A 114,802-nucleotide genomic window follows, 5' to 3' on the forward strand; every position below is an offset into this window, starting at 1 on the left:
GCGGCGGTTCACCGCCGACGCAGACGCATGACCAGGGCGGCGCCGCCGGTGAGCACCAGTACCGCCGCGGCGCCGCCCGCCAGCATGGGCGTGGACGGCCCCGAGCCGGTGTCCGTGCCGGAGGCCACCGGGGTGCTGTCGCCCTGGGGTCGCGAGGACACCGGGGTCCGCGACGGCTGAGGCGCGCGCCGCTCGGCCGCCGGTGACGGACTGCCGTCCGTGCCTTTCTGTGCCGTAGGCGAAGGACTGCCGTCCGCGCGCTTGTCACCACTGCTCGCGGAGGCCGCCGCGGAGGTCTTGCCGCCCGGCTCCTTCGCCTCCGGGAACACCACGTCCGAGCACGAGTAGTACGTGTCCGGCGTGCTGGTGTTCTGCCAGATCGTGTACAGCACATGCCGCCCGGCCCGGTCGGACGGGAGCTTCGCCCTGATCCGGTACGCCCCGTCCGTCAGCGCCGGGTCCTTCACCTGTGCGAACGGCTGCTCCGGGAGGTCGGACCAGGTGAGCGGTTTGGTCGGGTCGTAGCCGGGCTTGGTGAGGTAGAGCCGGAACGTGCCGGTGTGCGGGATCGTCGAGACGTACCGCATCGTCAGAGCACCGCCCGGGGTCAGCCGGGTCGACGGATAGTCGGCGCGGGCGAGGTCGAGGCCCCGGTAGGCGGGCAGCCCGCCGCTGCACAGCTCTCCGTCGGGGACGACCTGCCGGTCCCTGCCGTTCACGTTCGCGATCCGCAGGTTGTCCCAGGCCGTGAAGGGCGCCCCGTTCGAGGCGACCGCCGCCTCGCAGGCCGCAGACCGGGACGCGCTCCCGCCGTCGGGCGAGCAGGCGTAGACCCGGCTGACCGGATCCGTCGGCGCGCCGTGCGCGTGAGCGGGGCCCGCCGTCCACACGGTGAGCAGCAACGGCGTGACAGCGGCGGCCGCCAGGGCGGTGCGGTGCGATCTCATCCAGGGCATCCGGGGCATCCGGAACGTCTCCTCGGCCGGCGCGGGAACGGTCCTCGTGCAGTACGGGAAACCGGCCCGGCGCGTTCACTGCGCGACGAACCGGGCAGAGCCCGCTCATACCGGTCAACTCTCCGACGTAGAGGGTGGGTTTCCGGCCTGATCGAGGGTTTCCCCTGTATCCCGATGACTAATTCTTTGCCTATCGTTCGACCACAGCCGACCCACAGGTGACCCCGAACGGGTCGGCTCTCGCGCCGGCCGGCCGCCGCGCGCCCCCCCCACTTGCCGCACTGCCCCCACCTGCGTTCCCGGCGTCATCCCACCTGCATTCCCGGCGTCACCTCTCCCGCCTTCTCGGCGTACCCCCCTCCGCTTCGACGAGGAAGCGATTCGACCGCCGCTCCGCGCTGCCCGGAGACACGGCCGGCCACGAAAGGCAAACCCTTGCGCACCTCCGCATCCACCAGACGGAAGCTGATATCCGTCGCCGCGGTCTCCGCCGCGCTCTTCACGGCCGCCACCACCTCGGTGGCCATGGCCCAGGAACCCGCTGCCCGGGAAGCCGCCGTGCCGACGGCGCAGACCGAGGCCGCGCCGGGCGCCCCGGCCGAGCGCCTCATCGTCGGCTACAAGTCCGGCGCAGCCGAGGCCAAGTCGAACAAGGCGGCCGAGGCCGACGCCGCGACCAAGGGCAAGGAGGCCGGCGAGGACCTCGACTTCCAGCGCCGCCTCGGCTCCGGCGCCGCCCTCGTCGACCTCGGCGAGAGCCTCACCAAGGCGGACGTCGCGGACGTCGTCGCCGAGTACCAGGCGGACCCGCAGGTCGCCTACGTCGTCCCGGACCGGCTGAACAAGCCGCTGGCCACCCCCAACGACACCGAGTACAGCAAGCAGTGGGACCTGTTCGAGACCACCGCGGGCATGAACGTGCCGGGTGCCTGGGACGTCGCCACCGGCAGCGGGGTGACCGTCGCCGTCATCGACACCGGTTACGTCTCCCACTCCGACCTCGGCGCCAACATCGTCGCGGGCTACGACTTCATCTCCGACGCCACGGTCGGCAACGACGGCAACGGCCGCGACAGCAACCCGGCCGACCCGGGCGACTGGACCGCCGCCAACGAGTGCGCGCAGGGCGACCCGGCCTCCACCTCCTCCTGGCACGGCACCCACGTCGCGGGCACCATCGCCGCCGTCACCAACAACAGCAAGGGCGTCGCCGGCGTCGCGTACGGCGCGAAGGTCTCACCGCTGCGTGTGCTCGGCAAGTGCGGTGGCTTCGACTCCGACATCATCGACGCCATCACCTGGGCGTCCGGCGGTACGGTCTCCGGTGTCCCGGCCAACGCCAACGTCGCCAAGGTCATCAACATGAGCCTGGGCGGTGGCGGCGCGTGCTCCACCGCGACCCAGAGCGCCATCAACGCGGCCGTGAACCGCGGCACCACGGTCGTCGTCGCGGCGGGCAACAGCAACGCCAACGCGGCCAACTACTCGCCGGCCAGCTGCAACAACGTCATCAGCGTGGCCGCCGCCGACCGCCAGGGGAACCGCTCCTACTACTCCAACTTCGGCTCGGTCGTCGACATCGCCGCCCCGGGTGGTGAGACCAACTCGGTCACCTCCAACGGCATCCTGTCCACGCTGAACTCCGGCGGGCAGAGCCCGTCCTCCGAGAACTACGACTACTACCAGGGCACCAGCATGGCCGCCCCGCACGTCGCGGGCCTGGCCGCGCTGGCGAAGTCGGCGAACCCCGCACTGACGCCGGCCCAGATCGAGTCCGCGATCAAGACCAACTCGCGTGCTCTGCCCGGCACTTGCTCGGGCGGCTGCGGTGCGGGCCTCGCCGACGCGGCCAAGACGGTGCAGGCGGTGAGCGGCAGCTCCGGAGGCTCCACGGGGGGCACCACCTTCACCAGCTCCGGCGCGGTCTCCGTTCCCGACAACGGCTCGGCCGTCGAGTCCTCCATCACCGTCAGCGGCCGTAGCGGCAACGCCCCCTCGGCGCTCCAGGTCGGTGTGGACATCACCCACACCTACCGCGGTGACCTGGTCATCGACCTGGTGGCCCCGGACGGCTCGACCTACCGTCTGAAGTCCGCCAGCTCCTCGGACTCCGCGGACAACGTCAACACCACCTACACGGTGAACGCGTCGAGCGAGACCGCCAACGGCACCTGGAAGCTGCGCGTCCAGGACACAGCGGCCCAGGACACGGGCACGCTCAACAGCTGGAAGCTGACCTTCTGAGCGAGCACTGAACACGGGCCCTGAACGGGCGCGTATCACAAGCGGGCGGGCCGGCCGATGCGGATGGGGCATCGGCGGGCCCGCCTTACGTTGCGTCCATGGCCGACATCCGTGATCACCGACCGGAGTGACGGAAACCGTCACTCCGGTCGGTGCCGTGTACTCAGCGTGCGGTCACGTCCATGGCGGCCTGCTCGTCGGCCGCCGCGTCGGCAGCGGCCAGCACCCGGATCCCTCGATCGGGCCTGCGGTCGATGCCGATCAGCAGGCCCGGCAGCGCGATGCTCGGCAGGATGTGTCCCCACAGCACCGAGATCCGCTCCGCCAGATCCTCCCGGTCGGTCAGCGCGCGGGACATCAGCTGGAGGCCCGCGAACGCCCCGACCAGCAGTTCCACCGTCTGCCGGGGCTGCACCGTGGGTAGCAACTCGCCCTGCTCACGGGCCCGTTCCAGCACCACCACCAGGTGTTCCACCCACTGCCGGAACGGCCCCGCGTGGTCGACGCCGGGCGGCGCGCTCTGATCCACCGCCAGCCGTACGCTGCCCTTGAGCAGCGAGTTGGAGAGCAGCCGCTGCCCGAACACGAAGGTCATGTCGACCAGTTCCTGCAGCTTGCATGCCTGCGGCGGCACCGCGCCGAGCGCCACCTGCTCGTCAAGGACGGCCTGGGCGAGGGATTCCTTCGACGCGAAGTGGAAATACAGGGCACCCTTGGTCACATCGGCCCGCTCCAGCACCATCGAGATGGTGGTCGCGGTGTACCCGTGCTCGTCGAAGACCGCGCCGGCGGCCTCCAGGATCAGTCTCCGCGTCCTGACGGCGCGCTCCTGCCTCGCCATAACCGCCCCTCCACTGCGCCGAGTTGACCTGTACGCCCCGGCGTGCGCCGGAGCGGAGTCGGGCACGGTCGGGCGACCCCAGGCCGCATTGAAAACAAACCGGTCGGCTCGTATTCTAACGCTCGCGGCACGGGCCACCTCGCCGTCTGTCAACGCACACACGGGGGACCCAAGGAGGGGACATGCCTCATCCGCGGCAGCTCGCCACGAACCCGCTCGCCGAGAATCTGGCAGTGCCGGACGGCCTGACGGCCACCGTACCCCGCCAACTCGTTCATCGCGCCTCTGTGGCCGAAACGCTGCTCACCGGCGGGACCAGCACGGACACCGACCGGTTCACCGTCTTCGCCCAGTGGCCGCGCGCTCATCAGTTACACGTGTCGCCGGACCGGACGGCGTACGATCCGTTGCTCGTCGCGGAAACCGTCCGCCAGGCCGGCACGCTCCTCGCGCACACCGCCTACAAGGTGCCTCTCGGCCATAAGTTCGTGCTCAAGGAAATGCGGATCACCACGCGCCCCGAGCATCTGGCCGTCGGCACCGTGCCCGCCGAACCCGCGATCGACATCGCCGTCTCCGACATCGACCGACGCGGCGGCCGCCCGGCCGGGTTCACCTACGACGCGGACGTGCGCATAGGCCGGGAGCGGGTCGCGACCGCGCGGATCGCCGCGACCTGGACCAGCGACGCCGTCTACCGGCGGCTGCGCGGCGGCCGTACCGCGGCCACCGTGTCCACACTGCCGGTCCCGCCCGGTCTCCCGCCGACCGCGGTGGACCGCGCCCTGCCCGCGGACGTCGTGCTCGCCCCGTCCGACCGCCCGGACCGCTGGCGGCTGCGAGTCGATACCGGCCATGCTGTTTTCTTCGACCATCCGCTCGACCATGTGCCGGGCATGCTGCTGCTGGAGGCAGCCCGGCAAGCCGTGCGGGCCCGGACCCGGGGCGGCCACCGGGCCCCCGTCTCGTTCCGCACCGTCTTCCACCAGTACGCCGAACTCGACCAGCCCACCTGGATAGAGGCGGTCGACCGGCGGGGCCCGTACGACGCCGATGTGCAAGTCGTGGGACGGCAGGGGGAGTCGACGCTTTTCGAGTGCGCGGTGGGAACCGAGGAAGGGTGAGTTATCTTGTACGCAGAGTAAAAAACAAACGGCATGACCCGTTCTTTTCAGTCCCAGGAGAGTCCAGCCGATGGTGAGGCAGTTACGCGCCGAGCAGACCCGCACCACGATCCTCACAGCCGCCGCGGAACTGTTCGACCGCCAGGGCTATGAATCGACCAGCCTCAGCGACATCGTCGAGCACGCCCAAGTCACCAAGGGAGCCCTCTACTTCCACTTCGCGGCGAAGGAGGACCTGGCGCAGGCCATCATGGAGCTCCAGTCGCGGGCCTCCCGCCAGGTGGCGAGCGAGATGGACGTGCGCGGCCACTCCTCCCTGGAGTCGCTGATCCGCACGACGTTCGGCATCACGCGCCTGAGCGTCGAGGGCCCGATACCCCGGGCCGGTCTGCGTCTGGCCACCGGGGGAGTGGTGATACGGCCGCCCCTGCGGCACCCGTTCACCGAGCTGGTGGACATCGCCACCCGCAGACTCCACGGCGCCGCCAAGGAGGCCGACATCCACCCGGACGTCGACGTCGAGGCCGCCGCCCACTCCCTTGTCTGCTTCTTCGTCGGCACCCGCGTCGTCGGCCGCTCCCTCGAACCCGTCGCACGCCAGCCCCGCAGGGTGGCCGAGATGTGGCACCTCATGATCCGGGGCCTGGTCCCGGTCCCCCGCCGCGCCCCCTATCTCACCCTCGCGACACAGCTGGAGCGGGAGATCAGAGCCGTATGACGCCCGCGATACGGTGAGCCGCATGCCCGACAGGTCCGACACCCCGCTCGCGCCCGTACTCCTCGGCGACGAACCCGGTTCGTTCCCGCACAGCGTGCTCGCCGAACGGCATCCCGCGATCATCCGGCAGGTACGGGAGTCCTTCCCGTACGGCCCCGAGCGGCACCGCGCGCTGGACGCGCTGCTCGCCAGCTGCACCGAGGGCGTGCTCGAACCACTCCCCGCCGACGCGCTCGACCGGGACCGCTGGACGCAGTGGGGCGCCGAGGCGTACACCGGCCGGCCTTGGTTCGACGTGCCGTGGCTGTGGTCGGAGAGCTACTTCTACCGCCGGCTCCTCGAAGCCGTCGGCTACTTCGCCCCCGGCCCCTGGCAGGGCATCGACCCCTTCCGCCCCTCCAAGCTGGCCGAACTCGACGCCCGGGAGACGGACGAGGAACTCGCCGCCCTCGACGCCCTGGCGGACCGGCCCGCCGACGAGCGGGACAGGGCGTTGCTGCACGGCTCCCTGTGGGGCAACCGCGCCGACCTCGGTTTCCGGCTGGACGCCGGGCGCGACGAGACCTCCTCGGACACCCCGCCCCTGGTGGCCGACGACAGCGAGACCCTCTGGTCCCTGCTCCCGCCCGCCGGCTCGGCCACCCTGTGCCTGATCGCCGACAACGCGGGCCGCGAACTCGTCCCCGACCTGCTCCTCATCGCCCACCTCCTCGCCCAGGGGCGTGTCGGGCGGGCCGTCCTCCACGTCAAGCCGTACCCCTACTATGTCTCCGACGCCACGCACGCCGACGTACTCGACGCCCTGCGCCGGCTGACGGCGGCTCCGGGCGCGGCCGCGACGTACGGAGACACCCTCTGGTCGGCGATGACCGACGGCCGTCTCACCGTCCGCGCACACCCCTTCTCCAGTGCCCCGCTGCCGTTCGCGGACATGCCCGGCGACCTCCGCGAGGAGCTGGCCGCGGCCACCCTCACGGTCGTCAAGGGCGACCTCAACTACCGCCGCCTCGTCGGCGACCGACGCTGGCCGCCGACCACGCCGTTCACCGAGGTCACCGCGCATTTCCCCGGTCCGGTCGCGGCCCTGCGCACCCTGAAGTCCGACGTGATCACCGGGCTGGACGCCCGCACCGAGGCGGCGCTGGTCGAGGCGGAGGGGCAGAAGTGGCGCACCGGCGGAACGCATGCGCTGATCCAGGTGCGGACGTGACGACCGCACCGGGTCACCGTCAACCGATCCGCAACGGCAGCGACTTCATGCCGTTGATGAAGTTCGACACCAGGCGCTTGGGCGTGCCCGCCGTGCGCAGCTCGGGTAGTGCCCGCAGGGTCTCCCGATAGAGCACGCGCAGCTGGAGCCGGGCGAAGTGCGCGCCCAGGCAGACGTGCGGACCGTCGCCGAAGGAGACGTGCGGGTTCGGCGCGCGGGACAGGTCCAGTCGGTCCGGATCGGTGAAGACCCGTTCGTCGCGGTTGGCGGAGGCGTGGAAGACGACCACCTTGTCGCCCGCGCGGATGCGGCGTCCGGCGAGCTCGGTGTCCTGCGCGGCGGTGCGGCGGAAGGTGAGGACCGGAGGATGCCAGCGGAGCAACTCGTCGATCGCCGAGGGGAGTTCGGCGCGTCCGTCGCGCAGGCGGGCGTACGCCTGCGGGTGCTCGGCGAGGGTGAGCAGTCCGCCGGGTGCCGCACTGCGGACGGTGTCGTTGCCCGCGACGGTGAGCAGGAAGAAGAACATCTCCAGCTCGGCCCCGGAGAGTTCGGCGTCGTGGGCGAGCGTCGTCATGACGTCGTCGTCGGGGTAGCGCCGCTTGTGCGCGGCCAGTTGCCGGGCGTACCCGAACATGTCCCGCAGCATCGCGGGCGACCGCGGATTGACGGGCTTGCCCGCCGGGTCCAGCACCTGCGGACCCGCCTCGTCGGGGTCCTGGTAGCCGATGACCCGCTGCGTCCAGTGCAGCAGCAGCCTGCGGTCGGCCTCCGGCACGCCGAGCAGGTCGGCGAGATTGAGCAGGGCGTAGTCGTCGGTGACGGTGGTGACCAGGTCGACGGCGCCGTCCGAGGCGCGGGCCTCGTCCAGGGCGTGCGTGAGGAGCGTGCGGGCACGGTCCTCGGCGAGCCTGGCGAAGCGTTCGATGCGTCCGGGGGTGAAGGCCCGGCTGACCAGCCGTCTCAGACGCCCGTGCCCCGGCGGGTCCTGGTTGAGCATCATGCGCCGGATGAACGGCAGGTCGTCCGGGTCGGGGTCACGGATCTGGGTCGCGCCGATATGCGAGGAGTACGTCTCCGAGTCCTTGAGCACCCGCACCACGTCCGCGTGCCGGGTCACCGCCCAGAACCCGGGCCCGGCGGGCCAGCCCAGCACCTCGGGCTCGTGCTGCCGGGCCACGGGGTGGTGGTCGCGCAGGACGCGGTAGGCGTCGTACGGGATGCCGGTGGCGTACCGGCGGGGGTCGAAGACGTCGGGGACGGGGGGTGCGTGGTGGACGGTCACGCCTGCTCGCCCTCGTCGGCGCGCAGGAAGTCCTCCGTCACCCGGATCAGTTCCAGCGGGGTCTCGTCCATCGGGTAGTGGCCGGCGGCAGGGAGCTCGTGGAGCTCGGCGCGGGGATACCAGGTCATCCACGTCTGTCGGAGGAGGGCGGCGGACAGGGCCGGGTCGAGGGCGCCGGTCACGGCGAGCGCGGGGACCAGGGAGCCCTCGACCCGGGTGTGGAAGTCCTCCCCGGCCCAGGAGTCCAGCCAGGCGCGGAACGCCTTCCGGTCGCTGACCACGAGCGAACGGGCGACCATGCGGTCGAGCCAGGCGGCCGGACGGCGGCCACCGGTGGTGATGTCGATGATGGCCCGCCGGTTTTCCGGCTTGTGCGCCGCGTCCGCGAACAGCTCCCACTGCTCGGGCGGCAGCGCGAGCCCGGAGGCCGGAACCGGAGAGACGCCGACCAGTCGGCGCAGCCGGTGCGGTGCGACGGCGAGGAGGCGCTGTCCGACCGCGCCGCCCATCGAGTGCCCGACCACCGAGAAGCGATCCCAGCCGAGCCGGTCGGCCAGTTCGACGAGGTCGAGGGCCGCCTCGGACGTCGTGTACGCGCCCACGGCGTCCTTGGCCCGACCGTAGCCGCGCAGATCGACGAGGGCGTAGGTGAACTCCGTACGGTCGAGGTCGGGGAGGACGCCCGCGTAGGCGGAACGGTCGGCGAACCAGCCGTGCACGGCGAACACCTTGTGGGCGCCGTCGCCGTGCAGCTCGTGAGGGAGCGTGAAGGAGGTCATGCGACCAAGGTGGCGCATATCGGTGAAGACCGACAGATGGACTCGTCCGGGTCGGTGTGCTGACTGGCGCGGTTCAGGTGCCGACTATCGCGGTTCAGGTGCCGACTGTCGCGGTTCAGGGGTGCCGGCTGTCGTTGTTCGTCGTTCACGTGTCTTGTATGGCGCTGTGGTGATCATGACAAATTCTTGGTAGTCATGTCGCCATGCCGTTACGTCAATTGCGCTCGGGAACGAGGGCAGCGGCGGCCGCCGCGGCCACCCTCATGCTGGTGGCCCTCACGGCCTGCGGCGACGACGGGGGCTCCTCGTCCGGGGCCGGGGGACGCGAGACCGTCACTGTGGCCGCCTTGCCGCTGATCGACTGCGTCGCCCTCTACATCGCGCGGGATCGCGGCCTGTTCGAGAAGGAGGGCCTCGACGTCCGTATCCAGCAGGTCCAGCAGAGCCTCCAGGCGCTGCCGGCCCTGGCCAAGGGGCAGATCGACATGGTCGCGAGCGCGAACTACGTGACCTATCTGCAGGCCCACGAGAAGGGCACCCTCGACATGCGGATCGTCGCCGAGGCGATCAGGGCCGCGCCGCGCATGATGGAGGTCCTGGTGCCCGAGGACTCGGACATCAAGACCGTCGCCGACCTGGAGGGCAAGAAGCTCGCGGTCAACACCCTCAACAACGTCCAGTCGCTCACCTTCGACGAGATCCTCGCGAAACAGGGCGTCGGCTCCCCCGTCTACCGGGCCATTCCCTTCCCGCAGATGGGCGCCGCCCTGGACAAGGGGCAGGTCGACGCCGTGCACGCGGTCGAGCCTTACGACAGCGCCATCCAGGACGAGCTGAAGGCCAGGGTCATCGCCGACGGCTCGTCCGCGCCGGTGGAGGCCATTCCGCTCAGCGGGTACGTCAGCACGAGCAAGTACGTCGAGGGGAACGGCAAGACGCTGGCCGCGTTCCAGCGGGCCGTCAAGGCGGCCGTGCGGATCGCCGAGGAGGACCCCTCCGTCGTGCGCGACACCCTGCCGACGTACACCAAGGTGACCGCGAAGCAGGCCGAGGCGATCGATCTGCCCGTCTATCCGCCCACGATGGACGCCGTGCAGCTCAAGCGGCTGACCGACCTCATGGAGAAGCAGGGGATGCTGAAGAAGCCGATCGATCCGGCGACGCTGATGGTCGAGTGACGTGACGTGAAGGGCCGTCAGGAGCAGCTGTTGCTGGGTGCTTCGGGGGTGCTGCTGGCCTTCGGTGCCTGCGAGGCCGTCTCCCGTGCGGGTGTGGTGCGGCGCAGCTATCTGCCGCCCGCCTCCGAAGTGCTCGCCCGAGCCATGGAGTTGGCGGGTGACCCGGTGTTCCTGGACGGCATCGCCGCGACGTTGCGTGCCTGGGCGCTCGGTCTCGCCCTGGCGTGCGCCATCGCCGTCCCGGTCGGTCTGGTGCTCGGGAGTGTTCCGGTCGTCGATGCCGCGGCGCGCGCGATCGTCGAGTTCCTGCGGCCGCTGCCGTCCGTCGCGCTGATCCCGTTGGTCTCCCTGCTCCTCGGGTCGGGGACCGAGACCAAGGTCGCGCTGGTGACGTACGCGTCCGTCTGGCCGATCCTCTTCAACACCGTCTACGGCCTCGGCGAGAGCGACCCCCTCGCCAAGGAGACCCTGCGCGCCTTCGGTTTCGGCCGCCTCTCCGTCCTCCTCCGCGTCGAACTACCGGGCACGGCCCCCTTCATCGCCGCGGGCATCCGCATCTCGGCCGCCGTCGCCCTCATCCTGGCCGTCGCCACGGAGATCCTCTCCGGCTTCGGCGAGGGACTCGGCATCTTCATCGCCCAGGCCGGGCTGGCCACGGACGGGACGCGGGATGTGCTGGCGGGGGTGGTGTGGGCGGGGGTTCTGGGGCTGGTCATCAATGGGGTGCTGGTGTGGGGGGAGCGGCGGTTGTTTCCCTGGACGCCGGGGCGGCGGGGTGTGGGGTGACGGGGCGGGCGCGGCCGGCGTGCCGACGGACGGTCCCGGGCTCCGTGCCTGTGACACGCCCGCCGGCTTCCGTACCGATGCGTGCCGCGCCCAGTCCTGGCTCTCCGCGCCGTGCCGTGAGGAGCGCTGAATGAAGCAGCCTGGCGGCGGCGCATCCCGATCCACCCGATCCGCCCGATCCGCCGGATCCGCGTCCGTTCCGCGCCGTCCCCGCGCCCCCGCCGTCGTACGCCACGCCCTCCTCCGCTGGATCGTCCTCGCGCTCGCCGTGGCCGTCTGGCAGTTGGTCGCCCGGGCGCACGGGAGTGTCTACTTCCCGCCGCCCGCCGAGATCGCGCGCCATGCCCACGCCCTGTGGTTCTCGGGCCCCGCCCGGCACGTCTTCCTCACCGATGCCGCCGTCGCCGACATCCTGCCCAGCCTCGGCCGGATGACCGCCGGGTTCGCGCTCGCCGCGGTCGTCGGCATCGCACTCGGCGTCGCGGTCGGCCGCTCGCGACGCGCGTACGCCCTCTGCAACCCCGTCCTGCAGTTCGCCCGCGCCGTCCCGCCGCCCGCCCTGGTCCCCGTCTTCGTCGTGATCTTCGACTTCGGTACGCCGATGCAGATCGCGTCGATCGTCTTCAGCGCCGTCTGGCCGGTGCTGATCAACACCGCGGAAGGCGCCCGCGACACCGACCCGCTCCGTCTCGAGGTCGCGGCGGTCCTCCGCCTCACCCCGGCCGAACGGCTCGGCTTCCTCGTCCTGCCCTCGGCGCTGCCCCGCATCTTCGCCGGTCTCCGTCTGAGCCTCTCGCTCTCCCTCATCCTCATGGTGTTCTCGGAGCTGCTGCCGGGCACCGCGAACGGCATCGGCTTCACGCTCACCGACGCCCAGTCCCGCTCCGACCTGCTCACCGTCTGGGCGGCACTGGTCCTGCTCGGCGCCCTCGGCTACCTCCTCAACACCGGCCTGCTGGCCGTCGAGAAACGGCTCGTCGGCAGAGGGAGGACCCCAACCGTATGACCCGAACGCCCCCAACCACCTCCGTCCAGGGACAGCCATGCTCCGCCTAGACACGGTCGGCCAGCACTACGGCGACCACCAGGTACTGCACGACATCACCCTCACCGTGCCGGGCGGCCAACTCCTGTGCGTCGTGGGCCCGTCCGGCTGCGGGAAGTCCACGTTGCTGCGCACCGTCGCGGGCCTGCTGCCGGCGTACGACGGCACGATCACGCTGGACGGCGCACCCGTGCGGGGCGTCCCCGACAACCTGGCCGTCGTCTTCCAGGACTACGCCCGCTCCCTCTACCCCTGGCTCACGGTCCGCGAGAACGTGGCGCTGCCGCTGCGCCGCAGGGGCCTGCCGAGAGCGGAACGCCGGGCCGAGGCCGACCGCATCCTGGCCCAGGTCGGCCTCACCGACACCGCCCGCCGCCATCCCTGGCAGCTCTCGGGCGGCATGCAGCAACGGGTGGCGATCGCCCGCGCCCTGGTCTGCCGCCCCTCCCTGCTCCTCATGGACGAACCCTTCGGCTCCCTGGACGCCCAGACCCGCGAGGACCTGGAGGACCTCCTTCTGGAGGTCCACCGCACGGACGGCGTGACGATCGTCTTCGTCACCCACGACATCGACGAGAGCGTGTACCTGGGCGACCGCGTCGTCGTCCTCTCCCAGGGGCCCGGCGCCAAGGTCGTCCTGGACCTCCCGGTCGAACTCCCCGGCAGCCGGGACCAGATCACCACCCGGGGCCTGGCTGAGTTCGTCGCGCTGAGGTCGGAGGTGGGGCGGGCGGTGCGCAAACGGTAGGCCGTCAGCCCAGGCGCACGTCCTGCCACACCAGCCGGTGGTCGGACGTCGGCACCGTCTTCCCGTCCCCGACCAGGCGGTACAGGGGGTCGTCGGACGTCGGCCAGAAGACGCCGTTCGCGCCCGGTATCAGGCCCTTGGACGGAAGGACGTAGTCGACGCGCAGGTTCCCGGGGGCGGTGTCGCCGAAGTCGGAGGTGTCGTACGCCGGGTTGCCGGTGTGCGAGGCGTTGGCACCGCCCTGGAGCCTCGCGGCCTCCACGCCGCCCGCGCTGGACGGCGGGTTGGCCGGGAGGTTCACCGCGGGATGGTCGAGCAGCTGCCGGATGGCGTGGTCGAAGCTGTCGCCGTCGTACGGGTCGGCGTTGTTGTCACCGGCGATCACGAACCGCGCCCCGGGCCGCAGTCCGCCGTACACGCCCTTGTCGTCGTAGAGGTAGGAGCTGCGCCGGCGCCCGCCGATGTAGTCGGCCCAGAGCCGGATCTCGTCGTGGTTGCGCCGTCCGTTGCGGTCCTCGGTGCCGTCGAAGGTGGGCGGCGTCGGGTGCGAGACCAGGAAGTGCACGGTGGAGTGCCCGATGCGCACCGGCACGTCCCAGTGGCTCTTCGACGACAGCCGCAGGATCGCGCGCGCCTCGTCGCTGTAGTAGCCCGGGGGCATGATGTGGCCCGGCATGTCCCTCCACAGGAAGCGCTGGAAGGTGCGCACCGCGCGCGTGTCGATCGGGTACTTCGACAGGACGACCATGCCGTACTGCCCCGGGAACCAGCCGTAGCCGAAGGCGTCCTGCCCGTACGCGTCCGAACCGGGCGTCGTGACGGCGCCGTTCCTCCCGTCGAGGTCCACCCCGGTGGCGACGCCCGTGTTCACCGGGCCGGTGAAGTGGTACGGGTAGCGGACCGGCTTGGCCCCGTTGTGGCCGACGGACAGGTAGTTGCGCAGGAACAGGCGGACGGCTCTGCCCTGCTCGTCGTAGTCGAACTCGTTGATCAGCACGATGTCCGGGTCGACCCGCTGGATGGTCTCGGCGGCGTTGCGCGCCTGGGCGTTGTCCGGCGTGGACAGGTCGGTGATCAGCGCGCCCTGGGCGGAGCGGTTCAGGGAGGCGTTGAAGGTGGCGAACCGTACGGACCGGCTGCCGTGCCGCTCGGCCGCCGTGGCCGGGAACGCCGCGGTCGTGGCCAGCGCCGCCCCGGCGAGGGAGGCCAGCGCGGTGCGGCGGGAGAGAGACCGGGAGAGAGATGCGGTGTGGTTCATCGCGACTCCGGGGAGGGAGGGGGACACGGGGGACACATGAAGCTCGAAAAGTCTGCGCGCGTAGAGATGAACGCCACAAGGCCCGGCGAGAACTCCCGGATTCACCCGCGATTCACGCGATGGTGTGATCATGTGCCGCGCCGCGGATGCCTGTTGGGACGCGGGGGTAGGGCCGGGCCATGACGCAGCAGCCCTTCGAACTCCCGCACTTCTACATGCCGTATCCCGCGCGGCTCAACCCACATGTCGACGAGGCGCGTGCCCATTCGACCGAGTGGGCGCGCGAGATGGGCATGCTGGAGGGATCCGGGGTCTGGGAGCAGGCGGACCTCGACGCGCACGACTACGGACTGCTCTGCGCCTACACCCACCCCGAGTGCGAAGCCGACGCCCTCTCCCTCATCACCGACTGGTACGTGTGGGTCTTCTTCTTCGACGACCACTTCCTGGAGATCTTCAAGCGCACCCAGGACCGCGCCGGCGGCAAGGCCTATCTGGACCGGCTCCCGCTGTTCATGCCGATGGACCTGTCGACCCCGATGCCCGAGCCGCAGAACCCGGTCGAGGCGGGCCTCGCCGACCTGTGGACGCGTACGGTGCCGGCGATGTCGGTCGACTGGCGCCGCCGGTTCGCGGTCGCCACCGAGCACCTCCTCAACGAGTCCCTGTGGGAGCTGTCCAACATCAACGAGGGCCGCGTCGCCAACCCCGTCGAGTACATCGAGATGCGCCGCAAGGTGGGCGGCGCCCCCTGGTCGTCGGGCCTGGTGGAGTACGCGACGGCCGAAGTCCCGGCGTCCGTCGCCGAGTCGAGGCCGCTCAGGGTCCTGATGGAGACGTTCTCCGACGCCGTGCACCTGCGCAACGACCTGTTCTCCTACCAGCGGGAGGTCGAGGACGAGGGCGAACTCAGCAACGGCGTCCTGGTGCTGGAGAAGTTCTTCGGCTGCACCACCCAGGAAGCCGCCGACACCGTCAACGACGTCCTCACCTCCCGGCTCCACCAGTTCGAGCACACCGCCCTCACCGAAGTCCCCGCCGTGGCGTTGGAGAAGCGGCTCACCCCGCAGGAGGTCGCGGCGGTCGCGGCGTACACCCAGGGGCTGCAGGACTGGCAGTCCGGGGGCCATGAGTGGCACCTGCGCTCCAGCCGGTACATGAACGAGCACGCCGTGTCCACCGCCCCCTGGCGGGGCCTGACCGGCCCCGGAACCTCAGCCGCCGACATCGGAGCGCTGCTCGCCTCGGCGGGTGCGGAACGCCTGCGCGCCTACACGCATGTGCCGTTCCAGAAGGTCGGCCCGTCGCGACTGCCCGACTTCTACATGCCGTTCCAGGTGGAGCTCAGCCCGCATCTGAACGACGCTCGCCCGCGCCTGACCGAGTGGATGCACCGCATGGGCATGCTCCAGGAGGGTGTCTGGGACGAGGACAAGCTCGCCGCCTACGATCTCGCGCTGTGCTCGGCGGGCCTCGACCCGGACGCGACACCAGAGGCCCTCGACCTCAGCGCACAGTGGCTGGCCTGGGGCACCTACGGCGACGACTACTACCCCCTCGTCTTCGGCAACCGCCGCGACCTGGCCGCCGCGCGGCTCACCACCCAGCGACTGTCGGACTGCATGCCCCTCGACGGTGAGCCGGTGACCGTCGCCGTCAACGGCATGGAACGCGGCCTGATCGACCTGTGGGCGCGTACGACGGCGGACATGACACCCGACCAGCGACGCACCTTCAAGGACTCGGTGGACGTCATGACCGAGAGCTGGGTGTGGGAGCTGTCCAACCAGCTCCAGAACCGCGTCCCCGACCCCGTCGACTACCTGGAGATGCGCCGCGCCACCTTCGGCGCCGACCTCACCCTCAGCCTGTGCCGGATGGGCCACGGGCCCGCCATCCCGCCGGAGGTGTACCGCAGCGGGCCCGTGCGCGCGCTGGAGAACGCCGCTGTCGACTACGCCTGCCTCATCAACGACGTCTTCTCGTACCAGAAGGAGATCGAGTACGAGGGCGAGATCCACAACGCGATCCTCGTCGTGCAGAACTTCTTCGGCATCGACTACCCCACCGCGCTGGAGGTCGTGCACGATCTGATGACCCAGCGCATGCAGCAGTTCGAGCATGTGGCCGCCCACGAACTGCCCGTCGTCTACGAGGACTTCGATCTCACGGACGAGGCTCGGGAGATCATGGGCAACTACGTGACCGACCTCCAGAACTGGCTGGCGGGCATCCTGCACTGGCATCAGCAGGTCGACCGCTACAAGGCCGAGTACCTGGCCCGCCGCGCCCACGGCTTCCTGCCGGGCCGCGCGCCTGCCGTGCCGGTCCTCAGCTGACCTCCCAAACTCGTGCCACTGCCTCCTCGGCGAGCTCTCGTACGGTCTTCGCGGCAACCTCCGGGAGCTCGCCGAGTATCGCCTCGGCGGACGTGAGGAGTGCGCGGGCCTCCTCCGGTTGGCCCGCGTCGGCCAGGGCGCGGGTCAGCCGGTAGTGCTCCTTGGCCATGAAGCGGCCGAGGCTCCCGCATCGCCAGTCACGCAGGGAGTCGTCCTCCGAGGCCGCGAGGGTTTCGCGAAGGCCGGCCAAGGTCCGTGCAGCCTGCGGTAGTTGGCCGACGGCACGCTCCAGGCGGGCCTGGTCGAGGCAGGCCAACACCCGGGCCGCCCCCTCCCGCAACGAGACGTACAGGCGCTGGGCGCGCAGTGCCTGGATGCGGTCGCCGAGCCCCTCGAAGTCGTGCGCCAGCGCGCGAAGCGGTGCGGTGGTCAACTCCCGCGGTGCGTCGGGCCGCCGGAGTCTGCTTTGATCCATGACGATCTCGTCGAGACGTCGGATCAGCGCAACCCTGGCGAGCTCGGTCATGCCCTGGTTGCGGGCTAGTTCGGTCCATGTGCCCACCGGTTCGTCCGCGGGATCCGTACCGAACGCCGACTCGTCGAGCTCCTTCGCCCACTCCCGTAACGCGTCCCCGCTCGCCCCGGGTTCGGGCATTCCCCCGAGCCCGCACCAGGTGTCGTAGGTCGTCTCGCGCACCTCGTACAGCAGGGGCAGGTCCGTCACATCCCCACGCAACCCCACCAGTACGGCCGCGAGCCGCAGTTCGTCCGTCATCGAGGACTCCGCCTCATGCCGCAGCAGATGCCGCAGCAACTCCAGGTCGCCCTCGGCCCGGTCGAACTGCGCGGCTCGCAGGGCGAGTCGACGCCGTACCGGATCCTCGGCCACCGCGGCCCAGGCCGCGCGGTCACCCGCCCGCAGCAGCGCGAGGTCGGCGCGGCCCGCCGCGAGTACCGGCTCCCACAGCGGAGGACCCGGCGGCCCGAGCAGCTCGTACGCGCACCCCTCGTCGGCGTTGAGCAGCACGAAGTCGGGCTCGGTGCGCAGGAGTGCGGCATGCAGCATGCCCACGAGCTCGACGGGGGAGCGCTCCGGGAAGCCCAGCGCGGCGCGGAGTTCGGCCCGCTCCTCGTCGATGCCGTGGTACTCGCGGATCTCCTCCTCGGTCTCCGCGACGCACGCCAGGATCCTCTCCGCACCGTCGTCCGGCGACAGGCGTGTGTAGTCGTGCCAGCCGGGCAGGCCGATCGTGATCTCGAGCGCCTCGTCGACACCGGAGCCGATGATCCCGGCGCTGCCCTCCGAGTCGGCGTACAGCACCGAGCCGTCCGCGCACACGAAATACGTACCGCCCGTGTCGTCCCCCGCCACCGACTCCAGCTGCCCGCCCGAGGCGAGGCGGACCTCCTCGACATGGCCGTCAGCGGCGCGGGCCAGGTCGAAGTTGAAGGGGAAGGCGGCCAGTTCGGCCAGGCGTGGGTTCTGCCGGAGCAGCCGCAGCGCGTGATCGGTCATGTCACAGAACGTAACAGCCGCCACTGACAACGGACTTCCGGCCTCCGAATGCCGTTTCCGAAACTTTCCGTACGGAACGGGATATTCCGGGAACTTCGGCGGTGCGCCGCGAGTCTTCTGGGGTGAGGGGAACAGACGACGAGAACACACGGGGGTGTTCGACCTTGACCGACATCATCGAGAGGTTCACGGACAGCGACGCGAAGAACGAAGCGGGGGAGCGGTCGCTCGACACCGGTGAACTCACGCCGTACGTGGCCCCGCTGCCCGTCCCGCCCGTCCTGCGCCCGGCCTCCGACGACGTCCTGCGTGAGACCGAGATCGCGCTGCGCCCGACCTGGGTCCGCCTGCACCCGCAGCTGCCGCCGACCCTGATGTGGGGGTACGACGGCCAGGTGCCGGGCCCGACCATCGAGGTGCGGCGCGGACAGCGGGTGCGCATCGCGTGGACCAACCGCATTCCCAAGGACGGCGAGTACCCGGTGACCTCGGTGGAGGTGCCGCTGCGCACGGACGGCCGCCCGCAGTCCACCACCGAGCCCGGCCGCGACGGCGTGGAACCCGACAAGGACGTGGCCGCCCTGCCCGCCTGGTCGGTGACCCATCTGCACGGCGCCCAGACGGGCGGCGGCAACGACGGCTGGGCGGACAACGCGGTCGGCTTCGGTGACGCCCAGCTGTCCGAGTATCCGAACGACCACCAGGCGGTGCAGTGGTGGTACCACGACCACGCCATGAACATCACGCGGTGGAACGTGATGACGGGCCTGTACGGCACCTACCTCGTCCGTGACGACGAGGAGGACGCCCTCCATCTCCCCCGCGGGGACCGGGAGATCCCGCTGCTGCTGGCCGACCGCAACCTCGACACCGACGAGGACGGCCGTCTCAACGGCCGGCTGCTGCACAAGACGGTGATCGTCCAGGCGAAGAACCCGGAGACGGGCAAGCCGGTCTCCATCCCGTTCACCGGCCCGTACACCACCGTCAACGGCCGCATCTGGCCCCACGCCGAGGTGGACGCCGCCTGGTACCGCTTCCGGCTGGTCAACGCGTCCAACGCGCGTATCTACAACCTCGTCCTGGTCGACGAGGACGACAACCCGGTCCCGGGCATCGTGCACCAGATCGGCAGCGACGGCGGACTCCTGCCGCGTCCGGTGCCGATCGACTTCGACGGCGCGCTGCCCACGCTCAGCGCGGCGCCGGCCGAGCGCTTCGATCTGCTCGTCGACTTCCACGCTCTCGCGGGCCGCACGCTCCGCCTGGTCAACAAGGGCCGCAACCAGCCGCCCGGTGTACCCGACCCGGCGGGCGACGTGCGCTTTCCGGCGGTCATGGAGTTCAGGATCCGGGAGAACTGCGAGACGGACACCTTCGAGCTGCCCGAGGTGCTCTCCGGTTCCTTCCGGCGGCTCACGCACGACATCGAGCACGGGCACCGGCTGATCGTGCTCACCCCGCCCGCCACGAAGGGCGCCGGCGGTCACCCGGAGATCTGGGAGATGGCGGAGGTCGAGCACCCGGGCGACGTCCAGGTACCCACCGAGGGCGTCATCCAGGTCACCGGCCCGGACGGGAGGACCAGGACATACCGGCGCACGGCCCGGACGTTCAACGACGGCCTCGGCTTCACCATCGCCGAGGGCAGCCACGAGCAGTGGAGCTTCCTCAACCTGGCGCCCATCATCCACCCCATGCACATCCACCTGGCCGACTTCCAACTGCTCGGCAGGGACGCCTACGACGTCTCGGGCTTCGACCCGGCGGTGGGCGGCACCCGCGGCCCGATCCGGTTCGACGCCGGCACGTCGATCCCGCTCGCACCCAACGAGCTGGGACACAAGGACGTCTTCCAGGTGCCCGGCAACCAGATGCTGCGCGTGATGGGGAAGTTCGACGGCGCGTACGGCCGGTTCATGTACCACTGCCACCTGCTAGAGCACGAGGACATGGGCATGATGCGGCCCTTCGTCGTCATGCCCGCGGAGGCGCTGAAGTTCGACCACGGCGGCGGGCACGGCGGTCACGGGGAGGGGCACACGGGCTGACGTACGCGCGCGTGGCGTGTGCCGTGCCGGGGATGCGTCACGCGCGCGTGACGGCCTTGCGCGCCGCGTGCTCGACCGCGGCTCGCGCCAGCGCCCGGACGACCGGGTGCGGGCGCGAGCCGTCACCGGACAGCTCCGGCTGGAAGAGCGTGGCCAGGAAGAAGGGGTGGCCGGGCAGTTCGGCGACCCGGACGTGGCCGTCCTCGTCGTGCCCGGAGAAGCGCAGCCCGTGCGCGCCGAGGGTGTCGAGGTGGCGGGTGGGGCCGTAGGCACAGAAGTACCGTTCGACGGTTCGCTCCGATCCGATCACCGACTGGGCGAGCGAGCCGGGCTCGATCCGGACCACCGCCTCATGACCGACCAGCGAGCAGGCCAGGGGTTCGATGAGGAAGTCGTCGGCGTCGGGGTCGTTCTCGGCGTGCGCGGCACGGGTCAGTCCGCACACGGCACGGGCGTACTCGAGGAGTGCGTGCTGGAAGCCGCCGCACGTGCCGAGGAACGGGATGCCCTCCTCGCGCGCGGCGCGGATCGCGGACAGCACCCCCGCCTCGCTGAGGTACGGGCTGCCCGGCAGCACCCACACGGCGTCGAAGCCGCGCACCGCGTCGTCGTCCGCCGCGTCCTGCGAAGGGATCCAGTAGGCGTCGAGGACGAGCCGGTCGCGTTCGGCGAGGGCGTCCAGCAGAAGCGGCACGCGCGTGTGCGAGGCGACATTGGGGGAGCGGTCCCCGATCAGGGCGAGCTTGGCCGTCCGAGCGGCGGTGTGTGTCATGAGCTCATCCTGGGCGCGGCCCCGAGTTCACGTCCAACGATGATTTCTGCATGCTCGATAAGCGAGGCTGATGTCGTAGGGGATGCTGTCGGACATGGACCCGCACCTGCTGCGCACGTACGTCACCGTCGCCCGCCTCGCCTCGTTCTCCGAGGCAGCGCGCGAGCTGGGCTACACCCAGTCGGCGGTCTCCCAGCACATCGCCGCGCTCGAACAGGACCTCGGCGCCCCGCTGCTCACCCGCCGCCCCGTCGCGCCCACTGCGGCGGGCGCACGGCTGCTGGAACACGCGGACCCGCTGCTGCTGCGCCTGGACGCGGCCCGCGCGGACGTCGTACGCATCGCGTCCGCACCCGCTCACGGCCTGACCCTCGCGGCCTCGTCGACCGCGCTCGGACCACGCGTCCTCGCCGCGCTCCCGGCCTCCGGGGTGACCCTGCGCGTGCTTGCCCGCGACCAGATCCCCGCGGCGGTCGCCACCGGCACGGCGGACCTCGGCCTGGTGGACGGCCTGGCCGCCCCGAGCGACCCGCTGCCCCTGCCCGACGTGGCACCGCTGACCACGCACGGCGTGGGCGAGGAGCCCGTCCGCGTCCTCCTGCCCGACACCCATCCGCTAGCCCGGCGCACGGCCCTGCGCCTCGCCGACCTGGCCGACGCCCGCTGGCTCGACGCCCCCGACGCAGGCCTGCCGCTCGCCCACCTCCGCGCCGCGAACGGCGGCCACGGCTTCCGGTCCGCCCTGCGCTACGAGGGCACCGACGTCCGCGCCCTCACCGCGCTCGCCGCCGCCGGTCACGGCCTGACCCTGCTGCCGCGCCCGGCGTCCGACGGCGTGCCCGGCACGGTCGCCGTACCCGTCACGGAACCTCGGGTCGTGCACCGGACGGAACTGGTGCACGCGGGGACGCTCGGGGGAGCAGCGGCGGGGCTCGCGCGGGCGCTGGCCGAACGGGAGTGAGACGGGGCCAGCTCGCCGCCCACCTACCCGGCCACCTTCCCTGACGTCCCGTTTCCGTCGGGACGTCCATGGCTTCCTGGGTGGCTTCCCGTTCTTGACCACCGGTCAGTCTCACTCGATCGTGGCTCGTTGTGCGCCGGTGCGCAGGGTAGTCACCAGGCGGAGGCGATCCGATGGAACAGACTGTGTTGCGACCGAAGCCCATGCCAGGTCAGGGGCCCGGCGACGGCGACAGGCCGGACCCCGGCGCACGGCGCCCGCACGCCGCGCCCCCTCGACGCGGCCGACGGCTCACGACCCTGCTGGTCGCGCTGCTGGCCGGGCTGGTCCTGCTCCTGTCCGGAGTCGGACTCGGCACGATGGGGGCCACGGTGATCGCTATGAGCAGACTCGCCGAGCTGCGGCACCAGGCGGAGCGGGGCGCCCCCGGAAGCCCGGCCACCTCCGCACCGCCCGGTTCCTCGGCCCGGCCGTCCCCGCCGTCGCCCGCCGCACCGGCTCCCGCCGCCGTCGCGATCCTCGGCGTGCAGGTCGTGGACGCCAAGAAGCCGGGTGCCCTGGTCGTCGGTGTGCACGTGCCCGGTCCCGGATACGCGGCCGGCCTGGTCAGAGGCGACGTGGTCCTCGCGTTCGACAGGACCCGCGTCGACTCGGCCGCCGACCTGGCGCGAGCCGTCGCCGGGGCCCGCCCGGGCCGCGAGGCCGTCCTGACCGTGCGCCACCGCAGCGGCGGTTACCAGCAGCTGAGGGTGGTCCCGGGCGTCGTCACCTGACCGCCCCGCACTCCCGGTCGAGGACGCGAAAACCACTCGCCACGCCCCGTCGACAGGGCCACGATGGCCCCATGCCGACCAGCCTCATCGCCTTCCTGGGGGCCTGTACCCTCGTCGCCGCCTCGCCCGGGCCAAGCACCGTGCTGATCATCAAGCAGTCCCTGCACAGCAGGCGCTCCGGATTCCTGACCGTGCTCGGCAACGAGACCGGTGTCTTCATCTGGGGCGTCGTCGCCGCGTTCGGCCTGACCGCGCTGCTGACCGCCTCCGAGGTGGCGTACGACGTGATGCGGATCGTCGGCGCGGTGGTGCTCGTCGGCTTCGGCGTCCAGGCGCTGCGGGAGGCACGCCGTACCAAGGAGGCGCCGGAGGTCGCATGGGAGGGCGGCGGCCGGAGCGGCTGGGCCTCCTACCGCGGCGGGCTGCTGCTCAACCTCGCCAACCCCAAGGCGGCCGTCTTCGCCCTGTCCTTCCTCCCGCAGTTCGTACCGGAAGGGGCCCCGCACCTGCCGACCATGGTCGGGCTCGCCGCGCTGTGGGCGGTCTACGAGGTGGGCTACTACGGCCTGTACGTGTGGTTCGTCGGCCGGATGAAGACCCTGCTGTCCCGCGCGGGCGTGCGCCGGCGCCTGGAACAGGTCTCCGGGGGCGTGCTGCTGCTCCTCGGCGTCCGTATGGCACTGGACACCTGACCCCATGCCCGGCAGGCCCCCCGGCGAGCCGTCCGAAAGCTCCGCCGATCGGCTCGCGCCACCCCCTCCGTACGGGCAGGATGCTGCCCGTAGTCCTTTCACGCGCCCAGGGAGGCCCGGATGACCGGCACCGCACCCGCGCCCTTCACCGCCGACGACTACAGGGCCCGCATGGCACGTGCCGCGCGGACGGCCGCGGACGCCGGGCTGGCCGCTCTCCTGGTGGCACCCGGTCCCGACATGGTGTGGCTCACCGGCTACGCGCCCCCCGCGGAGACCGAGCGGCTCACCCTGCTGGTCCTCGTCCCCGGCCGGGACCCCGTCCTCGTCGTCCCCGCCCTGGAGGCCCCGGACGCGGCCAAGGCCGTCGGCGCGCCCGGCCTGGCCCTGCGCGGCTGGACCGACGGCCAGGACCCCTACGCCGCCACCGCCTCCCTCCTGGACGCCGGCGGCCGGTTCGGCATCAGCGACAACGCTTGGGCGATGCATCTGCTGGCGCTCCAGAAGGAGCTGCCCGGCACCTCGTACGCCTCCCTGACCGACGCCCTGCCGATGCTGCGGGCCGTCAAGGACGCCGCCGAGCTGGAGCTCTTGGCGGCCGCGGGTGCGGCCGCAGACGCAACGTTCGAGGAGATCCGGAAGGTTCCCTTCGCAGGCCGCCGCGAGTCCGAGGTCGCGGCCGACATCGCCCACCTGCTGCGGCGCTTCGGCCACTCCCAGGTCGACTTCACCATCGTCGCCTCCGGTCCCAACGGCGCCAACCCGCACCACGAGGTCGGCGACCGCGTGATCGAACGCGGCGACATGGTCGTCCTCGACTTCGGCGGCCTGAAGAACGGCTACGGCTCCGACACCTCCCGCACCGTCCACGTCGGCGAACCCACCGACGAGGAGCGCCGGGTCCACGACCTGGTGCGCGCGGCCCAAGAGGCGGGTTTCAGCGCCGTACGGCCCGGAGCCGCCTGCCAGGAGGTCGACCGGGCCGCCCGCGCGGTCATCGAGGACGCCGGCTACGGCGACTACTTCATCCACCGCACCGGGCACGGCATCGGCGTCACCACGCACGAACCGCCGTACATGATCGAGGGCGAGGAGCAGCCCCTGGTGCCCGGCATGTGCTTCTCCGTGGAGCCCGGCGTCTACCTGCCCGGCCGCTTCGGAGTGCGCATCGAGGACATCGTGACGGTCACCGAGGACGGCGGCCGGCGCCTCAACGACACCACCCGCGAGATGGTCATAGTGGACTGAGCCGGCGACCCGTCCCGGAGCAAGGAGCCCCCGTAGACCCCCGAGCGACAACGGCGCGACCATGACCCAGGCACCGACACCCACCGCGGACACCGTCCGCCGACTGGTCCGTTCCCTGCTCAAGGACAACGTGGCCGACTCGGCCGGACCCGAGGTCCGGCCCGTCGAAGCGGGCGCCGAACCCGCCACCTGGTGGGTCGGCACCCGCCATGTGCTGCGCCTCGCCCCCGACCGGGAGGCCGCCGTCCGCCAGCGCCGCGAACTGCGCCTGCGCGACCTCGTCCGCCCGCACGTCCCGGTGGCGGTCCCGACGAGCGTCGCGTACGGAGAATGGGCGCCCGGGCTGACCTACACCCTGGACAACAAGGTGCCCGGCGGGGCGGGCGCCCAGCACGACGTGTCCGCGGTCGGCGAGGCCGATCTGGCCGGGCTGCTCACGGGGCTGCGAGAGGTCCCCGTACGGCAGGCCGAGACGCTCGGCGTGCCGCGTGCCGTGCCGCGCTCCCTGGAGACCATGCGGCGCGCCGCCGAACCCGCCGCAGCGCGCCTCGCCGCCGCCGACGAGTTCGACGCCGCCCGCCTGCGTCAGCTCACCCAGCCCGCCGCCGTCCAACTCGCGGCCCAGCCCGGCACCGCGGTCCTCGTCCACCACGCCCTCACCGGCGACCACCTCGTCGTCAGCGCCGACGGCAGGGTGCGCGGCGTCCTCGGCTGGGCCGACACGGTCCTCGGCGACCCCGCCGAGGACATCGCCGGTCTCGCCCTCGCCGTCGGCTCCCCGGCCGCGGTGCGCGCCGCCACCCTGGCCGGCTACGGCGCCCGCCCCTGCCTGCGCGGCCTCTGGCTCGCCCGCTGCGACGCCGTCGTCCACCTCGCGGGGCGCCTCGACGGCAAGGGCGAGACACCACTGCCGCTGCTGAGGACACAGCTCCGCCACGCATGGGAGGCGATCCTGCTGGAGCGCGTGACGGAGCTGAGGGAGGGCGGGGAGGACCGGGAGGAGGACGCGGACGAGGAGCTCTGACAGCTCCCCGGCCGGCGCGGCGACAGCTCGACGGCGGACTCCCCGGTCAGCCCGGCAACAGCGCGATGCCGGACTCCCGGGTCATCCCTGCAACAGCACCACGCCCGACTCCCCGGGCACATGCAGCACCCCGTCCGCGCCCGGCGCCTCCACGGGCTCCCACGCGGCCAGTACGGCCGCCTTGCGGGGGCCCAGCGGGATCGCCGCGGGTTCCTTGGCGAGGTTGACGGCCACCCGTACGTCGCCGCGGCGGAAGGCGAGCCAGCGCTGCTGCTCGTCAAAGGCCACCTTGGTGTCGGCGAGGTCGGGATCCGTGAGGTCGGGCTGCTCGTGCCGCAGGGCGATGAGGCGGCGGTACCAGGCCAGTACGCGCGCGTGGGGCTCGCTGTCGAGTTCGGACCAGTCGAGGCAGGAGCGGTCCCGGGTCGCCGGGTCCTGCGGGTCGGGCACGTCCTCCTCCGCCCAGCCGTGCGCCGCGAACTCCCGCCGTCTGCCCCGCCGTACGGCGTCGGCGAGCTCCGGGTCGGTGTGGTCGGTGAAGAACTGCCAGGGCGTGCCCGCCGCCCACTCCTCGCCCATGAACAGCATCGGCGTGAACGGGGCGGTCAGCGTCAGCGTGGCCGCGCAGGCCAACAGGCCGGGGGAGAGGGAGGCGGCCAGGCGGTCGCCCTGGGCCCGGTTGCCGACCTGGTCGTGGGTCTGGCTGTAGCCGAGGAGGCGGTGCGCCGCCACGCGCGTGCGGTCCAGGGGACGCCCGTGGTGCCGGCCGCGGAAGCTGGAGTACGTGCCGTCATGGAAGTAGCCGTCGGTGAGGGTCTTGGCGAGGCCCGCCATGGGAGCGCGGGCGAAGTCGGCGTAGTAGCCCTGGGACTCGCCGGTCAGCGCGGTGTGCAGGGTGTGGTGGAAGTCGTCGTTCCACTGGGCGTGCAGACCGAGGCCGCCCGCCTCGCGCGCCGTGATGAGCCGAGGGTCGTTGAGATCGGACTCGGCGATCAGATACAGCGGCCGGGCGAGTTCGGCCGAGAGGGTGTCGACGGCCGTCGAAAGTTCCTCCAGGAAGTGGCACGCGCGCGTGTCCACCAGGGCGTGCACCGCGTCCAGCCGCAGCCCGTCGATCCGGTAGTCCCGCAGCCAGGCCAGTGAGCTCTCCACGAGATACGCACGGACCTCGTCCGAGCCGGGCGCGTCCAGGTTGACGGCGGCGCCCCAGGGCGTCTGATGCGTGTCCGTGAGGTAGGGCCCAAAGGCGGGCAGATAGTTCCCGGACGGGCCGAAGTGGTTGTGCACGACGTCGAGTACCACTCCCAGGCCCAGCTCGTGCGCCCGGTCGACGAAGCGTTTCAGCGCCTCGGGGCCGCCGTAGGGCTCGTGCACGGCCCACAGGGAGACGCCCTCGTAGCCCCAGCCGTGCCGCCCGGGAAAGGGGCTCAGGGGCATCAACTGGACGTGTGTGACCCCCAGTTCGGCGAGATGCCCGAGCCGCTCGGCCGCCGCGTCCAGCGTGCCCTCGCGCGTGTACGTGCCCACGTGCAGCTCGTACAGCACCGCGCCGGGCAGCGGACGCCCGCCCCACTCGCCGCGCCACGCGTACTGCGCGTGGTCGACGACCGCGCTCAGCCCGTCCGGGCCGTCCGGCTGCCGGCGGGAGCGCGGGTCGGGCAGTACGGGGCCGTCGTCGAGTGCGAAGCCGTACCGCGTGCCGTCCCGCGCCTCCGCCTCCCCCCACCACCATCCCGCGCGATCGGGATCGCGCCCCAACGCGCGCGTGGCGCCCTCGCAATGGAGTGTCACTCGGTCGGCCTGCGGTGCCCACACCTCGAACTGCACGGACGGTTCCCCTTCGTCTGCTCACCGTGATGTAGCCCGTCCATGGTGCTTCAAACGAGATCAATCCGCTTTTGAATCTTCCCTTTTGCGGCGGGTGTCGTGACCGGTCCCGTCGGACACGCGCGCGTGGCCGCCGTTTCCGCGTTTTCTGGACACCGGGGGTTCACTGACCGACAATCAGCACCGTGACGTCGTCCTTCGAGTTCAACACGTACCCCGCGCGGCTCTCCGACGCGGAGCGCGACAAGGCGCTGAAGGTGCTCCGCGACGGCGTCGCCATGGGCCGGCTGTCCCACGACACGTTCGTGCGCCGCATGGAACTCGCCCTCTCCGCCCGCCGCGCGGACGAGCTCGCCGTCCTCACCGCCGACCTCCCTGTCGAGAGCCGTGTGTCCCGCCTGGTGTTCGGCACCGTCGAGGCGATCTCCGGCTTCACCGTACGACTGCGCAGGGCATGGCAGGCCGAGCGGCTGCCCAAGCTGCTGCTGCCGCACCCCGCGTCCGGCCATCCCCTGCGCATAGGCCGTGATCCCGCCAACGGTCTGCGGCTGACCCACGAGACGGTCTCCCGGGTGCACGCCGAACTGAGCAACCAGGGCGGCATATGGGTCCTGCGCGACCTCGGCTCCACCAACGGCACCACGGTGAACGGCCGACGCGTCATCGGCGCCGTAGTGGTCCGCGAGGGCGACCAGGTGGGCTTCGGCCGGATGTCGTTCCGGCTCGCCGCGAGCTGAGCGCAGCCTCCGCCCCGGCCCTGGCTCCGGCCTCGGCTCCACGTGACGCTCGACCGAAGTCCCTTTGCTCTCTGTGGTGTTGACGTACCCGTCAACTCGTGACTGACTGTGCGTACACCATGTACACCAGGTGAATCGACGGCACCACATTGTGGAGGTGTGCCCTGCCGCCACTCCTCCGCTACCCGACCGTCGACGAGCTGGGTGCCCGGGCGGCCGCACTCGTCGCCCGCCGTCCCCGTGACGCTCGGCTGCGCCGTGTGGGGACGTCCCGCGCGGGCACCCCGCTGTGGCTGCTGTCCGTCGGTCACGGCACCCGCCAGGCGCTCGTCGTGGCCGGCCCGCACGCCAACGAGCCGGTGGGCGGTGCGACCGTACTGCGGCTGGCCGAACGGGTGCTCGCCGACCCCCGCCTGCACGAGGGCGCCGACGCCACCTGGAACCTGCTGCTGTGCCTGGACCCCGACGGCCTGCGCCGCAACGAGGGCTGGCTGCACGGCCCGTATGCCCTCGGCGCCTACTTCCGGCATTTCTTCCGGCCCGGATTCCTGGAACAGCCCGAGTGGCTGCCCGACGGCGCGGACGCCGCCTCACTGCCCGAGACCCGCGCCCTGCTCGACCTCCAGGACGAACTGCGGCCCTTCCTCCAGTGCTCCCTGCACGGCGTCGACGTCGGCGGCGGCTTCGTCGAGCTGACCCACGACCTGCCCGGCCTCGCCCAGCGTGTCGCGCACTCCGCCGCCCGCCTCGGCATACCGCGCGAACTCGGCCCCTACGACACCCTGTACTGGCCGGAACTGGGACCCGCCGTCTACCGGATCCCCAGGCCGCGCCGGGGCGATCTGGCCGCCGCCATCACCGAGGCGGCCGTCGAGTCGACCTGGTTCCATCCGCACCGGCACGGCACGGTCACGGCGGTCGTCGAGGCCCCCATGTGGGGCGTGGCAGCAGTGGAGGACGGCGCCCGGCACGTTGATGAGGAAACGGTCCTGCGCATGGTGAGCCACACCCTGCGCCACGACGCCGGGATGCTGCAACGGCTGCTGGAGCGCCTGCGCCCGCACCTGCCGGCCGGGCCCGAGACGGCCCGGCTGCTCGCCCCGGTGGACGACTATTTACTGGTCTGCCCGGGGCTCGCCGACACCTGGGACCCCGATTTTCAGGACCCCGGCGACGCCCGCCCCCTTCCCCCGCTCAGCACCGCCCATCTGGCCGCTCTGCGCATCGCCGGGCGGCGCCTCGCCCTGCGGACGGCCGGGCTGCTGCACCAGCTCGTGACGGCCGCCGGACGCGACCCGGCCGCCGTGATGCCGGAACTGGACCGCCTGCTGGACGAGTGGTGCGAGGACTACCGCGACGGCTGCGGGGCGCGCTGGATACCGGTCGCCCGCCAGGTGGAGTACCAGTCGCGGGTCGTGCTCGCCACGTTCGAACTCGCCGGCCGGTACGCGCCCGCGTGTTCCCGTTCGGGTGAGCCGGGCTGGAATGCCGGTGCCGCCGTGCCGATGCATCGGGAATGACACAATCCCTCACGAGGCGCCACCTCACCGGGCACTCCCGCGCGGCGAAGACGGTCCGGGCCGGCCTGGCGGCCGCCACCACCCTTCTCGTCCTCGGCGCCGCTCCGGCGCCCACGGCGGCGCACGACCCGCTCCTGGAGCCCGGGCCGACCCGCTGGCTCTTCCTCACGATCACCCCCGGCGACGGCGGGCGCGCCGACACGCGTGGCGACGGCGGACACGCCGGAACCCGCGGCGAAGGCGGTCACAGCCGCGGCGTCCTCCTCTCGTGCGACCCGCCCCAGGGGCACGACCGGGCGGTCGAGGCCTGCGCCGAGCTCGCGAAGGTGGACGGCGACGTCAGCCGGCTCCAGGGGCTCCAGCCCAAGAACACCTTCTGCCCGATGATCTACGCGCCCGTCACCGCCCACGCGCGCGGGACATGGGGCGGACGGTCCGTCGAGTACCGGGAGACCTTCTCCAACTCCTGCGCGCTGGCCGCGCGGACCGGGTCGCTGTTCACGCTGGACAGCTGACACGGTCGTTCGAGCCGACGGGGCCGCCCGGGTCGCCGCGTGCCGTGGCGGGCCGCACGCGCGCGTGGAGGGCGTTCACGCGCGCGTGGCGCCGGCCTGCCCGCGCGGCGCGGTTCCGTCTCACGCCGCTCGGTCCCGTGCGTGCAACGCCGCCGCGACGACCGTGCGGGACTGGTGCTCGACCTGGTGCTCCAGAGGTACCCAGCGGGCGCGGAAGCGTTCGGCGAAGGCGTCGCTCCAGGTCGCCACGAGGTGTTCGAGGCGCGGTGCCGCACGGTCGTCGGCCTCCTGCAGGACGCGCAGCAGCATGGCCGCCGCCCGCAGCGGGAGCCGGCGCCCGAAGGCGTCCACGCTCCCGACGTACGCCCTGGTGCCGTCGGCGGGCGGTGTGTGCATCCAGTCGGCGGCCAGCCCCGGCACCAGCTCCAGCGCCCACTTCGAGGCCCGCAACAGGGGCCCGTCGAGGCCGTTCAGGCGGGGCAGCGCCTCGGCCAGCACCTGTTCCACCTCCAGCGCGTCCCGCCGCAGCCGGCTCCCCAGCCGCCGCATCGCCCGGGCCGGATCCGGATGTGGCGCCGGGTCGTCCACCAGGTCGCTCGCCCACATCGGCACCTCGACGACCGCGGTCAGGCCGCCGTACCGGTGCACGTGATACCAGGTGCTGCTGCGCGCGTCGTCCGGCATGCTCGGGTACGCCGCCCCCGCGCCCGGCGCCGGCATCACATGCACCCCGGGCCCGGCCGCGGGCCAGCCCGCCGCGTCCGAAGCGCCGGTCTCCACCGGGATGTGCAGCTGAGCCGCGGACTTCGCGAACGGTTCGGCGAGCCCGGGGATCTCCTTCGTCAGCTGCACCCAGCTGCCGCCCAGATCGGTGCCGTGCAGGGTCACCTGGAGGTAGGGGCGCAGCTCGTCGATGACCCGGGTCAGCGCGCGGGTCTCCGGCGGCAGCCTGTCGGGCGGCAGCGCGGCCGGCGCCCACTCCGGCTGCTCCGCGGCAGCCGGCCTGAAGAAACCGAGGTGGTACTCGTACAGGCTGCGGGGCGCCGGAGTGACGTGCAGGCTCGCCCCGTCCGGGTCCGCGCACAGCAGGAAGTGCCAGGAGATGTCGGCCCGGAGGTCCCGCTCGTGCAGGACGCGCTCGGCGACCGCGAGGAGTGTGGAGCTGCCTGTCGGCTCGTTGGCGTGTGCGCCCGCGACCACCAGGACGGCGTGGCGGGCGTGGCCGATGGACAGCAGATGGAGGGGTCTGCCGCCCCGGGAGGTCCCCACCTGTCTCAGCGTGCACAAGCCGGGTCGGTGAGCGGCCAGAGCCCGGGCGGACCGGACCAGTTCGGCAACGGTGGGGTAGCGCAGCTCCGGCAGGAGACTCACCCCCGTCACATCCGCCCGGCTTCGCAATCCGCAGTACCCCACGGTCTCGTTGACGTGTCAAGGAGTTCGCGGGGGAGGCTCCAGGGGGCGCCCAGTGGCATTCACCGCCGGCAGGTGGGAAACGGTCGGCGTCAGCGGGCGGGCGAGGCCCACCCGACCGCTCCGGGAGTGCGGTCTGCGCGCCCCAGGAGTGACTTGGCGAGACGTACGTCCCACCGAGCACCGCCCGCCGGCCCCAAGAGGTCACCGGAGCCCGCCGGGCCGGTGCGCATCGCCGCTCGTCACCACGCGCCGACCGTCGTGCCCGAGCGCCGGGAGCGTGCGCGGGTACGAGCCGGTCGTCGGCAGGACGGCACAGCGCGCGGTGACGCCGTACGCGCCTGACGAGAGCTTCTTCGGCCGCGGCAGCTGCGGGCCGGGCGGCGCGAGCGGCACTACGTCCGCCGAGTCCTCTGCGTCCCCTGTGTTCCTTCCTCCGCGCCGACCCGCTCCAGCAACGCCACGGGCAGCCGCTCGAAGAGCTCCTCCACGCGCGCGTGCCCGGTGAACTCCCGTTCCGGAGCCAGCACATCGGCCCACCGCCCCGGCGGCAGCGGCAGCAGAGTGTCCCGCCAGCCGCCCGCCCGGGCCAGCCGCAGCGACAGCCGGGTCACGGCGGTGACGACCTCCTCCGAGCGCACGAACGCCGCACAGTGGGCGGCCGCCGGTCCCTCGGCGGTCAGGGGCGTGTACGACGCCGAGTCGCCGAACACGTCGGGGCGCCGCCTGCGCAGCCGCAGCGCGGCCGCGGTGACCGCGCCCTTGTCGCCCGGAGCCTCGTGCGGGAACCGCGCGGCCCGCCGGTTGTCCGGGTCCACCAGCGCCCGGTACTCGCCCTCGGTGCCCTGGTAGACGTCCGGGATGCCCGGCATCGTCAGCTGGGCCAGGGCCATGCCCAGCAGGTTCGCCCGGATGTGCGGCTCCAGGCTGCTCCGGAAGGCGGCCACGCGCTCGCCCGGCGCCCCGCACGGCCCCGCCGCGACGAACGCCGCCACCGCCTCCTCGTACGGCGGCTCCTGCTCCGTCCAGCTGGTGAACAGCCCGGCTTCGCGCACATGCTTCAGCAGGGCCCCCTGAACGCGGTCGACGGCCGCCTCGCCCAGCCCGAACACCGTCTGCCAGGCGGCCCACGCCAGTTGCGCGTCCGGTACGCCCTCGCCGTCGCGCGTCACCTCCGTCAGGACGTCCGCCCAGCGCTCCGGGCACTCGGTGAGCACGGCCAGCGCGGCCCGTACGTCGGCACTGCGCTTGGTGTCGTGCGTCGACATGACCGTCCCGGTCACGGGCCAGTCGCGCTGCACGCGCGCACAGTACGCGTGGAACTCGTCCGGCGAGACCGCCGGGCTCCCCGGGTTGCCGCCCACCTCGGTCGCCGACAGCAGCGGCACATAGCGGTAGAACGCCGTGTCCTCCACGGACTTGGCCCGCAGCGCCGACGCCGTCTGCGCGAACCGCGTCCGGAACTCCACATGCTCCGGCCCCTCACCGGCCCGCCCGAGCACCAGCTCGCGCACGACGTCGACCGCACCGGCCTCCTCGGGCACGACGAAGGCGAGCCGGGCCTCCTCGGCGGCCTCCTCGGTCACCACGAGGGCCGCGTCACCGGAGGCGTACGGCCGGTAGACCTCCAGCCGGACGAGGAGTTCCTGCAGCGCGGTGCGCAGCGCCCAGGGCGCCCGATCGCGCAGCGCGGGCTCCGGGGACGTCCCGCACACGCGGTTCGCCACCCGCGTCAGCCGGTCGATCTCCGCGGCCAGCTCATGCGTGAGCACCTTGTACGCCGCCCGCCGCACCGTCGCCTCCCAGTCGCCGCCCCGGTCCGTCTGCGGGGCCGCGAACCGCCGGTACTGGCCGAGGAGTTCCCCGAAGCCCGCCGCATCGGTGAAGAGGCCGTCCACGTGCCGCAGGGCGTCGTAGCCGGTGGTGCCCGCGACGGGCCAGGAGGCCGGCAGGTGCTCCCCGTCCGACAGGATCTTCTCCACGACCGTCCAGCGCCCGCCGGTCGCCTCGTGGAGGCGCTGGAGGTACGCGTCGGGGTCGGCGAGGCCGTCGGGGTGGTCGATGCGCAGCCCGTCGACCACGCCCTCGTGGAGGAGCTGAAGGATCTTGGCGTGCGTGGCCTCGAACACCTCCGGATCCTCGACCCGCACCCCGATCAGCTCCGAGATACTGAAGAACCGCCGGTAGTTGAGCTCCGTGCGCGCCAGCCGCCACCACACCGGCCGGTACCACTGAGCGTCCAGGAGCTGCGGCAGCGGCAGGTCCGCGGTGCCTTCGCGCAGCGGGAACACATGGTCGTAGTAGCGCAGGACGTCGCCGTCCGCCTCCAGGTTGCCGAGCTCCTCGCCCAGCGGGTGCCCCAGAACCGGCAGCAGCACCTGGCCGCCCTGCGCCTCCCAGTCGATGTCGAACCATCGTGCGTACGGCGACTTGGGGCCCTCGCGCAGGACCTCCCACAGGGCGCGGTTGTGGCGCGGGGCCATGGCCATGTGGTTCGGCACGATGTCCACCACCAGGCCCAGGCCGTGCTCGCGCGCGGTGTGCGCCAGTGCGCGCAGCCCCTCCTCGCCGCCCAGTTCCTCGCGCACGCGCGCGGGGTCCACGACGTCGTAGCCGTGCCCCGAACCCGGCACCGCCTCCAGGACGGGGGACAGGTGCAGATGCGAGACACCGAGCGAGGCCAGGTACGGCACGGCGGCAGCCGCGGCCGCGAACGGGAACGCGGGCTGCAGTTGCAGCCGGTAGGTGGCGGTCGGCACCGTCGGGTCAGGTCGCTCAGACGTCATGGAAAGCTACGTACCCGCCTTGCCGCGCTTCGTGTCATCGTCCCCGCCACGTGGGGCCGCGCGCGAGACGACGCAACGGTCGCGTCCCGACGCGGGGGACACGACGAGCCGGTGCCGTCCCGACGTCCCCGTCAGGACGGATCGGTGCCGTCCCGACGCCGCCGGAAGGACGAAACGGAGCCGTCCCGACGTCACCGGAAGGACGAAACGGAGCCGTCCTGACGTGCGAGACAGGACGAAACAGTGCCGTCCCGACGCGCCCGACGCGCCCGACGTGACGAAACAGTGCCGTCCCGACGTGACCGGGCAACCACCCGCCGACCCCCCGCCCCTAAACCGGCCGCTGCAACACCGTCAGGCTCCGGTCCACCAAGGTCAAACGGTCCCCGGCCTGTACCTTCGCCCCCGTCCCGGGCGGCACCCCGTCCGCGCGGGCCGTGTCGACGACCACCTGCCACTGGCGGCCGTGGTTGATCGGCACGACGAAGTCGAGGGTCTTGGGGGAGGCGTTGAACATCAGAAGGAAGGAGTCGTCGGCGATGCGCTCCCCGCGCGAACCCGGCTCCGAGATCGCGTTGCCGTTGAGGAACACGGTCAGCGCCGACGCCTGCGTCCGGTCCCAGTCCCGCTGGGTCATCTCCGTGCCCTGCGGGGTGAACCACGCGATGTCCGACAGGTCGTCGTGGGTACCCTCCACGGGCCGTCCGTGGAAGAAGCGGCGCCTGCGGAAGACCGGATGGTCCCGCCGCAGCCACACCATCGCGCGCGTGAAGGCGAGCAGCTCACGGGACAGACCGGCCGCGGCCCCGTCGTCCGAGCCGTCCGCCCCGTCCTGCGGCCACGCGACCCACGCCAGCTCGCTGTCCTGGCAATACGCGTTGTTGTTGCCGCGCTGCGTGCGCGCGAACTCGTCGCCGTGGCTGATCATCGGCACGCCCTGGGACAGCATGAGCGTGGCGATGAAGTTGCGCATCTGGCGGGCGCGCAGCTCCAGGACGGCCGGGTCGTCGGTCTCGCCCTCCGCCCCGCAGTTCCAGGACCGGTTGTGGCTCTCGCCGTCCCGGTTGTCCTCGCCGTTGGCGTGGTTGTGCTTGTCGTTGTAGGAGACAAGATCGTGCAGCGTGAACCCGTCGTGGCAGGTCACGAAGTTGATGGAGGCCAGCGGGCGCCGCCCGTCGTCCTGGTACAGATCGGACGAGCCCGTCAGCCGGGACGCGAACTCCGCCAGCGTGCGCGGCTCGCCGCGCCACAGGTCCCGTACGGTGTCGCGGTACTTGCCGTTCCACTCGGTCCACAGCGGCGGGAAGTTGCCCACCTGGTAGCCGCCCTCACCCACGTCCCACGGCTCGGCGATCAGCTTCACCTGGGAGACCACCGGGTCCTGCTGCACCAGGTCGAAGAACGACGACAGCCGGTCCACCTCGTGGAACTGCCGCGCCAGGGTGGCCGCGAGGTCGAAGCGGAAGCCGTCGACGTGCATCTCGGTCACCCAGTAGCGCAGCGAGTCCATGATCAGCTGCAGGACGTGCGGGGACCGCATGAGCAGGGAGTTTCCGGTGCCCGTGGTGTCCATGTAGTAGCGCGGGTCGTCCGTCAGGCGGTAGTACTGCGCGTTGTCCAGGCCCCGGAAGGACAGCGTGGGGCCCAGGTGGTTGCCCTCCGCGGTGTGGTTGTAGACCACGTCGAGGATGACCTCGATGCCGGCCTCGTGCAGCGCCCGCACCGCCGACTTGAACTCCAGGACCTGCTGGCCGCGGTCGCCCCAGGAGGCGTACGCGTTGTGCGGGGCGAAGAAGCCGATCGTGTTGTAGCCCCAGTAGTTGTTCAGGCCCATGTCGACCAGCCGGTGGTCGTTCACGAACTGGTGGACCGGCATCAGCTCCAGTGCCGTCACACCCAGCTCGGTGAGGTGTTCGATGACCGCCGGGTGCGCGAGGGCGGCGTAGGTGCCGCGCAGCTCCTCCGGCAGCCCCGGGTGGCGCATCGTGAGGCCCTTCACGTGGGCCTCGTAGATCACCGTGTGGTGGTACTCGGTGCGCGGCCGCCGGTCGTCGCCCCAGTCGAAGTACGGGTTCACGACCACGGACGACATCGTGTGCGGCGCCGAGTCCAGGTCGTTGCGCTGCTCGGGCCGGTCGAAGTGGTAGCCGTACACCTCCTCGCCCCAGCGGATCGCGCCGCTGATCGCCTTGGCGTACGGGTCGAGCAACAGCTTCGCGGAGTTGCAGCGCCGGCCGTGTTCGGGTGCGTACGGGCCGTGCGCCCGGAAGCCGTACCGCTGCCCGGGCATGACGCCCGGCACGTACGCGTGCCGCACGAACGCGTCGCTCTCCCGCAGTTCCACCGCCGTCTCCGAGCCGTCGTCGTGCAGCAGACACAGCTCTACTCGGTCCGCGGCCTCCGTGAAGACCGCGAAGTTCGTGCCGGCGCCGTCGTAGGTGGCACCGAGTGGATATGCCTCTCCAGGCCAGACCTGCATGGACACGACTCTTTCAGCTCGGGCCCGCCGTCGGGGGCGCCTTGCCGTCGAGTCTCCCCGAAAGTGAGGGAACCACCTATGACTTACGTCCCTCTTACCGGTCGACCAGTGCAGATGCGGGTACGGCCATCAGGGGCGTACCAGTGGGGCAGACACGTACTCCCGGGGAGTAGGGGGGAGTAGGGGGAAGATGTGCGCAAGATAGTGCACCGCCACCTGGGCAAGGTGGTGGCAGGTGCGGCCATCGCGGTGGCCGGAACGGCCGTGATGGTCGGGATCACCCTGCCGGGGACGGCGGGGGCCGACACGACGGGTGGGGCCGACGGCGGCGGCCGGTCCGCGCAGCAGGCGGCTCAGGGGCAGGACGCCGCCGCCGCCGTGCAGCCCGGCGTCGTCGAGGAGGCGCCCGTCGAGGGCGACCGCGGCAAGGGCAACGACCCGCTGACCGATGACGAGATCACGCGCGTCGAGAAGCTCGCGGTGAACCGGCAGCTGTTCGACGGCAGTGAGAACGTCAGGGGAGCACGCGGCCCGCAGCGGATCGAGACCCAGCTCGCCGAGCCCGAGGCCGACGAGGTCGACGACGCGAACGCGCCCCGGCGCGCCGAGGTGACCTTCTACGACTACCGGGACGACACCCTCGTCACCCGGACCGTCAACCTCGACACGGGCAAGGTCGAGCACACCGCCACCCAGCGCGGTGTCCAGCCGCCGCTGAGCCGCTCCGAGGAGACCGAGGCCGCCAAGCTGCTGATCGCAGACCCGCTGGGCGCGGGTCTGAAGGCGGACTACAAGGACGCCACCGGCAAGGAGCTCACCTCCCCGGACCAGCTGCAGCTCAACAGCATGGTGTACAAGGCCAACCCGGGCGGGTCGGCATCGGTCGCCAAGTGCGGCGAGCACCGCTGCACCCGGCTGTTCCCGAAGATCAAGAACGGGTCGTGGGTCGACCTCCGGGACTTCGTGATCGACCTGAGCGCCCGCAAGGTGATCCGGCTCGGCTGAGCCTACCTCCGTTCACTTTTCCAACCCTGCACCTCCTGTAAGGGAGTCACTTCTTCATGCGCGTCAACAGAATCAGCCGTGCCCGCAGGCGGGCGGCCTTCGGCCTGTCCCTGGCCGCGCTGGCCGCCGGCGCGACGACCGGAGCGGGACCGGCTGCCGCCCAGCCGAAGGCGGCCGCAGCCCCGACCCCCAACTGCAGCGCGGCGTACCGCATCGAACAGAAGCTCTCCACCGGGACGACCTGGCGGATGTGCTGGCGCTTCAACGGCACGGCCGGGGTCATGCTGGAGGACATCTCCTACCAGCCGCCCGGCGAGGCCAAGCCGATCAAGGTCCTCAACAGCGCCAAGCTCGCCCAGATCCATGTGCCCTACGACGACGGCGACTCCGAGTACAACGACATCACGGAGTACAACTTCGGCAACGGCCTGCTGAACATGAAGCCGGCGGAATGCCCGGGCGGCACCATCAAGACCGTCAAGGTCCGCGAGCCCGCCTACTCCGACTCGCAGGACGTCAAGGGCCTGTGCGCCACGACCCGTTCGCGCGGCCACGCGTACCACATGCAGACCGATCCGCTGAACGGCGGTATCGGCAAGACCTACCAGGCCCAGGGCAAGGACCTGCTGCTCTACACCATCAACAAGGTGAGCTGGTACGAGTACATCACCGAGTGGCGCTTCTCGGACGACGGCACGGTGAGCATGAACGTCGGCGCGACCGGCAGCCTCGCGCCCGAGGACTACGACGCCGGTGACGGCCGCGGCTGGCCCATCGGCAAGGGCGCCAAGGACTACGCCGACAGCCACAGCCACAACGTCTTCTGGCGGCTCGACTTCGGCCTCGACGGCTCCTCCAAGACCCGGGTCGAGCAGTACGACTCGAAGGTGAGCCCGGCGGCGGGCGACCGCGGGCCGACCAACAAGACGACCCTCACGAAGGTCACCAAGGAACTCGCCGGCGACGCCAAGAACATGCGCTGGTGGCGGGTGGTCAGCGGGACGGGCAAGAACAAGGACGGGCACGCGCGCAGTTACGAACTCGTGCCGGGTGCCACCACCAAGTTCCCGGGCCGCCCCTTCACCGCGCACGACGTGTACTTCACCGAGTACAACAAGTGCGAGCAGTACGCGAGCGGCAACCTGGGCGCCTGCGGTGCCGGGCACCCCAAGGACGTCGACAAGTGGGTCAACGGGCAGTCCCTCACCCACCCCGTGGTCTGGATGAACGTGGGCTTCCACCACATCGTGCGGGACGAGGACCAGCAGCCGATGCCGGTCCACTGGCAGGGCTTCTCCATCGTCCCGCGGGACGTCACCGCTATGAATCCGCTCACTCCGGCGGATCTCAAGGGCATCAATGGCCATGTCGGCCGCGATAGTTGAGAATCCCTCTTGTCCATCCGGCTGCACCGCCGACCGCTCCCGGAGTACCCTTCCTTGATCGTTGGGACGGGGAGTGCTCGGGGGAGCGGAAGGCGGTGCGCGGGTGGGCTCGGGAGGGCTGGAGTTGCCCCCTGGTGACGAGGGTCACGAGGGGAACTCCACAGACGTCCCACCCGGCACGGTGTCCCTGGCCAGGCCGATGGAGACCAGCTCCATCGGCCCGGAGCTCGACTGGGACACCGACGCCTGGCGCGAGGTGCGTACGCGCGCCCAGCGGGCCGGCCGGGCCTATATCTGGCTGAACCTCGTCGAACAGCGGTTGCGCGCCGTCGTGGCCGCTGTTCTGCGTCCCATCTACGAACCCGTCCACGGCGACGACTGGGTCGTGGCGGCGGCGGGGCCGGCCGGACAGGAGTGGGTGCAGCGCGCGGTCGCCGTCCGCGAGGTCAGCCGCCGCAAGGGCTACCTGCTCGACCCGGCCGACGACAACGTCCTCAGCTTCCTCACGCTGCCGCAGCTGCGCGAGCTGATGGTGCAGCACTGGCCGTGTTTCGAGCCGTACGTAGACGACCGCCGGGACGTCGAACTCGCCCTGGACGAGCTCGAGGTGACCCGGAACGTCGTCTCGCGCAACCGGGCACTGTCCGAGGCGGTCCTGAACCAGGCCGAGCGGGCCTCGGCGCGTCTGCTCGAGATCCTCGGCACGGGCGGTGACGTCCCGTCCGCGCGCCGGCTGCCCATCGACGCGGTCGAGGACCTGGTCGGTGACCGGTACGCCGACGTGGTCGCCGTGCACCCCGACCGGGTGCGGCTGCTGCGCCAGTTCCCGGCCGAGGACATCTTCGGCGGCGCGCGCCGGCTCGACGCCATCGGCATCGGTCTCAACCTGCTCGTGCAGAACTTCTCCGGGCGGCGCCTGGTGCGGCTCGCGGAGTCCGGCTGCCGGGTGCGGCTGCTGTTCCTGAACCCGGCCTCCAGCGCGGTCAAGCGGCGCGAGCGCGAACTGGGCATCAAGCGCGGCGAGCTGAGCCGCGCGGTCGAGATGAACATCCTGCACATGCGCCGGGTACGGTCCCGGCTGCGCGACCCCGGTGCCTTCGAGATCCAGGTCTTCGACGAGACGCCCCGCTTCACGGCCTACCTCGTGGACGGCGACGGCTCCGACGGCATCGCGGTCGTGCAGACCTATCTGCGGCGGACCCGAGGGCTGGAGGCGCCGGTCCTGGTGCTGCGCAACGGCAGCAGGGTGGTCAAGTCGGACGAGATCGACGAGGGCGGGCTCTTCCCGACCTACCGCGAGGAGTTCGAGCTCATGTGGGCGGATTCGCGTCCGGTGTCCTGAACTGTCCTACCGTGCCCATCTCCTGCCGCACAAACGGAATGCGGTCCCCTGATTGTCAGTGGCGCATGGGAAGGTGGAGACCACTGGGGGAAAGCACCACCAAGAAGGGGGACCGCCCATGGGCTGGCACCGGGAGCTGCTGATCGGCTTCGACCTGGAGACGACGGGAACCGATCCGCGTGAGGCGCGCATCGTCACGGGCGCCGTGATCGAGGTCAGGGACGGGCAGCCCATAGGGCACAAGGAGTGGCTGGCGGATCCGGGCGTCGAGATCCCGGCGGACGCGGTCGCGGTCCACGGGATCAGCAACGAACGAGCGGCCGCCGAGGGCAGCCCGGCCGACCAGGTGGCCGACGCCATCGCGGACGTCCTCGTGACGTACTGGAAGACGGGCGTGCCGGTCGTCGCCTACAACGCGGCCTTCGACCTGAGCCTGCTCTCCGCCGAGCTGCGGCGGTACGGACTGCCGTCCCTGCGCGACCGCCTGGGCGGCCAGGACCCGGCCCCGGTCATCGACCCGTACACCATCGACCGCTGGGCCGACCGCTACCGCCGCGGCAAGCGCAACCTCGAAGCGGTCTGCCGGGAGTACGGCATCTCCCTCGACTCCGCGCACGACGCGTCCGCCGACGCCCTCGCCGCGGCCCGGCTCGCCGGTGCGATAGCCGTCCGCCACCCCAAGATCGCGGCTCTCGGTCCGGCGGAGCTGCACCGCCGCCAGATCGAGTGGTACGCCGAGTGGGCGGCGGACTTCCAGAACTTCCTGCGCCGCAAGGGCGACGCGACCGCGGTGGTCGACGGGACATGGCCGCTGAGGGAGCCGACGGAGGAGAAGGTGGCCGGGGAAGCGGTCTGAGGCCCGGCGGGCAGTCCGGCCCGGTTCGGGCCGAGTCCGACACGCGGGTGCGCCGGTGTGCGGGTGCGCAGGCCGGTGGCCGCGGCGCCCCGAGCCTTCCCGGCGCCCTCCCTCACCCCTCCGCGGGACCCGCGATGCGCTCGACCCGCGGCTTGGCCAACCGCTCGTAGTCGGCGCCCGAGATGAGGAGCGAGCGGTCCAGCCGGGCGGCGTTGAAGTACAGCTTCGGCCGGTCCAGGACGTCCGGGTCGGCGACCAGCTCCAGGTCGGGATCGAAGCTGAACGGCAGGACCGTGCCGGGGACGGCGCGGGCCAGCCGCTCGGCGGTCTCCGGGTCGCTGAAGCCGACGTAGCGCGCGGCGAACAGCGTCCGGACGGCGTCCAGGTCCACCCGTCGGTCCCCGGGGACGACCGCGAGGACGTGACGTGTCGTGCGCCGGTCCACCTTCACCCGCAGCACGATGCACTTCGCGGCCTCCGAGGCCGGGTGCCCGCGCAGGGCGCAGACGGCCTCGGTGCTGCCTTCGGGTTCGTGGTCGATGAGGCGGTAGTCGACAGAGGAGGAGTCGAGCAGGGAGATCAGGTGGTCGTAGGTGTCGTGAGCGCTGTCGGGCATTCGGGTTCCTTGTCGGGGGCGTGGGTCGAGGGGAGTCGGCGTTCCGGTGCGCTCCGGTGGGCCCGTTCCACCGACTGACCCCAGTAGGTGCCGGCGAGCATCAGGGCCGCGCCTAGGCCGGTGAGCGGGGTGAGGTGCTCGCCGCCGAGGGCGATGCCCACCGCGACGGCCCAGATCGGCTCGGTGCCCAGCAGCAGGCTGGCCCGGCTGGCCGAGGTGCGCTGCACGGCCCAGGTCTGGGCGAGGAAGGCGAACACGCTGCAGAACAGGGCGAGATAGACGAGCTGCGCCCAGGTCGCCGGGTCCGCGTGGACCAGCGTCGGCAGGTCGAGGGCGGCGGCGGGCAGGAACAGGGCCGTGCCGACCAGGGTCTGCACGGTGGTCAGCTGCAGCGGGCGGATCGCCCGCCCCGCGGTGCGGCGGCCGACCAGCACGACATGCACGGCGCGGATCAGCGCGGCGACGAGCATCAGCAGGTCGCCGAGGCGCGGGGCGTGGAAGCCGTTGCCGGACATGAGCAGCCCCACGGCCAGCACGCACACGCCGGTCGCGGCGAAGAAGGGGACGGGCAGCGTGCCGCGGTTGCCGCCGCGGTCGAGGAGCGGGGTGAGGACGATGGTCAGGCTGATGATGAGTCCGGCGTTGGCGGCGCTGGTGTGGGCGACGCCGTACGTCTCCACGACCAGGACCGCGGCCTGGGTCACCCCCAGCGCCACCCCGGCCCGCAGCTCGTCCCGCGTCCAGCGGCGAGACCCGCGCCGCCGTGCGGCGACGACACCGAGACAGGCGACGGCGGACAGGGCGTAGCGGGCGAACAGCACCAGCAGGACGGGGAGCGCTGCAGTGGCCGTCTGGGCGGACAGATAGCTGGAACCCCAGACGAGCGCGACCAGGAGGAGTACCGCATCGGTACGGCGGACGTCGGACACGCGCCTACGGTGCACCGGAGGTGACCCTGAAGCCCAGTACCACTTTCTAAAACGATCATTTAGCAGCACTACATCGTCCCTAGACTGGGGCCATGGACGAACGGCAGCTGCGAATCCTGCGCGAGCTCGGCGAACTGGGCAGTGTCACGGCGGTCGCCGAGGCGCTGCTGGTGACACCGTCGGCGATCTCCCAGCAGCTACGGCTGCTGCAGCGCGCGATCCCGGTGCCGCTCACCGAGCGGCAGGGGCGCCGCCTGGTGCTCACCGACGCCGGGCAGGCGCTGGCGGGCGCGGCCGTCGAGGTGGAGACGGCGCTCGCGCGGGCCAGGCACGCGGTGGAGGGGTTCGTCGAGCGACCGGAGGGGGAGGTGTCGGTGGCGGCCTTCCACAGCGCGGCGACCGCGTTCTTCCCGCTCCTCCTGCGAGCACTGGCGGGCCCGGGCAGGCCGGTGCCGAGGCTGGTCGACGAGGACGTACCCCAGGAGGACTTCCCGCGGCTCACCCGGGAGTACGACATCGTCCTCGCCCACCGCCTGGACCACGCCCCGCCGTGGCCGAACACGGTGGCCACGACGACGCTCCTGCGTGAACCGCTGGACGTGGCCATGCCCGCCGACCACCCCCTGGCCGCCAAGCGCCGCGTCACCCCGCGCGACGTGGCCGACGAGCCGTGGATCACCGTGCACGACGGCTTCCCGGTCCTGGCGGTCATCGAGGCCGTCGCCGCAGCGGCGGGCCGCCGCCTCCATCTGGCCCACCGCATCAACGAGTTCGCGGTGGTGGCGGAGGTCGTGGCGGCCGGCGGCGGGATCGCGCTGATGCCGCGCTGGACGATGCGTCGACATCCGGCCCTGGTCCTCAGACCCCTCAGCGGCGTTCAGGCAAGACGCCACATCGACGCCCTCTACCGCCCCGAACGCACAGCCCGCACAGCGGTCCGTACGGTCCTGACCGAGCTGGGCGGCGCAGCACGCAGCATCCAGAACAGAGAAGGCGACGGTGGGGCCACGCCGTAGAGGGGCGCCGTACTTGATATGCGGCTCTGCCGCTCGGGCGCGACATGCCACAGCGAACCCGCGGTCGCCCGACGACGCGCAGCCCCCGGACAGCAGGCGTCAGAACGGATACCACCGCACCGTCTCGTCCCCCTCCCGCAGCGAACCCACCCGCCGCCCGAACTCCGCCAACGCCTTCGGATTGCCGGGCGCATGCTGCGCCACCCACGCACAACTCGCGGTCTCCCGCGCCCCGCGCAGCACCGAACACCCCTCCCACTCCCGCACATCCCAGCCGTACGCCGCGACGAACGACTCGTAAGCCGCCGCGGGCAACCCGTACCGATCGCGCGAGAGCGCCATCACCACCAGGTCGTGCTCCCGCAGATCGAAGGAGAAGGTCTCCAGATCCACCAGCACCGGCCCGTCCGCCCCCACATGCACATTGCGAGGCAGCGCGTCCCCGTGAATCGGCCCTGGCGGCAGATGCGGCGTCAGCCCCGCCGCGGCCGCCGCGAACCCGTCGCGCCGCTCACGCAGATACGCCGCGTCCGCCGGATCGATCGCATCACCGGCCAACCGCAACCACCGCTCCACGCCGCCCAGCAACTCCCGCGCAGGCAGCTCGAAGGAGGGTGCGGGCAGGGCGTGCACGACCCGTAGCAGTTCGGCCAAATCCCGTGGCTCGGCGGGCCGTACCGGATCGGGCAGCCGATGCCACACGGTCACCGGGTGCCCCTCCACGAGCAGCGCCTTGGGCTCGGCCGCGCGCACCGCCGGTACGCCCGCCTCGGCCAGCCACCCCGCGATGTCCAGTTCGCGTCGGGCCCGGTCGAGGAGTTCCGCGTCGCGGCCCACCTTGACGACCAGGTCACCGGCGGCGAACACCGCGTTCTCGCCGAGGGCGAGCAGTCGCGCGTCCCGCGCCGCAGCGGGCAGTACGCCCGCCGCGGCCAGTACGTCCCGCGCCCGTGCCTCGTCCATCGTCCGCCTCCGTGTGGTCGTTCGCCTGCGTGAACGGCGTCGGATTCCCGCCATCGGCGCTCAGTCTCGCATTCCCACAGGTCGGACCGCGTGCGCGCGGTCTTGACGGGGCAGAGCGCCTTCACGACCATGACCGGGCCCACCCGAGCCGCGCAAAGGGGCTGATTCCGTGACATCGGTGACCGAGGCGCAGAGGGCGGTGAGACGCGCGCCCAGGAGCAGAACCCCGCGGCGCCTCGCGGATCACGGCGCCTGGTTCCTCGTACTGCCCGCGCTGATCCCCATCCTGATCCTGAGCGTCGGTCCGCTGCTCTACGGCATCCTGCTGGCCTTCACCGACGCGCAGTCCGGACGGACCGCGCCCACCCAGTGGATCGGCGGCCTCAACTTCCGGGATCTGCTGCAGGACACGCTGTTCTGGGAGTCGTTCCGGATCGGCCTGGTCTGGGCCGTCGGCGTAACCGTCCCGCAGTTCCTGCTGGCGCTCGGTCTCGCCCTGCTCCTCAACCAGGACCTTCGCCTGCGCTGGTTGGCCCGCGCCCTCGCGATCGTCCCGTGGGCCATGCCCGAGGTCGTCGTCGGCGTGATGTGGCGGCTCGTCTACAACCCCGACGCGGGCATTCTCAACGAGACGATCCGAAACCTCGGTCTCGGCGACGGCCGCGACTGGCTCAGCGGGCTCGGCACCGCGCTGCCGGCCGTCATCGTCGTAGGCATCTGGGCGGGCATGCCGACCACGACGGTCGCCCTGCTCGCCGGCCTGCAGAACACCCCGCGCGAGCTCCACGAGGCGGCGGCCGTGGACGGCGCCGGTGCCTGGCGCCGCTTCCGCACGGTCACCTGGCCCGCCCTGAAACCGGTCGCCCTCTCCATCACGGCCCTCAACCTGATCTGGAACTTCAACTCCTTCGCCCTGGTCTACGTGCTCACCAGCGGCGGCCCCGGCGGCCGCACCCGGCTGCCCATGCTGTTCGCCTACGAAGAGGCCTTCCGCTACGGTCAGTTCGGCTACGCGGCGGCGATGGGATGCGTGATGGTCGCGGCGATCTCGATCCTCCTCGCCGTGTTCCTCGCCGGACGGCTCAGGGGAGGTGACGAGGCGTGAGGACCAGCCGAACCGGCCGCGCCGGCCAGTATCTCGCCCTGCTCGCCTACCTCCTCTTCCTCGCCTTCCCCTTCCTCTGGCTGATCTCCACCGCCTTCAAACCGCCCCGCGAGCTGGGCAGTCTGCACCCCACCTGGATCCCCGAGGACCCCACCCTCGCCAACTTCCGCCAGGCCTTCGACGAACAGCCCCTGCTGCAGGCCGCTGCCAACTCGCTCATCGCCGCGCTCGGCGCCGCCCTGATCGCCGTACTGCTCGCGACCCCGATGGCGTACGTCATGGCCCGCCACCGCACCCGGCTCGCGCGGGCGGCGACCGGCTGGGTGGTCGTCAGCCAGGCGTTCCCGCTCGTGCTGGTGATCATCCCGCTGTTCCTGGTGCTGAAGAACCTGCGGCTGATCAACTCGATGCCGGGGTTGATCATGGTGTACGTGGTGTGGGCGCTGCCGTTCGCGCTGTGGATGCTCGTCGGATACGTCCGCGCCGTGCCGCCCGAGTTGGAGGAGGCCGCGGCGGTCGACGGGGCCGGGCGTCTGAGGACCCTGGTGTCGGTGACCGCGCCGCTGCTGGCGCCGGGGATCGTGGCGACGGCGCTGTTCGCGTTCGTCACGGCGTGGAACGAGTTCTTCTTCGCGCTCGTTCTGCTGAAGACCCCTGAGAAACAGACCCTGCCGGTCGTCCTCACCCACTTCATCGGCGCGGAGGGCGTCGCGGACCTCGGCCCGCTGGCCGCCGCCGCGTTCCTCGCGACGCTGCCCTCGCTGGTGGTGTTCGCGGTCATCCAGCGGCGGATCACGGGCGGCATGCTCACCGGGGCGGTGAAGAGCTGATGCGTACGAGAGTGCTGTTGCCCCTGGTCGTCCTGGCTCTGTTGCTCACCGGATGCGGCGGTGACGACGATGGCGGACCGGACGGGCGGGTCACCCTGCGCTTCCAGTCCCTGGCCTGGCAGGAGGAGTCCGTCGAGGTCAACCAGGAGCTGGTGAAGGAGTGGAACGCGAGCCATCCGGACGTCAAGGTCGAGTATGTCCAGGGGAGTTGGGACAGCGTCCACGACCAGCTGCTCACTTCCTTCGAGGGCGGTGAGGCGCCGGACATCATCCACGACGCCTCGGACGACCTCGCGGACTTCGCGTACGGCGGCTACCTCGCCGACCTGACCGACCTGCTGCCCGAGCGGCTCAGGTCCGACATCCCGCAGCGCAGTTGGGACACGGCGACCTTCGGCGGCGGGATCTACGGCGTGCCCTTCCTCCAGGAGCCCCGGGTGCTCATCGCCAACGCGAAGTGGCTGAAGGACGCCGGAGTTCGCATCCCCACGCCCGAACGGCCCTGGAGCTGGGCGGAGTTCCGGGAGATTACCGATGAGCTGAGCGGGGACAGCAAGTACGGCGTCGCCTGGCCGCTCAAGGAGCCCGTCTCCGCCACCCTCAACCTGTCGCTGTCGGCCGGCGGACAGCTGTTCCACCGAGACACCGACGGCAAGGTGACCGTCCGCTTCGAGGCGGCCGACGCTGTGATGCCGCGCACCGTCCACGACCAGGCCAACACCGACCGCAGCGCCTCGCCCACGACCCTGGGCAGCGGCGGCTCGGACACCCTGCCCGGCTTCTTCGGCGGCCGCTACGCGATGGTCCCGCTCGGCTTCTCCTACCGCCAGCAGATCGTCCAGCAGGCACCGAAGGGCTTCGACTGGCAGGTGCTGCCCGCCCCTGCCGGCGCAGACGGGCTCACCCAGGGCGTCAGCCCGCAGACCCTGTCCATCGCCGAGGACAGCTCGCACAAGCGGGAGGCGGCCGAGTTCATCGACTTCCTGCTCCGGCCGAAGAACATGGTCCGGCTGGCACTCGGGGACTGGATGCTGCCGACCGGCACCGAGGCGCTCAAGGACCCGGCCCTGCACACCGCCGAGAACGACTGGGCCACCGGCACCTCCCTCGCCGGGCATCTGCGCTCGGCGCCCGCACAGTCCGTACGCGGCTATCCGGAGTGGAAGGACAAGGTCGCCACACCCGCCTTCCAGGAGTACTACAGCGGGGCCATCGGCCTCGCCGAACTGCGTCGACGTCTGGAGGACGACGGGAACCTCGTACTGGCCCGCTACCAGCGCTGACGTGCGCCACGTGCGCCACGAGCCCCACGTACACCTCCGCCCCCTCGATTTCGGCGCGGGCGTAATTCGGTGGTCCGCGTCCCCCGGCCCCGCCTAACGTGCCGTCCGTGGCAGCGAACAACGCGATCTTCTTCTCCGGTCACGGCCGGGGCTACGCGCACTCCGTACGGATGCGCCGCGGCCCCGGAGCCCTGACCGGCCCGGGGAGCCACGCCCGCTGATCCGCGGCGGACCCACTTCTCTGCCTCCCCCTTTCTCCTGTCTTCCGGTCAGGGCCTTCGTCTGCCCTTCTCCCTCTCCACGGAAGACAAGGACCGCAGGCCATGGCCCGCCCCACCCGCGTATCCCGCGCGCTCTCCCAGAACTTCCTCGCCGACCGCGCAGCCGCCGGACAGCTCGCCCGGCTCGCCGTACCGTACGGCCGCGAGGCGCCCCTGCTGCTCGAAGTCGGCGCCGGAAAAGGCGCGTTGACCGAGCTGCTCGCCCCACGCTGCCGGCGTCTTCTCGCGTACGAGATCGACCCACGGCTCGTCCCCGTCCTGCGCACCCGCTTCACGGGCACACCGCAGGTCCGCGTCGTCGGCGAGGACTTCCTCACCGCACGGCCCCCGCGCACCCCGTTCTCCGTCGCCGGGAACGTGCCCTTCTCCCGCACCGCCGCGGTCGTCGACTGGTGTCTGCGGGCGCCCGCCCTCACCGACGCCACACTCCTGACCCAGCTCGAGTACGCCCGCAAACGCACGGGTGACTACGGCAGTTGGAGCCGGCTGACGGTGCTGACCTGGCCCCGATGGGGGCACCTCCCACGCCCTTAAGGCAGTGGGGGAGAGTGGCGGCTGGTCGGCCGGGTCGGGCGGCGCAGCTTCCGGCCGGTGCCGAGCGTGGACGCCGGGATCGTACGGATCGAGCGGCGCCGCACACCCTTGCTCGACGCCGGTGCGTACGACAGCTGGCGGCGCCTGGTCGAGCTGGGCTTCTCCGGAGTCGGCGGCTCGCTGCACGCGTCGCTGCGCCGGGCCCCCCGAGGCGGCGGGTCGACGCGGCGTTCCGCGTGGCACGCCTCGACGCGCGGGCCCTCGTCGGGGAGGTACCGCCGCGGGCGTGGCTCAGGCTGCACGAGGTGCTGGCTCCGTGAGCCGAGCCGCAGGAGATGTGGACGTCTCCGCGAAACCGTGTTGCACGAGACGTATCGTCTCGTTTAGTCTCGATGTCATGACCAGTGCCGCTCACACCCCCAGCCCCGCTCACATCGCGATGTTCTCCATCGCCGCCCACGGCCATGTGAACCCCAGCCTCGAAGTGATCCGCGAGCTCGTGGCGCGCGGCCACCGGGTCACCTACGCGATCCCGCCGGCCTTCGCCGAGAAGGTCGCCGGGACCGGCGCCGAGCCGAAGCTCTGGAACTCCACGCTGCCCGGGCCCGACGCCGACCCCGAGGCCTGGGGGAGCACCCTGCTGGACAACGTCGAGCCGTTTCTGGCCGACGCGATCCAGGCGCTCCCGCAGCTGATCGAGGCGTACGACGGAGACGAACCGGACCTCGTCCTGCAGGACATCACCGCCTACCCGGCGCGCGCCCTCGGCCACCGCTGGGGCGTGCCCGTGATCTCGCTCTCGCCGAACCTCGTCGCCTGGGAGGGCTACGAGGAGGAGATCGCCGAACCGATGTGGGCCGAGCCCAAGCGGACCGAGCGCGGCCAGGAGTACTACCGCCGCTTCCACGCCTGGCTGGAGGAGAACGGGATCACCCTGCACCCCGACGCGTTCGGCGGCCGCCCAGACCGCTCGCTCGTCCTCATCCCCCGGGCGCTGCAGCCCAACGCCGACCGCGTCGACGAGACGGTGTACACGTTCGTCGGCGCCTGCCAGGGCGACCGGGCCGCCGAGGGGGACTGGCGGCGGCCGGCGGATGCCGAGAAGGTCGTCCTCGTGTCGCTGGGGTCGTCCTTCACCAAGCAGCCCGCCTTCTACCGGGAGTGCGTGCGCGCCTTCGGTGACCTGCCGGGCTGGCATCTGGTCCTGCAGATCGGCCGGCATGTCGACCCGGCCGAGCTGGGGGACGTGCCGTCCCACGTCGAAGTGCGCTCCTGGGTACCGCAGTTGGCGATCCTTCAGCAGGCCGACCTGTTCGTCACCCATGCCGGCGCCGGCGGCAGTCAGGAGGGCCTGGCCACCGCCACCCCGATGATCGCCGTACCGCAGGCCGTGGATCAGTTCGGCAACGCGGACATGCTCCAGGGGCTCGGCGTCGCCCGCCACGTCGCGACCGAGGACGCCACGGCCGAGGTCCTGCGCGAGACCGCCCTGGCCCTGGTCGACGACCCCGAGGTCGCCCGGCGGCTGAAGGGCATCCAGGCGCAGATGGCCGAGGAGGGCGGCACCCGGCGGGCGGCGGATCTGATCGAGGCCGAACTGACAGCCGCGCGAGCGGCGCACGGGAACGCCTGAAAGAACACCTGAAAGAACGCCTGAAGGAACACCTGAAGGAACACCTGAAGGAACACGTGAAAGGACAGGGCCCGTTGACTCCCCCGAGAGTCAACGGGCCCCGCTCGTCGGGCAGGCGGCGTCAGACCGGCACCCGCTCGCCCTCGTCCTCCCGGGCCGTCCCGCGCGTCACGGCCTCGGGCGCCTCGTCGTGCGTCAGGTCCGGCAGGCGGTTCAGCCACTTCGGCAGGTACCAGTTGCGCTCGCCCAGCAGCGCCATCACCGCCGGGAGCAGCACGCCCCGGATGATCGTCGCGTCGATGAGCACCGCGGCCGCGAGGCCGACGCCCATCTGCTTCATGGACTGCATCGACAGCGTCCCGAAGATCGCGAACACGGCGACCATGATGACCGCGGCGCTGGTGACGACACCGGCCGTGGTGACCACGCCGTGCTGGATCGCGTCCTTCGTCGTACGGCCGCGCAGCCGTGCCTCGCGGATCCGCGAGACCACGAACACGTGGTAGTCCATGGACAGGCCGAACAGGATCACGAAGAGGAACAGCGGCAGCCAGGTGATGATGGCGCCGACGCCCTCCGCGCCCACCAGGGAGGCGCCCCAGCCGTGCTGGAAGACGGCGACGAGGATGCCGTACGCCGCGCCCACCGACAGCAGGTTCAGCACGATCGACGTGATCGCGACGGTCAGCGAGCGGAACGACAGCAGCATCAGGCCGAAGGCGAAGACCACGACGAACGCGAAGACCGGGATGACCGCTCCGGCCAGCTGGTCGTTGAAGTCCTTCGAACCGGCGACCTGCCCGGTGATCGGCGCCTCGACGCCGTCCACCTTGCCGAGTGTGGCCGGCCGCACCTCGTCACGCAGCTTGTCCAGGCTCGCGCCCGCCTTGTCGAGGTCGGAGCCGCCGACCAGCGGGACGTACACGAAGGCGATGTTCTGCTCGTCGTGCAGCTTGATGTCGACCGGTCCGCGCGAGGCGCCCGAACTGATCGCCCGCTCACGGAAGTCGGCGAGCGCGGACTTCACCTCGGGAGCGTTGATGTCGTTCGCCCTGACGACCACCTCGGCCGGCTCGGAGCCGCCCGGGAAGGCCTCGTTGATCCGGTTGTACGTCTGCACGATGGGCAGCGAGTCGCCGAATTCCTGGTCCAGCGTGAGGTTCTGCGTCTTCATGCCGACCGCGGGAGCCGCGATGGCGAGGAGCGCACCGGCCGCGACGAGGACCGAGATCACCGGCCGCGCGAGCACGCCCTTGAGGACGGCCGTCCAGAACCGGCTCTCACGGTTTGCGCCGCCCCGATTGCGGCGCAGCTTGCTCTCCGGGTGCAAGAAGGGGATCTTGCCCTTCTCGACCCGCTCGCCCAGCAGCGACAGCAGCGCCGGCAGCACCGTCACCGACCCGACCATGGCGACCGCCACGACCATCAGCGAGGCCAGACCCATCGCCTCGAACTCGGCGAGACCCGTGAACAGCATGCCCGCCATCGCCACGCACACCGTGACACCGGAGACGATGATCGCGCGGCCGCTGGTGGCGGCGGCCACCCGCAGGGCGGTTTGCGCGTCCCGGCCGGCCTGGCGCTCCTCGCGCTCACGGCGCAGATAGAACAGGCAGTAGTCGACGCCGACGGCCAGGCCGACCAGCAGCATCACGGAGCTCGCGGCGTCCGTCATCGGCATCACATGGCTGACAACGCCCATCAGGCCCATCGTCGCCATGATCGCGGTGATCGACAGCAGCACCGGCAGCAGGGCCGCCACCAGCGCGCCGAAGGCGATGAGCAGAATGCCGAGGGCCACCGGCACCGCGGAGTACTCGGCCTTCTGGAAGTCGTCCCCGAACGCGTCGTCGAACGTCTTCATCATGCTCGCGCTGCCGATCTCCTCGATCCGCAGCGATTCATGGTCCTTCTGGACGTCCTCGACGGCCTTCAGCACGGGCTCCACGCGCTCGCCCGCGGTGTCCGACTCGCCGCGCATGTCGAACTGCACCAGCGCGCTGCGGCCGTCCTTGGAGATCGTCTGTGTGTCGTAGGGCGACGTCACGTCCGTGACCTTGCCGGTGTCCTCGACCGCCTTCACGACCGCGGTGACGGCCGACCTGAACTCGGCGTCCGTGGCCTTGAGGCCGCCGTCCTTCGCCTGGATCAGGACGGTCTCACTGGCCGGCTCCTCGATTCCCGCGTCCTCGATGATCCTGGCCGCGGTGTGTGTCTCGCCCTTCAGCTGGTCGCTGTCCTTGACGTCGACCCGGCCCGCCGCCGAACCGAGCCCCATCGCCAGGACGACGAACAGCACCCAGATGCCGACGGCCGCCCATCGATGGCGGGCGCTCCAGCCGCCTGCGCGGGCGGCGATGCCCCGCACGCGTGTGTCTCCGTTCCCCATGACGGGCTTGCCCCCTTGGTCGCGGTGGCGGCCCCCTGCCGCCTCCTTTCGCTTCGAAGGTATGAGCTGGATAAAGGCATCTCGTCGTGCTGCCCGGTGAAGTGCGGCGGCCGGAACTCATCCCCTCGGCCCCCGGGCTCTCCCCACTGGGGAGGATGGGGGTCCCTTACATCTATCCGGCGGTGTCGGGGACGCCGGTCAGGGCGAAAGTGGTTGTGCTCGTGCTGACTGGTAAGTAACTTACGGGTCCGGGCGGCTGTCGTGCCCACCCCCACGGGGCACGACAGCCGCGCCGGTGTCAGAGGGTCGCCTTAGGGTGGCCGAATGACGACGACGTATGCGGCACTCCTGCGCGGAATCAACGTGGGCGGCAGCAGGAAGGTCCCGATGGCCGACCTGCGCACCCTGCTGACCGGCCTCGGCCACGACGGCGTACGCACCTATCTGCAGAGCGGTCAGGTGGTCTTCACCGCCGATCGCGGCGACGAGGAGTCCCTGGCCGCGGAACTCGCGGCGGCGATCGAGAAGCACTTCGGCTTCGCCGTGGACGTGATCGTGCGCGACCACGCCTACCTCCGGGCGATCGCCGACAACTGCCCCTTCCCAGCAGCAGAGTTGGAGCCCAAGCAGCTCCATGTCACCTACTTCTCCGCCCCGGTCGACGCCGACCGCTTCGCGGAGATCGACCGGGCCGCCCACCTCCCGGAGGAGTTCCGCCTCGGCGACCGCGCGCTGTACCTGTACGCCCCGAACGGCCTCGGCCGCTCCAAGCTCGCCGAAATCCTGTCGCGGCCTCGGTTCAACAAGGGTTTGATCGCCACCAGCCGTAACTGGAACACCGTCGTGAAACTCGTGGAGATGACAGGTGACCGAACCTGATTCCGCCGTACAGGCCGCCATCGAGGGGGAGTTGAGGCTGCTCGACCCCGAGGTCCGCCGCTCGCCCGAGCTGCTCGGGGCGCTGCTGCACCCCGAGTTCCACGAGTTCGGTTCGTCGGGGCGGCGCTGGGACGGGGAGTCGACCGTGTCCCGCCTGCCCGCGCAGACTGACGTGGCGGACCGCTATGTCGTCACGTCCGAGTTCCAGGGCGTCCGGCTCGCCCCCGACGTCGTCCACCTCACCTTCGACACGGTGTACGACGGCCAGTACGCGCACCGCAGTTCACTGTGGCGGCGGACCGACGACGGCTGGCAGATGTGGTTCCACCAGGGAACGCCGTTCACTCCCTGATCGGATCCCGGCGTGACGGGGCAGCGCCGCCGGAGGTCGTGTCGGGTTTCATGCGGAGGATCTCGCGGGCCTGTTCCGCGGCGCGGGCGGTGCTCTCGGAGACGAAGTCGAGGAAGCGGGCGATGTTCTCCAGGCGGGTGGCGGCCGGGGTGCCGGAGACGAAGACGCGGACGCCCTGCCGTGCGGTCTCGACGAGTTGGGCGATGGCGCGGGAGCTGGCCATCATCGACTGGTACCAGACGTCGTCGTCGACGACGTAGCGCTCGCGACGGCCTTCGCCCTGTTCGCGGCGGACCATGCCCTGGCTCTCCAGGAACGCGATCGCTTTGGAGACGGACGCCGGGCTGACCCGGAGGCGCTGAACGAGTTCGGACGCGGTCAGGCTGCCGGAGTCGGTGAGGGTGAGGCAGGCCATCACCCGGGCCGGCATCGTGGGCATGCCCGAAGCCGTCATGACGGTGGTGAACGTCTCCTCGTACTCGTGCACGGCCTCGGCGTCGCGCCCGTAGGCCTGTTCGGGCGCCTGCGGCCCGCGGGGCGCGGACTGCCTGCGTCGGTGGGCGCGGCGTTCGGTGGCACGGTGGGCCGCCTCGGCGCGGTAGGCGGTGGGGCCGCCGTTGCGCATCACCTCGCGTGTGACCGTCGAGGTCGGGCGGTCGAGACGTCTGGCGATCTCGGCGTAGGCGAGGCCGTCGGCCAGTCCCAGCGCGATCTGCTGGCGGTCCTGCTGGGTGAGTCTGCCTCCCGGCATCGGCGGTCTCCTTCGTGCTCCCTGGTGTCGTCAGCATAGCGTTCATTCCCGATCCATTGCAATGAACGAGTGACTGATGTTGCGTTAGCTCGCTATCCATTGCAACGATTTATCGGCAGCGACCTGCACTGATGCCGATTCTGCGCAATGAATGAGTTGAAGGATCTTTGAATGCAACGTAGCTTTTCCGTCATCAGAAACAGTGAGTCGAAGGAGAGCACGATGCAGAAGTTCGACACCCCCGCCCCGATCTCCGCCGTCCTCGGCATTCCCGCCGGACGCATCCGGTTCATCGCCGCCGACCGGGCCGACACCACCGTCGAGGTCCTCCCCGCGGACGCCTCGACGGACCGCGACGTGAAGGCCGCGGAGCAGACCAGGGTCGAATACGGCGACGGTGTCCTGCGGATCGAGGTCCCGGTGAAGAACCAGATCCTCGGCCCCTCCGGATCCGTCGACGTGACCATCCAGCTGCCCGCCGGCTCCCACGTCGAGGCGAAGGCAGCCGCCGCCGAATTCCGGGGCGTCGGACGCCTCGGCGACGTCGTCCTCGACAGCGCGCACGGCTCGGTCAAGCTCGACGAGACCGACAGTGCCCGCCTCACCCTCCTCGCCGGTGACATCTCGGTCGGCCGGCTGGGCGGCCCCGGCGAGATCGGCACCCAGAAGGGCGACATCCGCATCACCGAGGCCGTGCGCGGCACGGTCACGCTGCGCACCGAGCACGGCGAGATCTCGGTCGGTGCCGCCCGCGGAGTCTGCGCGTCCCTGGACGCCGGCACCTCCTACGGCCGTATCCGCAACACGCTGGTGAACACCGACGGTGCCGCCGCCCGGCTGGACATCCACGCGACCACCGCCTACGGCGACATCACCGCGCGCAGCCTCTGACGAGCACCGTCACAACACACGACGAGCGGGGCGAGCGGGTCGGCCCCGACCCGTTCATGGCACCTACACACAGCTGTGCGAGGCTCCTCCCATGCGCTACATCATCATCGGGGCAGGGGCGATCGGCGGGGTCGTCGGCGGGCGGCTCGCGGGCTCGGGACACGAGGTCGTACTGGTCGCGCGGGGCGCGCACTTCGAGGCGCTGCGGGAGAGCGGGCTGCGGCTGCGGGTGCCGGAGGGCGAGCTGACCCGTCGGCTGCCGGTCGTCGACGGGCCGGCCGCGCTCGGTGAACTGCGCCCCGACGACGTGCTGATCCTCGCGGTCAAGACGCAGGACAGCGTGGCGGCCCTGCAGACGTGGGCGGCCGTACCGGTCGCCGGCGGCGGTACGGCCGCCCAACGCCTGCCGCTGTTCTGCATGCAGAACGGCGTCGAGAGCCAGCGCCTCGCCCTGCGGCTCTTCCGGCGCGTGTACGGCGTCTGCGTCTGGCTGCCGTCGACGTACGTCGAACCCGGCGTCGTCTCCGCCGCCGGCCACCCCCTCACCGGCATTCTGCACCTGGGGCCCGCCTGGACAGGCCCCGACCGCCACCCGCACGGCACCGACGAGACCGCCCGCCTCGTCGCCGCCGACCTGGAGAAGTCCCACTTCGAGGCGCCGGTCGTGCCGGACGTGGCCCGCTGGCAGTACGCCAAGCTGCTGGCCAACCTCGGCAACGCCCTGGAAGCGGTGACCGGCCCCGTCGACAGCGAGGAGGGCGCGGCGCTCTTCCGGCGCGTGCGGGCCGAGGGCGCGGCCGTCCTCGACGCCGCCGGGATCGCCTACGCGACCGCCGAGGAACAGCAGGCGGCACGGGGCGACAAGGTGTCCCAGGTCGCCCTCGACGGCGCCCCGCGCGGCGGCGGCTCCTCCTGGCAGTCCCTCATCCGCGGCACCGGCACCATCGAGGCCGACTACCTCAACGGCGAGATCGCTCTGCTGGGCCGCCTGCACGGCGTACCGACCCCGCTCAACGAGCTCCTCCAGTACCTCGCCGACGCCTTCGCGCGCGAGCGGCGCGCGGCGGGATCGATGCAGGTGGGGGAATTGGTGCGACTGGCCGACGACGCGGTCCGCGCGGCGCGCTGAACCACTGCGGGCGACTCGCCCGAACTCCGGGACAAATGGCGGGCGTTGTCCCTATGGTGAAGCGCGCGAGAACAGCAGGAAGGGCAGGTCGCCGTGGCGGGCAGAGGGTTACCGTCGTTGCCGCAGTACCGCAAGGACGGGGTGACCCGGCGGCTGTGTGCGTCGGTTCACGTGGATGACGACTTCGCCTTCGAGGTCGACCGGGATCTCACCGGGGACGGGCTGCGCGCCATCGGGTTGACCCTCGGCGTCAACTACGTGGCCCTCGCCCGGCACGCGCGCGTGGCCGTCCGGCGGCGCGAGGCACTGGACCGGCAACTGGCCTGGCTGGGGCTGGCGTTGCTGATCGCCCTGCTGGTCGGCCTGTCGGGGCTCACCAGCGGCAACGGTTCGGTCGCTCAGGTCGGGCTGTACGGCCCCCTCGGCATCCTCGCGGCCTGCTGGTGGCTGGTCCACCGCGCACAGTCCCAGGCCCGCGCGAGGGCGCAGCAGGTGCTCCGCAACCCCGACAAGGCCGAGAAGCTCGCCCCGCCCGTCGAGCCGGAGGCCGAGGCCTGGCTGCAGGACCTCAAGCGGGCCAACGTCCTGCCGTACGCCGACGCGGCCGCCCTCACCAACCCGTTCGTCGGCAGCGGCAGCAAGATCAAGGAAGTCGTCTGGCAGCCCATCGACGTGAGCAAGCCCGCCGAGGCACCGACCGGCGGCAAGCTCCCCATGAAGCCCTTCGACGCCGTCGACCTCCACACCTACGTGGCCCGCCACATGGAGGGCATCTCCGGCCTGGACGGACTGCGGGCCAGGAACCGGCTCTACGTCCTCGGCAGCAACGCCTACATGCTCGGCGAGCTGGTACCCGACCGCACCCGCCGGCCGCGCGCCCAGCTCCCCAAGCAGCTCGTCCAGGCCGGCCTGCTGAACCCGGGCGCGGGCATGCGGACCCACCTCTGCCTGGAACGGGTCGGAGAGGGCGGGCGGCTCATCGTCTCCCTGTACCTGCGGGCGATCCTCAACCAGCCCAGCCTCACCTGGGAGGTCGCCGCCTACGCGATACCCCCGCTGAGCGGGCGCTTCCACCGGGTGGACCGGCTGCCGGTCGCCCCCTTCGACCGCTGGTGGAGCCTCGTCTCGTACGCCACCACCCGCACCTGGCCCGAACTCAGTGGCGCCCTCGGCCGCATCCGCGAGCGGGGACGCCGACGCCGGGCCGAAGCGCGGTTCCTGAAGAAGGCGCGCCGCGACATCACCGACCAGCACGCGATCTACGACTACGGCGCCCTCGACAGCCTGCGCGAGCGCCACGCCGACTGGGACGAGGCGGGCTACGCCGAGCGCATCGACTCGCAGGACTTCCTGTTCCGGCTCCAGCAGGGCGTGCTGACCGCGACCGAGAAGTTCCTCCAGGACCACAACGTCGACACGAGCTCGTTCGACAAGGCGCAGCAGATCATCAGCAACCAGACCTACAACATCGAGAACGTCAGCAACAGCAACCTCGGCAACCAGGGCCAGATCAACAACAACGGGCAACAGGGGAGCGGTCCTTCAGGGCCCCAGGGCGGCGGCGGGGCGCCTCCGGCCAAGCCCTGAACCGCGCACATCACAGGAGACGGGACATGGGCACGTACAACATCCGCAACATCAACGGTCCGGCCAACATCGGCGACCACGGACGTATCGAGATCAACAACGGCGCCGACCCGGCCGCGGTCGTCCGCCTCGCGGAGCAGCTCGTCGAGCGGCTGCGCACCGACAACCCGGCGCTTGTCCCGCAGGCACAGATCATCCAGGGCGAGCTGGCCGACGCTGGACAGGACGGCCGTCCCGCCAACGGCGGCCGCATCCGCTCCGCCCTGGAGACCATCGGCATCGGCGTGGCGGCGGGCAGCGGCAGCCTGGCCCTGGCCCAGGAGATCGGGCGCGTGCTCGGACTGTGACAGGGGTGCGCCCCACAGGAGGCTGTGGGGCGCACCACCAGGTCACTTGGCCCGTACGACCGCCCGCACCCCGCTTCCGAGGTCCAGCTCCAGGCCCGAGCGCAGGGGGACCGTCTGGCCGGGGCCGATCTGCTGCGGGGTGCCGTCGGAGCGGGTGCCCGTCCAGGTGTCCTTCGAGTGGTTCTTGATGCCGAAGCGGCCCGGCTTGCTGGGGTGTTCGACCAGCTCCGCGACGAGGGAGGCGTCCGAGAAGTCGTGCCGCGTCGGCTCCGGCAGCAGATGATGGGCCTGGACGCGGGCCGCGCGGCGCAGCCGGATGTGGTGCTGGGCGCGCGGCGGAGGAGTGGTCACCGTCAGCCGGGGCGGCAGCACCAGCTGGGCCCCGCACCCCCAGCAGCCACGCGACGGCGGGTTCTCGCCCGGCTCCGTCATGTTCTGCCGCCCGCAGGACGCGCACTCGACCACCGAGTCCAGCACCGCCCGCAGCGCGTTGCGCCACTCGGTCTCCCGCACCCGGGCCGCCGGGTCGTGCAGCCCGATCGTGAAGCTGCGGCGGAACAGCTCCTGGAGCGTCCCCACCGCCGCGTCCCACGTCGCCAGCACGGTCGTGTGCTCCATCGGGTCGGGCGCGTTGGAGTCGTCCGCCGGGTCGAAGACGAACAGCGGACTCTTGCCGTACAGCCGCTTCTCCGCCGCCTCGTCGAAGCAGTGGATGCCCAACTCGCGCCTGCCCTCGAGCGGGTGATGGTTCATCAGCAGCATGAACAGCAGCACGGCCAGCGAGTGCAGATCGGACTGGGTGCCCGGCCGCGCACCCGGCTCGGCGCGCACCAGCTCCGGCGCCATGAACTTCATCGTCCCCGAGATACCGCTGACGTCGCCCTCCACGACCGCGTTGTCGTTGTCGCAGACCAGCACCTCACCGGTGGCCGGGTCGAAGAAGACGTTGCCCCAGGAGATGTCCCGGTAGGCGATACCGCGCGAGTGCAGCGCCTGGTACGCCTCCACCGTGTACAGGCACGCCGTCAGCAACGCCCGTGTCGTGGTGCGCAGTTGGCGCCGGAACAAATCCGGCAGCCCTTTGAAGCGATCGGGGCGCAGTGCCATCAGATAGCCGAACGAACCCCGGTGCGCGCTGACGTACGCCTCCGGCCACAGGAACCGGTCGTCGTCGAAGTCCCGGCTCACCAGCTCCTTGACGATCGCCTCCTGCTCGGGCGTGGCGCACGTGGGGTAGTACCACTTGAGCGCCTTGTCCCCGCCGGGCGTCCGCACCCGGTACACCTCGCCCTGCCCGCCGGCCCCCAGCATGTCGATGATCTCGACCTCGTCGCCGTTCTCCGCGGTCAGCCGCGTCCCGCTGTCGAGCATGCCGCTCATCTTCTACGTCTCCGTCTTCCGTTCCGTTTCCATGGCCCCGGCGTCCGCGGGCACCGGGCCGACCGGGCGCAGCGCCGCCGCGAGCGTCGTGTCGTCCCCGGAGTACTGCGAGGCCTGCCGCAGCCACTCGGGCAGCGCGGAACGCACACCCTCGCTGCCCTCGGCCGTCAGCCGGTCGTCCAAGCCCGCCACGAACTCCCGGTACCCGTCCGCCGAGGCGAAGCTCTTCGACAGCCCGTCCGTCGACAGCACCACCAGCCGCGGTGTCCGCGCCTCGTCGAACACCGGCGCCCAGTGCGTCCGCACCGCACGCCAGGCCTGCGGACCGCACAGCGACTCCGTCTCGTCGCCCAGGTCCTCCTCGGCGGGCGCCAGCGGCCGGCGCAGCACCCCGTCGTGCTCGACGACCGCCAGATCCCCGTCGCCGATCTGCCACGCCACGAACAGCCACGGCGTGAGCACCGCGCCGATCAGCGTCGTGCCGTACAGCACCAGCTTCTCGTCCTGCTCCGGCTCCCGCGCCCCCTCGTCGGCGACCGAACGGTTGCGGGCCCAGTGACCGAGGGCCGCCTCCCGCCAGTCGTGCACCAGGGCACGCGGGAAGTCGTCCCGGGCGTACGTCATGAGCCGGGCCAGCCGCCCCGGCTCATGGCAGTCCCGGGCGGCCCGCCCGAACTCGGCCGCCCGCAGCAGGAACCGGTCCACGGCGAACCGCGCACCGAGCCCGCTGCGCGCGTACTTGGCCGAGCCGTGCCCGTCGGCGACCGCCAGCACCAGCGGATCGTCACCGCCGCCGGTGCCCTCACAGGCGTACCAGTCCTGGTTGTGCCGCTTGTTGACTCCCTGGACGCTGTCGCCGAGCGTCTCCCAGCGCCGCACCCCGAGCGTCACCACACGTCGTCGTCATCGTCGTCGAGCACCGGCGGCGCGTACGGCTGCTTCACGGCGCCCGAATCCGCCGGGGCCGCCACCTGCTGCGAGGCCGCCTTCACGGCCGCCGTCGACGCCCAGCGGATCGCGGCCGCCAACTGCTTGGGGCTGTTGGCGTCCAGCGGCTGCAGCTCGGGGTTGCCGAGGAACTCCTGGAGCACCGAGCGGTCCGCGTCGGCGCCGATCGCGATGGCGACCCGCACCGCCTTACGGCCCCACGGCGTCGCGTCGATCGCCTTCAGGCCCGCCTTCCAGTCGTCCGTGGGCACCCCGTCCGACACCAGCGCCAGCACCGGCTTCAGCGCCCGCTGCGGCATCGGCGGGCTCTGCAGCTCCCGCGAGACCAGGGACAGCGCCTCACCGAGGTTGGTCATGCCGTCCACCTCGACGTCCTGCCAGGTGAAGTCGTCGACCGGGACCGGCGTCGGGTGGTGCCACTGGGCCGTGGTGGAGAAGGTGATGGTGCGCAGCAGCAGTTGGGCGGCCGGGTTGTCGTGGGCCACGGAACGCATCTCGGGAATCGCTTCCCTGATCGCGTAGTTGAGTCTGGCGATCTTCTCGCCCTGCATCGAGTACGAGCAGTCGAGCAGCCAGATGAAGTGGACCGGCCGGTTGGCCATGGGCCCGCCGGGAATGTCGCTCACTTGGCTTGTCCTTTCCGGTGGTTGGGTGGTCCGTCACATGGTCGGGTGGTCCGTCAGAAGTCGGGGATCAGGGCAGCAGCCACAGGGCGAGCAGGGCCAGGGCGGCGGCCGTCAGGACGAGCGAGGCGACGAACAGCCCTGCCGCCATGCGCCGTCCACGCCCGATCGGTCGGGTCACCTGGGTCATGCCGGGCCTACCTCCCCTCGCCCTGGTCGGCGGGTCCGATCAGCGCCCCGGTCTTCAGCCCCGAGGCCGCGAGCAGCCACAGCACCGGCTCGGCGGCCCTGCGCTGCTCGGGTTCCAGTGGGCCGGTGCCGGTGGCGGCGTGCGCGCTGACGGCCCAGTAACGCGCCGACCTGGAGTCGTGCCCGAGGGCCCGGACCAGGTTGCCCAGGCCGATCTCCTCCAGCCAGCTGTCGATGCGCGCGCCGGCCACGGGCAGCGAGCCCAGCTGGTCCAGCACGTCGCGCTTGGTGACGACCGTCGCCACCGACAGCCGCCCACGCCGGCCGGCCAGCGCCGTCAGCTCGCCGATCAGCCGCTGGTACGTCTCCCAGGGGCCCTGCGGCGAGGGACGGGCCGCCTTGGCCCGCTGGGCGTCGTCGGCGCTCAACTGCCCGCGCACCTTGGGTTCGGCCAGGACGTCGGCGACCAGGACCACACCGTCGGTGTGTGCCAGGTAGTGCTGGGCGCGCACACGTTCGGCGTCGCTCACCGACTCACCCATCGGGTCGTACAGGTAGAGCAGCCTGCGCCGCCGCCCGCGTCCCACGGTCAGCATCAGGGCGCGTGGCTGGCCACCGGTCGTGGCATGGGCCCAACCGGTCTGCTTCAGCTCCTGGTTGAGGTCGCCTGCCGTACGGCGGTCGTCGGCGGAGGCGTACTCGATGGTCAGATCGCCGCGCCGCGCCCAGGCGTGCAGACCCTCCACCATCGCCGCCATCAGCATGGTCTTGCCGGACGAGGTCCCGCCGACCAGCGGCGCGTGCACCACGCGCGTGGTGCCGGCCGTCTCCGGCAGCGGCCGGTCGCAGTGCGGGCACAGCGCGGTCACCTTCCCGCGGCCCCCGAACCGGGTCGTCGGCAGCCGGTGCCCGCACGCGCACGCGTGCCACAGGACGCCGTACCGTCCCGGCCGCAGCCCGCGATGCTCGGCCCGGCAGGTGGGGCAGCGGTGCACGGCCAGCGGGACGGGCTGGTAGCAGCCGGGGTACGGGCACTTGACGCGCACCCGCCGCACCAGCAGCCACCCGCGCTCCGCACCCCGCAGCACCGGCACGGCCGTCGCGCAGCCCAGCCACACCAGGCCGAGCAGCAGGGCGAACACGGCGTGGACGACGCCGAGGACGACGGTGGCGAGTGAGGCACCGAGCAGCGCGCCCAGGGCGACGCCGGGGGCGACGAACACGACCATCCAGAAGCGGGAGCCGGGTGAGCTGCCGCGGATGCCCGACGGGCGACGCCCGTGGAAGAGGTTCCGTACGAACCGGCCCATCCACGGGTCGGAGAACGCGGTCCACACGACCCGCATCCCGTATCCGGCGGCCGAGACGGCGTCCACCCACATCTGCCGCCACCAGTATCCGAGTTGAGCTGGCTCGCCCTTTCCGACGACCGGCACGCGCCGATCGCTCCGCCCTGTCTGCCAGGGCCCGAGCCCCAGCCACACGGCACGCACACCGATGCCGAGGAACACCCACAGCAGACGGAAGACACAGAGGCCGACGCCTATGAGCAGGGCGGAGCCGAGCACGAGGGCGAGGGGGGAGGCCAGCGTGACCGTGTTCATCGGCGGCCCCCTTGGCGAGGCGAGTCGGGGGTGGCCGTGGGGAAGACGAGGGTGGCCGTGGTGATGACGGGCGTGGCGGACGCCTGGGGCGGGGGGCCCGTGCGTAACGCGGGGCTCGGTATGGTCCGGCGGGGTCTTCCGCCGCAGGACGTGCCGGGCCTTCCGCCGGCGGGCATGACGGCGTTCATCGGCGACGCCCCTCGGTCGGCGGCTCCACGTCCCCGGGCCACGCCTGCGGCTGGTCCGTGCCGCGGCGGCCGCGGCCGGACAGGCGGCCGGCGAGTCGGCCCAGCGCGCCGGGGCGGTTCCAGGTGCGGAACGCGTCGAGCCTGCCGCGGCCCGCGCGGCCGAGGGACTCCTCGACCGCGGCGACGTCCTCGGCGGGCAGCGCCCGCACGATCGGCCGCAGCACCTTGGTCAGCAGGGCCGTGCGGGTCTCGTCCCACGCCGGGCGGGTCCCGGCGAAGGAACTCCAGGCGCTGAAGCACATGGCGACGTACGACGGCGCCGTCCGCAGCCGGTCGCCCACCCGGTCCGAACGCGCCGCCCGCTCATAGGCCGCGAGCAGCCCCGGCTCGGCCGCCCTGGCCAGGGTGTACAGCTCGCTCTCGGGCGCCGGTCCCAGCACGAGCCGCCGCGCGAGGGCGTGGAACACCCGCTCCACGACCGTCTCCGGAACGGGCTCGGCCGCACCGTCCCGCAGGGCCAGCGCCCGGCCGACCCAGTCCTCGCCCTCGCCCTCGGTGCCGAGCAGACCGGCGAACTCCAGCAGGAGCAGGGCCGCGCGCTGCCCCGGCCGCAGCTCCGTCGGGAAGCAGCGGAGCAGGTCGGCGGCGAGATCCGGGATGTCGCGGTCGTCCGGGGGCGCGGCGAGCGCGGCGTCGATCAGTATGTCCCGGGTACCGGCCGCGCGGTGGATGTCCGACCCCAGCTGGTTGAGCAGCAGGCTCGCCTCCTGCCCCGTCGGCAGATCGCCGGACCACACCAGGCCGAGCGCGGTGCGCAGGACCGCCGTGTCGGCGTGCGGTGACACCCCGGCGGCGCGCAGGACTTCGTGGAACCGCCCGAGCCGGTCACCGCCGGAGGCGCCCGCGGACTCGCCCGCCATGACGCACATCCGCAGATGCGGGAACCCGGTCTGCAGCTCGGCGGGCAGCCCCGACCCGGCCAGCCTCCGCGCGACGCCGGGCGGATCGGCCGCGGCCAGCGCGTTCAGGGCGCCGAACAGCGCGATGCGCAGGGCCGGATGCTCGTGCACGGCGTCGAGCAGGGCGGGGGAGGGGGAGGAGGGGTACGGGGGCTGTGCGGGCGGGCCGCCCGCGGCCGCGGTGGTGGGGTCGCCGGACGGGGTGGTGCCGAGACCGGCCGGCGGGGCACCGACGGGGGGACGGCCCTGGAAGTCGGCGGAGGTACGACCGGGGAGGTCGTCCCGCGTACGGCCCGCGCCGTCGGCGGGCGTCCTGCCGAGGCTGTCGGTGGGGGCTTGGCTCCACCACGCGTCGCCCGGGCGACGATCCGTGCCGTCGGCCGACGGGCGCTCCGCGCGGTCGGCGGACCGGCGGCCCGAACTGTCGGTGCCCCGGCGGCCCGCGCTGTCGACCGACGGCGTGCCGGAACCGTCGGCCGGGGCCTGGCTCCACCAGGCGTCGGCCGGTCGGCGCCCCGGACCTTCAGAGGGATGGCGACCCGAGCCGTCGGCAGGACGGCGACCCGTACCGTCGGCCGGATACCGACCCGAGCCGTCTGCCGCCCCACGCCCCGCGGCGTCTGCGGAGGACCGCCCCTCCGCGTGCCCCGCCGGGTCGGCCGCCCCGTACCCCGCAGCGTCCTTCCCCGCCGGGTCCGCGCCGCCCGCCCCGCCCGCCGAGGGCTCGGCGACCAGACCGCGGGCCAGTCGGCCCGCGAGTTCCGGAAGCAGGTCCTGGCAGTCGATGTCCAGCAGGTCCGCGATCCGCAGCAGTGCCAGGGGGCGGCCGGCGGCCGGCTCGCGCTCGTCGGCGATACCGGCACGCAGCGCGGGCGCCAGATCCCGGGCCAGGGCGGCCTGGGCCTCCGCCGTCAGCGACCCGGCACGCAGCGCGGGAATCGGCCCGCGCCCCCGTATGGCCGCGGCCAGCACCCGTGCCGCGAGCGGCGCTGTCACCACGGTCGGCACCTGGCCCTCCAGCCGGGCCAACAGGGCGGCCAGCGCGGCCTGTTCGGCGTCGTCCGGGGCGGACGACATGCTGCCGCGGAGGTCCGAACCGGCTCCGGCGTGGCCCGCACTCCGACCGTCGAGGGGCTCGCCGCTCTCGCACAGGGCTCCCACCAGCGCGGTCAACGTGTCGTCGGTGAGCGTGCCCGCGTGATCGACCGCCCACTGTGCGGCCGCGGTACGACCGACCGCACCCAGCTCGATCCCCGCGACCAGCGCCGCCACCGCCAACGGGCCGGTTTCCGCTGACGTGTCGCGGAACAGGTCGGGTCGTCCGGCACACCAGATGTGCGCGCAGATCCGCGCCCATACGTCGGTCACCGGCGGGGTCGCCGGTGACGGCGCCGGTCCGGTCGTACAGTCGTGGACCCGGTAGCGGTGGTCGTGGGCGACCGGCTCGGAGGACGGCAGGACGCCGATGATCTGCTGACGGGCCTGCTGCGGGCGGCGGGTGTAGGTGGTGAACGTCAGCCGGTGGGCCTGCTCGCGCGGCAGCACCGCGCAGGCGAGCGCGATCCACTGGGCGACGTCCGCGCTGTCGTGCTCGACGATGACGATCTGGCCGGCGGTGTCGGGTTCCTCGGTCAACGCCCGCAGGTCGGCGAAGAACGCCGCCAGGCGGTCGGACCGGGAGACGGCGAACGCGATCAGGCCGGCCTTGCGGAGCAGGCCCGACGGCTCGAAGCGGTCGACCGGTCCGGGCCGGCCGTCCGGCGGTGTGGTGTCGGCCCAGCGCGGCGACTCCCACGCCGTGATCGGCAGCGCACCGTCCGGCAGCCTGGTTCCCGGCGGCAGATGCAGCGCGTGCGCGTGGAAGTTGCCCCAACGGCCGCTGTAGTCCGCGCCGGTGTAGACGCAGCGGCTCAGCAGCCGTCCGCCGTCGGCGAGTTCGGAGAAGCTGAAGGCCTTCGGGAAGCTCTTGAGCTGCTCGGCGTCGGGGCGGGCCGGGAAGTCACGTGGGGGTTCGTAGCCGATGAGCTGCTCGGCCTCCCGCAGCAGTGCCTGCGGGACCCCGGCGGTGACCGCCGTGAACCGGAAACCCGAACCGTCGGGCCCGGGCGGTGCCGAGGTGTAGTGCAGCTGGGCGAGGCTCATTTGACACGCCCCTTTCCTGCGCGTCCCTTCGCGGTGGACCGCACGGGCAGCACGCCCCGACGGGCCAGCAGCCACAGCAGCGGGTCCTCCACCCGCACCGGCTGCGGGCCCGACTTCGGTACGTCGGCAGGCGCGTCGGCGGGCGGCGGCGCACCGAGCGCCGACAGCCCGAACAGCGACAACTCGGCGAAGTCCAGCTCAAGTTGCCGTACCAGCGCCCCCGAGTCCCAGTCGGCCATCAGCGACCGGATCTCCTCGTGCACACCGAGCCGGTCGTCCTCGTCGAACCGGCCCTCTGTGTGGGACGCGTTGCGCAGCAGCGGGGAATGCGGGTCGAGGAGCGGCCTGAGCATGTCCGTCTTGGTGACGGCCACCGCGATCGGCGTGGACACCCGGCCGCGGGATCCGCCCTTGCCGTGGGCGCGCAGCTGGGCCGCCAGGTCGGCGGCGATCTGCTGCGGCGGGGTCTCGACGACGGGCAGCGGGGGGCCGTCGTGCACCGGCAACCGGTCCCGTACGGAGCCGAGTTGGAGCGGATCGACCAGCATGACTATGCCGTCGGCGGCGCTGAGATAGCGGGTGTAGCGGTCCATCGCCTCGGCGCCGGCGAGGTCCTCGCCCGCCGCGTCGAAGAAGACCAGCGTGGTGTGCCGGGTGCCCGAGCCCGGGCGGCCGCGTCTGGGCACGCTGAGCCGGTACAGGAGCGGGTCGTTGAAGCCGAGGGCGGCCGGGCGGGTGGCGTCCGGCAGCCGCAGCCGTTCGTAGAGATCCTCGGCCATCTCCTTGTCCCGCTGCTGGGTGGTCTGCCCCATCGCCGCGAGCGAGGCGTGGTAGGCCTGCCCGACGCGCTGGTTCAACTCGTTGAGCAGGACGGACACATAGGTGCTCTTGCCGGAGGCCTTCGCGCCGACCAGGGCGATGATGCGGCTGTCCTGGTCGCAGTAGTCGCTCGGCAGGTCGTTGTGGCAGCCCCGGCACACCCGCACCGGCGTGGGCACCCCGCAGTCGGGACAGGGCACGCTGCTGCCGCCGCGCGGTCCGACGGGCACGGGCAGTGCGGCGAGCCTGCGGGCCGGGGTGAACACGGGGCCGCGCATCCGGGCCGCAGGGGGAGCGCCGGGCCCCATGAACCCCGCCCATATGTCGTCGCGTTGCGGGCCGCAGGGGGAACCGCCGCGGACGCCGCTCGGGGTCATCAGACAGCGGTAGGGCAGCTTGGCCGCGGACGAGCGGTCGAAGCAGTAGGGGCAGATCACGGTCGTCATGACTCAGCGCACCACCAGGGTCGCGGGGGACGGTTCTTCGAGGCGTACGGCGGCGGCGTGCTCGCCCAGCAGGAAGCCGCGCAGGGTGTAGGGGGCCGGGCAGGGCGCGGCCGGCAGCTCCCGCTCGACCGTGCCGAGGCGGGCCAGGTCGGTGCCGGAGACGCGCAGCACGGTGGTGCCCTCGGTCGCGCTGCGCGGGCGGATCGTGCCGCTGCGGGCGACGCACACGAACTCGGGGAGGCCCATGTGACCTCGGGGAGCGGTCAGGGTGACGCGCAACAGGGTTCGGCCGCGGCCGAGCAACCGGCGTGGTGCGCGCAGGAGTTGGTAGCCGATCGTGGTGTCCGGCGGCAGCACGACCTCGGCGTCCGCGGCCGGTACGACGACCGCGCCGGTCGCCTGCGGAGCGGTCGAGGCACGTATCAGCACCCCGCCCGGTCCGACGGGCAGTCGCAGTCCGCTGCGGCGGTAGGCATGGGCGGTGACGGTACGTCGGCCCCCACTGGCGGTCACGGTGGCCGTGCCGGTGCTGGTGGCTGTACCGACACTCGTGGCTGTGCCGGTACTCGCCGGGGAGCCGATGCCGGTGTCCAGCCCCGAGTCGGCGTCCGGGCCGCCGGCCTGAAGCAGGCCGGCGGCGTCTCCCGCCGCACCCCCGTCCAGGTGCTCCCAGCTCACGAGCAGATGGCCGACGCCGTCGGGCCAGTCGAGGGTGACCGCGGCGTGTCCCTCGGGGAGGCGCTGGGCGGCGAGCCCCGTCACCGGGCGCAGCACCTCGACGTCGACCGCGGGACCGGCCAGCGCGCGTTCGCCGAGGACGGCGACGGCGGCGACCCGCGTGAACCCGGCCGGCGGCGGATCCAGAACCCCGGCCCGCTCGGGCCGGTCGAGCCGTGCCGGGAGCCCGTCGGTGCGCAGTTCGCTGCCGGGGGCCGGGGCCTCGCCGGGCCACCGGACCAACCGGACCTCGGTGTCCCGCGCGCCGGTCCAGCCGAACCGCAGGGCCGTGCCGTCGGGGTGTGCGGTGAGGGTGCGGACGGCTTCGGGCCAGGGGTGCACGGTGCGGGTGGCGTGCACGCCGGGGGAGGGGACCAGGGCCCCGCCGGGCGCCCGGTAGTGGCAGACGACACGGAAGGCGTGGACGCCGGTCGCGAGGCCGGTCGCGGTGAACCCGTCGACGCGGGGCGGCAGTTGCCCGACATCCCCGTCCGGCCCGGTCCGCTCGACCGTCACCTCCGCGGCACCGCCCGGCCGCCGCCAGGTGCCCTCGATCCGCTCGGGCCCGTCCGTGAGCGTGAGCCCCTCCACCTCGGGCGCGACGAGCACCCGGCGCGAGACGAGCGGCGCCCCGGCGACGCGACCGTCGCGCAACGGGAGCGCGGCATACCGGACGGCGGACCCGAGCGCGACGGCGGTGTCCCGCGCCGTCCCGGCCCCCTGTCCCGCCACCTCGCGGACCTTCGGCGCCCCCTTCTCGTCCCGGTACAGGCACAGCAGCAACCAGTCGCCGTTGCCGTCGGCGTCCGTCTCCGGCCAGGTCAACTCGACGTGATCGGGGGCGAGTTCGGCGTGCAAGGGGGCGTGCCGCCCGGAACCGGGCCCGTGGTGACGGACCAGGGCGCGCAGGGCCCGCCGGTCGTCGGCGGCCTCGTGCAGCGCGCCCAGCAACTCCTCGCCCGCCCGCTCGGTGTCCCCACGCCCCTCGGCCTCCCGAGCCGCACGCAGTGCCGCCTCCACCACCGCCAGCCGGGCGGACAGCGAGCCCCGCAGGGCATCGAGGGCCGGATCGGTGCGGTCCTGCGGCAGTCGCTCCAGCAGAGCCCGCACCCGGTGCAGCCGGTGCCGTGCCCAGGCGTCGGCGAGGGACTCGGCGGCGTCGCGCTGTCGCCGGGTGAGGGCGGGTCGCAGCCGGGCCGCCGCCACGAGACCGGCGACCTCGTCCGGGTGTACCCCCAACTCGACGGCGACACGCGGGCGTTCACCCCGGTCCCGGTCCTGCAGCAGGCCGATCAACTGGTACAGCACGACCCTGCGCGGTGCCTGCGGATCACTTCGGTGCAGTGCGGCGAGCAGGCCCGCGAGGGGCGCCGTCGGGGTCGCGGCACGGGCGAGGTCGTCCAGCAGCGTGCCGTCCACCCGCTGTCGGCCACGGGGCCCGGAGGGCACGTACAACCCGTCGAGGACGCGTAATCCGCCGCCACCCGGGGGCAGCAGCGCAGCGCCCAGGTGACGTAACCCTGCCGCGTGCTGGGCCGTGGCGAGTTCGGCGTAACCGGGTACGAGCGGACTCAACGGCAGCCCGGACAGTGCCCGTGGCAGCCCCAGATGATGCCCGAACTCGCGCCCAGCCACGTGTGCCGCTCTCCCCCGATAGAACCTCGAGGGACCATCCCAGCAGATCCCCGTGCTCGGGGAGGCGGTTTTTTCGGAATCCGACCAGGTGGGACCGGCAGAGCCCGTCGCGCCGACCCGGTCTCAGGCCCCGACGGCCGCCAGCACCGGCAGCCCTGCCGCGTCGTACCGGTCCAGCAGTACCCGCGCCACCTCGGGCGCTGCTCCGAGCACGTCCGCCAGCACGTCCGCCTCGGCCGCGCCCCGGGCGATGCGGTCCGGGAGGAAGCCGGGTGCCAGGACGTAGGGCGCCACGGCAACCCGCTCGCAGCCGAGTTCGCGGAGCGCACGCACCGCGTCCTCGGTGCGGGGGAACCCCGCGGGAGAACCGGCGGAGGCGAACGCAGGCCGCACGGCGCACCAACCGGTGTGCCGCCACTCCCGCGCGATTTCTGCGATCACTGCGATCGCCTCCGGGTCGGTGGACCCCGCCGAGGCCAGCACGACCCCGGTCGAGGACTTGTCGGCGGGCGTCAGCCCCGCCTCGTACAGCCGCCGCTCCAGGGCGGCCAGGAGCAGCGGCGAGGGGCCCAGAACCTCCGCCTGCCGGATCCGCAGCTGCGGCGGCGCGGCCCGCAGGACCGCCGGGATGTCGGCCTTGGCGTGGAAGGCACGGGTCAGCAGCAGGGGCAGCGCCACGACGTCCCGTACCCCCTCCGCCGCCAGCGACTCCAGCACCCCCTGCACCGACGGGATGTTGAAGTCCAGGAAGCCGGTCTCCACCCGTACGTCAGGGCGCAGCGAGCGCACCCGCCGCACCAGGGCATGCACCGTCGCGGCGTGCCGCGGGTCGCGGCTGCCGTGGGCGATGACGAGAAGGACCGGCTTCATGGACATGCTCCAGAAAGGGGGTGGCAGGCACCGGAGATCTCAGAAGTCCCAGCCGTCGTCCTCGGCCTCGTCCTTGACCGGCTCCGGCGAGGCGAAGGACTCGCCGACCATGCCCGCGGTGAGCGTGGTGCCGTCGTTCGGGTCGATGAGGATGAAGGAGCCGGTGCGGCGCGAGTCGGCGTAGGAGTCGACCGGCAGCGGCTCGGCGGTGCGGATCTTCACCCGGCCGATGTCGTTGGCGACGAGCTGTCCCGGGTGCGGGTGCAGGGACAGGTCGTCGAGCGTGAGCCGGGACGGGATGTCCTTGACGATCGCCTTGACCGTGCGGGTGCCGTGCTTGAGCAGCACACGGTGGTTGACGGTCAGCGGCTGGTCGGCGACGTGGCAGACCGTGGCCTCGATGTCCTGCGTGGTCGCGGGCGCGTCCTTGGTCGGCACGAGCAGGTCGCCGCGCGAGATGTCGATGTCGTCCTCCAGGAGGACGGTCACCGACTGGGTGGTCCACGCGACGTCGACCGGCCTGCCCAGCAGATCGATGCCGGAGATCTTCGACGTACGGCCCGACGGCAGCACGGTCACCGACTCGCCGACGCGGAACGAACCGGCGGCGATCTGACCGGCGTAGCCCCGGTAGTCCGGGTGCTCGGCGGTCTGCGGCCGGATCACGTACTGCACGGGCAGCCGGGCGTGGCAGTGCCGCAGGTCGTGGCTGACCGGGACCGTCTCCAGGTGCTCCAGGAAGGTCGGCCCGCCGTACCAGTCCATGTTCGCGGACGGGTCCACCACGTTGTCGCCGGCCAGCGCCGAGATCGGGATCGAGGTGATCTCCGGGACGCCCAGTTCGAGCGCGTACGCCGTGAACTCCTCGGCGATCGCGGCGAAGACGGACTCCTGGTAGTCCACCAGGTCCATCTTGTTCACGGCGAGGACGACGTGCGGCACCCGCAGCAGCGCGGCGATGGCGGCGTGCCGGCGGGTCTGCTCGACGACGCCGTTGCGGGCGTCGACGAGGATCACCGTCAGCTCGGCCGTCGAGGCGCCCGTGACCATGTTGCGCGTGTACTGCACATGGCCGGGGGTGTCGGCGAGGATGAACCGGCGCCGGGGCGTGGCGAAGTAACGGTACGCCACGTCGATCGTGATGCCCTGCTCCCGCTCGGCCCGCAGGCCGTCCGTCAGCAGCGCGAGGTCGGGGGCCTCCTGCCCGCGGCTCGCCGAGGCGCGCTCCACGGCCTCCAGCTGGTCGGTGAGGATCGACTTGGAGTCGTGCAGCAGCCGTCCGACGAGGGTGGACTTGCCGTCGTCGACGGAGCCCGCGGTGGCGAACCGCAACAGGGTGGTGGCCGAGAGCTCCTCGGTCGTCGTCGTGCTCATGCTTAGAAGTACCCCTCGCGCTTACGGTCTTCCATCGCGGCCTCGGAGAGCTTGTCGTCGGCGCGGGTGGCGCCGCGCTCGGTCAGCCGGGAGGCGGCGATCTCGGTGATGACCTGCTCCAGGCTCACCGCGTCCGAATCGACGGCACCGGTGCAGGACATGTCGCCCACGGTCCGGTAGCGGACGAGTCGCTTCTCGACCGTCTCGCCGTCCTTCGGCCCGCCCCACTCACCGGCGGTCAGCCACATGCCGCCGCGCTTGAAGACGTCGCGCTCGTGAGCGAAGTAGATCTCCGGCAGCTCGATGCCCTCACGGGCGATGTACTGCCAGACGTCCAGTTCGGTCCAGTTGGAGAGCGGGAACACGCGGACGTGTTCGCCGGGCGCGTGGCGGCCGTTGTACAGGTTCCACAGCTCGGGGCGCTGCCGGCGCGGGTCCCACTGCGAGAACTCGTCGCGCAGGCTGAACACCCGCTCCTTGGCCCGCGCCTTCTCCTCGTCGCGCCGCCCGCCGCCGAACACGGCGTCGAACTTCTCGCTCTGGATCTTCTCCGTCAGCGGCACCGTCTGCAGGGGATTGCGTGTCCCGTCGGGACGTTCGCGCAGCACACCCCGGTCGATGTAGTCCTGCACCGACGCGACGTGCAGCCGCAGGTTGTGCTTCTCGACCGTGCGGTCCCGGTACTCGATGACCTCGGGGAAGTTGTGCCCGGTGTCCACGTGCAGCAGCGAGAAGGGGATCGCCGCGGGGGCGAAGGCCTTCAGCGCCAGGTGCAGCATGACGATGGAGTCCTTGCCGCCGGAGAACAGGATCACCGGCCGCTCGAACTCGCCCGCCACCTCACGGAAGATGTGCACCGCCTCGGACTCCAGCGCGTCCAGGTGCGAGAGGGCGTACGGGGAGTCCGTACCCTCCTCCACTGCGGCGACGGTCGCCGTCATGCCAGTCCCCTTTCGCTGAGCAGGGCGTACACCGACGCCGCGGACTCCTGCACGGTCTGGTTCTGGGACTCGATGCGCAGATCGGGTGACTCGGGCTCCTCGTACGGGTCGTCGACGCCGGTCAGGCCCTTGAGTTCGCCCGCGGCCTGCTTGGCGTACAGACCCTTCACATCGCGTACGGAGCACACCTCGACCGGCGTGGCCACGTGTACCTCCAGGTACGGCGCCCCGCCTTCCTGGTGGCGCTTGCGCACCGCGTCCCGGCTGTCCTGGTAGGGCGCGATGACCGGGACGAGCGCCTTGACGCCGTTACGGGCGAGCAGTTCGGCGAGGAAGCCGATGCGCTGCACGTTGGTGTGCCGGTCCTCGCGGCTGAAGCCGAGGCCCGCGGAGATGAACTCGCGGATCTCGTCGCCGTCGAGCACCTCGACGCGGTGGCCCTCCTCGCGCAGCCGTCCGGCCAGCTCGTAGGCGATGGTGGTCTTGCCGGCGCTCGGCAGACCCGTGAGCCAGACGGTGGCTCCGCTCGTCACGTGGTTCTCCAAATTCGTAGCAAGCTCGGTCATGGTCAGCCGTGCAGCCCGCACTCGGTCTTGCCGCGGCCCGCCCAGCGGCCGGCCCGCGCGTCCTCGCCCTCCAGCACCCGCCGGGTGCAGGGCGCGCAGCCGACGGAGGCGTAGCCGTCCATCAGCAGCGGGTTGGTCAGGACACCGTGCTCGGCGACGTACGCGTCCACGTCGTCCTGGGTCCAGCGGGCGATCGGCGAGATCTTCACCTTCTGCCGCTTCTCGTCCCAGCCGACGACCGGGGTGTTCGCCCGGGTCGGGGACTCGTCGCGGCGCAGACCGGTGGCCCAGGCCACGTAGCTCTTGAGGCCCCGCTCCAGCGGCTCGACCTTGCGCAGCCTGCAGCACAGGTCGGGGTCGCGGTCGTGCAGCTTCGGGCCGTACTCGGCGTCCTGTTCGGCGACCGTCTGGACGGGGGTGAGGGTGATGACGTTGACGTCCATCACCGCCTCGACCGCGTCACGGGTGCCGATGGTCTCCTCGAAGTGGTAGCCGGTGTCGAGGAACACGACGTCCACGCCGGGCATGGCGCGGGAGGCGAGGTGGGCGACCACCGCGTCCTCCATGGACGAGGTCACGCAGAAGCGCTTGCCGAAGGTGGCGACCGCCCACTGGAGGATCTCCAGCGCGGAGGCGTCCTCCAGATCACGGCCCGCCTGCTCGGCCAGCGCCTTGAGATCCGCCGCCGTGCGCTCTTCCTGAGCCGTCGTCATATCTCGTCACCCCCTGCGTCGGTGTGCTGAAGACCCCGGGCGAGGAGCCCGAGGAACTTCAGCTGAAAGGCCCGGTTGCACGCCGCGCATTCCCAGGCGCCGTGGCCCTGCTCGGACGGACGCAGGTCCTCGTCGCCGCAGTAGGGGCAGTAGAAGGGGGCGGCCCGCTCGCTCATGAGAGGGCCTCCTCGGAGGCGCGCGCCGCCCAGGTCGCGAACCGCTCGCCGTCCTCGCGCTCGTCCTGGAACCGCTTCAGGACGCGCTCGACGTAGTCGGGCAGCTCCTCGGAGGTGACCTTCAGGCCACGCACCTTGCGCCCGAACCCGGCCTCCAGGCCGAGCGCGCCGCCCAGGTGCACCTGGAAGCCCTCGACCTGCTCGCCCTTGTCGTCGAGGACCAGCTGGCCCTTGAGACCGATGTCCGCCACCTGGATACGGGCGCAGGCGTTCGGGCAGCCGTTGATGTTGATGGTGATCGGCTCGTCGAAGTCCGGGATCCGGCGCTCCAGCTCGTCGATCAGCTGGGAGCCGCGCGCCTTGGTCTCGACGATGGCGAGCTTGCAGTACTCGATGCCGGTGCAGGCCATGGTGCCGCGCCGGAAGGGGGACGGCCTGGTGGTCAGGTCCAGGGCCTCCAGGGCCTCGGACAGCGACTCGACCTGCGCCTCCTCGACATCGAGGATGATCATCTTCTGCTCGACGGTGGTACGGACCCGCCCGGAGCCGTGCGCCTCGGCCAGCTCGGCGATCTTCGTGAGGGTCGTGCCGTCCACGCGGCCCACGCGCGGGGCGAACCCGACGTAGAACCGGCCGTCCTGCTGCCGGTGCACACCGACGTGGTCCCGCCAGCGCTCCACGGGCTGCGCGGGCGCGGGCCCGTCGACCAGCTTGCGCTTGAGGTACTCGTCCTCCAGCACCTGACGGAACTTCTCCGCGCCCCAGTCGGCGACCAGGAACTTCAGGCGGGCGCGGGTGCGCAGCCGCCGGTAGCCGTAGTCGCGGAAGATCGAGATGACGCCCTCGTAGACGTCCGGCACCTCGTCCAGCGGAACCCAGGCGCCGAGCCGGACGCCGATCTTGGGGTTGGTGGACAGGCCGCCGCCGACCCACAGGTCGAAGCCGGGGCCGTGCTCGGGGTGGTTCACACCGACGAAGGCGACGTCGTTGATCTCGTGCGCCACGTCGAGCAGCGGCGAGCCGGAGATCGCGGACTTGAACTTGCGGGGCAGGTTGGAGAACGCCTTGTTGCCGATGATCCGGCGCTGGATCTCGTCGATGGCCGGGGTGCCGTCGATGATCTCGTCCGCGGCGATACCGGCGACCGGCGAGCCGAGGACCACGCGGGGCGTGTCACCGCAGGCCTCGGTGGTGGACAGCCCGACGGCCTCCAGGCGGTTCCAGATCTCGGGCACGTCCTCGATCCGGATCCAGTGGTACTGCACGTTCTGCCGGTCGGTGATGTCCGCGGTGCCGCGCGCGAACTCCTGTGAGATCTCGCCGATGACGCGCAGCTGCTGCGTGGTCAGCCGGCCGCCGTCGATCCGCACCCGCAGCATGAAGTAGGAGTCGTCCAGCTCCTCCGGCTCCAGGATCGCGGTCTTGCCGCCGTCGATCCCCGGGCGACGCTGGGTGTACAGCCCCCACCAGCGCATACGGCCACGCAGATCGTTCGGGTCGATGGAGTCGAAGCCGCGCTTGGAGTAGATCGTCTCAATGCGTGTCCGCACATTGAGACCGTCGTCGTCCTTCTTGAACTGTTCGTTGCCGTTGAGCGGGGTGAAGTGCCCCGCGGCCCACTGGCCCTCACCGCGGTGACGGCTCACCTTGCGGCGGGGAGTCGCGGCGGCAGGCTTCTGCGGGGTGGCGGCCATGGTTGTTTACGTCCTTCGGGACAGGCGGGAAAGCGGCTCTGACCTGCGCGCATGGGCGCATGGGCATACATGCGCCTCATTGCGCAGGAATGAGGCGAAAGGGGAGTGTCGGGCGCGGACGGACTGTGCTCAGCGCGCCGGACAGATGGCGCTGGACATGCGGCCGAGGTCGACGTGTCGTCGACTCACCAAGGCGATTCCAGTTCCAGACATGACGGAAGCGTGGCACGGAGATCTGGACACAGTCCAGCTTTGTCCGTCATGCGGACACCCTTGTCCCGAAGGGCGAGACAAGGGTGTCGTCGGTCACATGGCCCGAATCGGCCGGTTCTGCCCTGGTCAGCCAGGGTACGCCCCGGGCCAGGGACCGGGCGTGGCCGCCTCGGCCTCCTCCTCGACCTTGGTGTCGAAGAGCTTGAAGCCGCGCCGCAGATAGTTGTCCATGGCGTGCTCCCCGTCCTTGCTGCAGGTGTGCAGCCACACCCGCTTGGTCCGGGCCAGCCCCGGCCAGCGCTCCGCGAGGTCCCAGGCGCGGGCGGCGCCGTACGCCAGCAGGTGCCCGCCGATCCGCCGTCCGCGGAAGGCCGGGATCAGGCCGAAGTAGACGATCTCCACGACCCCGTCGTCCTGCGGATCCAGCTCCACGTACCCCGCCGGGGTCCCCCGGTCGTAGGCGACCCACGTCTCGACACCCGGACGCTCCAGATGCCGCTGCCACTGCGCGTACGTCCAGCTGAGCCGGTCGATCCACTGGATGTCCCCGCCGACGGACGCGTACAGGAACCGGCTGAACTCCGGCGAGGGCGCCTCGGCCCGGACGATCCTCACGTCCCCTTCCGGGGCGGCGGCCGGCAGGAGGTCGTCCGGCGAGGTCTGCTCCAGGGACCAGGTGGTCACGGGGATGTTGGTCATGGCCGTCAGGGAATCATCCCAGCGGCAGATCTGTCGATCGGCGGCCGGCGGACCGCCGACGCGACAGTCTCCGCGTCCCCGGCGGCTACCCCAGCGCCCGGTCGATCGACGTCAGCGGCACCGCGAACAGCATCCGGCCCGACTGGGACCAGACCTCGCCGGTCGCCTCCCAGTAGGAGAGGGGACCTGCCTGGACGCCCCAGCAGCGCGGGGCGTTCTCCGAGCCGCAGCGGGTCGCCTCGGCGCCCTCGGTGTCCTGGCGCCACAGGCTGCCCTGCCGGTCCGTGGCGCCCGGGGCGCGGCCGAGGTACCAGTCGGAGCGCTCCGTCCCGTCGGCCCGGTGCGACAGCAGGCCCCTGATGCCGGACGCCTCCGTCTCGTACGCCTCGACCGCGGACGCGGCACCGGTGGCATCGGTGGCCGGCAGGCCGGCGCGGGCCGGGTCCTTGCTGAAGTCGTAGCGCCACAGACGGGAGTGCTCCTCGCTGTCCGCCGGCGTCCACTCGCTCGCGACCAGGCTGTCGGGCGCCGTGCTGCGGTCCAGGGAGACAGCCCCGAGGCGGGGCGCGGTGCCCGTGCCGTTCAGGCGGTACGAGCCGACAGCCGGCAGGACGAAGCGCTGGCCGTGCGCCGACCAGCCGTCCCCGACGCGGCCCACGGCGGCGCTGTCGACCGTGGTGCGCTGGACGCGGTTCATGTCGTACACGTACAGCCCGTCGGCGGCGGTCACCAGCAGCTTGTCCTGGTACCAGACCATGCCGGTCAGACGGGAGGACAGGGCGCGGTAGTCGCGTCCGCCGTCCACCGGGACGACGAGGAGGGCCGAGGCGTACCTGAGGTGGTCCACGTCGTTCGCGTCGACGAAGGCGACCCGGGCGAGGCCCCGGTCGGCGGTGCCCCGGCTCCAGCCGGAGAGCAGTACGCGGTTGTCGTTCCACCAGCCGTCGTCGTCGGCGTCCCCCGAGGTGGTGACCGCGCCCGCCCGCCAGTTCCGGGTGTCGGCGGCGTCCCAGCAGTACGCGCGGGTGGCGGTCGGCGCGACCGGCAGCGCCGTGCGCTCGTCGGCCGTACAGCCGGACGCGGCACGCAGGGTGCGGTCGGCGCTCTGAAGGACGGCGCGTACCCCGACCGGCTTGCCCATCCCGGAGGCGAGTTCGTCGAGCGTGGTCTGCGGGACCAACTGCTCCTGGAGCCGGAGCGCGCGGGTCTCGGCGTCCCTGGTGAGAGGCTCCAGCGCCCCGGGGTTGTCACCGACGGTGGCCTGCGAGGCGCTGATCATCGTGGCGGCGGCGGTGAGTGCCAGGGCGGTTCCGGCCAGGAACGCGCGTACCGCACGCCCCTGCTTTCGTCGACGGTGTCTGCCGCGGTGCTTCATCAAACCTCCCGAGGCGAGCCAACTGCCTCTATTGGTCCGTAGGTTGACCAAAGGAGCAGGTGGGGTGGCTCGTAGAGGGATGCTACGGCAGGTGAGCACGCTTGCGGACTAAGACCCCGCAAATATGCGGATTCTTCGAAACGCCGGTTCGCTCACACCTCGGCCGAGAGCCTGCCCCGCACCACCGCCGGTGCCGTCGAATGCGGCAGCAACTCGCGCGGGTCGTCCGGCAGCAGCACCCCGACCTCCGCGTCCTCGCGGAAGCGGTACGGCCGGTGCTCCAGGAACGCCCCGAGATAGCGCCGTACGCGGGACATCTCGGCCCGCACCGTCACCGTACGGCCCGCGTCCCCGAACATGTCCTCGGCCAGCTCCGCCGCGCTGCGTCCGGTGCGGTGCAGGGCCAGGAGGTAGAGCAACTCGGCGTGCCGGGGGCTCAGTTCATGGCTCCAGGAACCCGCGCCGCCGGACACCGTCACCGACCAGCGGCGCGGCTGCGTCAGGTCCAGCGCGATCCGCGTCGAACCGGCCGGCACCGGCTCGTCGGCGGGCCGCAGCAGCCAGCCGCCCGCCAGCGGCTCCACCGAGCACAGGCCGAGCGGCGGCAGCCACCGGCGGCCCGGCGACAGGGACTTGGGCAGCGCGACCCGGTTCGCGTACGGCATCCCGGTCACCGCGGCGGTCCAGCCGTCCCGGTCCACCACGACCGCCCGCCCCGGCATCCGGGCCAGCACCGGCGCCGCCACCGCGCGCAGCCGCTCCAGCGAGGTCAGATGCAGCTCACGCAGCCGGGCCTCGGCCAGCTTGGCCACCGAGTCGACCCAGGCGAGCGTGGCCGGGTGCATGGTCTCCAGCGGACCGCTGACGTCCACCACGCCGATCAGCCGGCCGTCCCGCGGGTCCGTGATGGGCGCGCCGGTGCAGGTCCACGAGGTCTGGGAGCGCTGGAAGTGCTCGGAGGCGAAGACCTGCACGGGCCGGCGCACCACCGCCGGGGTGCCCACCCCGTTGGTGCCGACGACGCTCTCCCGCCAGTCGGCGCCGAGTTCGAACCCGAGGCCGTCGGCCTTGCGCAGCACGGCGGAGCTGCCCTCCCGCCACAGCACCCGGCCTTCGTCGTCGGCGACGACCATGATGTGGTGGGCGACGTCCGCGACCGACAGCAGCCCCTCCCGCAGCACCGGCAGCACATGCCTCAGCGCGGTGCTCTCCCGGCGCCGCTGCACCTCTTCTCGGGACAGCAGCCCGGAGCGGAAGTCGTGGTCGGGGTCGACCCCGCCGCGCAGCATGCGTTCCCAGGACTGCTCGATCACCGGGCGCGGCGCGACGGGCGCGGGCTGCCCGGCGAGCGTGGCGGCGCGGACATCGCTGAGCACCCGGGCCGCCCGTGCCGAGTCCACGGCGGCCAGCTGCGTCACGTCCGTCGGCGAGAGCGCCAAGGGTCCTCCCGGTTCGGGCTCGCACTGACTGTGTGACTCATACTGCCGTCCGCCTCTCGCGGAGGCACACACTCCGCACACAGACGCCAACAAGTTGCAACCCCTTGCAACCCTGGTGGTCCGCGCCGGCGTGATTGAAACTTGAGCAACGCCGTCCCGAGCGGCGTTCGAGGGCTCGAACGGGCCTGGATGGGGGTGGTGCCGTGTCGGCGCAGCACCACCCCCTACCTCCGGCGGTTGGGCGGGTTTCGCGGCGGGGGGTGCCGCTTTCTGTGCGTCGGCGGCTGGTGGTTGTGTGTGGCTGGTCGCGCAGTTCCCCGCGCCCCTCAGGTTGGCAGGGCTCGCCCCACGATTGATGCGAGCGAGAGACTGTGGGGCAGTGTGCCGAACGCCGCGCCCCCGTCGCCTCCCAGGCGCGACGCGCAGAACGCGTCCGCGACCTCCGGTGGTGCGAACCGGACGAGCAGGGAGCCCTGTAGGACCAGCGCGAGCCGTTCCGTCAGGCGTCGGGCCCTTGCCTCGATGCCCTCCAGGTCGGCGAGTTCGGTCAGCAGGGCCTTGATCGCGCCGTCCAGGCGGTGGTCGGCGCCGCGTGCCTTGCCGACCTCGCGGAGATAGGCGTCGAGCGCCGCGGGCTCGCGCTGCAACGCGCGCAGTACGTCCAGCGCCTGGACGTTGCCGGCGCCCTCCCAGATGGAGTTCAGCGGTGACTCGCGCACCAGCCGGGGCATCCCGGACTCCTCGACGTACCCGTTGCCGCCCAGGCACTCGGACGCCTCGATCGTCACCGGCGCACACCGCTTGGTCACCCAGTACTTGGCGGCCGGCACAGCGATCCGCAGCAGCGCCCGCTCCTGCTCGCCGCCGTCGTCGTAGGCGGCCGCGAGCCGCAGCGCGAGGGTCGTCGCCGCCTCGGACTCGACGGCCAGGTCGGCCAGTACGTTGCGCATGAGCGGCTTGTCGACGAGCTTCCCGCCGAACGCCTCGCGGTGGGAGCAGTGGTGGACCGCCTGCGTGACCGCCTGACGCATCAGTCCCGCCGAGCCGAGGACGCAGTCGAGCCGGGTCGCCGCCACCATGTCGATGATGGTGCGCACCCCGCGCCCCTCCTCGCCGACCCGGCGCGCCCATGTCCGTTCGAACTCGACCTCGGCGGAGGCGTTCGAGCGGTTGCCGAGCTTGTCCTTGAGGCGCTGGATCAGGAACACGTTGCGGGTGCCGTCCGCCAGGACGCGCGGCACGAGGAAGCACGTGAGTCCGCCCGGCGCCTGCGCCAGCACGAGGAACCCGTCCGACATGGGGGCCGAGCAGAACCACTTGTGCCCGGTCAGCTCGTAGGACTCGCCGTCGGGCAGGGGGCGGGCCGCCGTCGTGTTGGCGCGTACGTCGCTGCCGCCCTGCTTCTCCGTCATGCCCATCCCGAACAGCGCCCCGGCCTTCTGCCGGGCGGGCCGCAGCTCGTGTTCGTAGATCATGGACGTCAGCAGCGGCTCCCACTCGGCGGCGAGGTCGGGCTCCGTCCGCAGCGCCGGCACCGCCGCGTGGGTCATGGACAGCGGGCACCCGTTGCCGGCCTCGACCTGCGTCCACAGCAGGAAGGCGGCCGCCCGTCGCACATGCCCGCCCGGCCGGGCCCAGGCCGCGGTCAGCCCCGCCGCGACGCCCTTGCCGAGCAGCCGGTGCCAGGACGGATGGAACTCGACCTCGTCGATCCGCCGGCCGTAGCGGTCGTGCGTGCGCAGCCACGGCGGGTTCTCGTTGGCCAGGACGGCCCACTCCTGCACCTGCCGCGATCCGCAGGTCCGGCCGAGCGCGGTCAGCTCGCCCCGCGCCTCGTCCAGCAGCTCCGGCGCGAGATGACGTTCGACGGCCGCGGTCAGGGCCCGGTCGGAGGTGTAGACGTCGTGGCCGATCAGGGGCGGGGGCTGGTTGGTCACGGTGTGCGTGCTGCCTGCCATACCTGTGAACCTATCCCTCCGTGGGGCGGTGGATTCCACCCTGACACGTCGACGGCGCGCAGGACCGGCCAGGTGGCGACGGTGTGCGCACCCGGCGCCGCTATGAGTGCGCCCCCATGGGGCGGATACCTTTAGGTCGTGCAGCAGGCAAGTGAATCCCCCCAGCCGACCTCCGGCCGCCTCCACCGGGCGCGTGTCCTCTACCGGAACGTCTCGAAACGCAGGACCGTCTGGCTGTTGCTGAAGGACACCGTCAACTCCTGCATCGAGTACCGCATCCTGGGTCTCGCGGCCGAGGCCGCGTTCTTCACGCTGCTGTCCGTCCCGCCACTGCTGCTCAGCCTCATCGGCCTCCTCGGTTACGTCGACGACTGGACCGGCACCGACACCATCAGCAGCCTGGAGGCCAACCTCCTGGAGGCCTCGCGCACCGTCCTGTCCGACAAGGGCGTGCGCCAGATCGCCCAGCCGATCCTGGACGACGTGATGCACGGCGGCCGCCCCGACGTCATCTCCGTCGGCTTCCTGTTCGCCCTGTGGTCGGGGTCGCGCGCGGTGAACGTCTTCATAGACACCATCACCGTGATGTACGGCCTCGACGGCGTCCGGGGCATCGTCAAGACCCGGCTGGTGGCGTTCCTGCTGTTCATCGCGGCCCTGCTGATCGGCTCGGTGGCGCTGCCGCTGATGGTGGCCGGGCCGGACGCGGTCGTACGGATCGTGCCCTGGTCGGAGACCCTGGTGCAGGTCCTGTACTGGCCCGTCGTGATCGTCCTGTCGATCGCGTTCCTGACCACGCTCTACCACGTGTCCGTGCCGGTCCGCTCCCCCTGGATCGAGGACGTGCCCGGCGCGCTGGTCGCCCTCGGCATGTGGGTCCTGGGCAGCTTCCTGCTGCGCATCTACCTGACGAACACGATCGAGGGCGCGTCGATCTACGGCTCCCTCGCCGCCGCCGTCGCCGTGATGCTGTGGATCGGTGTGTCCGCGTTCGCCGTGCTTGTCGGGGCCGCGGTCAACGCCGCGATCGACCGGGTCTGGCCGGCCGCCGCGACGGCCGCGGCCCGCGCCGCCAACGAGCGGCTGCGCGAGGCCCAGGTCGCCGAGTACGTCGCCCGCCACGCCGTCGGCCGCGAGCCCGGGCTCGAGGACCCCGACGATCCGGACATGCCGTCGGAGTTCCCCGAGAGGTGGTCGCGGTTCCTGCCGCCGGAGGACGTGTCGTCACGGCTGCGGACCCATGTGAAGAGCACGCACCACACCCCGCACAAGCCGGAGGACCCGGACCGGTCCTGAGCGCGTCGGTTCCGGGTCGCGGGCAGGGGCCGGCGACCGAGGACGGCAGCCGCTCAGGGCTTCCACGCCCCCGCCGCCGCTGCCTCCCGCACGAAGTCACCGAAGTCGCGCGGCTCACGGCCGAGTACCGCGCGGACGTCGTCCGTGACATGGGCGTTGCGGCCGTCCGTGACACCTGCGAAGACCTCGATCAGCAGCTCCACCTCCTGCGGCGGCACCCCGAAGCCGGCCAGGACCTCGCCGTAGGCCCGGGTCGGGACCGGTGTGTACGTGATCGTGCTGCCCGTGGCCGCGGAGATCTCCGCGACCGCCTCCCGCCAGGACAGCAGCCGTGGCCCGGTCAGCTCCAGCGTCCGGCCCGCATAGCGGTCCCCGGACGTCAGCACGGCCGTCACCACGTCCGCGATGTCCCGCACGTCGACGAACGGCTCGCGCACCTCGCCCGCCGGGAACACCAGCTCCCCGTGGAGCATCCCCTCCACCAGCGGCCCCTCACTGAAGTTCTGCGAGAACCACGTGGCCCGTACGATCGTCCAGTCCGCGCCGGAGGACCTCAGCGCCTCCTCGGCCGGCAGCGCCTGGTCCTCGCCGCGCGCCGACAGCAGCACCAGTCGCCGTACGCCCAGCCCGACCGCCTCGCGGGCGAGCGCCCCGATGCCCTCGGCCGCCGCGGGAAAGCCGATGTCGAACGGGTACATCAGGTACGCCGCGTCCGCGTCCCGCAGGGTCCGGGCCCACGTCGTCGGGTCCTCCCAGTCGAAGCCCTGCGCCCGGGACGCGGCCCGCACCGTGAGTCCCGCCGCGTGCGCCGCCTGCGCCACCCGGCTGCCCGTACGACCCGAGGCACCGGTCACCACCACCGTCATCCGCTGTGTGTTCGCCTTGTCGGCCGTGTTCTGAGTCATGCCTCCAGTCAACGGTCGCGCGCCTCAACGGCCCATCGCTGAACGGCTCATTCCCATGCGCGCGCGTCTACGCTGGCGGCATGGATGCCCTTGCAGGCCTGCTGGAGGGGCCACGCGCGCGTGGCGCCTTCATGATCCGCGCGTGTTTCGAGCCGCCGTGGTCCATCAGGGTCGAGGACCGCGCCCCGCTCACCGTCATGGTCATGGTCCGCGGCGAGGCCTGGGTGATCCCCGACCAGGACCAGGGGGAGCGAAGCGAGATGGGGGTCCCCCCGGCCGAAGGCTGGGGGAGGATCCGGCTGCGCGCGGGCGACCTCGCCATCGCCCGCGGCCCCGACCACTACACCTGCGCCGACGACCCCGGCACCCCGCCCCAGGCCCTGATCCTGCCGGGCGCCGAGTGCCGCTACCCCGACGGACGCGCCCTCAACGGCTCGATGGACCTCGGCGTGCGCACCTGGGGCGACCGGGTGGACGGCTCGGCCGTGATGCTGATCGGCACGTATCTGTGGGAGGGCGAGATCAGCGGGCGGCTGCTGAACGCGTTGCCGCCGCTGCTGGCGCTCACGGCCGACGTGTGGAACTGCCCCCTGACGCCGTACCTCATGGAGGAGGTCGTCCGCGACGAGCCCGGTCAGGAGGTCGTCCTGGACCGGCTGCTCGATCTGCTGGTCATCGCCGCGCTCAGGGCCTGGTTCTCCCGTCCGGAGGCGGAGGCGCCGGCCTGGTACCGGGCGCTGGCGGACCCGGTCGTCGGGCGCGTCCTCCGGCTGGTCCAGGACGATCCCGCGCACCCCTGGACGGTCGCCTCGCTGGCCGCGAAGGCGGGGGTGTCGCGGGCCGCGCTGGGGCGGCGCTTCACCGAACTGGTGGGGGAGCCGCCGATGACGTATCTGACGGGGTGGCGGCTGGCGCTGGCGGCGGACGCGTTGCGGGACACCGGGGACACGTTGGATTCCATCGCGCGCAGGGTCGGCTACGGGAGCGCGTTCGCGTTGTCCAGTGCGTTCAAGCGGGTGTACGGGGTGAGTCCGCAGGAGCATCGGGGGCGGGTGGTCGTGGGGTAGGGCGGGGATCGCCGTGGGGGTGCGTGCTGTCTGCGGGCTGCGCGTACGTCGTGGCTGGTCGCGCCCACGCGGCGGAGCCGCACATCGAGACAGCCCCGCGCCCCTTCAGGGCGTTGCGGCGTAGCCTTGCCGTCATGTACGCGGAACGGGCGTCCCGGCTGGCCGGTGCTGTGGTCTGGACGAACACCCCGGACGAGTCCGGCGTAGGGCGTGTCCTCCCTGACGGATGCATGGATCTGCTCTGGAACGACGGCAGGCTGCTGGTCGCCGGGCCCGACACGCGCGCCTACGTCACCGAAGGGGAGCCGAGTACCTGGGTCGGTGTCCGTTTCTGTCCGGGGACCGCGCCCGCGTTTCTCGGCGTGCCGGCGCATGAAGTGCGTGACCGGCGGGTCGAGCTCGCGGATCTGTGGCCGGCCTCGGACGTACGACGACTGCGTGGTCGAATCGGGGCCGCGCCCGACCCCGTGACCGCGCTGGAAGACCTGGCGCTGGAGCGTGCCGCTGACGCCGGGCCGTCTGATCCTCTGCTGCGGCGGGTCGTGGCCGCCCTTGAGGCGGGGCAACCGGTCGCCGCCACGGCCGACGAACTCGGCATCGGCGCACGGCAGTTGCACCGCCGGTGTCTCACCGCCTTCGGCTACGGCCCCAAGACGCTGGCCCGGATCCTGCGGCTGCAGCGAGCCCTCGCCCTGGCGCGGGACGGTGTGCCCTTCGCGGACACGGCCGCCCGGGCCGGATTCGCTGATCAAGCCCATCTGGCGCGGGACGTCAAGGAGTTGGCGGGCATGCCGTTGGGCGAGCTACTCTGCCGGCCCTAGCGGGGCGAACAGGTCGACGCCGTTTCCGTCCGGGTCGTGGACGGTGGCGTAGCGCTGGCCCCAGAAGGCGTCCCACGGCTTGAGCTCGCCGTGGCAGCCGGCGGCGACCAGTTCCTCGTACACCGTGTCCACCTCACCCGGATCCGCGCACCGCAGGGCCAGCCCGGCCCGGCTGCCACCGGTGGGCGGCTGCCAGCCGGCATGGAAGGACCGTACGGTCTCCTCGGTGTCGAGCAACAGCCGCAGCCCGCCCGGCAGTTCGGCCTCGGCGTGCGGCTCGGACTCGGAGCCCTGGGGGAAGGCGAAGCCGAGACGGCGGTAGAAGGTGACGGAGGCGGCCATGTCGGAGACGACGAGGCCGATGGCATCGAATCGTGGAGTCATGCGGCCACCGTAGGCAGCCGGGGAGCGGCGGGTCTTGAAGGAATCGGACGCCTCGCGGCCGCCGCGTCAGTGGAAGGTCACCGGGCCTCGGGGCGTGTCCACCGTGAACGACATCCCCACCGGGCCCGTCGTGAGGTCGAGGTTCGTGCCGAGTGCCGTCAGCAGGCGCCGGATCTCGTCCGGGTCGGGGGCGGTCGCGGAGAGGGACAGCAGGGGTGTGGTGGGCAGGCCCGAGGCGGTGGGGTGGAGCGAGGTGCCCCAGTCGATGAGGAACGGGACGAGGCCGGAGGGGTGGGCGTCGTCGCCGTCGGTGAGCCGCCATTGCAGCAGGGTGCCGTCGGGTCTGCGGCGGCTCATCGCCTGCGCGGAGCCCGGGTCGTAGCCCTGGGCTCGGGCGCTCTCGATCGCCGCGTCCAGGTCCGGCGGGCTGATCGCCCAGGTGACCGTGTGCGGGGCGGTGAACCCGTCGACGTCGAAGGGGCGGGGCTGCCCGGGCTCGGACTGCTCGGGATCCGGGCCGATGATCTCCAGATAGCGGGCGCCGCCCAGGGACACCAGGTGGTTCCGGGTGCCGAGCCCGACGTGCGTGCCGCCCGGGGCCGGGGTCACGCCCGTGCGCCGGGTGAAGTCGGCGACCGTGGCGGCCAGGTCGGGGGTCGCGAGGACGAGATGATCCAGGAGCGCGGGAATGGCGTTCATCGCTGCCGAGGCTACGCAGAACGGCCCGCGGAATGGAACACCTGTGCGCCGGTAACGGGGATGGGGAGCCCGGTCACTCCTCGTGGACGACCGTGCCGTCGTCGAGCAGCTTCGGGTGGATCTTCATCGGGCCGTACTCGTCGACGTCCGAGGGGCGCGGGGGCTCCGGGCCGTCGGGGCCCATTCGGAGCATGCGCTCGACCCGGCAGACCCGGAGCGTCCGCCCCGCCACCCGGGCCTCGTCGGCGCGTTCGAGTGCCCGGAACTCCTCGGCCGCCTTCTCGTAGACGGCCTTCTTCTCGTCGTCGTACTGGTACAGCAGGGGCCACAACTCGACCATCGCGTCATGGAGCGCACGCCGGGCGTCGTGCGGAGTGGACTGGAGCGCCAGGGCCGGCTCCCAGCCGGTCCGTTCGCGCTCGACCACGCCGAAACAGACGGGCAGCAGCACGATCCCCGGATGCGAGCGCACCGCACGCTCCGAGTCCCGGCGCACCTCGGCCGGGAACCGCACGCCCCGGTACACGAAGCCGCGCAGCCCCGCCCGCAGGGCGCCCGCCATCGGACCGTCGTCCCCGGGGCCCGGGTCGAGGACGAGGTCGAGGTCGGGGGAGGGGGTGTGACCCGCGCGCCGCTCCCACGTGCGCACTGTGGGCTCGGGGTCGGTGGGGCGGGGCGGCTCCAGCCGGTCGCTGCCGTCGCAGCGCGTGAACTCGTCCCCGCGCACGATCCGGTACCGCACCCCGCATGCCTCGACCTCGTTCACCGGCTCCCGCTCCAACACGTCCACGGCGGCGAGCAGTTCACGTCGCACCGCCGGATCGTCGGTGTCGTCCTTCGCGCGGAACCACAGATGGCTGTTCAGCGAGTCCCGGCACATCTGCGGCATCCCGTGCACGACCGGCTTCAGCACCCGCCACTCGGGCCCCACCGCCGGTTCCTGCGCGGCGACCCCGAACACCGGCCCACGCAGGGCGAACCCCGGATAGCGCACCGAGGCGTCCACCGCGTCGGCCTCCCGCACCCAGGCAGCGGGGTCGTCGCGGCGGATCAGCTCGTCGTGGAGCGCGTGGATCTGTTGCTGCCAGTCATGGGTCATGCACGCATTGTCGCGAGACCGAGGGTGTGCGTGAGGGTGAACCGACCCAACAACGCGGGGTGTTGGGCGGCCCCGTCCCAGGCGATCCGAAACTTTCGGATCACCGGCGGCAGTGGGCTCCCGACCCCGGCTCACCTAGGCTCGACGGCATGTCCGCACGGCTCCTCGTCTACACCCGCACCACCGGCTACCGGCACGAATCCATCCCGGCCGGCGTCGAAGCCGTACGCACCATCGGCGACTTCGAGGTGGACCACACCGAGGATCCGCAAGCCTTCGAGAGGTCCCTCGACGGCTACGCGGCCGTCGTGTTCCTCTCCACCAGCGGCGAGGTGCTCACCCCCGCCGGGCGCGAGCGGCTCGCCGCGTACGTCGAGTCGGGCGGCGGCTTCACCGGCGTGCACGCGGCGGCCTGCACGGAGTACGACTGGCCGTACTACGGCGAGCTGCTGGGCGCGCGGTTCGGCCGGCACCCCGAGTACCAGCCCGGCAAGGCGGTCGTCGAGGACCGGGACCATCCGGCGACCCGGCATCTGCCCGCCGTGTGGGACTTCGCCGACGAGTGGTACGACTTCCGCAGCAACCCCCGAGGTTCGGTACGGGTGTTGGCCTGCGCCGAGGAGTCGTCGTACGACGGAGGCGGCATGGGGGAGGACCACCCGCTGGTGTGGTGCCGCGAGCAGGGATCCGGCCGCGTCTTCTACACGGCCCTCGGCCACGCCGCCGAGGCCTACGACGACCCGGACTTCCGCGCGCACCTGCTGGGCGGCGTCAACTGGTCGGCGGGGCTGGACTAGACACGGCGGAAGGCCGCTCGCAGGAGCGGCCCTCCGACCCCTTGCCGTGCTACGAAGCGCGGGGCGGCCTGGGGAGTGCGCGGAACTGGGGGCCGTAGGTGTGGCCCGGGGAGTAGGGGATCTGGGTCTCCATCAGTTCCACGGCGGGACGCTCCAGCCCGCGCATGGCGTGCTCGGCCGCGTTCAGCGCGCGGTGGCCGCCACCGGACCAGGCCGCGTCGAGGGTGTCCAGCACGGTGCTGTAGGTCGCGTCGAACCGGTACAGGAGCCCGCGGACATGGGCGTCCTGGGGGGTGGGCCAGCCGCCGGCCGGAACCGGGGCCATGGGGCGCACGTCGGGGAAGGGCACGGGCGCGCCGACGTACCGCCAGCCCTCGTCGGTCTCGCGCAGCTCCCGGCCGTAGTAGATCTCGCCGAAGGCGTAGTAGTGCGCCCGTTCGTCGTCCTCGAAGGGGTCGGCCGGGGAACCGGAGGTGCCCTCGCCCTGCTCCCTGATGATCTCGATGGCGCGCTCGACGTGGTCGAGGTTCTCGATCGGCCGCAGGTCGTCGCCGCCGACGTGCTCGGACACCTGTCCCCGCACCGACAGCTCCGGCCGCACGGTCAGGAACGCCTTCAGCATCCCGGCATAGAACTCGCCGACGGTGGGCGAGGTCTGCGCGTTGCGGGTGAGGGGTTCCTCGGGCGCCTCGATCGCCATCATCACATCGCGGACATAGGGCTTGCTGAGGCCCGACAGGTAGACGTTCACCCCGGCCCGCACACCGCCGGGCAGCGGACCGGGAAAGACGGGCGCGGCGGCCTTGATCTGCGGCCTGCCGCCCACGGCCACGAGCAGGTTGCTGACGATGCTCAGGTGGAACATCTCGTCGCCGACGATGCGCCGGATCATCCGCGCGACCTCGCTGCGGCGGTCCTTGACCGACCACCAGCCGCACAAGTACGGCGGGATGGTGGCGAGTTCGAGTCCCACCGCGACCTGCAGGGACGACCTGAGCCACTCGACGCCGCGCCCGGTCTCGGGAACGGCCATCAGCCGCGCCACTGACCCGAGGGCGGGCGCGGCGAGCGGCCCGCTCTCCGGCAGTGCGGCGGCAGCCTGGGCGGGACCGGCGACCGCGGCCGGCGCTCCGGCCGCCACCGCCGCCGACGCCAGGAAACTCCTGCGCTTGAACGGAGCCACCGCCGGCCTCTCCGGCACTTCGCTCATACCCGTCACCCTCGCCTCAGCTCATAGCGATGGTCCCGCCTCGGCTCGCACGCCCCCGGGACCCCTCCGACAGCTCGCGAAGCTAGCAGTCAAAATGATCGCTACCGGGGCATACGGGCCGATAAGTGCAGCGACCACTCTGTCGGTCCAACGTTTGGGTTCCGGTACGGCGTTCGGAATCGGGCTCCTGCCAGCCGAGCGCGGCCCGGCGGAGGGTGTCGACGACGCGCAGGACGTCGGGGTTGGCATCGGTGTGAGCTGCTTGCCGAAGACGAGCCGCCAGTAGCGGCGCACGATGGGCAGGTCCTCGGCGCAGGTGACGAGCGGGACGTCCTTCAGCCGGGCGCAGAGGTCGTCGGGCGCCGGGGCGCTGCCGGTGCGCGGTGTCCATCGCGGTGCCGCGACCAGTACGTACTCCTCGTCCGCGAGCGGTACGGAGAGCAGGGCGCGGCCCCCGGGGCGGCGGGTGGCGATCAGCGGGTCGTGCCGGCCCGCGCGCAGCTCCTCGAGGAGCGGTTCGGTCAGCACCTTCGGTACCTTCGGCGCCTTCGGCTTCCCGCCCCTGGACGCGCACGTCGTCGAGTTCCAGGAGCCGGCCGACGCCCGAGGAGCGGCGCGACGTCCTGCACGTCTGGCTGGGGGAGGACCTGCCCGGAGGCCGCGTCCGGGAAGATGGACCCGACACGTTGATCTTGACCGAGCCCGGGGGTGCGGCGGATGTCGATGACGAGCTTCGACGAGAGTGAGCGACTGGTGTGGGCGGGCCGAGGGGCCGCTTATGCCGGAAGCTACGCCGGACTGTGCGCCCATCCGGTGCCCAGGCTGCTCGATGCCGCTGAAGTCGGACCGGGAATACGGCTGTTGGACGTGGGAACCGGTCCCGGTACGGTCGCTGCCGCCGCATGCGCCCGGGGCGCGCGGGTGACGGCCGTGGACGCGGAGCCGACCATGGTGGAGCTGGCAGCACGAGCGGCGCCCGAGGCGGACGTGCGGGTCGCGGTCCTCCCCGAACTCCCCTTCCCTGACGGTGAGTTCGACGCCGTCGTGGCCAACTTCGTGCTGAACCACGTCGGCCGGCCCCGGCTCGCCCTGGCCGAACTGCGCCGTGTCGTCAGGCCGAACGGCTGGGTCGCCCTGACGATCTGGGCGGCACCACCGGCCCCGGGCCAGACTCTGCTGGGCCGTGCGATCCAGGCCGCCGGCGCCGTACGCCCCCCGCACCTCGCCGCCGGACTGGCCCCGCAGGACGACTTCCCCCGTGACGAGAGCGGCCTCACCGGCCTCATGGGCTCGGCAGGACTGCGCGAGGCCGCCTGCGAGACCCTGCGCTGGGACCACCGGGCCGGTGTCGAGGAGTGGTGGAGCGGCCCTGCGGCCGGCGTGGCGTGCGGCGGCCGCACGGTGCAGAGCCAGACCCCTGCGATCCGCGCCGAGATCAAGCGCCACTTCGACCTCTTCAGCGAGGAGTTCGCCGACGAGAACGGTGTCCTCACGTTGCCCCACGCCGCGTTGCTCGCCCGCGCACGGGGCTGAACCACGGGTGGGGGCACCTCAGCTTGTTCTTTATCTACCAAGATCTTCCGGGCTTGCCGATGGCTTTGAGGGTCTCGGGGCGTTTGACGGTTTTGCCGACGTCGTAGCGGGTGGCGGGTCGCCGGTTCTTCGAGCCGAGGGGGCGTCCGGGACCGGTTCCGGTGGGTTGAGGAACACGGGCCGGGCAGAGCAGGTGGGCGCGGATGTTCCTGAACCCTCGGCGGACCCGGGCCGGGGTGAGGCGTTCGGGTTTCGCAGGCTTCTCCCAGGGCCGGCGGAGATCGGTGGCCAGCGGCCGGGCGAGGCGGAGCTGGGTGTGGGCGACGACCTGGAGCCAGGTCCAGCGGTCCGCTGCCTCGGGAGTACGGATTTTCGGGGTGGTCCAGCCGAGCGTCTGTTTTCCGAACCGGAAGGTGTGCTCCAGGTCGAATCTCCTGAGGAACACCTGCCACCACAGGTCCACGTCCGCAGGGGCGGCGCCGGTCTTCGAGGACCACAACCACACGGGCGGGGCCTCTCGTTCCTTCGAGAGGTGCTCGACCTTCAACCGGACCAGGGTGCCTTCGACGATGGGGAGTTCGCCGTCGTGCTCCAGCCAGGCCGAGCGGTGGGTCAGTCTCGGGTGGACCCGGTCCCACGCCTGGGCTTCGGCCTTTCCGTAGTTCACCGTGTCGGTGGCCGTGGTGATCGCCGGATCGGGCCAGGTCTCGGGCTTGGCAAAGCGGAACTCCGGCCAGTGCTTGGGTGGCCGGCCGTTGACGCCGCGCATCCTCGGTGGTTTCGGCAGACGCATCACCCGGTCGCTGCGGATCCGCCCGACCAGCTCGACGGGCAGATCCCGCAGTACCCAGGCCAGGCGGGTGACGTCGTAGCCGGCGTCCATGACGATCGTCATGTCCGGGTCTCCCGGCGTCCACTGGCCGGCCGTGATGAGCCGTTCGGCCACGGACCTCAGCTGGGCAGCGGTGACCGCGGTCGCGTCGTCCTCGGGCCCGAGCCGGACCACGTCCAGGATCCCGGTCCACGACGTGGCACCGGGCTCCAGGACAGCGACGAAGGAGTACGGCCAGCCCGGAATGAACTGCGACGCCGACTTCGCCCGCCCGTAGACGTGGCAGAACAGCCGGTCCGCCGAGCACGGCGCGTCCGACCTCAGCCACGGCGACACATCGACCGCCAGCACCAGACGCCCGCCGTCGAAGCGGGGCAGGGGCATGTCGGCCAGCAAGGACCGCAACCTGTCGACGTCGATCCGGCCGTGGTTGAGGGCGCCGTACAACGCTCCGTGCCCACGACGGTGCTCGGGCACCAGCGTCAGGTCCACCGGCGAGACCACCCGCCCGTCGACACACAGCAGCGCGTCGGTCAGCTCGAACAGTTCGTCACGCCGGGCGGTCAGACACTCATAGAACTCACCCCGGAAGCGTGACGCTTCCGCGAACGCTTCCCTCCGCACAGCATCTGGCAGCAGACTCACCCTCACGGCCTTCGTCGTGGATATGTGCACCTTGGTCGGAGCACATGATTCAGACGAAGGCCGCCCCCGTGTCCGGGGAATCCCCAGGTGAGCGACCTAGTGCGAGACGTCGTTCGATGCCAGGTGCCACACCGACCCAGGCATGCCGAGGCGAGTACGACCGACCGACTCAACAGCGCGTCCCTCTGCTCACCAGTCGATCTCTCCGTCCTCGTCTACGGAGGGATGGGCGACGGAGTCGAGCCGGTCGGTCCGATCGTGGTGTTCCATGGCCTCGGCCACCTCGTGGAGCCAGGTTCCAAGGCTCGGCCACCCCAGGAAGTAGGCATGGTCGGCGTGCGGGGCGCGACCGAGATGGTCCTGCCACAAGCCCGGGCCCGCGTCGATGAAGTGCTCATCGCCATCGCCGCCTGCGAAGGGGATCCACTGCCTTCCCCACCACGGAGTCTCCTGCTCGTCTGGGTCGTCCTCGCCCTCCCAGGTCTTCATGCGCCTCTGTCTCACGTCGGCGATTGCGTCCGTGGAGTACAGCGGGCCGCACGGCAGAATGCCGAGGTAGGACGAATCCCCGTCGTGGCACAGGAGCGATGCGCGCAGGTCGGCGGGAAGACGTACGCCCAACGCGACTTCGAGCTGGTCGATGGCCTGTGGCGAAGCCGGGGGAGCAAGCTCTGCGAGTCGAGCGGGCGCATGCCGGGCCAGCCATGCGTCGATGCGCTGCCAGGAGGTGGCGACGGGCGGAATCACCGGCGTGATGCCGATCAGAGGCGGCTCGATCATGAGCTGAAGCATCTCAGCCCGAGACCAGCCGCAGGCTGAGAGGTGCAGGTTAAGGGGCGCTCCTCATGTGCCTGGGCAGGCTGGTAGATAAAGAACAAGCTCAGAGCGTGTGAAGAAACCCCCGCCTGCGCCGCGGCGCCCGCCCTCCGGGCGGACGACGGGGGTCTCTTCACAGGCTCTCAACCGGACGACCCCGACCCCTGGCGCGGTATCGCCGTGCTGCCCCGCTCCACCAGCCGCGTCGACAACTCCGTCCGCGTACTCTCCGGCCGGTCCCCGTTCATCATCCGCACCAGCAGCCTCAGCGCCGTCGCCGCCATCTCCGACAGCGGCTGGCGGACCGTGGTCAGGGCCGGGCTGATCCAGCGGGCCTCCGGCAGGTCGTCGAAGCCGACCACGCTCATGTCGTCCGGCACGCTCAACTCCCGTTCCGCCAGCGCCTGGTAGACGCCGAGGGCCATCCGGTCCGAGCAGACGAAGACGGCCGTCGGCGGTTCGGGCAGGTCGAGGAGGTCCAGCGTGCGGCGGTGGGCGACGCTCTCGTCGAAGCCCGCGTGCCGGACGTACTCGGGACGGTGCCGTATCCCGGCCGAGGCGAGCGCGGAGCGGTAGCCGGCCACCCGGGCGTTGCTGCACATCTTGCGTTGGTGTCCGGCGACGACGGCAATGCGTTCGTGGCCGAGCGCCAGGAGGTGCTCGGTCGCCGTCACCCCGCCGTGCCAGTTCGCCGCGCCCACCGACACCACACCCGGCGGAGGCTCCAGCACCGGGTCGATCATCACGAACGGGATGCGGTGCTGCTCCAGCCATGCGTACTGCGACGCCGTCAGCTCGGCCAGATTGAACAGCACCCCGGACGAACCGCGCGCGATCAGCTTGTCCAGCCAGCCCCGCTCCGGACGCGCGCCCCGGGTGCGGGTCAGCCCGGCGGAGACCACGATCTCCAGCCCCGCGTCGTGGGCCGCCGCCTCCACCCCGTGCAGCACCGCGCCCGACCAGGAGGTGTCCAGCGAGTGCACGACGAGGTCGACCAGGCCCGGTGTCTTCGCCGCGTCGAAGCGGGGTCTGCGGACATAGCCGAGCCGGTCCAGCGCCTCGGTGACCCGGCGGCGAGTCTCCGGGGCCACGTCCTCCCGGCCGTTGACCACCTTGGAAGCGGTCGGCACGGACACCCCGGCCTCGCGCGCGACGACCGCCAGGGTAGGCCCGGCCGCCACGCTCGCACTGCCCGTACGGACCATGGGGAACCACCTCTCCGGCCCGCCCGAGGGCCATGAAAAGTTTTCGACCAGCGCGGATGTAGTAAGCGCTTCCTACCCTAGGTTCACCGCGATGAGTCGGGAAGAGGCTGGAGTTCGCAAGGTCCGCATGTCCTCTGGCTTTCGAAACCTCGAACAGGGCCGGTGCTGCCCGGACTTCGAGCAGGGCCGGGGCTACCAGCAGGTGAGGCGGAATCCCGTGAAGTCGGCCGTGAACGCGGCGTCCACGAGATCCACGGCGTGGATGCCCGCCATCGCCCCGGTGAAGCGCAGCTTGGAGCCGTAGTCGTCGGACAGCCTGGTGAAGTCCAACGGCGGCCCGACCGGTGTGCGCACGCCCTGACGGACGTACCAGAACCGGGCCCTTCCGTCGTCGAACTACTGGGCCAACTGGGACCTGTGCAACATGAACTCGGCCTGATGGGCGCCTTCTGCGAGATGGCCTGGTCACAGGGCGAGGACATCACCGCCATGGCCGAAAAGGTGCGTCCCGAGGGCGGGGGCGGTGACTACGGCTCCGCCGGCGGCGGCTACGACCAGCTGGGCTTCGGCACGCTGATGTACGCCAAGTAGCGGTGTACGCCGAATAGCCCCCACATCCGCTCGTGCGCCGGAATATCGGGCCACAATGAGTTGCTCTGATCTTCACGGTGCACGAGCGCGGTGAGGAGGCTGGTGGACGTATGACGGCAGTCCAGACAGACCCCGTGGTGAGCACTCCCTACGGTGCCGTACGGGGCCGGTTCGAACACGGCGTGGCGGTGTTCCGGGGCATCCCGTACGCGGCGCCCCCGTTCGGTCCGAACAGGTTCCGGCCGCCTCTGCCGCCGGACCCCTGGGACGGCGTGCGCGACGCCGGGTCCTTCGGGCCGACCCCGCCGAAACCCCCGTACTCCGAGTCGTTCGCGCAGTACCTGTCCGACCCCGACGTGCCCGGCGACGACTGTCTCAACCTCAACGTCTGGACGCCCGAACCGGGCCCCGGCGCTCGGCTCCCGGTCATGGTGTGGCTGCACGGCGGCGCCCTGACCAGGGGATCGTCGGGCATGCCCGTGTACGACGGGCTGCCCTTCGCCCGGGACGGGGTCGTCCTCGTCTCCCTCAACTACCGGCTCGGCGTCGAGGGCTACGGCCTCTTCCCGGACGCCCCCGCCAACCCCGGCCTGCGCGACCAGCTCGCCGCCCTGGAGTGGGTGCACGCCTCGATCGAGGCGTTCGGCGGCGACCCGGCCCGCATCACTCTCTTCGGCCAGTCCGCCGGCGCCATCAGCATCGGCGCGCTGCTCGCCGCCCCGCAGGCCCAGGGCCTGGTCCGGCGGGCCGTCCTGCAGAGCGGGCCGCCCGAGGCCGCCGAGCGGGACAAGGTACGGCGGATGGTGCGCCGTATGGCCAACCGGCTGAGGATCCCGGCCACCGCCGCGGCCTTCGCCGACGTCGACCGCGAGCTGCTGCTGCGCACCCAGGCCGAGGTGGGCCGGCTCAGCAGTCCCGTGGTGGGCGGGCCCGCGTTCGGGATCGTCGTCGACGGCGACATCGTGCCCCGCGACCCCCTGGAGGCGCTCACAGACGGCGACGCCGCCTGCGGAATCGACCTGATGACGGGCTGGACCCGCGACGAGTACCGCCTGTGGCTGGTGCCCGGCGGGCTCCTGGAGCGCATCGACCGGCTCGGCGCGGTCGCCCTCGCCGGCGCCATGGCCCGCTGCCGCGTCGGCGCCGACGTGCCCCGCGGCTACCGCGCCCTGCACCCGGAGGCCGGCACCGCCGAGATCGTCGGCCAGATGGTCACCGACCACCTGCTGCGCCTCCCCCTGCACCGCCTGGCCGACGCTCGCCCCGGGTCGTCGTACGTGTACGAGTTCGCCTGGCCCTCCACCCTCCCCGACCTCGGCTCCTGCCACGCCCTGGAACTCGGCTTCGTCTTCGACACCGGGGAGGTCCCCGAGTCCCGCAAGTTGGCCGGTGAGGGGGCCCCGAAGGAGCTGGCGGACGAGATGCACCGGGCCTGGGTGCGGTTCGCGCAGGAGGGCGACCCCGGCTGGCAGTCGTGGGACGACTCGCATCCGGTGCGGGTCTTCGGCGACGGCCCGACCCGTACGGCCTACGGCCCGCGCGACGCCGAGCTCGCCCTGTGGGCCGCCGCCGCGCCCGTCCCGCCCGGGGAATCCGCACCCGCACCGGCCCTGCCCGACGGTTCGCCCACGCGTGGTACGGAACTGAGGTCGGTCGTACGGCGGCTGCGGCTCCCCGGCACAGTCCGTCGGCACTGACGACGCTCACGCCGCCGAAGGGCGTGCCGGGTCGTCAGGTCGACGGTGAGGCTGTCGCCGGGGGCCGGCGCGCCGGCCGCGAGTCGGGCAGCGCGTCGGCTACGCGTCGAGCGGCGCGACCGAGGTCCGTACCACCACATGGGTGCCCAGCAGCAGGTGCTCGTCCGGGTTCTCCGGGGTGCGGCCCAGCGCGGTGCGTACGGCGAGGCGGCCCAGTTCCTCGTAGGGGACGTGGACGGTCGTGAGGGTGGGGTGCAGGTCGCGGGCGGCGGGGATGTCGTCGTAGCCGGCCAGCGAGACGTCGCCGCGCACGTCCAGGCCCGCCTCGTGCAGGGCGGTGAGCGCGCCGGCGGCGACCATGTCGGTGGCGACAGGACGTGGGCGACCAGGGCGTAGGCCCCGCCCTCGTTGTCGTACTCGATGACGGTGACGGGAGCGCCGGGGCCGAGCGGTGGCCGCCCGCACAGCACCAGCCGGGACCCCGCCGACGCCAGCGAGTCGGCCATACGGCGGGTGCGCTCGCGGTACTCGGGGGTGTCGGCGGAGCCGCCGACCAGGATCACGGCGGCGGCGCGCTGGGCGCGCGTCATCTCGACGAACTCCACCTCGTGCTGGACGTCGCCCTCCGTCGTGCACACCAGGTACAGATGCCCGAGCCGCCGGGCCTCCCGCTCCACGCCGTGCGCCATGTGCGCGAACGACGGCCCGGTGATGTCCTCCAGCACGAACGCCGGCGTCGGCGTGCCGACACCGGAGACCGCCTGGCGCGCGCGTCGGCGACGTAGTCCAGGTCCCGGACCGCCCGCATCACGCGCGTACGCGTCGCCGAACTCACCGGATACACCCCGCCGAGCACGCGCGAGACGGTCGACGCGGACACCCCCGCACGGGTCGCCACATCCCGGATCGTGCGGTTCCCGACCCGGAGGCCGGCAGCGGGTGAAGGGCGTGGACGAGACCTGTGCGGGCGGCTCTCCGGCAGGTGTCCCACCGCCGACGTGCCGCGGCGAACCTGATCAGTGATCCGGGAACCCGGCAACGCGCTCAACTATGGTTCAGGCATGGTTCTTTGTAATCCGACTGATGCCCGATTGGTGCTGTCACGCGAGCCCCGGCCGCTCACCGGGGGTGCGGCCGCGTGAACAAGCCGCTGAGGCGCATAGCCATATTCTGCGGAATTCTGGTGCTCGCGCTGCTGCTTCGGGCCAACTGGCTGCAGTACATGAAGGCGGACGAGCTCGCCACCGACGACAAGAATCGACGCGTGCTCATCAACCAGTACTCGGCGCCGCGCGGCGACATCATCGTGGGCGCGCGGTCGATCACGGGCTCGAAGGAGGTCGAGGGGGCGGAACTGAAGTTCGTGCGCACGTACAAGAACGGACCCATGTACGCGCCGGTCACCGGATACGCCTCCCAGTCCATGGGCATGACCTTCCTGGAGGGCACGTACGACAGCGTGCTCAGCGGCCAGGACGACCGGCTGGCGTTCGAGCGCTTCACGGACGTCGTCACCGGAAAGGAACGGCGCGGCGGGGACGTCATCACGACGATCGACCCCAAGGCGCAGGAGGCCGGGTACAAGGGTCTGACGGACCTCGGCGCCCGCGGTTCGGTGGTGGCCCTGGACCCGAAGACGGGGAAGGTGCTGGCGCTCGTCTCGACTCCGTCCTACGACCCCGCGACGTTCGCCGGCAACTCCCTCAAGGAGAGCGACCGGTTCAAGGCGCTCGGCGCCGACAAGGCCAAGCCGCTGGCCAATCGCGCGCTGCGCGAAACCTTCCCGCCGGGGTCGACGTTCAAGATCCTCACCGCCGCCGCTGCCCTGGAGCACGGCGTGGTGACGGACATCGACGCCGCTTCGGACGCGAGCTCGCCGTACCTCCTGCCCCAGTCGACCAACAGGATCGGCAGCCAGGCCGGGGACGCCGTCTGCAACAAGGCCTCGATGAAGACCGCCATGCAGTACTCCTGCAACAACGTCTTCCTCGACGCGGCCGTGAAGGTGGGCTCGGACAAGATGCGCGAGACGGCCGAGAAGTTCGGGTTCAACGAGGACGTCTACGCGTCCGAGTTCGGCGACCTGCGGGCCACCAAGAGCCTCTACCCCGAGGACCTGGACAAGCCCGGCACCGCACTGACCGGCATGGGCCAGGGCAGTCTCACCAGCACGCCCATGCAGATGGCCATGGTGACGGCCGCGCTGGTCAACGACGGCAAGGTGATGCAGCCGTACATCGTCGACCAGTTGCGGTCCCCCGATCTGAACGCCCTGGAGACTCACGAGCCGCAGGTCATGAGCGAGGCCGTCTCCGAGGCCACGGCCGAGAAGGTCCGGGAGATGATGGAGCACACCGCCAAGGAGGGCAGCGCCAAGAAGGCCCTGATCGACGGAATCACGGTGGGCGGCAAGACCGGAACGGCGCAGCGCGGTGCGAACGTGCGCGACCAGGTTCCCTACGGCTGGTTCGTCTCGTACGGCGTGAAGCCCGACGGCGAGTCCGTCGCGGTGGCCGTCTTCATCGACCCGACCGACATGGACATCTCGCGTGAGGACATCTCCGGCGGCAGCCTGGCCGGACCCATCGCGCGGGACGTGATGGAGGCCGTTCTGAAGAAGTGAGCAGCCGGTGCCCGATGCCACGACGGCCCCTGCCCGCGAGGGGTGAGGGAGCCGTCACCACCCCCTTTGGGCACCGGCGTGCCGGCCGCGGCAGGGTACGACCCGGCTCTCGAAAGCAGGTGCCAGCGGATGACCCCGGAGCACTCCGGCCCGTCCCGCCGCGGCCTCCTCACCGCGGCGGCCCTGCTGCCACTGACGGGGTGCGGCGACTCACGGGACCGTGCGGCCGCCCGGGTGTCCCCGGCGCCGACACGCTCGTCCGTCGCGCCCTCCGCCTCGCCCTCCGCCTCCGCGACGACCCTGGACCTCCCGTCGTTGCGCGCGCTCGAACGCGAGCATGACGTCCGGCTCGGCGTGTACGCCCTGCACACCGGTACGGGCGCGACGGTCGCCCACCGGGCGGACGAACGCTTCGCGTGCTGCTCCACGTTCAAGGCCCTCACCGTCGCCGCCGTCCTCGACCGCAACCCGCTCGGCCACCTGGACACGCGCGTCACCTACGGCTGGAACGACATCAACTCCGTCTCGCCCGTCACCCGGAAGAACGTCGACCAGGGCATGACGATCCGTCAGCTGTGCGACGCCGCCGTCCGGCACAGCGACGGAACGGCCGCCAACCTCCTGCTGCGCGACCTCGGCGGCTGACCGCCTACCTGCGCGAGCTCGGCGACACCACCGGCGGCAACCGCATCCGGGCCGGCCTTCCCAAGAGCTGGCGGGTCGCCGACAAGACCGGGACCGGCACCTACGGCCGGGCCAACGACATCGCCGTCGTGTGGCCGCCCCGCTCCGCGCCTCTCGTGCCGGTCTTCATGTCCGAGCGCTCGGAACGTGAGGCCCGGCCGAAGGAGGCCGTGATCGCCGAGGCCACGGAGCGGGTCGCCGCCGCGCTGACTTGACCGCGGTTGGTCGGGGCGGCCGGATCTGCGGGGCCGCAGGTGCCGTGGGCTCCGCCGGTTCCGCCGGTTCCGAAGGTCCCGGCTCGGGCGCTTCCGTCCTCGCGGAACCGGTGCCCGACGGCGCCCGCTCCTCTCACCCGAGGCGAGTCAGCTTCGCCCCGACAGACGGCTCCTGAAGCTCCGACTTCAGCGCCACGGGTACGCGTTGTGCCCCCGCACCGCCGCCCACCGCCAGCTCGCCGACCACGGTCCCGGCCTTCGTCCCGCCGGTGAGGTCCTTGCCCCCGTCGTGGAGGGCGAGCGTCAGCTTCTGCCCCGGTGTCCCGACCACCTTCAGGTCCTTCGTGGCCACCAAGGGCGTACGGCCGCCGAGACCGTCGTCGACATACCCGACGACCTGGCCCTTCTTCACCGCCGTCGCCGAGGTGAGCGCCTCCCGGACCGCCTTGATGATCTCCTTGCTGTTCTCCTGCACCAACTTCAGGCTGGTCGTGCCGCTGGGGTCCGGAGGCGGGGCGTGCTGGTCCATCAACGAGCCCAGGACCAGCCGGTCCTCGCCGTCCACGGTCCGGTACGCCGCCCAGGACAGCGTGCCGCCCGCCGCCGTGTTGGAGCCGGTCTTGATTCCCCTGACGCTCAGCCCCGCCATGAGCAGGTCGTTGTTGTTGTAGATGCGCCCGACCTCGGGGATGTCGGCGTTGGGCATCGCGACGACCGCGCGGAAGGACTCGAACCTCATGACCGCCTCGGCCAGTTTGAGCTGGTCGACGGCCGTGCTGACGGTGCCCTCGTCCAGGCCGCTGGGGTCGGTGTACGTCGTGTTCGTCATGCCGAGCGACTTGGCCGCGGCGTTCATCTTCCGGACGAACGCGGTCTCGTCCTCGCTCTTGGTGTTCCACCGGGCCAGCAGCCGGGCCACGTTGTTGCCCGACGGGATCATCAGCATCTTCAGCATGTCCTGGAGGCTGTACGTCCGGCCGGCCCGCAGCCCCTCGATGCGCGACTCGTCCTTCGACTTGCCCTCCTCCACGGTCCGTGCGTCGACGGTGACGTCAGGGCCGGGCTCGTCCTTCTTGAGGGGGTGCTCGCGCAGCAGCACGTACGCCGTCATGATCTTGGCGACGCTCGCCGTCGGGACGGGCTTCTGCTCCCCGAACGTCCCGATGGTGCCCGACCCCACGACCATGACCGCGGCCTGCCCCTCCTCGGGCCACGGCATCGTGAACGCGTCGCCGCCGATGGTGAAGGACGACGCACTCCGGTCGAGGGCGAGGGTCGGGTCGGGCAGCGGGCGCAGCAACTGGACGACGAGGAAGACCAGCGCGAGCAGCGCCACGAGAGGCGACCAGATCTTGACCCTGCGGAGGGTCGTGCGCAGGGGAGTGGCCGGGGGCGGCGGGGTGTTGGTGAGCTGCGCGAGCAGGTCGATCGGGGTGGGGGCGGGCTGCGGCGGCGTGTCCTGCGGCGGCGCGGACTGGGGCGGCGCGGACTGGGGCGCGGCGCTCGGCAGGTCGGCGACGCTGATCGCCATCGTCCTGTCGGCTTCCGCCGCGGCGGCGGCCTCCGGGGGCCGCAACGCCAGGGTCCGGGTGCTCTCGGAGCCCTCGGGGACGGCGGGTTCCGCGGGTGACTTCGCTCCGGGGGCTTCCTTGGGCTCCGCCGCGTCGGCGGCTTCCTCGGGTTCGTCCTCGGTGGGTGTGTCGGTGTTCGGGGCCGGTGCGGTGTCGTCGTCCGTGGTCGTCGCGTCGGCAGGCGCCTCGGCGTTCTCCTCCGGTGCCGTGCCGTCGTCCTCGGCGTCCGAGGCCTCCTCGGGGAGGGACCCGGCGTCCTGAGCCGGGACCTCGGCGGGAGCGTCGCCAGCGTCGCCCCCATCGGCTTCCTCAGCCGGTTCAGCGGCGGTGTCCTTCGCTTCGGACGGTTCCTGGGCTGGTGTGTCGGCGGTGTCCTTGGCCTCCGCCGGTTCCTCCGCCGGTGCGTCGGCAGTGTCCTCCGGCTGATCCGGCTTCTGCGTCCCGTCGGGCGTCTCGGGTCCCTCTGCCCGCTCCGATCCCTTCAACGCCTCCGGCGCATGGGGCTCTTCCGGCGCGTCGGCGATGTCCTTGGCCTCGGCCGGTTCCTCTGCCGGTGCGTCAGCAGCGTCCTCCGGTTGATCCGGCTTGCGCGCTTCGTCCGGCTTGCGCGCCTCGTCCGGCGTCTCCGTCTCTCCCGGAGTCTCCGGCTCCTCAACCGCCGCCGGCGTCTCCGGCCCCTCCACCGCCCCCGACGTTTCGGGCTCCACCTCCGGCGCCTCCGGCTCCTCCACCGGTTCCGCCGATTTCGCCGCTTCCGCCGAGGCCGATGCCGCCGTCTCCTCCCCGGACGGCCGCACGCTGTCCTGCTCGGCCGAATCCGGGCCCGACCCGTGTTCGTCGCCGGAGCGTTCCGCCGACGGGTCGTCCTGGTCAAGGACGTCGGTGTCGGGTGTTCGGTCCCCCATCGCTGTCTCCTTCGTGCGCTCGCGACACATGCGTCCTACGAGACGGGCGGACGGGCACGTCGCGTTGCCTGAGGCAGGTGCCGGTGATTCTCGCCGGGCGATCCGGGGCCCCAGGGGCCGGCCGGTGATCGCCTCGCGGCGGCGCGGCCAGCGTAACCGATCACTGTTCGAGAACGGCGGCGAGCGCGGCCCGCGGTCACCGGAAACCGACATGGCTCGGGCCGAGCAGAGGGCGAGCGACGCGCACTCCGCCGCCGGACGCTCGCCCCGGCCGAGGAGCAGTCGCCCGCGGCGCGTTCGCCGCGCGCCGGACTGGCCGCCGTGGCTGCCTCGTCGCGGGGCCGGCTCGCGGTGGTGACGGTCGCCGTGGCGCAGTCGGTGACGGTCTCGGTGAGGTCGATGACGCCGGTCGGCCTCGCGCACCACCGCGCGGGCATCGATCTGATCGGTCCGGTCCCCGGGGACTACCGCGCCTCCGCCAACGTACGCGCGATGGACTCGATCGCCTCCGGCCCCACCCGGCAGCACCCTCCGATCAGCCGTGCCCCGGACTCCCGCCACCCCCGTACCTGCTCGGCGGCGAAGCTGGAGCGTCCGTCCCAGGCGCGGGCCTCGGCGTTCCAGGCCTCGCCGCTGTTGGGATAGACGACGACCGGCTTGCCCGTGACGCGGGCGGCGGTCTCGACGGCGCCCTCGACGTCCTCGGGCGCGCAGCAGTTCACGCCGACCGCGATCACCTCGTCGGCGTCGGCGGCCAGGGCGAACGCCTCCTCCAACGGCTGCCCGGCGCGGGTGCGGTCACCGGCGACGGAGTACGACAGCCAGGCCGGGACGCCGAGCCCGCGCACCGCCCGCAGCAGCGCCCGGGCCTCGTCGGCGTCGGGGACCGTCTCCAGCGCCAGCACGTCGGGACGGGCGCCGGCGAGCACCTCCAGGCGGGGCCGGTGGAAGCGCTCCAGCTCGTCCACGCTCAGCCCGTACCGCCCCCGGTACTCCGAGCCGTCCGCCAGCATCGCCCCGTACGGCCCTACCGACGCGGCCACCCACAGCGGCCGCGTGACGCCCCCGGCCCGCGCCTGCCGCACTGCCGCGCGCGCCAACTCCACGCTCAGCACAAGCAGTTCGGCCGCCCGCTCGGGTCCGATGCCCCGCTTCGCGAACCCCTCGAACGTGGCCTGGTAGCTGGACGTGATCGCCACGTCCGCCCCTGCCTCGAAGTACGCGAGGTGCGCCTGCGTGATCGCCTCGGGCCGCTCCGCGAGCAGCCGCGCCGACCACAGCTCGTCGCTCAGGTCGTGCCCGGCGGACTCGAGCTGGTTGGACATCCCGCCGTCGAGCACGACGGTCCCGGCGGCGAGGGCTTCGGTGAGGGTGATGGTGCTGGTCATGCCGTTGACGGTAGCCCCTCCGGAGCCGGAAACCACGTGGATTGTGTCCACTCCATGAACAGATCGACCACTATGTGGGACACCGGATACGATCACGCTCCCCCCAGCTCACCCCATCCCCCGGGAACCGCCATGACCGCCACCAGCACGCCCGAGGCGACCGAGCCCGAGGCGAACCCGGCCGCCCCACGCCGCCGTTCCTTCGGCCTGGCCGCCGCCACCGCCCTCGTCATGGGCAACATCATCGGCGGAGGCATCTTCGCCCTGCCCGCCGCCGTCGCCCCGTACGGCACGGTCAGCCTGCTCGCCTTCGTCATCCTGTCCATAGCCGCCGTACTGCTCGCCCTGCTCTTCGGCCGGCTGGCCCGGCGCAGCCCGGTCACCGGCGGCCTGTACGTGTACCCGCGCGACGCGTTCGGTGAGTTCGCGGGCTTCCTGTCGGCCTGGTCGTACTGGACGATGTGCTGGGTCAGCATCGCCGCCCTCGCCACCGCCGTCGTGGGGTACGTCGACGTCCTGATCCCCCTGCACGACAGTCACGCCCTCCAGGCGGCCGTCGCCCTCGCCGCGCTGTGGCTGCCGGCCGTCGCGAACTTCGCCGGGACCCGCTGGGTCGGCACGGTCCAAGTGGTCTCCACCGTCCTGAAGTTCGTCCCCCTCCTCCTGGTCGCCACCATCGGCCTGTTCTTCGTCGACGCGGACAACTTCGGCCCGTTCAATGCCTCCGGCGACAGCACCGCCGGCGCGGTCGCCGCCGCGGCCGCCCTGCTCCTCTACAGCTTCCTCGGCGTCGAGTCGGCCGCGGTCAGCGCGGGCGAGGTCGAGAACCCGGAGCGCAACGTCGGCCGCGCGAGCGTGCTCGGCACCCTCGCCTCCGCCCTCGTCTACATCCTCGGCACGGTCGCCGTCTTCGGCCTCGTCCCGCACGACAGGCTGGTCGACTCCGGCGCTCCCTTCGCCGACGCCGTGAACGCGATCACGGGCGGCACCTGGGGCGGCACCGCCATCGCCCTGGTCGCCGTCGCCTCGATCACCGGCTGCCTCAACGGCTGGATCCTGCTGGCCGCGCAGATGCCGTACGCCGCCGCCCGCGACGGCCTCTTCCCGGCGCCGTTCGCGAAGGTCGGCAAGGGCGGTGTGCCCGGCTTCGGCGTCTGGGCGGTGGCCGTCCTCGGCACGGTCCTCATCGCCCTCAACTACACGGCGGGCCCGGACACCACCTTCCGCGTCCTCGTCCTCATCACGACGTTCACCGGCTGCGTCCCGTACCTCCTGTCGGCCGCCGCCCAGCTGTACTGGCTGGCCCGGGGCACCCGTGAACGCGTCCGCCCGGCGGGCCTGGTCCGCGACCTGATCGTCGCCGCCCTCTCCTTCGCCTTCTCCTTCTGGCTGATCGCGGGCGCCGGTTACGCCGCCGTCTACCAGGGCGTGCTGTTCCTCTTCGCGGGCATCCCGGTGTACGTGTGGCTGCGCGGACGGCGGGAGTCGGCCGAGGCGCCCGACGAGACGCCCGTCGACACGTCCGTCAAGCCGTCCGTGTAGGTGGGCGCGGGGTCGGGCCGCCGGGCCGGGCGAGGCGCCGGTGTCACCTCGGCGGCGCGACCCCATCGGCCGCCCGGCCTGCCTGGCGTCCCCGGCGACCCCGGCGGCGGGCGTCACGGATGTGCAGCGCGCACGCGCCGAGGACGAGCGCCGCTCCGACGAGCACACAGGCGCCGCCCACGAGCCACGTCCCGCTGCCCGGCGGCTCGGAGAGCGCCGGGATCCCGAAGGCGGCCACCGGCACCCCGATGCCGACGGCCGCACGACGCGCCTCGCTGCCCGGCCTCCTGCCCATGCCCCCGTCCCTCGCTGCCGAAGAGGTCCTGCCCAGGGCCGACCCTATGCCGAGTGCCGCCCGGCCCGGCGTCGCCCGCGCCCGCGCCCCCACCCCCGCCCGAGCCGCGTCGCCGGTACCGCGAGCCCGACGAGCAGCCCGGCGGCCAGGACGTACGGCCACCAGCCGAGGCCGCTGCTCGCGGCGTTCGCGGTGGAGGCGCCGGGGGAGGTGACCGGGCCGGCCGCCGAGCGGAGGCCGTCGGCGCTGGGGGAGGGGGTCGTGGTGACGGCGGTGAGGACCACGTCGTTGCCGTCGCCGCCCCGGTAGTTGATCCGGTAGGCGGTGTCGCCCAACTGCAGCTTCCCGCCCTCCTTGAGCCCGGTGAAGGCGCCGGTCGTCCTCGCCCGCCCCTGATGGTCGAGGACGGTGATCCTCCGGGCGGGCCCGGTCGCGGTGGCCGCGGTCGCGAGGTCCAGGTCACCGGCCAGCCGGACCGGGCCCGTCACCTTCAACGGCCCGTCGCGCAGGACCAGTTCGCCCTTCGCCGACTGCCTGTAGCCGCCGGAGACGGTGAGGCCGGTCGCGACCACACCCCCGTTGGTCACCGCTCCCTTGACCGTGCCCCTGCCGCTCAGCGACTTCCCCGCGCCCACGCGCAGCCCCGAAGTACCCACGTCCAGCCGGGACTTCGCCGACGAGAGCCGGATGGCCCGGCTCCGGGCGAGCGTCGCGCCGTCGCGCAGGGCGAGGGTGCCCTTCTTGACCGTCGTCGGGCCGGTGTACGTCACCGCGCGGCCCGTCAGGGTCGTCGTCGCGTCCCCCGCCTGGGTGAGCGACCCGCTGCCGCCGATCCGGGACAGGGACAGGGCCTTGCGCGTGTTGTTCAGCACCAGGGAGCCGTTGTTGACGACCTTGTAGCGGCCGCCCCCGGTGTAGAGCCCGCCGTCGCCGCCCGGCCTGCCGCTGCCCAGCCGCAGCACGGCGCCCTTCTCGACCGTCGTCGAGCCGTCGTAGTACTGCACGGCGGCGAACGTGACGTCGTTGCCCTTCGTCCCCTTGATGACGACGTCCCCGGCCCCGGGCGCGGAGAGCGTGTCGTGGAACACGCCGCCGCCGATGGGGGCGCCCAGCGTCACGGGCCCGTTGTAGTCGAACGTCAGCAGCGAGCGGGAGCGGGCCGCCAGCAGGTTGATGTAGACGGTCTCGGCGGTCCCGGGCATGAAGATCTTGTTCGTCGTCCCGTCGCCCCACTGGACGTTCGCGCCCTTGATGTTGGTGCCGCGCTTGTTGACGTTCTTGCGCGCCGGCGTCCAGTTCAGGGAAGGGTCGGAGAGCGAGGGGTCGGTGTCGCCGCCCTGGTTCGACCAGCTGTACTGCCCGGTGAGGATCACCTTGCTGCCGGGCCGGGACTGGACGTTGATGTCACTGCCGTACTCGCGCTGGTAGAAGTCCATGCCCATGGTGACGGTCTGCCCCAGCGGGGTGTCCACGGTGTACGTGCCCTGGTTGAGGACCTTGCGCATGTTCGGCAGCGACGTCGCGAACTCCGGGCGCCCGGCGTTCACCTGCGTGCCGTTGTCGATCACCCCGGAGAAGGAGTGGGTGCCCGACAGGTCCCAGGTGCCCCACAGGAACCTCGGTTGGGTGATCAACCCGGAGCCGCTGATCGTGCCCAGGTTGTAGGCGCTCTTCAGGGAGAGCCGCAGGGTGCCGTCGACCCGGATGTTGTCCTGGTTCAGCCGGAACGCCGGGGTGTCGTAAGGGAAGTGGCCGATCAGGCCGGTCGTGCCGCCGTTGCCGTACTGCAGGGTCGCCCCGCGTTCGACCGTGATCGCGGGCGGGTCCGGGTCGGCCGTGGTGACGTACGGGTGGTTGCCGCCCTGGATCCGGACGTTCTGCCGCTGCCGGGACCTGGTCAGCGTGAAGTCGCTGTCCCTGGTCAGGATCAGGGTCCCGGTGCCGCGCACGGTGAGGGTGCCCTCGCCGCGGAAGACACCGTCGTACGTCGTCGTTCCCGACGGCACGGTGACGACCGTGTCGCCGGTCAGTGTCACGTCCCGGCCCCCGAGTACGTCGGCGGTGACGTCCCGGGGGCCGGCTGCCACCGCGGGGGGAGCGGTGACGGTGAGCGCGGCGACCGCGGCGAGGGCGCCGGCGGCCGCTGCTGTCTTGTGGTTAAGGCTGCGCACACCCTTGGAGACGGTGCGCAGCGACGGCGATAACAGAAAATCGGCGTCCCGAACCGAACCGCTGCTCTCAGGCGCTGCGCGGGAAGACCTCGAACGGGGTGTCGCCGGTCCATGGGAGCTCACCCGCGGGCACACAGTTCTGCTCGCGGACGCGGCCCAGGCCGTCGCAGTGCTCGGCGCTGAACCGGAGGAAGGTGATGACTGTGTGCCGGCCGATGCTGAGCGGCTCGAACGGAGGCGAGGCAGGGATGGAGAACGGCCGCCCGTCCGCTCCGACGAAGCCGGTCCGCAGCACTTCCCTGCCGAATACGAAGGTCCTCTCCTGGGCCGTGCCGCGGTCGAGTACGTACCGGGCGCCCAGGAACTTCGCGTTGAAGTCGTCGATCGGGTCCGGGTCCTGCGGCTGGTAACGGGGTGGGTAGACCTTCCGCTCGTTCTCGCCCGCCGTCTGCCAGCTGGGCCCGACGCGCACCCAGCGCTCACCGGCGAGCGCCTCGCGGCACGGCGGCGGGCCGATGACCCGCTCGGTGATCCCGAGGAGCTGGTTGATGTTGATGCCTTCGAAGACACAGTTGTGATCCGGCGAAGGCTGCGCCTGTGCGGTACCGGCACCGGCCGACATCGTCGCCAGCGCGGCGGACACGAGGGCCGCCAGGAACCGGGCTGGTCTCATCGGGGTTCACCTTTCGGCGTCGTGGTCTGGCAGTGACCCCAGCCGACCACGACCGCAGCGCCCCTGCGCCTTCAGGTGAGCGTTCGAGTGAGGCGCCCGGAAAACGCTTGCCCCTCGTCCCGCCCGACCCGTTGACCTCCTGGTGACACGCCCTTACCTTTCAGCCGTTCGTAATGTCAGATCTTGTTCGATATGCCGAACATTCTCGAACATTCCCCCACCTCCCCCCGAGAGGCAGGACGCATGAGCCGCGATCACGATCTGCCCGAAGTCCTCGGCCGCAGACTGCTGTTGAGGGGCGCCGTAGCCGCCGGCGCCCTGACCGCCGCCTCGGCCGTCCCCGGCGTCGCCCACGCCGCCGTCCCCGCCGCACCCCCGAAGGCGGCCCCCTACGTGAACCCCCTCGTCCAGCAGCGCGCCGACCCCCACATTCACCGCCACACCGACGGGCACTACTACTTCACGGCCACCGCCCCCGAGTACGACCGGATCATCCTGCGCCGCTCCCGCACCCTGAACGGCCTGTCCACGGCCGACGAGTCGGTCATCTGGCGGGCCCGCGAGACCGGCGACATGGGCGCGCACATCTGGGCCCCGGAACTCCACCGCATCGGCGGCAAGTGGTACATCTACTTCGCCGCCGCGCCCGCCGAGGACGTCTGGCGGATCCGCATCTGGGTGCTGGAGAACTCCCACCCCAACCCCTTCAAGGGCACCTGGGTGGAGAAGGGCCAGGTCAAGACGGCCTGGGAGACCTTCTCCCTCGACGCCACCACCTTCACCCACCGTGGCACCCGCTACCTGTGCTGGGCGCAGCACGAGCCCGGGATGGACAACAACACCGCGCTGTTCCTGTCCGAGATGGCGAACCCGTGGACACTGACGGGGCCTCAGATACGGCTGACCACCCCCGAGTACGACTGGGAGTGCATCGGCTACAAGGTGAACGAGGGCCCCTACGCCCTCAAGCGCAACGGCCGGATCTTCCTCACCTACTCGGCCTCCGCCACCGACCACCACTACTGCGTCGGCATGCTGACCGCCGACGCCGACAGCGACCTGATGGATCCGGCCACCTGGTCCAAGTCGCCGACTCCGGTCTTCACCACCAACGACACCACCAAGCAGTACGGCCCCGGCCACAACTGCTTCACCGTCGCCGAGGACGGCCGCACCGACGTCCTCGTCTACCACGCCCGCCAGTACAAGGACATCGTCGGCGACCCACTGAACGACCCCAACCGCCACACCCGCATCCAGAAGCTCGGCTGGAACCCGGACGGCACCCCGAACTTCGGTATACCCGTGGCAGACACGGCGGCGGACACGACCGCCGGGACCGTGAAGGGGAGTGTGTGAGATGAGACGTGCGTACGCGGTTCTGCTCGCCCTCTGTCTGGCCCTGGCCGCCTCCCTGGCCACCGCCGGCCCCGCCCAGGCCGCACCCCGGACCGTCACCAACGGCACGCAGTTCACCGACACCTCGGGCAACCCGGTGCACGCCCACGGCGGCGGTGTCCTCAAGGTCGGCTCGTACTACTACTGGTTCGGCGAGCACCGCAACGCCGACAACACCTTCCGGTACGTGGACGCCTACCGCTCCACCGACTTGAAGAACTGGGAGTTCAGGAACCACGTCCTGACCCAGTCCAGCGACCCGGAGCTCGCCACCGCCAACATCGAGCGCCCGAAGGTCATGTACAACGCCTCCACGGGCAAGTTCGTCATGTGGATGCACAAGGAGAACGGCACCGACTACAGCGAGGCCCGCGCCGCCGTCGCCGTCTCCGACACGGTCGACGGCAACTACACCTGGCAGGGCAGCTTCCGTCCGCTCGGCCAGCACATGTCCCGCGACATCACGGTCTTCGTCGACACCGACGGCACCGGCTACATGATCTCCGCCGCCCGCGAGAACTACGACCTCCAGATCTACCGCCTGACCAGCGACTACACCGGCATCGCCGCCCTCGTGGCCGACCCCTGGCACGCCGGCCACCGCGAGGCCCCGGCGCTGTTCAAGCGGAACGGCGTCTACTTCATGCTGACCTCGGGCGCCACCGGCTGGAACCCCAATCAGCAGCAGTACGCCACCGCCACCAACATCGCCGGCCCCTGGACCGCGATGACGAACATCGGCGACTCCACGACCTACGGCTCGCAGACCGCGTACGTCCTCCCCGTGCAGGGCACGTCGACCACCTCGTACCTCTACCTGGGCGACCGCTGGGGCAACTCCTTCGGCGGCACGGTCAACGACTCCCGCTACGTCTGGCTGCCGCTGACCTTCCCCTCCTCGACCTCGATGTCCATGTCTTGGTCCCCGGAGGTCACCATCGACACGGCGACCGGATCGATCAGCGGGACGAGCGCCACATACAACACGCTCGTCGCCCGGCACAGCGGCAGGTGCGCCGACGTCACCAGTCAGTCGCAGTTCGCGGGCGCCCAGATCAAGCAGTACGACTGCAACAGCGGCAACAACCAGAAGTACTGGTTCAAGTCCGTGGGCAGCGGCTACTACCAGCTGATGACCCGGCACAGCTCCCTGTGCGTCCAGGAGAACGCGAGCACGGTCACCCAGGAGAACTGCAACGCCTCCTCGACCGGCCAGCAGTGGTCCCTCACCGCCACCGGCTCCTACGTGAACGTCGTCTCCCGCGCCACCGGCGAGTGCCTGGACGTGAACGGCGCGTCCACCGCCAACTCCGCCGCGATCATCACCTACACCTGCAACGGAGGAACCAACCAGCAGTGGACGCGCGGAATCTGAGGCTACGTCAGTAGCCGCCTCAGGCGAGCAGGTCGATCGCGTCGATCGCCGTGCCCGCGCTGAGATAGCCGGTCGATCCCGAACCGCTCACCACGTTGATCTTCAGCACGTTGTACTGACTGGTGTCCGTGCGCCAGGCACTCGCCGGGACGCTGTAGGTGAACGTGTGGTTGTTGCCCCGGTAGGACCCGTTGGTCAGGGACCGGGTGCTCGGCTGGGTGGGCGGGGAGGGGATCGCCGACGTCCAGGTGTCGTTGACGACGACCTGCGGCCGGCCGTTGGCGTAGGCCGTCGTCACGCCGATGCGCAGGGTGTGCGCGGCGGCGGCCTGGGCGGCGGTCAGCCGGAAGTACACCAGCAGACCGCTGTTGACGCCCTTCCAGAGGTAGCAGGGGAAGGCCGAGGTCTCGCTGCCGCTGCCGATCACCACGTTGCCGGTCCAGGCGGCGGCCCGGACGTCCGACGGGTGGGCGTACGTCATCAGGTCGGCGTTCTTGAAACCGCTCGGCGTGCCCGTCCAGTCGTTGATCCGCCAGATCGCGCTCGCGCCCGACGGGTCGTTCGTGGAGGGGATCGCGATCGAGTTGAGGGTCGTCGTGCCGCCCGCGGTGACGGTCACCGAGGTGGTGTACACGGCGAGTTCGCTCTTGAAGACGGTGAGCGTGTACGTCCCCGGCAGGATCCCGGTGACGGAGAAGTAGCCGTCCGAGGAGCGGGCCGAACCCCAGTACTGCGCCGCCGAGTTGGCGAGCCCCACGGTGTACGGGTACGCCGTGTTCCGCCCGGTGATCCCGACGCCCGCGACCCGGCCCCGGCCGCTCGCCGGGACGTAGCCCGAGATGCCGAGCGAGTCCGCCCATGAGGTGGTGAGCGTCCCCGGGAACAGCGACGAGGACGGGGCGCCGCCGTCCGTGAGGGCGATGACGTAGGGGCCCTGGAGCCCGAAGCGCTCGTTCTCGGTCTGGTTCTGCGCGTAGTGCAGGATCTCGTACAGACCGCCGCCGTCCGCGCTCTGATGCCGCAGCAGCGAGCGGTAGAAGGGGCCGCCGGAGGCCTTCTCGTGGTTGGAGCGGACGATCCACAGGCCGACGCCGCCGGCACTCCAGCCGACGTAGTCGTAGTCGCTGACCCGCAGCTTCGAGTAGTGCTTGGAGCGGGTCTGGCCGTCGGACTTCGCGAACACGTCCGAGGCCTCGATGGCGGTGGGCGCGTAGGTGTAGGAGTCGGGCTCGTCGTTGAGGAACAGGCCCGCCTTGACGCGCAGGATGAACCGGGTCGACGCGACCGAGGTGTCGGCCCGGTTGGTCCACAGGTAGATGTTGTTCTCGCCGCTGCGGGCCGCGTAGTAGTGCCGCAGCGTGCCGTACGCGACCGAGATCAGGATCGTCGAGCCCGACTGCCTGATGGACACGGTGGATGTGCCGAGGCCGGACTCGATGTGCGAGTTCTTGCCGCCGTAGCCCTGGTACTCCGTGCCGCGGTAGACCAGCGAAGTCAGGTCGCCGTTGGTCTTGCTGACCTTGAAGACGAGGTTGGCGCCGGTGTCGACGACGTAGTTCGAACCGTCGTCGCTCCAGCCGAAGGCCGCGGCGGAGGCCGTGCCGCTCAGGGCGGCCGTGCCTGCCGCGGCCGCGGCGCCGAGCACGAAGGTGCGGCGTCGGACCGGTCTGTTCGCGGATCCGGACATGGGGGTGCCTCCTTCGAGAGGTGTCGAGAGGTGTCGGGTCTCGACGGTTGTGGGGGTGGTGCGGGTGAGAGCGAGAGTGACAGTTGAA

At 71.8% G+C, this 114,802-nt stretch carries 95 protein-coding genes and 4 pseudogenes; 47 read left to right on the plus strand and 52 right to left on the minus strand.

Annotated features, from left to right (window positions below; translation table 11 throughout):
- Positions 1-8: 8 nt before the first annotated feature.
- Positions 9-956, minus strand: coding sequence for a lytic polysaccharide monooxygenase auxiliary activity family 9 protein (locus tag EJ357_RS36145; protein ID WP_126395875.1), 948 nt, complete (start codon positions 954-956; stop codon positions 9-11).
- Between the two features lie 435 nt (positions 957-1,391).
- On the opposite strand from EJ357_RS36145, the gene EJ357_RS36150 reads away from it, so the two are divergent.
- Positions 1,392-3,200, plus strand: a complete 1,809-nt coding sequence (locus tag EJ357_RS36150) for a S8 family peptidase (protein ID WP_126395876.1) — start codon at positions 1,392-1,394, stop codon at positions 3,198-3,200.
- 163 nt (positions 3,201-3,363) lie between these two features.
- Here the strand turns inward: EJ357_RS36150 and EJ357_RS36155 are convergent, their stop codons facing one another.
- Positions 3,364-4,041: a ScbR family autoregulator-binding transcription factor gene (locus EJ357_RS36155; RefSeq protein WP_126395877.1), complete on the minus strand. Its 678-nt coding sequence runs from the start codon at positions 4,039-4,041 to the stop codon at positions 3,364-3,366.
- A 182-nt stretch (positions 4,042-4,223) separates the two neighbouring features.
- Between EJ357_RS36155 and EJ357_RS36160 the strand changes: the two genes are divergently transcribed.
- The 3 genes from EJ357_RS36160 to EJ357_RS36170 all read left to right on the plus strand — a co-directional run bounded on the left by EJ357_RS36160 (position 4,224) and on the right by EJ357_RS36170 (position 7,093).
- Positions 4,224-5,165 carry a ScbA/BarX family gamma-butyrolactone biosynthesis protein gene (locus EJ357_RS36160; RefSeq protein WP_126395878.1) on the plus strand — a complete coding sequence of 314 codons (942 nt, stop codon included), beginning with the start codon at positions 4,224-4,226 and terminating at the stop codon, positions 5,163-5,165.
- 70 nt (positions 5,166-5,235) lie between these two features.
- Positions 5,236-5,883 carry a ScbR family autoregulator-binding transcription factor gene (locus tag EJ357_RS36165; protein ID WP_126395879.1) on the plus strand — a complete coding sequence of 216 codons (648 nt, stop codon included), beginning with the start codon at positions 5,236-5,238 and terminating at the stop codon, positions 5,881-5,883.
- 22 nt (positions 5,884-5,905) lie between these two features.
- Positions 5,906-7,093 carry a damage-control phosphatase ARMT1 family protein gene (locus EJ357_RS36170; RefSeq protein ID WP_126395880.1) on the plus strand — a complete coding sequence of 396 codons (1,188 nt, stop codon included), beginning with the start codon at positions 5,906-5,908 and terminating at the stop codon, positions 7,091-7,093.
- Between the two features lie 19 nt (positions 7,094-7,112).
- Here EJ357_RS36170 and EJ357_RS36175 read toward each other — a convergent pair whose 3' ends face one another.
- Together EJ357_RS36175 and EJ357_RS36180 are read right to left on the minus strand one after the other, a co-directional pair.
- Positions 7,113-8,375, minus strand: a complete 1,263-nt coding sequence (locus EJ357_RS36175; protein WP_126395881.1) for a cytochrome P450 — start codon at positions 8,373-8,375, stop codon at positions 7,113-7,115.
- A complete protein-coding gene (locus EJ357_RS36180) occupies positions 8,372-9,154 on the minus strand; it encodes an alpha/beta fold hydrolase (RefSeq protein ID WP_126395882.1) in 783 nt (260 codons plus the stop codon). Before EJ357_RS36180 ends, EJ357_RS36175 begins: the two co-directional genes overlap by 4 nt.
- Before the next feature lie 203 nt (positions 9,155-9,357).
- Here EJ357_RS36180 and EJ357_RS36185 point away from each other — a divergent pair, with 203 nt between their 5' ends.
- The 4 genes from EJ357_RS36185 (at position 9,358) to EJ357_RS36200 (ending at position 12,911) form a co-directional block, all read left to right on the plus strand.
- Positions 9,358-10,332 carry an ABC transporter substrate-binding protein gene (locus EJ357_RS36185; RefSeq protein ID WP_126395883.1) on the plus strand — a complete coding sequence of 325 codons (975 nt, stop codon included), beginning with the start codon at positions 9,358-9,360 and terminating at the stop codon, positions 10,330-10,332.
- A 6-nt stretch (positions 10,333-10,338) separates the two neighbouring features.
- Positions 10,339-11,118, plus strand: a complete 780-nt coding sequence (locus tag EJ357_RS36190) for an ABC transporter permease (RefSeq protein WP_126395884.1) — start codon at positions 10,339-10,341, stop codon at positions 11,116-11,118.
- Between the two features lie 130 nt (positions 11,119-11,248).
- Positions 11,249-12,124 carry an ABC transporter permease gene (locus tag EJ357_RS36195; protein ID WP_126395885.1) on the plus strand — a complete coding sequence of 292 codons (876 nt, stop codon included), beginning with the start codon at positions 11,249-11,251 and terminating at the stop codon, positions 12,122-12,124.
- 37 nt (positions 12,125-12,161) lie between these two features.
- Entirely contained in the window at positions 12,162-12,911 is a 750-nt protein-coding gene (locus tag EJ357_RS36200) for an ABC transporter ATP-binding protein (protein ID WP_126395886.1), read from the plus strand.
- A 4-nt stretch (positions 12,912-12,915) separates the two neighbouring features.
- Here EJ357_RS36200 and EJ357_RS36205 read toward each other — a convergent pair whose 3' ends face one another.
- The gene (locus tag EJ357_RS36205) at positions 12,916-14,169 is read right to left on the minus strand and encodes an endonuclease/exonuclease/phosphatase family protein (protein ID WP_126395887.1); all 1,254 of its coding nucleotides are present in this window, start codon (positions 14,167-14,169) and stop codon (positions 12,916-12,918) included.
- Positions 14,170-14,348: 179 nt separating this feature from the next.
- On the opposite strand from EJ357_RS36205, the gene cyc2 reads away from it, so the two are divergent.
- Positions 14,349-16,508, plus strand: coding sequence for a germacradienol/geosmin synthase Cyc2 (cyc2, locus tag EJ357_RS36210; protein ID WP_126395888.1), 2,160 nt, complete (start codon positions 14,349-14,351; stop codon positions 16,506-16,508).
- Here cyc2 and EJ357_RS36215 read toward each other — a convergent pair.
- Positions 16,501-18,024: a hypothetical protein gene (locus EJ357_RS36215; RefSeq protein ID WP_126395889.1), complete on the minus strand. Its 1,524-nt coding sequence runs from the start codon at positions 18,022-18,024 to the stop codon at positions 16,501-16,503. The genes cyc2 and EJ357_RS36215 overlap by 8 nt on opposite strands.
- Positions 18,025-18,188: 164 nt before the next feature.
- Here EJ357_RS36215 and phsA point away from each other — a divergent pair, with 164 nt between their 5' ends.
- Entirely contained in the window at positions 18,189-20,075 is a 1,887-nt protein-coding gene (phsA, locus tag EJ357_RS36220) for an O-aminophenol oxidase PhsA (RefSeq protein WP_126395890.1), read from the plus strand.
- Positions 20,076-20,112: 37 nt separating this feature from the next.
- Here phsA and EJ357_RS36225 read toward each other — a convergent pair whose 3' ends face one another.
- The gene (locus EJ357_RS36225) at positions 20,113-20,847 is read right to left on the minus strand and encodes a CTP synthase C-terminal region-related (seleno)protein (RefSeq protein WP_126395891.1); all 735 of its coding nucleotides are present in this window, start codon (positions 20,845-20,847) and stop codon (positions 20,113-20,115) included.
- A 94-nt stretch (positions 20,848-20,941) separates the two neighbouring features.
- Between EJ357_RS36225 and EJ357_RS36230 the strand changes: the two genes are divergently transcribed.
- From EJ357_RS36230 to EJ357_RS36250, 5 genes are all read left to right on the plus strand, one after another.
- Entirely contained in the window at positions 20,942-21,808 is an 867-nt protein-coding gene (locus EJ357_RS36230; protein WP_126395892.1) for a LysR family transcriptional regulator, read from the plus strand.
- Between the two features lie 173 nt (positions 21,809-21,981).
- Positions 21,982-22,581: a PDZ domain-containing protein gene (locus tag EJ357_RS36235; RefSeq protein ID WP_126395893.1), complete on the plus strand. Its 600-nt coding sequence runs from the start codon at positions 21,982-21,984 to the stop codon at positions 22,579-22,581.
- Between the two features lie 71 nt (positions 22,582-22,652).
- Positions 22,653-23,273: a LysE family translocator gene (locus EJ357_RS36240; protein ID WP_126395894.1), complete on the plus strand. Its 621-nt coding sequence runs from the start codon at positions 22,653-22,655 to the stop codon at positions 23,271-23,273.
- Between the two features lie 120 nt (positions 23,274-23,393).
- Complete coding sequence (locus EJ357_RS36245) at positions 23,394-24,521, plus strand: aminopeptidase P family protein (protein WP_126395895.1); 1,128 nt, start codon at positions 23,394-23,396, stop codon at positions 24,519-24,521.
- Between the two features lie 61 nt (positions 24,522-24,582).
- Complete coding sequence (locus tag EJ357_RS36250) at positions 24,583-25,545, plus strand: phosphotransferase family protein (RefSeq protein ID WP_126395896.1); 963 nt, start codon at positions 24,583-24,585, stop codon at positions 25,543-25,545.
- Between the two features lie 81 nt (positions 25,546-25,626).
- Here the strand turns inward: EJ357_RS36250 and treZ are convergent, their stop codons facing one another.
- Positions 25,627-27,372 carry a malto-oligosyltrehalose trehalohydrolase gene (gene treZ / locus EJ357_RS36255; RefSeq protein WP_126395897.1) on the minus strand — a complete coding sequence of 582 codons (1,746 nt, stop codon included), beginning with the start codon at positions 27,370-27,372 and terminating at the stop codon, positions 25,627-25,629.
- Positions 27,373-27,557: 185 nt separating this feature from the next.
- Between treZ and EJ357_RS36260 the strand changes: the two genes are divergently transcribed.
- The 3 genes from EJ357_RS36260 (at position 27,558) to EJ357_RS36270 (ending at position 30,144) form a co-directional block, all read left to right on the plus strand.
- Entirely contained in the window at positions 27,558-28,109 is a 552-nt protein-coding gene (locus EJ357_RS36260) for a DUF1707 and FHA domain-containing protein (protein ID WP_126395898.1), read from the plus strand.
- 149 nt (positions 28,110-28,258) lie between these two features.
- Positions 28,259-29,629 carry a M14 family zinc carboxypeptidase gene (locus EJ357_RS36265; protein WP_126395899.1) on the plus strand — a complete coding sequence of 457 codons (1,371 nt, stop codon included), beginning with the start codon at positions 28,259-28,261 and terminating at the stop codon, positions 29,627-29,629.
- Complete coding sequence (locus EJ357_RS36270) at positions 29,626-30,144, plus strand: SSI family serine proteinase inhibitor (protein ID WP_126395900.1); 519 nt, start codon at positions 29,626-29,628, stop codon at positions 30,142-30,144. The genes EJ357_RS36265 and EJ357_RS36270 overlap by 4 nt, the downstream gene beginning before the upstream one ends.
- Before the next feature lie 120 nt (positions 30,145-30,264).
- On the opposite strand, the gene EJ357_RS36275 is transcribed toward EJ357_RS36270, so the two are convergent.
- Positions 30,265-31,515, minus strand: a complete 1,251-nt coding sequence (locus EJ357_RS36275; RefSeq protein ID WP_126395901.1) for a M14 family zinc carboxypeptidase — start codon at positions 31,513-31,515, stop codon at positions 30,265-30,267.
- A 195-nt stretch (positions 31,516-31,710) separates the two neighbouring features.
- Between EJ357_RS36275 and EJ357_RS36280 the strand changes: the two genes are divergently transcribed.
- On the plus strand, positions 31,711-31,899 hold the full coding sequence (locus EJ357_RS36280) for a hypothetical protein (protein WP_126395902.1): 189 nt from the start codon (positions 31,711-31,713) through the stop codon (positions 31,897-31,899).
- 50 nt (positions 31,900-31,949) lie between these two features.
- On the opposite strand, the gene treY is transcribed toward EJ357_RS36280, so the two are convergent.
- Entirely contained in the window at positions 31,950-34,340 is a 2,391-nt protein-coding gene (gene treY / locus EJ357_RS36285) for a malto-oligosyltrehalose synthase (protein ID WP_126395903.1), read from the minus strand.
- A gap of 331 nt (positions 34,341-34,671) precedes the next feature.
- Positions 34,672-36,819: a glycogen debranching protein GlgX gene (glgX, locus tag EJ357_RS36290; RefSeq protein WP_126395904.1), complete on the minus strand. Its 2,148-nt coding sequence runs from the start codon at positions 36,817-36,819 to the stop codon at positions 34,672-34,674.
- A 192-nt stretch (positions 36,820-37,011) separates the two neighbouring features.
- Here glgX and EJ357_RS36300 point away from each other — a divergent pair, with 192 nt between their 5' ends.
- From EJ357_RS36300 to EJ357_RS36315, 4 genes are all read left to right on the plus strand, one after another.
- Positions 37,012-37,824 carry a Tat pathway signal sequence domain protein gene (locus tag EJ357_RS36300; RefSeq protein ID WP_126395905.1) on the plus strand — a complete coding sequence of 271 codons (813 nt, stop codon included), beginning with the start codon at positions 37,012-37,014 and terminating at the stop codon, positions 37,822-37,824.
- A gap of 56 nt (positions 37,825-37,880) precedes the next feature.
- On the plus strand, positions 37,881-39,209 hold the full coding sequence (locus EJ357_RS36305; protein WP_126395906.1) for a copper amine oxidase: 1,329 nt from the start codon (positions 37,881-37,883) through the stop codon (positions 39,207-39,209).
- Positions 39,210-39,312: 103 nt separating this feature from the next.
- Complete coding sequence (locus EJ357_RS36310; protein ID WP_126395907.1) at positions 39,313-40,551, plus strand: SAV2148 family HEPN domain-containing protein; 1,239 nt, start codon at positions 39,313-39,315, stop codon at positions 40,549-40,551.
- A gap of 118 nt (positions 40,552-40,669) precedes the next feature.
- Positions 40,670-41,407, plus strand: a complete 738-nt coding sequence (locus EJ357_RS36315; RefSeq protein WP_126395908.1) for a 3'-5' exonuclease — start codon at positions 40,670-40,672, stop codon at positions 41,405-41,407.
- A gap of 112 nt (positions 41,408-41,519) precedes the next feature.
- Here the strand turns inward: EJ357_RS36315 and EJ357_RS36320 are convergent, their stop codons facing one another.
- Both EJ357_RS36320 and EJ357_RS36325 read right to left on the minus strand, forming a co-directional pair.
- A complete protein-coding gene (locus EJ357_RS36320; RefSeq protein WP_126395909.1) occupies positions 41,520-42,023 on the minus strand; it encodes a YbaK/EbsC family protein in 504 nt (167 codons plus the stop codon).
- Positions 41,987-42,952, minus strand: a complete 966-nt coding sequence (locus tag EJ357_RS36325; protein WP_126395910.1) for a DMT family transporter — start codon at positions 42,950-42,952, stop codon at positions 41,987-41,989. Before EJ357_RS36325 ends, EJ357_RS36320 begins: the two co-directional genes overlap by 37 nt.
- Before the next feature lie 92 nt (positions 42,953-43,044).
- Here EJ357_RS36325 and EJ357_RS36330 point away from each other — a divergent pair, with 92 nt between their 5' ends.
- Positions 43,045-43,968: a LysR family transcriptional regulator gene (locus EJ357_RS36330; RefSeq protein WP_126395911.1), complete on the plus strand. Its 924-nt coding sequence runs from the start codon at positions 43,045-43,047 to the stop codon at positions 43,966-43,968.
- A 99-nt stretch (positions 43,969-44,067) separates the two neighbouring features.
- Here the strand turns inward: EJ357_RS36330 and EJ357_RS36335 are convergent, their stop codons facing one another.
- Entirely contained in the window at positions 44,068-44,931 is an 864-nt protein-coding gene (locus EJ357_RS36335; RefSeq protein WP_126395912.1) for a phosphotransferase enzyme family protein, read from the minus strand.
- A 169-nt stretch (positions 44,932-45,100) separates the two neighbouring features.
- Between EJ357_RS36335 and EJ357_RS36340 the strand changes: the two genes are divergently transcribed.
- The 5 genes and pseudogenes from EJ357_RS36340 to mgt all read left to right on the plus strand — a co-directional run bounded on the left by EJ357_RS36340 (position 45,101) and on the right by mgt (position 50,597).
- On the plus strand, positions 45,101-46,036 hold the full coding sequence (locus EJ357_RS36340; RefSeq protein ID WP_126395913.1) for a carbohydrate ABC transporter permease: 936 nt from the start codon (positions 45,101-45,103) through the stop codon (positions 46,034-46,036).
- Positions 46,033-46,866: a carbohydrate ABC transporter permease gene (locus tag EJ357_RS36345; RefSeq protein ID WP_126395914.1), complete on the plus strand. Its 834-nt coding sequence runs from the start codon at positions 46,033-46,035 to the stop codon at positions 46,864-46,866. Before EJ357_RS36340 ends, EJ357_RS36345 begins: the two co-directional genes overlap by 4 nt.
- Positions 46,866-48,149 carry an ABC transporter substrate-binding protein gene (locus EJ357_RS36350; RefSeq protein ID WP_126395915.1) on the plus strand — a complete coding sequence of 428 codons (1,284 nt, stop codon included), beginning with the start codon at positions 46,866-46,868 and terminating at the stop codon, positions 48,147-48,149. The genes EJ357_RS36345 and EJ357_RS36350 overlap by 1 nt, the downstream gene beginning before the upstream one ends.
- 323 nt (positions 48,150-48,472) lie before the next feature.
- A pseudogene (gene erm / locus EJ357_RS36355) lies at positions 48,473-49,284 on the plus strand (ErmE/ErmH/ErmO/ErmR family 23S rRNA (adenine(2058)-N(6))-methyltransferase).
- 77 nt (positions 49,285-49,361) lie between these two features.
- Positions 49,362-50,597, plus strand: coding sequence for a macrolide-inactivating glycosyltransferase (gene mgt, locus EJ357_RS36360; protein WP_126395916.1), 1,236 nt, complete (start codon positions 49,362-49,364; stop codon positions 50,595-50,597).
- Between the two features lie 121 nt (positions 50,598-50,718).
- Here the strand turns inward: mgt and EJ357_RS36365 are convergent, their stop codons facing one another.
- Complete coding sequence (locus EJ357_RS36365) at positions 50,719-52,986, minus strand: MMPL family transporter (RefSeq protein WP_126395917.1); 2,268 nt, start codon at positions 52,984-52,986, stop codon at positions 50,719-50,721.
- Between the two features lie 324 nt (positions 52,987-53,310).
- Between EJ357_RS36365 and EJ357_RS36370 the strand changes: the two genes are divergently transcribed.
- Positions 53,311-53,865, plus strand: a complete 555-nt coding sequence (locus tag EJ357_RS36370) for a DUF1697 domain-containing protein (RefSeq protein ID WP_126395918.1) — start codon at positions 53,311-53,313, stop codon at positions 53,863-53,865.
- Entirely contained in the window at positions 53,852-54,217 is a 366-nt protein-coding gene (locus EJ357_RS36375; protein ID WP_126395919.1) for a nuclear transport factor 2 family protein, read from the plus strand. Before EJ357_RS36370 ends, EJ357_RS36375 begins: the two co-directional genes overlap by 14 nt.
- On the opposite strand, the gene EJ357_RS36380 is transcribed toward EJ357_RS36375, so the two are convergent.
- A complete protein-coding gene (locus EJ357_RS36380) occupies positions 54,207-54,968 on the minus strand; it encodes a GbsR/MarR family transcriptional regulator (RefSeq protein ID WP_126395920.1) in 762 nt (253 codons plus the stop codon). The genes EJ357_RS36375 and EJ357_RS36380 overlap by 11 nt on opposite strands.
- Before the next feature lie 222 nt (positions 54,969-55,190).
- Between EJ357_RS36380 and EJ357_RS36385 the strand changes: the two genes are divergently transcribed.
- The 4 genes from EJ357_RS36385 (at position 55,191) to EJ357_RS36400 (ending at position 58,922) form a co-directional block, all read left to right on the plus strand.
- Positions 55,191-55,859, plus strand: a complete 669-nt coding sequence (locus EJ357_RS36385) for a DUF4097 family beta strand repeat-containing protein (RefSeq protein WP_126395921.1) — start codon at positions 55,191-55,193, stop codon at positions 55,857-55,859.
- 91 nt (positions 55,860-55,950) lie between these two features.
- Positions 55,951-56,988 (plus strand): ketopantoate reductase family protein, encoded by a 1,038-nt coding sequence (locus EJ357_RS36390; RefSeq protein WP_126395922.1) that lies wholly within the window; start codon positions 55,951-55,953, stop codon positions 56,986-56,988.
- A gap of 171 nt (positions 56,989-57,159) precedes the next feature.
- The gene (locus EJ357_RS36395; RefSeq protein WP_323377646.1) at positions 57,160-58,575 is read left to right on the plus strand and encodes a hypothetical protein; all 1,416 of its coding nucleotides are present in this window, start codon (positions 57,160-57,162) and stop codon (positions 58,573-58,575) included.
- A 26-nt stretch (positions 58,576-58,601) separates the two neighbouring features.
- A complete protein-coding gene (locus EJ357_RS36400) occupies positions 58,602-58,922 on the plus strand; it encodes a hypothetical protein (RefSeq protein ID WP_126395924.1) in 321 nt (106 codons plus the stop codon).
- A 42-nt stretch (positions 58,923-58,964) separates the two neighbouring features.
- Here EJ357_RS36400 and EJ357_RS36405 read toward each other — a convergent pair whose 3' ends face one another.
- The 19 genes from EJ357_RS36405 to EJ357_RS36495 form a co-directional block, all read right to left on the minus strand.
- Positions 58,965-60,302, minus strand: coding sequence for a protein kinase domain-containing protein (locus EJ357_RS36405; RefSeq protein WP_126395925.1), 1,338 nt, complete (start codon positions 60,300-60,302; stop codon positions 58,965-58,967).
- A 3-nt stretch (positions 60,303-60,305) separates the two neighbouring features.
- A complete protein-coding gene (locus tag EJ357_RS36410; RefSeq protein WP_126395926.1) occupies positions 60,306-61,196 on the minus strand; it encodes a PP2C family serine/threonine-protein phosphatase in 891 nt (296 codons plus the stop codon).
- Positions 61,190-61,852 (minus strand): vWA domain-containing protein, encoded by a 663-nt coding sequence (locus tag EJ357_RS36415; RefSeq protein ID WP_126400487.1) that lies wholly within the window; start codon positions 61,850-61,852, stop codon positions 61,190-61,192. Before EJ357_RS36415 ends, EJ357_RS36410 begins: the two co-directional genes overlap by 7 nt.
- Positions 61,853-62,070: 218 nt before the next feature.
- Positions 62,071-63,666, minus strand: a complete 1,596-nt coding sequence (locus EJ357_RS36420) for a TRAFAC clade GTPase domain-containing protein (protein WP_126395927.1) — start codon at positions 63,664-63,666, stop codon at positions 62,071-62,073.
- Between the two features lie 184 nt (positions 63,667-63,850).
- Positions 63,851-66,955, minus strand: coding sequence for a GTPase-associated protein 1-related protein (locus tag EJ357_RS48575; protein ID WP_228472720.1), 3,105 nt, complete (start codon positions 66,953-66,955; stop codon positions 63,851-63,853).
- Complete coding sequence (locus tag EJ357_RS36435) at positions 66,952-68,220, minus strand: TRAFAC clade GTPase domain-containing protein (RefSeq protein ID WP_126395928.1); 1,269 nt, start codon at positions 68,218-68,220, stop codon at positions 66,952-66,954. Before EJ357_RS36435 ends, EJ357_RS48575 begins: the two co-directional genes overlap by 4 nt.
- 3 nt (positions 68,221-68,223) lie before the next feature.
- Entirely contained in the window at positions 68,224-70,572 is a 2,349-nt protein-coding gene (locus tag EJ357_RS36440) for a hypothetical protein (RefSeq protein WP_126395929.1), read from the minus strand.
- Positions 70,573-70,695: 123 nt separating this feature from the next.
- Entirely contained in the window at positions 70,696-71,448 is a 753-nt protein-coding gene (locus EJ357_RS36445) for a sirohydrochlorin chelatase (RefSeq protein ID WP_126395930.1), read from the minus strand.
- A gap of 33 nt (positions 71,449-71,481) precedes the next feature.
- Entirely contained in the window at positions 71,482-72,816 is a 1,335-nt protein-coding gene (locus EJ357_RS36450; protein ID WP_126395931.1) for a sulfate adenylyltransferase subunit 1, read from the minus strand.
- Positions 72,817-72,818: 2 nt separating this feature from the next.
- On the minus strand, positions 72,819-73,757 hold the full coding sequence (cysD, locus tag EJ357_RS36455; protein WP_126395932.1) for a sulfate adenylyltransferase subunit CysD: 939 nt from the start codon (positions 73,755-73,757) through the stop codon (positions 72,819-72,821).
- Positions 73,754-74,290, minus strand: coding sequence for an adenylyl-sulfate kinase (gene cysC / locus EJ357_RS36460; protein ID WP_126395933.1), 537 nt, complete (start codon positions 74,288-74,290; stop codon positions 73,754-73,756). The genes cysD and cysC overlap by 4 nt, the downstream gene beginning before the upstream one ends.
- Positions 74,291-74,325: 35 nt before the next feature.
- Positions 74,326-75,036 (minus strand): phosphoadenylyl-sulfate reductase, encoded by a 711-nt coding sequence (locus EJ357_RS36465; RefSeq protein ID WP_126395934.1) that lies wholly within the window; start codon positions 75,034-75,036, stop codon positions 74,326-74,328.
- A complete protein-coding gene (locus tag EJ357_RS36470; protein ID WP_126395935.1) occupies positions 75,033-75,212 on the minus strand; it encodes a hypothetical protein in 180 nt (59 codons plus the stop codon). Before EJ357_RS36470 ends, EJ357_RS36465 begins: the two co-directional genes overlap by 4 nt.
- Positions 75,209-76,906 carry a nitrite/sulfite reductase gene (locus tag EJ357_RS36475; protein WP_126395936.1) on the minus strand — a complete coding sequence of 566 codons (1,698 nt, stop codon included), beginning with the start codon at positions 76,904-76,906 and terminating at the stop codon, positions 75,209-75,211. Before EJ357_RS36475 ends, EJ357_RS36470 begins: the two co-directional genes overlap by 4 nt.
- Positions 76,907-77,035: 129 nt before the next feature.
- On the minus strand, positions 77,036-77,119 hold the full coding sequence (locus tag EJ357_RS50815; RefSeq protein ID WP_310591794.1) for a putative leader peptide: 84 nt from the start codon (positions 77,117-77,119) through the stop codon (positions 77,036-77,038).
- A 126-nt stretch (positions 77,120-77,245) separates the two neighbouring features.
- Positions 77,246-77,818, minus strand: a complete 573-nt coding sequence (locus EJ357_RS36480) for a GNAT family N-acetyltransferase (protein WP_126395937.1) — start codon at positions 77,816-77,818, stop codon at positions 77,246-77,248.
- An 85-nt stretch (positions 77,819-77,903) separates the two neighbouring features.
- Positions 77,904-79,193 (minus strand): hypothetical protein, encoded by a 1,290-nt coding sequence (locus EJ357_RS36485; protein WP_126395938.1) that lies wholly within the window; start codon positions 79,191-79,193, stop codon positions 77,904-77,906.
- A 152-nt stretch (positions 79,194-79,345) separates the two neighbouring features.
- Positions 79,346-80,632 (minus strand): helix-turn-helix domain-containing protein, encoded by a 1,287-nt coding sequence (locus EJ357_RS36490; RefSeq protein ID WP_126395939.1) that lies wholly within the window; start codon positions 80,630-80,632, stop codon positions 79,346-79,348.
- A 326-nt stretch (positions 80,633-80,958) separates the two neighbouring features.
- Positions 80,959-82,590, minus strand: coding sequence for an acyl-CoA dehydrogenase family protein (locus tag EJ357_RS36495; protein WP_126395940.1), 1,632 nt, complete (start codon positions 82,588-82,590; stop codon positions 80,959-80,961).
- Positions 82,591-82,728: 138 nt separating this feature from the next.
- Here EJ357_RS36495 and EJ357_RS36500 point away from each other — a divergent pair, with 138 nt between their 5' ends.
- Positions 82,729-83,886, plus strand: coding sequence for a YihY/virulence factor BrkB family protein (locus EJ357_RS36500; RefSeq protein WP_126395941.1), 1,158 nt, complete (start codon positions 82,729-82,731; stop codon positions 83,884-83,886).
- A gap of 53 nt (positions 83,887-83,939) precedes the next feature.
- On the opposite strand, the gene EJ357_RS36505 is transcribed toward EJ357_RS36500, so the two are convergent.
- The gene (locus EJ357_RS36505; protein ID WP_126395942.1) at positions 83,940-84,791 is read right to left on the minus strand and encodes an NmrA family NAD(P)-binding protein; all 852 of its coding nucleotides are present in this window, start codon (positions 84,789-84,791) and stop codon (positions 83,940-83,942) included.
- Between the two features lie 80 nt (positions 84,792-84,871).
- Between EJ357_RS36505 and EJ357_RS36510 the strand changes: the two genes are divergently transcribed.
- Together EJ357_RS36510 and EJ357_RS36515 are read left to right on the plus strand one after the other, a co-directional pair.
- On the plus strand, positions 84,872-85,858 hold the full coding sequence (locus EJ357_RS36510) for a helix-turn-helix transcriptional regulator (protein ID WP_126395943.1): 987 nt from the start codon (positions 84,872-84,874) through the stop codon (positions 85,856-85,858).
- Positions 85,859-85,992: 134 nt separating this feature from the next.
- A complete protein-coding gene (locus tag EJ357_RS36515) occupies positions 85,993-86,679 on the plus strand; it encodes a helix-turn-helix transcriptional regulator (RefSeq protein ID WP_126395944.1) in 687 nt (228 codons plus the stop codon).
- Here the strand turns inward: EJ357_RS36515 and EJ357_RS36520 are convergent.
- From EJ357_RS36520 to EJ357_RS36530, 3 genes are all read right to left on the minus strand, one after another.
- Complete coding sequence (locus tag EJ357_RS36520) at positions 86,662-87,063, minus strand: VOC family protein (protein WP_126395945.1); 402 nt, start codon at positions 87,061-87,063, stop codon at positions 86,662-86,664. The two genes, EJ357_RS36515 and EJ357_RS36520, sit on opposite strands and share 18 nt — an antisense overlap.
- Positions 87,064-87,129: 66 nt before the next feature.
- Positions 87,130-87,762 (minus strand): VOC family protein, encoded by a 633-nt coding sequence (locus tag EJ357_RS36525; protein ID WP_126395946.1) that lies wholly within the window; start codon positions 87,760-87,762, stop codon positions 87,130-87,132.
- Between the two features lie 73 nt (positions 87,763-87,835).
- The gene (locus EJ357_RS36530; RefSeq protein ID WP_126395947.1) at positions 87,836-88,861 is read right to left on the minus strand and encodes a DUF5954 family protein; all 1,026 of its coding nucleotides are present in this window, start codon (positions 88,859-88,861) and stop codon (positions 87,836-87,838) included.
- A gap of 149 nt (positions 88,862-89,010) precedes the next feature.
- Here EJ357_RS36530 and EJ357_RS36535 point away from each other — a divergent pair, with 149 nt between their 5' ends.
- A complete protein-coding gene (locus tag EJ357_RS36535) occupies positions 89,011-89,658 on the plus strand; it encodes a ThuA domain-containing protein (RefSeq protein ID WP_126395948.1) in 648 nt (215 codons plus the stop codon).
- 49 nt (positions 89,659-89,707) lie between these two features.
- Here the strand turns inward: EJ357_RS36535 and EJ357_RS36540 are convergent, their stop codons facing one another.
- A complete protein-coding gene (locus tag EJ357_RS36540) occupies positions 89,708-90,868 on the minus strand; it encodes a ferritin-like domain-containing protein (protein WP_126395949.1) in 1,161 nt (386 codons plus the stop codon).
- A 21-nt stretch (positions 90,869-90,889) separates the two neighbouring features.
- Positions 90,890-91,396: a type 2 periplasmic-binding domain-containing protein gene (locus EJ357_RS50820; protein ID WP_407698436.1), complete on the minus strand. Its 507-nt coding sequence runs from the start codon at positions 91,394-91,396 to the stop codon at positions 90,890-90,892.
- Positions 91,397-91,591: 195 nt separating this feature from the next.
- On the opposite strand from EJ357_RS50820, the gene EJ357_RS36555 reads away from it, so the two are divergent.
- Positions 91,592-92,401: a class I SAM-dependent methyltransferase gene (locus tag EJ357_RS36555; RefSeq protein WP_126400490.1), complete on the plus strand. Its 810-nt coding sequence runs from the start codon at positions 91,592-91,594 to the stop codon at positions 92,399-92,401.
- 34 nt (positions 92,402-92,435) lie between these two features.
- Here the strand turns inward: EJ357_RS36555 and EJ357_RS36560 are convergent, their stop codons facing one another.
- The 4 genes and pseudogenes from EJ357_RS36560 to EJ357_RS36575 form a co-directional block, all read right to left on the minus strand.
- A complete protein-coding gene (locus EJ357_RS36560) occupies positions 92,436-93,878 on the minus strand; it encodes an NF041680 family putative transposase (protein ID WP_126395950.1) in 1,443 nt (480 codons plus the stop codon).
- A 189-nt stretch (positions 93,879-94,067) separates the two neighbouring features.
- Positions 94,068-94,658 (minus strand): SMI1/KNR4 family protein, encoded by a 591-nt coding sequence (locus tag EJ357_RS36565; RefSeq protein ID WP_175647648.1) that lies wholly within the window; start codon positions 94,656-94,658, stop codon positions 94,068-94,070.
- Between the two features lie 179 nt (positions 94,659-94,837).
- A complete protein-coding gene (locus tag EJ357_RS36570; RefSeq protein ID WP_126395952.1) occupies positions 94,838-95,899 on the minus strand; it encodes a LacI family DNA-binding transcriptional regulator in 1,062 nt (353 codons plus the stop codon).
- Positions 95,900-96,091: 192 nt separating this feature from the next.
- Positions 96,092-96,292, minus strand: a pseudogene (locus tag EJ357_RS36575) (beta-xylosidase family glycoside hydrolase); the annotation flags it as partial.
- 24 nt (positions 96,293-96,316) lie between these two features.
- Between EJ357_RS36575 and EJ357_RS48580 the strand changes: the two are divergent.
- Together EJ357_RS48580 and EJ357_RS36580 are read left to right on the plus strand one after the other, a co-directional pair.
- A complete protein-coding gene (locus EJ357_RS48580; RefSeq protein ID WP_175647222.1) occupies positions 96,317-96,490 on the plus strand; it encodes a hypothetical protein in 174 nt (57 codons plus the stop codon).
- A 110-nt stretch (positions 96,491-96,600) separates the two neighbouring features.
- Positions 96,601-98,187 carry a carboxylesterase/lipase family protein gene (locus EJ357_RS36580; RefSeq protein WP_126395953.1) on the plus strand — a complete coding sequence of 529 codons (1,587 nt, stop codon included), beginning with the start codon at positions 96,601-96,603 and terminating at the stop codon, positions 98,185-98,187.
- Between the two features lie 99 nt (positions 98,188-98,286).
- On the opposite strand, the pseudogene EJ357_RS36585 reads toward EJ357_RS36580, so the two are convergent.
- A pseudogene (locus EJ357_RS36585) lies at positions 98,287-99,094 on the minus strand (LacI family DNA-binding transcriptional regulator).
- Positions 99,095-99,325: 231 nt separating this feature from the next.
- Between EJ357_RS36585 and EJ357_RS36590 the strand changes: the two are divergent.
- Together EJ357_RS36590 and EJ357_RS36595 are read left to right on the plus strand one after the other, a co-directional pair.
- Complete coding sequence (locus tag EJ357_RS36590; RefSeq protein ID WP_126395954.1) at positions 99,326-100,810, plus strand: peptidoglycan D,D-transpeptidase FtsI family protein; 1,485 nt, start codon at positions 99,326-99,328, stop codon at positions 100,808-100,810.
- Positions 100,811-100,939: 129 nt separating this feature from the next.
- Positions 100,940-101,709, plus strand: a pseudogene (locus tag EJ357_RS36595) (serine hydrolase).
- Positions 101,710-101,842: 133 nt separating this feature from the next.
- Here the strand turns inward: EJ357_RS36595 and EJ357_RS50310 are convergent.
- Together EJ357_RS50310 and mmuM are read right to left on the minus strand one after the other, a co-directional pair.
- The gene (locus EJ357_RS50310) at positions 101,843-104,185 is read right to left on the minus strand and encodes a serine hydrolase (RefSeq protein WP_267132818.1); all 2,343 of its coding nucleotides are present in this window, start codon (positions 104,183-104,185) and stop codon (positions 101,843-101,845) included.
- Positions 104,186-104,649: 464 nt separating this feature from the next.
- A complete protein-coding gene (gene mmuM, locus EJ357_RS36610; RefSeq protein WP_126395955.1) occupies positions 104,650-105,573 on the minus strand; it encodes a homocysteine S-methyltransferase in 924 nt (307 codons plus the stop codon).
- Between the two features lie 132 nt (positions 105,574-105,705).
- Between mmuM and EJ357_RS36615 the strand changes: the two genes are divergently transcribed.
- Positions 105,706-107,115, plus strand: coding sequence for an amino acid permease (locus tag EJ357_RS36615; RefSeq protein WP_126395956.1), 1,410 nt, complete (start codon positions 105,706-105,708; stop codon positions 107,113-107,115).
- Between the two features lie 43 nt (positions 107,116-107,158).
- Here EJ357_RS36615 and EJ357_RS36620 read toward each other — a convergent pair whose 3' ends face one another.
- The 3 genes from EJ357_RS36620 to EJ357_RS36630 all read right to left on the minus strand — a co-directional run bounded on the left by EJ357_RS36620 (position 107,159) and on the right by EJ357_RS36630 (position 110,254).
- Entirely contained in the window at positions 107,159-107,410 is a 252-nt protein-coding gene (locus EJ357_RS36620) for a hypothetical protein (protein ID WP_126395957.1), read from the minus strand.
- 44 nt (positions 107,411-107,454) lie between these two features.
- Complete coding sequence (locus EJ357_RS36625; protein ID WP_126395958.1) at positions 107,455-109,581, minus strand: autotransporter-associated beta strand repeat-containing protein; 2,127 nt, start codon at positions 109,579-109,581, stop codon at positions 107,455-107,457.
- Positions 109,582-109,648: 67 nt separating this feature from the next.
- Complete coding sequence (locus EJ357_RS36630; protein ID WP_126395959.1) at positions 109,649-110,254, minus strand: hypothetical protein; 606 nt, start codon at positions 110,252-110,254, stop codon at positions 109,649-109,651.
- A gap of 243 nt (positions 110,255-110,497) precedes the next feature.
- On the opposite strand from EJ357_RS36630, the gene EJ357_RS36635 reads away from it, so the two are divergent.
- Both EJ357_RS36635 and EJ357_RS36640 read left to right on the plus strand, forming a co-directional pair.
- The gene (locus EJ357_RS36635; RefSeq protein WP_126395960.1) at positions 110,498-111,613 is read left to right on the plus strand and encodes a glycoside hydrolase family 43 protein; all 1,116 of its coding nucleotides are present in this window, start codon (positions 110,498-110,500) and stop codon (positions 111,611-111,613) included.
- Between the two features lies 1 nt (position 111,614).
- Positions 111,615-113,027 carry an RICIN domain-containing protein gene (locus EJ357_RS36640; RefSeq protein ID WP_126395961.1) on the plus strand — a complete coding sequence of 471 codons (1,413 nt, stop codon included), beginning with the start codon at positions 111,615-111,617 and terminating at the stop codon, positions 113,025-113,027.
- Between the two features lie 19 nt (positions 113,028-113,046).
- Here EJ357_RS36640 and EJ357_RS36645 read toward each other — a convergent pair whose 3' ends face one another.
- Complete coding sequence (locus EJ357_RS36645; RefSeq protein WP_126395962.1) at positions 113,047-114,714, minus strand: rhamnogalacturonan lyase B N-terminal domain-containing protein; 1,668 nt, start codon at positions 114,712-114,714, stop codon at positions 113,047-113,049.
- Positions 114,715-114,802 lie beyond the last annotated feature (88 nt).

Source organism: Streptomyces cyaneochromogenes, assembly GCF_003963535.1.
In the GTDB taxonomy this organism is placed as follows: Bacteria; Actinomycetota; Actinomycetes; order Streptomycetales; family Streptomycetaceae; genus Streptomyces; species Streptomyces shaanxiensis.

What these genes read in the sequence shown, in the direction of transcription:
- EJ357_RS36145 (WP_126395875.1), bottom strand. Translation starts at nt 956, where the DNA reads ATGCCCTGGATGAGATCGCACCGCACCGCCCTGGCGGCCGCCGCTGTC.
- EJ357_RS36155 (WP_126395877.1), bottom strand. Translation starts at nt 4,041, where the DNA reads ATGGCGAGGCAGGAGCGCGCCGTCAGGACGCGGAGACTGATCCTGGAG.
- EJ357_RS36160 (WP_126395878.1), top strand. Translation starts at nt 4,224, where the DNA reads ATGCCTCATCCGCGGCAGCTCGCCACGAACCCGCTCGCCGAGAATCTG.
- EJ357_RS36165 (WP_126395879.1), top strand. Translation starts at nt 5,236, where the DNA reads ATGGTGAGGCAGTTACGCGCCGAGCAGACCCGCACCACGATCCTCACA.
- EJ357_RS36170 (WP_126395880.1), top strand. Translation starts at nt 5,906, where the DNA reads ATGCCCGACAGGTCCGACACCCCGCTCGCGCCCGTACTCCTCGGCGAC.
- EJ357_RS36180 (WP_126395882.1), bottom strand. Translation starts at nt 9,154, where the DNA reads ATGACCTCCTTCACGCTCCCTCACGAGCTGCACGGCGACGGCGCCCAC.
- EJ357_RS36185 (WP_126395883.1), top strand. Translation starts at nt 9,358, where the DNA reads ATGCCGTTACGTCAATTGCGCTCGGGAACGAGGGCAGCGGCGGCCGCC.
- EJ357_RS36195 (WP_126395885.1), top strand. Translation starts at nt 11,249, where the DNA reads ATGAAGCAGCCTGGCGGCGGCGCATCCCGATCCACCCGATCCGCCCGA.
- EJ357_RS36200 (WP_126395886.1), top strand. Translation starts at nt 12,162, where the DNA reads ATGCTCCGCCTAGACACGGTCGGCCAGCACTACGGCGACCACCAGGTA.
- EJ357_RS36205 (WP_126395887.1), bottom strand. Translation starts at nt 14,169, where the DNA reads ATGAACCACACCGCATCTCTCTCCCGGTCTCTCTCCCGCCGCACCGCG.
- cyc2 (WP_126395888.1), top strand. Translation starts at nt 14,349, where the DNA reads ATGACGCAGCAGCCCTTCGAACTCCCGCACTTCTACATGCCGTATCCC.
- EJ357_RS36215 (WP_126395889.1), bottom strand. Translation starts at nt 18,024, where the DNA reads ATGACCGATCACGCGCTGCGGCTGCTCCGGCAGAACCCACGCCTGGCC.
- EJ357_RS36225 (WP_126395891.1), bottom strand. Translation starts at nt 20,847, where the DNA reads ATGACACACACCGCCGCTCGGACGGCCAAGCTCGCCCTGATCGGGGAC.
- EJ357_RS36230 (WP_126395892.1), top strand. Translation starts at nt 20,942, where the DNA reads ATGGACCCGCACCTGCTGCGCACGTACGTCACCGTCGCCCGCCTCGCC.
- EJ357_RS36235 (WP_126395893.1), top strand. Translation starts at nt 21,982, where the DNA reads ATGGAACAGACTGTGTTGCGACCGAAGCCCATGCCAGGTCAGGGGCCC.
- EJ357_RS36240 (WP_126395894.1), top strand. Translation starts at nt 22,653, where the DNA reads ATGCCGACCAGCCTCATCGCCTTCCTGGGGGCCTGTACCCTCGTCGCC.
- EJ357_RS36245 (WP_126395895.1), top strand. Translation starts at nt 23,394, where the DNA reads ATGACCGGCACCGCACCCGCGCCCTTCACCGCCGACGACTACAGGGCC.
- EJ357_RS36250 (WP_126395896.1), top strand. Translation starts at nt 24,583, where the DNA reads ATGACCCAGGCACCGACACCCACCGCGGACACCGTCCGCCGACTGGTC.
- EJ357_RS36270 (WP_126395900.1), top strand. Translation starts at nt 29,626, where the DNA reads ATGACACAATCCCTCACGAGGCGCCACCTCACCGGGCACTCCCGCGCG.
- treY (WP_126395903.1), bottom strand. Translation starts at nt 34,340, where the DNA reads ATGACGTCTGAGCGACCTGACCCGACGGTGCCGACCGCCACCTACCGG.
- glgX (WP_126395904.1), bottom strand. Translation starts at nt 36,819, where the DNA reads ATGCAGGTCTGGCCTGGAGAGGCATATCCACTCGGTGCCACCTACGAC.
- EJ357_RS36305 (WP_126395906.1), top strand. Translation starts at nt 37,881, where the DNA reads ATGCGCGTCAACAGAATCAGCCGTGCCCGCAGGCGGGCGGCCTTCGGC.
- EJ357_RS36315 (WP_126395908.1), top strand. Translation starts at nt 40,670, where the DNA reads ATGGGCTGGCACCGGGAGCTGCTGATCGGCTTCGACCTGGAGACGACG.
- EJ357_RS36320 (WP_126395909.1), bottom strand. Translation starts at nt 42,023, where the DNA reads ATGCCCGACAGCGCTCACGACACCTACGACCACCTGATCTCCCTGCTC.
- EJ357_RS36330 (WP_126395911.1), top strand. Translation starts at nt 43,045, where the DNA reads ATGGACGAACGGCAGCTGCGAATCCTGCGCGAGCTCGGCGAACTGGGC.
- EJ357_RS36335 (WP_126395912.1), bottom strand. Translation starts at nt 44,931, where the DNA reads ATGGACGAGGCACGGGCGCGGGACGTACTGGCCGCGGCGGGCGTACTG.
- EJ357_RS36350 (WP_126395915.1), top strand. Translation starts at nt 46,866, where the DNA reads ATGCGTACGAGAGTGCTGTTGCCCCTGGTCGTCCTGGCTCTGTTGCTC.
- mgt (WP_126395916.1), top strand. Translation starts at nt 49,362, where the DNA reads ATGACCAGTGCCGCTCACACCCCCAGCCCCGCTCACATCGCGATGTTC.
- EJ357_RS36365 (WP_126395917.1), bottom strand. Translation starts at nt 52,986, where the DNA reads ATGGGGAACGGAGACACACGCGTGCGGGGCATCGCCGCCCGCGCAGGC.
- EJ357_RS36370 (WP_126395918.1), top strand. Translation starts at nt 53,311, where the DNA reads ATGACGACGACGTATGCGGCACTCCTGCGCGGAATCAACGTGGGCGGC.
- EJ357_RS36380 (WP_126395920.1), bottom strand. Translation starts at nt 54,968, where the DNA reads ATGCCGGGAGGCAGACTCACCCAGCAGGACCGCCAGCAGATCGCGCTG.
- EJ357_RS36385 (WP_126395921.1), top strand. Translation starts at nt 55,191, where the DNA reads ATGCAGAAGTTCGACACCCCCGCCCCGATCTCCGCCGTCCTCGGCATT.
- EJ357_RS36390 (WP_126395922.1), top strand. Translation starts at nt 55,951, where the DNA reads ATGCGCTACATCATCATCGGGGCAGGGGCGATCGGCGGGGTCGTCGGC.
- EJ357_RS36400 (WP_126395924.1), top strand. Translation starts at nt 58,602, where the DNA reads ATGGGCACGTACAACATCCGCAACATCAACGGTCCGGCCAACATCGGC.
- EJ357_RS36405 (WP_126395925.1), bottom strand. Translation starts at nt 60,302, where the DNA reads ATGAGCGGCATGCTCGACAGCGGGACGCGGCTGACCGCGGAGAACGGC.
- EJ357_RS36415 (WP_126400487.1), bottom strand. Translation starts at nt 61,852, where the DNA reads ATGGCCAACCGGCCGGTCCACTTCATCTGGCTGCTCGACTGCTCGTAC.
- EJ357_RS36420 (WP_126395927.1), bottom strand. Translation starts at nt 63,666, where the DNA reads ATGAACACGGTCACGCTGGCCTCCCCCCTCGCCCTCGTGCTCGGCTCC.
- EJ357_RS48575 (WP_228472720.1), bottom strand. Translation starts at nt 66,955, where the DNA reads ATGAGCCTCGCCCAGCTGCACTACACCTCGGCACCGCCCGGGCCCGAC.
- EJ357_RS36435 (WP_126395928.1), bottom strand. Translation starts at nt 68,220, where the DNA reads ATGACGACCGTGATCTGCCCCTACTGCTTCGACCGCTCGTCCGCGGCC.
- EJ357_RS36445 (WP_126395930.1), bottom strand. Translation starts at nt 71,448, where the DNA reads ATGTCCATGAAGCCGGTCCTTCTCGTCATCGCCCACGGCAGCCGCGAC.
- EJ357_RS36450 (WP_126395931.1), bottom strand. Translation starts at nt 72,816, where the DNA reads ATGAGCACGACGACGACCGAGGAGCTCTCGGCCACCACCCTGTTGCGG.
- cysD (WP_126395932.1), bottom strand. Translation starts at nt 73,757, where the DNA reads ATGACGGCGACCGTCGCCGCAGTGGAGGAGGGTACGGACTCCCCGTAC.
- EJ357_RS36465 (WP_126395934.1), bottom strand. Translation starts at nt 75,036, where the DNA reads ATGACGACGGCTCAGGAAGAGCGCACGGCGGCGGATCTCAAGGCGCTG.
- EJ357_RS36470 (WP_126395935.1), bottom strand. Translation starts at nt 75,212, where the DNA reads ATGAGCGAGCGGGCCGCCCCCTTCTACTGCCCCTACTGCGGCGACGAG.
- EJ357_RS36475 (WP_126395936.1), bottom strand. Translation starts at nt 76,906, where the DNA reads ATGGCCGCCACCCCGCAGAAGCCTGCCGCCGCGACTCCCCGCCGCAAG.
- EJ357_RS50815 (WP_310591794.1), bottom strand. Translation starts at nt 77,119, where the DNA reads ATGTCTGGAACTGGAATCGCCTTGGTGAGTCGACGACACGTCGACCTC.
- EJ357_RS36480 (WP_126395937.1), bottom strand. Translation starts at nt 77,818, where the DNA reads ATGACCAACATCCCCGTGACCACCTGGTCCCTGGAGCAGACCTCGCCG.
- EJ357_RS36485 (WP_126395938.1), bottom strand. Translation starts at nt 79,193, where the DNA reads ATGAAGCACCGCGGCAGACACCGTCGACGAAAGCAGGGGCGTGCGGTA.
- EJ357_RS36495 (WP_126395940.1), bottom strand. Translation starts at nt 82,590, where the DNA reads ATGGCAGGCAGCACGCACACCGTGACCAACCAGCCCCCGCCCCTGATC.
- EJ357_RS36505 (WP_126395942.1), bottom strand. Translation starts at nt 84,791, where the DNA reads ATGACTCAGAACACGGCCGACAAGGCGAACACACAGCGGATGACGGTG.
- EJ357_RS36510 (WP_126395943.1), top strand. Translation starts at nt 84,872, where the DNA reads ATGGATGCCCTTGCAGGCCTGCTGGAGGGGCCACGCGCGCGTGGCGCC.
- EJ357_RS36515 (WP_126395944.1), top strand. Translation starts at nt 85,993, where the DNA reads ATGTACGCGGAACGGGCGTCCCGGCTGGCCGGTGCTGTGGTCTGGACG.
- EJ357_RS36520 (WP_126395945.1), bottom strand. Translation starts at nt 87,063, where the DNA reads ATGACTCCACGATTCGATGCCATCGGCCTCGTCGTCTCCGACATGGCC.
- EJ357_RS36525 (WP_126395946.1), bottom strand. Translation starts at nt 87,762, where the DNA reads ATGAACGCCATTCCCGCGCTCCTGGATCATCTCGTCCTCGCGACCCCC.
- EJ357_RS36530 (WP_126395947.1), bottom strand. Translation starts at nt 88,861, where the DNA reads ATGACCCATGACTGGCAGCAACAGATCCACGCGCTCCACGACGAGCTG.
- EJ357_RS36535 (WP_126395948.1), top strand. Translation starts at nt 89,011, where the DNA reads ATGTCCGCACGGCTCCTCGTCTACACCCGCACCACCGGCTACCGGCAC.
- EJ357_RS36540 (WP_126395949.1), bottom strand. Translation starts at nt 90,868, where the DNA reads ATGAGCGAAGTGCCGGAGAGGCCGGCGGTGGCTCCGTTCAAGCGCAGG.
- EJ357_RS36555 (WP_126400490.1), top strand. Translation starts at nt 91,592, where the DNA reads ATGACGAGCTTCGACGAGAGTGAGCGACTGGTGTGGGCGGGCCGAGGG.
- EJ357_RS36565 (WP_175647648.1), bottom strand. Translation starts at nt 94,658, where the DNA reads ATGATCGAGCCGCCTCTGATCGGCATCACGCCGGTGATTCCGCCCGTC.
- EJ357_RS36570 (WP_126395952.1), bottom strand. Translation starts at nt 95,899, where the DNA reads ATGGTCCGTACGGGCAGTGCGAGCGTGGCGGCCGGGCCTACCCTGGCG.
- EJ357_RS36580 (WP_126395953.1), top strand. Translation starts at nt 96,601, where the DNA reads ATGACGGCAGTCCAGACAGACCCCGTGGTGAGCACTCCCTACGGTGCC.
- EJ357_RS50310 (WP_267132818.1), bottom strand. Translation starts at nt 104,185, where the DNA reads ATGGGGGACCGAACACCCGACACCGACGTCCTTGACCAGGACGACCCG.
- mmuM (WP_126395955.1), bottom strand. Translation starts at nt 105,573, where the DNA reads ATGACCAGCACCATCACCCTCACCGAAGCCCTCGCCGCCGGGACCGTC.
- EJ357_RS36615 (WP_126395956.1), top strand. Translation starts at nt 105,706, where the DNA reads ATGACCGCCACCAGCACGCCCGAGGCGACCGAGCCCGAGGCGAACCCG.
- EJ357_RS36620 (WP_126395957.1), bottom strand. Translation starts at nt 107,410, where the DNA reads ATGGGCAGGAGGCCGGGCAGCGAGGCGCGTCGTGCGGCCGTCGGCATC.
- EJ357_RS36630 (WP_126395959.1), bottom strand. Translation starts at nt 110,254, where the DNA reads ATGAGACCAGCCCGGTTCCTGGCGGCCCTCGTGTCCGCCGCGCTGGCG.
- EJ357_RS36635 (WP_126395960.1), top strand. Translation starts at nt 110,498, where the DNA reads ATGAGCCGCGATCACGATCTGCCCGAAGTCCTCGGCCGCAGACTGCTG.
- EJ357_RS36640 (WP_126395961.1), top strand. Translation starts at nt 111,615, where the DNA reads ATGAGACGTGCGTACGCGGTTCTGCTCGCCCTCTGTCTGGCCCTGGCC.
- EJ357_RS36645 (WP_126395962.1), bottom strand. Translation starts at nt 114,714, where the DNA reads ATGTCCGGATCCGCGAACAGACCGGTCCGACGCCGCACCTTCGTGCTC.